Origin of the sequence: Dyadobacter sp. CY351 (genome assembly GCF_021502625.1) — a bacterium.
In the GTDB taxonomy this organism is placed as follows: Bacteria; Bacteroidota; Bacteroidia; order Cytophagales; family Spirosomataceae; genus Dyadobacter; species Dyadobacter chenhuakuii.
The window spans coordinates 115,343-230,685 of the sequence record NZ_JAKFFU010000004.1 but is presented as its reverse complement, the minus strand read 5'-3'; the positions used below and the strand labels follow the sequence as shown (position 1 = coordinate 230,685).

Below are 115,343 nucleotides of genomic sequence, written 5' to 3'. Positions count from 1 at the left end.
CCGCTTTTTTCGTTTGTATGCTATTCCCATTCAATGGTTGCCGGCGGCTTCGACGAAATGTCGTAAACCACGCGGTTAACACCTTTTACTCTATTGATAATGTCATTGGAAACCTCAGCAAGGAAATCATAAGGCAAATGCGCCCAGTCAGCTGTCATTCCATCAATTGAAGTTACGGCACGAAGAGCAACCACACTTTCGTAAGTCCGCTCATCCCCCATCACACCCACACTTTGAACCGGCAAAAGCATAGCGCCTGCCTGCCAGACGTCTTTATATAAATTCCATTTGCGGAGCCCGCCGATAAAAATAGCGTCCACTTCCTGCAAGATCGCCACTTTCTCCGGAGTGATTTCTCCTAAGATACGAATGGCAAGTCCTGGACCCGGGAACGGATGACGTCCTAATATTTTTTCATCAATGCCCAATGTCCGGCCCACAGCCCTTACTTCATCTTTAAACAAAGTATTCAGCGGCTCAACGATTTTCAGTTTCATGAAATCCGGCAAACCACCCACATTATGGTGCGATTTGATCGTTGCAGACGGCCCATTAATAGAAACCGACTCAATCACGTCCGGATATATCGTTCCCTGACCCAGCCATTTCACTTCCTCAATCAAATGTGCTTCCTGATCAAAAATATCAATGAAGGATTTGCCAATTGCTTTCCGCTTTGCTTCCGGCTCCGACAGTCCGTTTAGGGATTGGTAAAAGTGTGATTTTGAATCAACACCTTTGATATTCAAACCCATATCCTGGTAGGAATGAAGCACTTCCGCGAATTCATCCTTACGCAAAAGACCGTTATCAACGAAAATGCAATAAAGATTTGCGCCAATAGCCTGGTGAACCAGCGTAGCAGCAACCGTAGAATCTACACCTCCCGAAAGCGCCATTACCACCTTATCATTGCCCAGCTTCTTGCGAAGGTTTGCAATGGTTTGTTCTACGAAAGACTCCGCTGTCCAATCCTGCTTGCAACCACAAATTTTGGCTACGAAATTGTACATCAGCTTCTTACCTTCGGTCGTATGCGTAACCTCCGGGTGAAACTGAATGCCGTATGTAAGTTCATTTTCAATTTTGAATGCAGCCACTTTCACCGATTCTGTCGAAGCGATCACGTGGAAGTCGTTTGGAGCGCGAACAATGGTGTCGCCGTGTGACATCCAAACCTGAGAAGACTCCGATAATCCGGCCAGCAATGAGGAATCCGTATCGTCAATGACCAGACGGGCGCGGCCATATTCGCGGTGCTGCGAAGGTTTCACATCGCCACCCAGCTCCTGCGCGAGCAATTGCGCACCGTAGCAAACGCCGAGAACAGGCACTATTTTACGGAACTGATCCAAATCTATTCTCGGTGCGTCGGTATCCCGCACGGAACATGGGCTTCCGGAAAGAATTACACCTTTAATGTTGGGAGTGAGATCGGGGAAATTATTGTAAGGATGGATTTCACAATAAACATTAAGCTCACGAACACGACGTGCTATTAACTGAGTGTATTGCGAACCAAAATCTAAAATCAGAATTTGTTCAGTCATATAAATGCTATCTAAAACGCAAATGTAGGGAGATTGACCCAAATCAAAAAACCGGATTTAATCATTCTGCTAGCGGACAAATGCATTATAGACGGGCAAATTTTAACTTTTTCAATGTAAATTTGTACAAACGCTGCGTTCTGTTTACCTTTACGTAAATTTTCAATATATAATTAATATGAATCAAGGAACAGTAAAATTCTTTAATGACTCAAAAGGTTACGGGTTTATTAAAGACACAGAAACAGGACAGGACTATTTTGTACACATCTCCGGTCTTGTGGACGAAGTTCGCGAAAATGACGACGTTACTTTTGATCTTCAGGAAGGACGTAAAGGGCTTAACGCGATCAATGTTAAGCTTGCCTGATAGGGACTTAATATAAAAATGTAAAAACCGCTTCTCGAAGCGGTTTTTTTTGTGCCCTGGTCATTCACAACGGCATTTTACCACTTAAACTTTTTTTCTCGCCGCATGCAACTTTCTTTATTCCCTTTGTATCTATCAAGCAAACAACAGGCACACATTATCCGCTTATGTAACATTAAAACCACTTATGTAATCTAAGGTTCTATGTTATACAAAGTACTTACTTTTACAATGTACCGGAAAGGAAAATAACGCACCCCGAAGCCGGACACTGAACATAATCTATTAGCCATGAAATTCTTATTAAACCTAACTGTAGCACTGCTGCTGGCTGGAACTTTTGTGCAGGCACAAACCACTTCCGTCACTCCCGGCAAGGGAAAAGTATCCGGGGCGATCCTGGATGAAAAAGCCCAGCCTTTTCCGTTTGTCAATGTATTATTGTTAAAGGCAAGCGATTCCACCCTGGTCAAAGGGCTTGCGGCTGACGACGGCGGTAAATTTTTATTCGACCAAGTTCCAGCCGGCAAATTCCTGACGCTGGTTTCGATGGTCGGTTACCAAAAAAGTTACAGCGCACCTTTCAATGTCAATGACGACGCTGTTGCACTTCCCACCATTTCCCTAAAAACCGACACGCAGGCATTGAATGAAGTGACGGTCGTTGCTAAGAAACCATTCATCGAACAGCAGATCGACCGTACGGTTGTGAATGTGGAGAACAGCATCGTTTCTGCGGGTGCCACGGCGCTGGAAGTTCTGGAACGTGCACCTGGCGTAACGGTTGACCAGCAAAATGAGCAATTGAAATTGCGCGGAAAAGAAGGTGTAATCGTTCAAATTGATGGAAAACAGACCTTTTTATCCCAACAAGAACTCATCACGCTCCTGCGCAACACGCCCAGTGATAACATCGAAAAAATCGAGCTGATCACCAACCCTTCTGCCAAATACGACGCTGCCGGAAATTCCGGGATCATCAACATTAAGATGAAGCGCAACAAAAATTATGGCACGAACGGAAACCTTAACTTAGGCGCCGCCTACGCCAAATACGGAAGATCCAACGCCACGGCAACTGTTAATCACCGCGCCGGAAAATTAAGCACATTCATCAGCGGGGGCGCTTTTTTCAACAAAGGATTCAATAACAACGACATTTACAGAAGAATCCCATTCGAAGATAAGGTGACGATTTTTGATCAAAAAACAGAGCGCACCAACAAATCACAATATTATAATGTAAGGGCTGGTGCTGATTACTTTGTTACAGATAAAACAACGGTTGGAGTGCTGGTTTCAGGATTTTATAACAATTGGAGCAACCCTTTCGGACAAACCAACACCAGAATCCTGAATGAAGATTTAAGCCTGCAACGCACATTCAGAACGGATGTTTTCAACGGCGGCAAAATGAACAATGTGAGCGCCAATGCCAATTTGAAGCATCAATTTGACGATAAAGGCAAGGAACTGACATTCGATGTAGACTTTGTCAATTACAGGGGCAGCAAGAAAAGCAACCTGGATACGCGCTATTTCACTCCGCAAGGCCAGGAAGAAACCGGCAGCCGTGAAGCAGTCAGAAACAACATGCCTTCCGACATTAACATTGGCGTTGCCAAACTCGATTACGCACAGCCATTGGGCAAAGGAAAATTTGAAACCGGTTTGAAAACCAGCTTCGTAGCTTCCGATAATGATATGATTTTTGAAACAAAAGCAGACGAATGGGTGCTGGACCCATCGCGCTCCAACCGCTTCAAATACACCGAAAACGTGAACGCGGCCTATGTGAACTACAATGCCAAAATCACGAAAAAACTAAGCTATCAATTAGGCCTTCGTGCAGAGCACACGCATTCCATTGGTAACTCGGTGACATTGAACCAGAAGCGTGACCGGAATTATGTCAATCTTTTCCCAAGCGTTTTCCTGTCGCAGCAACTGGACACGAACAATGTGCTGAACATTTCTTACAGCCGCCGGATCGATCGTCCTAATTATCAGTCGCTTAACCCGTTTGAATTTTATCTGGATCCTTACACATTCCAGCGCGGTAACCCGAATCTGAAACCGCAATACACGAATTCATTCCAGTTGGTCCATGTTTACAAAAGCAAAATCAACACCACGCTTGCTTACAGCCGCATCAAAGACATGATTGCCGATGAGCTTCCTCAACAGATTGCTTCTGAAAATAAAACATTTGTAACATCGGATAACCTTGATAACCAGGACAATGTAAGCTTGACTGTTTCATTCCCCGTCACATTTACAAAATGGTGGAGCTTACAAGCAAATTTCACCGGAGTTTACAACGCATATAACTCTATTTACCTCGATCAAAAGCTGGAAATCAAGCAGGCATCGTGGAATATGTATGCTAGCAACCAATTTACTTTGGGCAAAGGATGGTCCGCTGAGATCTCCGGATGGTATAACAGCAGAGCGTTCTACGGATTATATGCTGCGAACCCGATGGGGATGCTGAACGCAGGTTTGCAAAAGAACATTATGAATAAAAAAGGAACGATCCGTCTGAATGTAAACGACATTTTCTGGACAAACCGGTTCAATGGAACTGCGATTTACAAAGACATCGATTTTAAAGTGAAGTCTGAGTGGCCGAGCCGCCAGTTCAGGCTGACGTTTACTTACAATTTTGGTAATCAAAATGTAAAAGGCGCCCGCCAGCGTAATACGGGTTCTGACGATCTTCAGAAACGTGCCGGTGGAGGCAGTTAAGTTGGAATTCCGGTCTGGGCGGACCCGCCGATCGAGGCATCCGTTCTGTGACCCGTGTTCATAAATTAGTTAGGTTTGTTATGCAGAAAAACCATCCCGCGCTATGCGAGATGGTTTTCTTATTTTTTAACCAAACTGATTTCAAAAACAAAAGCCTAAGCTTCCAATGCAGCTACACCAGGAAGCACTTTGCCTTCCATATACTCAAGCAAGGCACCGCCGCCCGTAGAAACGTAGCTCACGCGATCACCATAACCTGCATTGTTGATCGCAGAAGCAGAATCACCACCGCCAATCAAAGAGAACGCATCGTTTTCTTCCGTTACCGCCACCACTGACTCAGCGATTGCGTTGGTTCCCTGCGCGAAGTTTGCGAATTCAAAAACACCCATCGGACCATTCCAAAGAACTGTTTTTGAGTTTTTAATGATTTCGGAGAATATCTTGATGGTTTCAGGACCAATGTCAAGGCCTTCCCACTCGTCCGGAATTTCGCCGGCTGCAACCACTTCGCGCTGCGCGTCATTGCTGAACTTATCTGCAATCACAGTGTCAACTGGCAACACGAGGTTAACGCCTTTTTCTTTGGCTTTTTTCACCAATTCAAGCGTAAGATCTTGCTTATCAGCCTCTAAAAGCGACTTACCGATCTTTCCACCTTGTGCTTTCGAGAATGTATAGGACATTCCGCCACCGATGATAAGGTTATCCACCTTGTCGATCAGTCGCTCGATGATCAATATTTTATCTGAGATTTTGGCCCCGCCCATGATCGCTGTGAATGGTCTTTCAGAATGCTCCAAAAGACGCTCCGCGTTATCAAGTTCAGCCTGCATCACATAACCGCAAACTTTATCCGCAAAGAATTTGCCGATCACAGCCGTAGAAGCGTGTGCGCGGTGAGCCGTTCCAAACGCATCCATTACCCACACATCACCCAGTTTCGAAAGCTTTTCTGCAAAACCCTCGTCCCCTTTTTCTTCTTCTTTATAAAAACGAAGATTTTCCAATAACAAAACCTCACCTGCATTTAATGAAGCCGCCAGATCCGTCGCACTTTGACCGATGCAATCATCAGCAAACTTTACCGTTTTACCCAGGATCAAAGACAATGGGTTAACCAGGTGTTTCAGGGAATATTTCTCAGTAGGCCCGTCTTTCGGGCGTCCCAGGTGTGACATCAGAATGACAGATCCTCCATCATTCAAAATTTTACTGATAGTAGGAATAGTTGCTTTGATCCGGGTGTCGTCCGTGATCTCGAATTTGTCATTAAGCGGAACATTAAAGTCCACGCGGACTAGGGCCTTTTTGCCGGAAAAATCGTACGAATCTAATGTTGTCATGGGCATGTAAAATTGTTTTCCATAGGCAGCAAATGTAATCCAATTTCTTTATTATATACTATGATATCAAGACAATGCGGCATTTGTAATAAGTATAATGCAATTTATACTATCAATTTTTCTAAAAAATCGTCAATTAACAAAATTTTAATCCTTTTCACAGAAGTTATGCAGAACCGCAAAATCTAAGCCGCATTTCTTTCTTCAAAAAGCTTTATTTTGGTAACTTTAATTTTAAATCGAATCCTTACAATCCGTTTTTATCGAAGTGCTTCCGAATCCATTTGTGCAGAATATCGAGTTTCCGACGGATCTTCCACCTAAATATTACCACGATTATTTCAACTATGTGCTGGAATTTGTCCGGAAGCGCTACGCCCATGTTTTGAACGAAACGGAGACGCGGTTTCTGGATGATTACGATTCGCTTTCGGAAGATGCGCAATGTCTTTTTATTCGTTTCAGCAATCGCAGCAAGTCTTTTTTTCGGGTCAACAGCCTCTCTTATGCTGAGATTAGTGACCTTCCGGCTGTGCTGAATGAGCTTTTGGAAAAAGATTTTATCGAGTCGATTTGCGACGCGCATGAGGGTCGGTTTGCGGAGATCATGGAGCTTTTCACTAAGCCGGAACATTTGCTGTTCACCAAGATCCTTTCCCCCGACATTATGCCCGCTAAAACCATCAAAAAGCCCGATCTGGTGCGCTGGCTGATGCATGAATATGATTTCAAAACGCTTTGCGAGATCATTACGGAGCATGAGCCGGTGGTGAAAGTTTCCTATGAAGCCGAAGTGATGGTGATGAAATTCCTATTTTTCGGGAACCGGAATGCGGATATGACCGAGTTTGTGATCCGCGATCTGGGTCATGTGCGCTTCAATTCCTTTGATGAACAGCATTTGGCCATTCAGTTTGAGACCCGGAAAGATGTAGACGACACATTAATGGTCTCATTGATGAAAGAGACTTTCGACGTGTTGAAAGCCGATCTGCCGCCGGAAGAAATTTTTGACTGGTTTATGAACTGGCATGTCGGCAACGGAACGGGATTAAGTCCGAAAGCGATTCCATCCTTCAATATGTTCATTCTCAGGGTCAGCGCCTGGCTGGAACGGAAGAAAATGTTGTCGCAGGCATTGAGCATTTATCAGTTGACCAATGATGCTCCTGCTCGGGAACGGCGAGTCCGGCTGCTTTACAACCTGGGCGAAATCGACGAAGCACTGGCCTTATGCGAAGAAATCGCCGAAAATCCGCAAAACGCAGACGAGCGCTATTTCAGTCTGGATTTTCACGAAAGAATCAAGAACAAAAAAACCCGGATCGTCAAGCGCACAACCCAGGCGCTGAAATCGGCCGAGGCCATCGAAGTGCCGATTATGTATCGTTACCAGGTGGAACTGGGCGCTATACATTATTACAGAGAGCGCGGTTACCAGGCATTTTTCAGTGAAAATGAGCCCTGGCGGACTTTATTCGGACTGCTGTTTTGGGATGCCATTTACGACACCAATGTGCAGACCATTCACAACCCCCTGCAACGCGTCCCAACCGATTTTTTCCTGCCCGATTTTTATTACAAAAGAGCAGCGCAGCTGAAAGAGCGCCTCGAAGCGGCACATTCCAAGGAGATCATTGAGGAGCTCGTCACGCGTACTTACATGGAAAAATACGGCATTACCAACGTGCTGGTGCCTTGGTACGAGGGTGCTTTGGAAAAAGTGCTCGTATTGATTTCGTTGCTAAGCCCCGAGCAGATCCATCTGGTAATGATGGAAATTGCATTAAACCTGCGGGAAAACACGCGCGGCTTCCCCGACTTACTGGTTTGGAATGAAACCGAATATGCTTTTATTGAAATAAAATCACCTACGGATCACCTGTCATCCAGGCAGTTACACTGGCAGCATTTCTTCAAGGAACATAATGTGCAAAGCCGTATTGTGCGTGTAAAATGGCTGAAAGACGAAGTGTCAATCGATCTCGAAAGTGGCGACAACGGGCAAATGATCTGACGCATATTTCTCGTCAATCACCTTTGTATCAGATCCTTTCAACTTGCTTCCCTGCTTGGACATGATGAAATCAATCGTTTTGTTTGGGGTTTCTACCGGAATGGTGGGTTTGCAGTCAGAGCAGGTTCTGGTGAAATATTTGTCAAAATAAACGATGACCGGGCTTTCGGGAACTGCATTGAAATCGCCGGCCAGGATCATAGGCAATGTTGTTTTGCCTAACTTTTCCATGATCGTCTCTGCTTGTAAAAGACGGTTTGGCTCTTTTAAACCAAGATGCGTGCTTGCAAACATCATTTTTTGCTTGTTAGGCAATGTTACCGTAATCGAGGCGACCGTCCGGTTTTCTTCCGGCTTGTCGGCATGGATCGGCAATGCATATCTTACAGAATCTTCTATTTTGTATTTGCTCAAAACGGCTACACCATAATCGCCACCCTGATGGTCAATGGCTTTGGAAAAATAGAATTGCATGCCGGTTAACGCGGCAAGTTGCTGCGCCTGGTTTTTCCCTTTTCCGGAGCGCTCGGTGTTCACGTCCACTTCCTGCAAGGCCACAAAATCGGGTTTTTCAGCATTAATGACCTTTGCAATGGCTTCCACATCGATTTTATCACCGGCCGACGGCGGGTTACAATGGTGAATGTTGTAGGTCATCACTTTGAATTTGTATTTTTTGACCGGCGGATCGGTCGCAGGCTTGGCGAAAGCAGAGAATGCAAGCAGGATAAGCAAACTAAAAAGGCTATTTTTCATAAAGAATTTAAGGTTTAGGAAATTGCTGAACCAAAAGTAGTGGATAGATTTAAAACCGTTTGCTATCATTACACATCAATTCACAAAGCTTAATCAAATGATAAAGAAATTTCTGCTTACCGCCGCGCTCCTGGCCGGTTTCGGGACGTCTTTTGCGCAAACCAAACCGGAAGATGTGAAGACTTTCACATTGGCCAACGGCATGAAATTCCTGGTACTGGAAGACAAATCGATCCCCAACGCCAACATGTACTTGTTCTGGAAAGTGGGTTCGCGGAATGAGGTGCACGGCATTACGGGCCTCTCCCACTTCTTTGAGCACATGATGTTCAATGGCTCCAAAAACTTCGGCCCCAAGGAATTTGACCGTTTTATGGAAGCCAACGGCGGTTCCAATAATGCTTATACGACCGAAAATGTGACCGTCTATACCGACTGGTTCCAGAAAGACGCATTGGAACCGATCTTCAAACTTGAATCCGACCGCATTGCCAGCCTGTCCATCGACCCGAAAATGGTGGAAAGCGAACGCGGCGTGGTGCTTTCCGAGCGCAGCACGGGTTTGGAAAACAGCAATTACAGGCTCATCGGCGAGCTGGTGCAATCGGTTGCTTTTCAGGAACATCCTTATATGTTCCCCGTAATTGGTTTTGAGTCTGACATTAAAAGCTGGACGCAGGAGGATTTGGAGAATTATTTCAAAACTTACTATTCACCCAATAATGCGACGGTGGTTGTGGTCGGCGATGTAACTTTGGAACAGGTCAAAAAAATGGCCGATCAATACATGGCGCCCATCCCGGCAAGAGGTTTGCCGCCAAAGATCAGAACCGTAGAGCCACAGCAGAATGGCGAAAGAAGGGTAACGGCCTATAAAGACATTGCCGCGCCGAATATTCTCATGGCCTACCACATTCCTGAAACCAAACATGAGGACTTTTATGCGCTGGATTTATTGAGCAGTTTGCTTACTTCCGGCAATTCCTCACGTCTTACCAAATCGCTGGTCATGGACTCAACCCTTGCGATGAATGTTTCCAGCGTCACCGACCAAAGTTTCGACCCAAGTCTTTTTCTGATTTACGCCATTGCCAATAGCAATGTTTCTGCACCGGACCTCGAAAAAGCGATTAGTATTCAAATTGATATGATTATAAAAGACGGTGTAAAAGGCGAAGAACTTCAAAAAGTGAAAAATCAGAAGCTGATGGAATTTTATCGGACATTAGAAACCATTAATGGTAAAGCAAATAGTCTGGGCAGTTATGATGTGTTTTTTGGGGATTATAAAAAAATGTTCGAAGCGCCGGAATTGTATAAAAAAGTGACTGTGGACGACATTAAGCGCGTTGCTGCAAAATATTTTACCGAGCGCAACCGGACGGTGGGTTATCTGCTTCCTGAAAAATCAAAATAGCCAAAACCTTACACCGACATTCATTTATCAAATTGAAATATGAAAAAGATACTATTTGTGTTTCTGGCGATGCTCACGCTTTCGGCCTCGGCACAAAACAACTTTAAAGTGCCGCCATTTGAAAAATTCAAGCTCAAAAACGGCCTGACCATTTACCTGATGGAACAACACGAAGTCCCGCTCATCAATGTCTCAGCTGTTTTTGACGCCGGCGCTATCAATGACGGCCAGCGTTACGGACTTGCGGGCTTAACCGCTGACGCACTGCTTTTTGGCACTGAAAAATACACCAAACCGCAGATCGAAGAAATGATCGATTTCGTGGGCGCGAGCATTAATACGTATGCCAGCAAAGACATGGCAGGTCTGAATTCGTCATTTGCGACCAAGGATCAGGAAAAACTGTTTGACATCATTCAGCAGGTAATTATGCACCCGGTTTTTGACAAAACAGAATTTGAAAAGCACAAGCAGCGCCTCACGCAGGAACTGATCCGGGAGAAAGAAAGCCCGCGCTCGGTAATCAATGCTTACATGAATGAATTCATGTTCAAGGACTTCCCGTACGCCGCACCCACCGGTGGCACACCGGCAACCATCGAAAAACTATCCGCAACGGACGCAAAAGCATTTTACGAGAGCAACTACACGTCGGGCCTCGGCGCGATTGCGATCGTAGGCGATTTCAAAGCAGCGGATATGAAAAAGAAAATAACCACCCTCTTCGGAAGTTGGAAAACAGCGCCTTACCGCATGGTAAAACGCGTTGCCCCCGATCTGGAATTCGAAAAAAGTCGCGTGTTACTGGTCGACAAGCCGGATGCAAGGGAAACTACATTTGTTATTGGTGGAAAAGGAATCGATTATAATTCAGCCGATTACGTGCCGGTCCTGGTTGTAAACACGATTTTAGGCGGACGTTTTACTTCCTGGCTGAATGATGCATTACGCGTCAATTCGGGCCTTACTTATGGTGCAAGAAGCGGTTTTACGCGTTACAAATTCGCAGGAACGTTTGCAATTAGCACATTTACCAAAAACTCAACAACGGTTCCGGCGGTGGATATGGCGTTGCAGGTTTTGGATAGTTTGCACAAAACAGGCATTAATGATGAGATTCTAAAATCAGCTAAAGCTTACGTAAAAGGCAGCTTCCCGCCCGCCTACGAATCCGCGGGAGCGCTCGCAAGGCTGCTGACGGATATGCACTTCTACAACTTCGACGAAAGTTTCATCAACACATTCCAAACAAAAGTAGACGGGCTGACCACTGAAAAAACAAAAGAGATCATCGCCACTTACTTCCCGAAAGACAAGCTGCAATTTGTGATGGTAGGCAAAGCGGACGAGATCCGCGAATCAGTCAAAAAATATGGTGAATTAACCGAAAAGCAGATCAAGGCAGACGGATTTTAGTATAACCAGCGTTCTTTTAGCTTTTAAACGAACATTAACCATTCTATAAATGAACAAACTACTGAAAACCTGCCTCTTCGCAGCCGCAGCCTTTACAAGCCAGACCGATCTGTTGGCGCAGGGCAATGTCTACACGAACCCGATCGGCCTGCAAGCTTACACATTCCGGGGGAGCTGGGATAAGGGGATTGAGGCTACTTTGGATACGATCAAGTCTTTGGGCGTGACGGAAATGGAAGGCGGACCGATAAAAGGCATGACGAACGAAGAACTGCGCAAGCAGCTTGATAAGCGCGGCATTAAAATGGTTTCCATCGGCGCCGATTACAACAAACTGGCCGAAAGCAGCGCGCAGACCATTGCCGATGCAAAAGCACTGGGCGCAAAATACGTGATGGTCGCCTGGATTCCTCACAAAGGCAAATTCGATCTCGAAACAGCGAAAAAAGCAGTTGCTGATTTCAACAAAGCCGGGAAAGAACTGAAAGAAGCCGGCATAGAGCTTACTTACCACAACCATGGCTATGAATTCGAGCCTTACGAGGACGGAACATTGTTTGACTATCTTGTCAAAAACACAAATCCGGAATACGTAAACTTCGAAATGGATGTGCTATGGACTGCATTTCCGGGACAAGACCCAGCGAAATTGCTCATGAAATATCCAACCCGCTGGAAGCTGATGCACTTGAAAGACCTGAAAAAAGGCGTAGTAGGCAACCTCTCCGGCGGAACGCCAACAACCAACGACGTGGCATTAGGAACAGGCTCCATCGACATTCCAGCCACACTGAAAGCAGCGAAGAAAGTTGGGATCAAGCACTATTTCATCGAGGATGAGAGCCCTTCATATTTGAAGCAAATCCCTCAGACCATTGCTTACATTAAGGGGATTAAGGAGTAAGAAGTTGATAACCCTGTCACCCTGAGCGGAGCCGAAGGGCTGGTACTGAGGCGGTCGAAGGGCTGGTACTAACGAAGGCGCCTTCGTTAGTACCGGCCCTTCGTAGCTTTGGGCCTTCGTTAGCAGCGGCCCTTCGTAGCTTTAAACCTTCGTTAGTAGCGGCCCTTCGGCTCCGCTCAGGGTGACAAGGGGGGTTAACATCTTACCAACCCGGGTTTTGCTTTAATGTTGGCGTTTTTTGCAGCTCGTCTTGCATAATTGGGAACAGATAGTGCCTTGGTGCTACAAAGACGCGACTCTCTATGAAATAGCGTTGCATTCTGTATTTTTTGCCGTCGACTAGAATCTTTCCCGCCGGATCTTCTACCGGCTTCATGCCATTGATCATTCGCTGCGTCTTGGGATAAGGCCAGGCTTTTTGCGAGCGCTGATCGTTTGTGCTTCCGGCACTTTGCCAGGCTTGTTCTTTGGCGATCTCCTTGGGTGCGCTTGGTTCCAGATAAAGGCGTGTAGACCATATCCGGTTATTTTCATAGAACAATTCGACCCTTCTTTCCCGTTTGATATACTCGTCCATCAGCGCTTTGCTTGCTTTTGCTTCGGCGGGAATAGGCGCCATGAATGATCTTTTGCGGACGCTATTCAGCAGATCATAAATCTCTGCATTGGGCCCGGCGGTTTCGTTTACGGCCTCGGCATAAATGTAGATAAACTCGGGCAAGCGCCATACAGGCGGGCCGCTGATGGAGAAACTCTTATCCCGGTTCCAGGATTCCCGCAAGATTTTTCTCAGGAAATAACCTGTTGTCGTTGAGTTGGTTGCACCCACTTTGTCGGCGCCGGAAGCGGTGTTGATCACTTTTCCTTTGAATGTTGAGCCATGGTAAACAATGTCCCTGTAAAATCTTGGGTCACGTTTTACGCTTTCGTAGGGGTTACCATCGTCATAGCCGTCTTTTTTTGCGCGGGTAGCGTAAACCGGATAGCCAAATCCATCGGGGGCAATGTATTCGTACTCATCCACCTGCTCCTGAACGGGCATCTGGCGCGAGCTTCCGCCCCAGCTCGGCGGATAAATGTCACCCTGCCAGTTGTTATCTTTATCACGTGTCACAAAGAAAACAGCTTCGTTCTGGAATGCTTCCATATTGTGATACAAATCCCAAAGCCGGGCTGGGACCTTGGAATTGTTATTGTTCACGCCAGCATCATCCCGAAAATCCGTTGCGTCGTGGCCCTGATAGAGCGAATAACGCTGGCGACCCTCCACTTTGAAATCAATAACCGCTTTAGCCGCCGCTTTTGCTACGTTCCAGCGCTCGGGCTTATACGCATATTCAGCAGCAAATGCACGCGTATCATTCGGGAAGGTGCCGCCATTCCACATGGGGGTTGCTGCCATCCAGGCCACAATGGCCTTTAAACCCAGGCAAGCACCCTGATCTACTCTTCCAAAGTCGGCCCCGCCCCAGCTGGGAGGCACCAGCGCCATCGCAGAATCGCAATCCTGATAAATTTTTGCTGCAATGGAATGAAAAGATTCCTGTTTAAAGTCCTTTGGATCCGTGGTGCCTATGGTGCGGTTCACATAAACCACCTCTCCATACATGCGGGCGGCCAGATAGTGGAAGTAAGCACGCAGAAAATACGTTTCACCCAACCGCTTATTCAGATCTCCCGCTTGCAATGGGTTATCAGGCGTTTTGTATTTCCGGACGCCTTCCAGGATCACATTCGCCTTGCGGATCCGTCCGTATAAATCCCACCAATATTGCCCCCGGCTGCTCCCGGCAGGCATGACGCTGGCATTCCAGTCGCCATTGTTGAATTTGTTGGTAAGGCTTCCTTCTGCTGTGGAGCCTTCTGCTTCGTCGGTAACAGGCGCGGTGGAAAAGTGGGAGAAAAATACGAGCGGGCTGTTGGAGCCTTTTGCATTGTCGTAGAGATCGGTAATGAGCTGGTTTGTTTTGTTATACCGGGTAAAAACCTGCTCGGCATCCAGCTGGTCATCCGGCTTTCTGTCCAGAAAATCTTCCTTGCAAGCCGAAAGCAGTGCGCAGGCGAAGCAAAGGATGGTGATATATATTTTTCTAGTTATCATAAAATCTTTGGATAAAATCAGAATGTTAAATCAACGCCAAAATTCAAAACCTTCTGGATCGGATACCAGTCGCCAGTCCCTTCCCTTGTTTCCGGGTCCATATCCACTTTTTTCAGCCCGTCCCAGGTCATCAGGTTCAGGCCCTGCGCATAAAACCGAACTTGCTCGATACCGATTTTGTTAATGGCGGCTTTTGGCAAATTGTAGCCCAGCTCAATGGTTTTGAGCCGGATGTATTTGGAATTATATAAAAACAAGCTGCTGTTACCATTCTTGTTATTGCTATGGTCGCCGAAATGTAATGCGGGATAGGTCGCTGTTTCCGCCGTTTCCGGTGTCCAGCGATCCAGATGCATGGGTTTCACTTTTCCATATTTATCCTGGTTAAACAAAGGGAAATCGTAAACAGCCGCACCCGACAACTGCACAGAAGCACGCGCAGCGCCCTGGAACAGCATACTGAAATCAATACCTTTGTATTTGGCTCCCACCGGCAATCCAAACATAATTTCAGGATTTCGTGGATTGCCCATAGCCGTGCGGTCGCCGAGATCGTCGATTTTCCCGTCCCCGTTCAAATCCTTATACACGACATCGCCGGGACGCAATGTTCCCCACGACTGGTAACCACCACCAGAGTTCATTGCATTCAGCTCATTAGCCTCTTCCTGGTTTCTCACGAAATGGTCAAAGGCATAATTGAAATGTTCGCCGATGCGTTTCCCGGTGTTAGCCCTGCCGGACATTGCGTAAGGGATTTCATTCATAAACACAATGTTGTTGCGCGCGAAGGAGAGATTGGGACGAATAAAATACGTGGCATCCTTCCCGATGCTGCCAGACCAGCCTACTTCCAGGTCAAAACCGCGGTTATTGACAATCCCTGAGTTAATGTAAGGCGCATCCTTTCCCACTATGTCCGGGAAGCCAAGCTTATCGCCGCCGCCCATGTCTGTGATAATGTCGTAGCGATGCTCGTGAAACAGGTCCAGTGTAACCGTAAGGTGTTTCAGGAATGTTGCATCAATACCAATGTTGGCTTTTCTGGCTTTTTCCCAGGTCAGGTCCGGATTGGCCAGGTCGCCTTCGTAGAGGTAACCACCTGCACCAGAACCGAAATTGTCCGTTCCAAAATTGTAATCATGCTCTCGACCGCTAAAATATTGCAGATAAATAAACCGGCGGTCATTCGGAACACGATCGCTGCCAACCAAGCCATAGGAGCCTCTGATCTTAAAGGAATTCAGCCAGTTTTGCGTGCTGCTCATAAACTGTTCTTTGGAGAGCACCCAGCCTGCCGAAACAGAAGGGAAAAATCCGTAACGTTTCCCTTTTGCAAAGTTTTCGGAGCCATTATACGCCGCATTGAACTCGAAAAGATAGCGATCGTCATAGCCATAAGTGGCCCGGGCTGTAATGCCCTGGTAACTAAACGGCACCTGGTTGTTAATGATCCGTTTGGAGCGGTTTACGAGCACCATTCCCGTGACATCATGCATGCCGAAATTGCGCAGGTAATCCAGCTTAGCCTGGACATAAGAGCGGTTTTCGTTGTCCTTATTGTCGAACTGGTTGCGGATTGTCTGGTCAATGTCATACTTGTTTCCCGACTTGTATGCACCCGTGTAGATCCCTGGTTCCCTGTAAATATCACTTCCCTGCTCCGGAACAAATGTTGCATAGCCCGGATATTCGCGGTAACCTTCGGAATAGGTTGTCACATCGCGACGGATCCAGGCTCCGTCGGACGCATCATATGAAAAAACGCCGTCAATGGATAAGCCTTTTGTTATGAAATCCAGCTTATGCCCCAACGAAAACGAGCCGTTGAGATACGTGTTTTTATCATTCAAAAACCCGGTGCGACTCAGCTCACCGAGAATGTTAAACCTGTAAATCTGATCACCATACAGCATTCCAAGCGGATTATTAGCTTCAAAAACCCGGTTCGCAGTATTTCCATTTGGTTCTAATGTAATGGGCAGATAAGAAGGCTGCGTATTGGCCATTTCCACGATCCTTGCTGCCGATGTTCCCGGCGCATTGCGGTCTGTGATCCGGGCACCAATGTCCAGTCTGGCAAAAAAGTTATCTGTAATGTCTATATCAATATTAGAACGGAAATTATAGCGCTTGAAAACGGCCTGGGTGTTGTTCGGGCCCATATTCGTGTGCTTGTAGTTTCCATCCTGCTGAAAGTAATTGGCCAGAACAAAATATCTGGCCCTTACTGATCCACCGCTAATAGACAAACTATAATCATGCTGCACCCCTGGCTTGAATGCGTAGTCGAAATAATTCCAGTTATACCCTAATCCATCCGAGTTGTCACCCTTCGCTTTCCGGAAATTGGTAATGGCGGATTCTGAAAAGAGATTCAATGTCGATGGGTCCGCATCCGGGCTGTCGTTCCGGCGGGCTTCGTTGTATAACATGGCATAATCCGCCGATCCCAGGTAAGTCGGGAATTTTACAGGCTGGTTGACTCCGACCGAACCTTTAAAATTCACGGTCGCTTTATCCTGCACTTTTCCTCTTTTTGTTGTGATCAGAATCACACCATTGGCCCCCCTAACCCCGTAAGGAGCTGTTGCTGAGGCATCTTTGAGAATTGTAAATGTTTCAATTTCCGATGGGGCCAGATAATCCATGCTTCTCTCCAGACCGTCGATAATCACAATCGGGGCCTGATTTCCATAAGTAGCAGTGCCGCGGATAAAAATATCACTCCTGTCCACACCTGGCTCACCGCCGCCAAACTGGTTGGCAAAAAGTCCCGGAAGCCGTCCCGCCAGTGCATTGGTAATGCTCGCTGTCGGGCTTTGTTTCAAATCTTCTGTGGTAATGGTGGCAATGGAACCCGTAATGGTGGCTTTTCGCTGAGAGCCAAAACCTACGATCACAACTTCTTCGAGTCCGCCCAGGTCCTCGTCCAGCTGGATATTCACAGCCGTTTGCGTGCCGACAACCAGTTCCTTGCCCAAATAACCGATAAAGGAAATCACCAGCACATCCCCCTGCTCCGCTTCAATGCTGAACTTGCCCGTGGCATCCGTAGACGTGCCTTTATCAGTTCCTTTGACAATCACGGTTGCTCCCGGCAACGGCCCGCCCTTCATGTCCTGGATTGTTCCAGTAATTTCGCGGATCACATTTGCTACCGGCGCCTCGGGTGCAGGCAATGATTTAATGGCGGCAGATTTTGATTCTTCATCCTTTTTGAAAACGGCAATTTGTTTTCCAATGATTTTAAATGTCAGATCAGTGCCTTTCAGCGCTCGTGTCAGAATGGCGGGGACGGTTTCGTTTTTTTGGTTAAGATTGAGATTCCCTTCACCGTTTTCCGAAAAAAGGCCGTCCTTATAAAAAATCCGATAATCGGTTTTTTCCTGAATCAGCTTAAATAACCCGCCCAGATTGCCGTTCTTGATCGCTACATCCATCCTGCTTTTCTGCGAATAGCCTGTTGCATGAACGCCCATCATTCCGATCCATAGTAGTAGAATCGTCAGCTTCATAATTCTTAGGAATTTTTTTGGGAATAATACACCCGGAGGGCAATGCCCTGAATGGTCAAATTTTTTCATAAATTTGATACGACTTTTGTTGATACAATGGTTTAAAAATCACTTGCTTGCCGGCAAGTGTGACTATCGGAAGACGTTGCCGCGTCTTCCGTTTTTGTTGTTCTCATAATGCTTTACCTGAATATAAACCTCCTTTCTGTTTGCTGATATTTAAGTGATGTGGATACGGATATAACGTCCAGAACCATGGCCAGATCATCCTGCAAATCCAGTGTTCCCGAGAATGTAACGTGCTTTGCCTCTGCGCTGCCCAGCGAAATATCGGCCTTATAATAGCGCGAAAGCTTTTTGAGGATGTCCCTAAGCGGTGCTTTTCTGAAAATCAGATAGCCCTCTTTCCAGGAAATGTAAGGCTCAACATCCACGCCCGCCGTTTGCAGATCATCCGTTGCCGCATTGTAAACAGCCATCGTCCCGGGTGTGAGCTTTTTGTTTTTCGTGTTGAATAAAGATTTTTGATTGGCCGTCAGCTCAATGCTTCCTTTGACGAGCACGGCTGCTGTCTGCTGGTCATCGTCATAAGCACTCACGTCAAACTCGGTTCCGAGAACCTGCACTTTGATGTTCTTGGTATGCACATAAAATGGCTTTTCGGCTGCGTGCGAAACGGAAAAATAGGCCTGACCTTCGAGGTAAACCTCCCTTGTGTCGCTGTCAAACTGAGCTGGATAAACGAGGCGTGAACCGGAATTGAGCCAGATTTTGCTGCCGTCGATGAGCGTAATGGTCGACCTTTTACCGTAAGGGACCGTTAATGTGTTGAATTCTTCTTCGGATTCAGCCACTTGCTGTTCCACCACGGACGACGAGTCGATCTGGATTCGAGAACCGTTTTGCTCATAGATCAGGTCTGAATTCTGTTCGGAAAGATGAATAATCCGCTTGTCCGCGAGCTGCAAGCGCGTTTCTTCTGTGTCAGCTTGGATTTTGGAAGCCACTTCTTCCATCGCCGATCCTGTATTTTTTTGCATGAGCAGGAAACCTGCGCCTACTACCATTAATAAGGCCAGAGATGCTGCAACTGCCAGCCATATGCTGCGGACGGGCCGCTCGCTTTTTTGTGCGATTGTTTCCTGAACGCGCATCCGCAATGCTTCTTTTTCGGCAACAGACAATGCTTCCTCCCGCAGGGAATGCATCAAAATCTTTGTATTAGCAAGAATTTTTTGCTCCTCTTCCGTCAGTCCGGCCGATTCAGATTCGTGCAAATCCTGGTGCTTTCGTAATCTTCTTTTCATTTAAGAACTTGTTTGACATACAAGAGAAGACTTTCGACGTCATATAGACTCCGAAAAAGGATTATTTTAACAAAAAGAAGAAAATATTTTATACCCAGTACAAAAACAGGGCAATGGAGCTGAATTCCAGCTTGCCGCGAAGCTGTTTGAGCGCCCGGTAAATGAAGGTCCGGCAGGTAGGAACAGAAATTTGCATCATGGAAGCGATCTCCTCATAATCCAGGTCCTGATTGAAGCGTAAATACAGGATTTCCCGTTGCCGCTCGGGGAGTTGATTAATTTCCAACGCCAGATGATCCAGCATTTCACGCTGTTTTTCATCCACAATGATCTCATGTTCAGCACTGAATGCAAATGCATTAATGCCGAACGTTTCCTCTGCCTGCCAGCTGTTGAAGTTCAGCAAGCTCGATTTCCGGTGCGCGGCGTGCAGTTTTCTCCGAAATGATTTTAGTAAATAAAATTTCACATTAACCTCCTTCGCCAGACTTCCGCGATAGCTGTGCAGGTCTATGAAAAGATCGTGGATACAATCTTTAACAAGATCACTGTCAGCCGAATATCGCATTCCGAACTTATACAGAACGTCTGTATAGGCATCGTAAAGCTCGCTGAATGCCGAAGAACTCCCGGAAATAAATCGCTCCCAAAGGTCATTTCCCGGATCAATGTCTGTCATACCAGAATGTCAAAAATGCAAGTCTGAAAATATTGAACAAAGGTGTAATGTATATATAAAAAACATTCCCTGCTGTATACGTTTTCCAGTTCATGCTGTGAGATCACTTGGCAAGTCTGCGGATAGTTTTTACTTTGCACCAAAAAAGTATTTTATGGAACCAGCATTATTAAATCAAGTCCCATCGCTGGATTTGGCCGATTTTACCTCAGGAAATTCCGAACAGAAAAAGCAGTTTGTAGCAGACCTGGGTGAAGCGTTCAACAACATTGGATTTGTAGCAATAAAAAACCACGGACTCAGTGACTCCCTGCGGAATGAACTTTACGAAACCGTGAAGGCGTTCTTCTCGCTTCCTGATGAGGTCAAGAAAAAATATGAGTTTGCCGAGCTCTTCGGTCAGCGCGGATATATAGGAAAAGGAAAAGAGACTGCTAAGGGTTTCAAAGTGGCCGATTTGAAAGAATTTTACCACATTGGCCAGCCCGATCCCATTGGCAGCATGCCCTCCAATGTTTTTCCTGCCGAACTTCCTGAATTTGAAAAACATACATTAGAAGTTTACCGGACATTTGAGAATGCGGGGAAAATGCTGCTACGCGCCATCGCTATTTATCTCAATCTGCCTGAGGATTATTTTGAAGACAAGGTCAGAAATGGCGACAGCCTGCTGCGGGCCTTACATTATTTCCCAATCCCAAACCCCGAACTCGTGCCCGAAGGAGCCGTGCGTGCTGCGGCTCACGGCGACATTAACCTCATTACATTACTAATGGGCGCCAGCGCAGAAGGCCTGGAAGTGCTTCGCCGCGACGGAGAATGGATTCCCATCACCGCCCTTCCGGATCAGATCGTGGTCAATGTGGGTGATATGCTGGACAGGCTTACCAATCATAAATTGAAATCGACCATTCACCGGGTCGTGAATCCGCCACGTGAGAAAATGGGCACTTCGCGTTATTCCATCCCGTTTTTTATGCATCCTCGGGCCGATATGGATCTCACAAGTCTGGATAGTTGTGTTTCGCAGGAATTCCCTAAACTGTATACCAATATGACAGCGGGTGAATTTTTGGATGAACGATTGAGAGAACTGGGTTTAAAAAAATAACCTACAAAAACCCTTGGCCCACCCTCCTATCCGCCGCTTTCGCTACATCATTTACCTGACGGACATCCTCTTGCTGTCCGTGACGGCATTTGGAGGCCCGCAGGTGCATTTGATGATGATGATTGAGCGGCTGGTGCGGAAAAGAAGATACATTACTGAAGAGGAACTGCTTGAATTACAGGCATTATGCTCGGTTTTACCAGGTCCCAGCTCCACGCAGACTGTTACGGCCATCGGACTGAAAATCGGTGGACAACCGCTTGCTTATCTAACACTTATCGTCTGGTCGCTGCCAGCTATGATCCTGATGACGCTGGCGGCAATCGGCATACATTATCTGGAACGCAACTCGATTTCTCTGCAATTCACGAAGTTCGTAGGGCCGATGGCGGTAGCTTTTTTAATGTATGGCGCGTCGTCCATTGCCAAAAAAGTCATTCATAATACACAAGGCTGGTCGTTTCTGGTAATTGCCACGATTCTGGCCTACATGTATCCGTCCCCTTACATGACGCCCGTGCTCATTGTCAGCGGCGGCGTTGCGGCTTCCCTCAATTTCAAGAAACACGAGAAAATGGAGCGCGGCCCGATCCGCATTCTTTGGCGGCCCATTATTTTCTGGATCTCGGTCCTGATCGCGGCTGCGATTGTGGGTAAGGTCACGAATTCTCTTCCTGTGCGGCTTTTTGAAAACTTTTACCGGAACGGCAGCCTGGTTTTCGGCGGCGGGCAAGTGCTTGTCCCGATCCTGTATAACGAGTTTGTAGAATTCAAGCATTATCTCACCGATCAGGAATTTCTGGCCGGAATGGCGCTTACCCAGGTCGTGCCGGGACCTGTTTTTTCCATTGCCACATTTGTCGGAAGCATTTCGCTGCAATCAGCAGGCATTACCGGACAGATTGTTGGCGGTTTCGTTGCAACAGCCGGGATTTTCCTTCCAGGCACATTCTTCATCTTTTTCGCCTACCCATTCTGGGACCAGCTCAAACGTTACCGCGGCATCCGGGCCTCGCTCGAAGGCATCCACGCCGCCAGTTGCGGCCTCACCATCGCAGCCGCCATCTCCCTTTTCCAACCCATGATGAGCAGCACTCAACCAATGCTAACCGTCATCGCCACAATTTTAGTCCTGACTTTTTCAAAGGTGCCGTCATATGTAATTATCGTCGCAGGGCTGGTGTTGGGGTTGGTGTTTTAAGATGCGTTCGCCAAACATTTAGCTAGACAATAGTTTCCATTGGATTAGTCAATTGGTTTTCCAAACTTTGGAAGCTGATTCCTATTCTGTCCCAATTCATGAAAAAAATCGCCTTTCTGCTCGTTTCCCTTTTCTCACTAATCATTTGCAGTGCTAATTCCCAGGCACAAATTGCTGCTTCCCCCACATTTTTGAATCAAAATCAAACCAATGCTTCGCGGCAGTGGGTGGATTCGGTTTTTGCTACGCTTACGCCGGATGAGCGGATTGCGCAGCTGATTATGGTGGCGGCGGTTTCGGATGTAAAACGGGCTGTTATTGATCCTAAAACTAGTAATCCGGCTGTGGTGGAGAAGCTGATCCGGGAAAATAAGGTGGGTGGGATCGTATTCTTTCAAGGCGGGCCGGTTCCCCAGGCGCAGCTGACGAATTATTATCAGTCGATTTCAAAAGTGCCTTTGCTGATTGCAATGGATGCGGAATTCGGACTTGCTATGCGGATTGACAGCACGGTGCGCTATCCTTATCAAATGACATTGGGCGCAATCCAGGGTAGTAATGATCTGATTTATGAGATGGGCGCACAGCTCGCCAAACAAGCTCGGCGCCTGGGTATGCACATTAATTTTGCGCCCGTTGCCGATGTTAACAACAATCCCGATAACCCGGTGATCAGCTTCCGGTCTTTTGGAGAAAACAAATACAAAGTCGCAGATAAAGCCGTGGCTTATATGAAGGGAATGCAGGATAACGGCTTGCTGACCAGCGCCAAGCATTTCCCCGGACACGGTGACACGGGCGTAGATTCGCATTATGATCTTCCATTAATTTCGCATAACACAACCCGGCTTGATTCTCTCGAACTATATCCTTTCAAAGCGCTGATCGCGAATGGCATTAGCGGGATGATGATCGCACATTTGAGCATTCCGGCGCTTGATACGACCAAAAACCTTCCTTCAACCCTTTCAAAACCAATCGTTTCTGATCTTTTGAGAAAACAGCTTGGGTTCGATGGCCTGATCTATTCTGATGCTATGAATATGAAAGGCGTCACCAAGTATTTCCCGAATGGTCGCGCGGATGCTATGGGCCTTGAATCAGGAATGGACTTGCTGGAATTTACGGAGGATGTTTCGAAGTCAATCGCTGAGATCAAGAAAAGCATTGCGGAAGGAAAAATAACGCAGGCGGAAATTGATGCGCGCTGCAAAAAAGTGCTGCAAGCCAAGGCATGGGCCGGCCTGAACCATTATAAGCCGGTTGATCTCAACAATTTATACAAAGACCTGAACCCAAAAGCTGCCGAACTGACAAACCGCCTTTTGACCGAAAAAGCATTAACCGTCCTCAAAAACGACAAAGATTTATTGCCCCTGCGCGACCTGGACACGTTGAAAATCGCTTCCATATCCTTAGGCGCCGACACCATTACAACATTCCAGAAGACATTGGGCTTGTACACAACCGTCGAGCACTTTCAGGTTCCGGCCAAAGCAACTGAGGCGCAGATAACCGAATTGCGGGAAAAATTGAAAGCATTCAACTTGTTATTGGTAGGCGTGCATTTGGGTAGCATTTCGCCACGGACTAATTATGGGCTAACAGAGCAAATGAGTGCCGTTTTGCAGGAGCTGATTGCTTCTGACAAGGCAGTTGTGTCCATTTTCGGCAACCCTTATTCTTTAAACAAAATACAAAAGCTCGAGAATGCGCGTGCGTTGTTAATGGCCTATCAATTAACCCCTTACACACAGGATCTTTCTGCACAACTGATCTTTGGAGCCATCCCCGCCCAGGGAAAATTGCCTGTTACCGTAAATGCACAATTTCCTTATAATGCAGGCATTGAAACTCCTGCCATTGGCCGATTGAAATACACAATCCCGGAAGAACTCGGACTTGATTCTGAGATCATTACATTCAAAATAGACTCCATTGCAAATCTGGCGGTTACGCAGAAAGCAACGCCAGGCTGCGTGGTGCAGTTGGCAAAGGACGGGAAAGTGTTTTTCAGAAAAGCTTATGGAAAACATACTTACGAAGGCAATGCGAATGTGAAACTGACTGACCTTTATGACCTCGCTTCCGTGACGAAGATCACAGCTTCCACATTGGCCCTGATGAGCCTTTGGGACGCTAAAAAGTTTGATCTGGATGCGACAATGAAGGATTACCTGCCCGATTTTGAAGGCTCCAACAAAGCAGACCTGCAATGGCGCCGCGTATTGACGCATAGTGCTCGTTTAAAGGCATTTATCGTCCTTTGGAAAGAAGCTCAGAATGCGGATGGATCCTGGAAAAAGAAGACATTCAGCACAAAACAGTCAAAAAAATATCCGACTTCGGTAGTTGGCGACAGCCTCTTTATCTTCAAGAACTACGACAAAAAGATTTTCGAAGCCATTCGCAATTCTCCTCTGAATGAGAAGGAAGGCTATGTATACAGCGATCTTTCGTTTATTCTTTATCCTCAAATTGTAAAAAGACTTTCAGGCGAGAATTTTGAAGATTACCTCAAAAACCACTATTACCATAAGCTGGGTGCGAACACATTGACATTCAATCCAAAGCGTTTTTACAAGTTGCAGGACATTGTAGAGACGGAACGCGATACGTTTTTCAGAATGACGCAATTGCATGGCCAGGTTCATGACGAAGCGGCGGCCATGTTAGGCGGTTTGAGCGGACATGCGGGGTTGTTTGGGGATGCCAATGATGTGATGAAAGTTTGGCAAATGTATTTGCAGCAGGGTTATTACGGCGGTCAGCAGCTTTTGAGCAAGGATGCGCTGGTTGAGTTTACGCGTTACCAATATCCTGAAATGGGCAGTCGCCGCGGGATTGGGTTTGATAAGCCTTCGTTTAAATACACCGGCAATGCACCTAAATATGCGAGTCCGTCCAGCTTCGGGCATACGGGTTACACGGGCATTATGACCTGGGCGGATCCTGCGTGGAAGCTGAATTATGTGTTTCTTTCGAACCGCGTTTACCCAACAAGAGAGAATAATAAAATTTCGCAACTCAACATTCGCACGGCCATTATGGACGTGGTTTACGAGGAATTGCTGAAAAAAGTAAACCCCGTAACGACCGCCGGGCTCTGAGAACTTCCTACATTTGCAGGATCCAACATTGATTCATTATGGCCATGCAGTATCGGTTTGACAAAGAAAAAGCTTCGCGGCGACCCGGCGTCACGCCGCTGAAAGATGCCATTGACCAAATGCTGGAAAAGTATCGTTTACGGAACCGGTTTGATCAATCGTACGTCGTTGCACATTGGGAAAAGATCATGGGTTCTGCAATCGCAACCCGTACAAAAACCGTTTACATCAAAGAAAAAACGCTTTTCCTACAAATAGAATCTGCACCGTTACGCAACGAACTCTTCCGCGCCAAAGGAAAAATCATCGAACTCATCAACCGGGAGATGGGCTCGGAGTTGCTGGAAGAGGTTGTGTTTATATAGGGCAAGACATTGTGTCAGTTACATAGCATTCAATAAGTTAATGAACAAAATCAACCTCCCTCCTTTCCTCAAATCCGGTGATAAGATTGGCATTGTGGCGCCGGCTAGTGTTTTGAATTATGATGACCTTTTGCCGGGGATCGCTGTTTTTCGAGACGAATGGGGGCTTGAAGTGGTGGAAGGAGAGACTTTAAAAACGGCTTCGAACCAGTTTTCTGCCCCGGATGCCGTGCGTCTTGCCGATTTGCAGGCGATGCTGGATGATCCTTCTATTAAGGCTGTGATTGCTGCCCGTGGCGGTTATGGCTGCTCCCGGATCGTGGATCAGCTTAATTTTGATCAATTTCTTAAAAATCCGAAATGGGTTGTGGGATTCAGTGACCTGACTGTGATCCTTTCCCAGATATTTGACCTGGGTTATGCGAGCCTGCATGCGCCCATGGGCAAGTCTATTACGACGGACGGGGCGGAATTGGCGAAAGAGTCACTCCGGCAAATGCTGTTCGGCGAAATGCCTCATTATAAGATTGATACCCATCCTTTAAATCAAGAAGGAATCGCTAACGGGCAGGTTGTCGGTGGCAATCTGTGCATTTTGGCGCATTTGATCGGCTCGCAAACCGATGTAAATACGGATGGAAAAATCCTCTTTATTGAAGACATTAACGAATATCTCTACAACCTGGACCGCATGATGATCCAGATGAAACGGGCTGGTAAATTTGATAAATTAGCTGGCTTAATTGTCGGGCAATTCACTGATATGAAGGACAATACGAATCCGACATTCGGTAAAACATATTACGAAATCATTCACGAACACATTGCTGGGTTCGATTATCCGGTTTGTTTCAATTTCCCTGTGGGTCATGTCGGCGATAATCGTGCGATGGGCGTTGGTATGGAGGCTGTTCTCAATGTCACAAGTGAGGGAGTTTCCTTCCAATTCGAAAATTCCGCATTCTGATCATTCATGGATACATTTAATAATAAGGTTGTCTGGATAACGGGCGCATCGTCAGGAATCGGAGAGGCTATGGCGCTTGCATTTGCAAAAGAAGGCGCCAGGCTTGTGCTCACGGCAAGGCGCGAAGACGAGCTCCGGAGGGTGAAAGAAATAACAGGCCTACCAGAAACATCCGTTCTGGTGCTACCCATGGACGTAACCCAGTTCGACAAGGCGCAAGGCGCAGCTGAACAAGTAATTGCGCATTTCGGACGGATTGACGTAATGGTTCACAATGCAGGGGTTAGCCAGCGTTCCTATGTCAACGATACGGCGCTGGATGTTTATCAGAAACTGATGAATGTGAACTTTTTTAGTACGGTGGCCCTGACTAAGGCCGTTTTGCCTTATATGATCAGGCAAAAAAGCGGGCATTTCATTGTGATCAGTAGCGTTGCCGGGAAAATAGGTACGATTATGAGATCGGGTTATAATGCTGCCAAACATGCATTACATGGCTTTTACGATTCGCTCAGGGCTGAGGGTTATAGTGATAACATTAAAGTAACGACGGTTTGCCCGGGCTATATCCGCACCAATATTTCGCTGAATGCGATGGATGCTTCGGGTAGTAAATTCGGCAAAATGGATTCCAATCAGGCGAAAGGAATTCCCGCAGAAGAATGTGCACGCAGAATTCTCGATGCAGTTAAAAAGGATAAAAAGGAAATCTATATCGGCGGTTTCAAAGAAGTGGCCGCTATTTATTTAAAGCGTTTTTTACCAAATCTGCTTTTTGGTCAGGTCCGCAAGAACATTCCGGAATAAGGTGTTTACTTGCTTTTTCCTTTCTTAACATCACTTGATTTGGCCATTTGCAAATAATCTGTTGCCAAGCGGCTTAGCGAGCGAACTCCTAATACAAGACTGCTCTCATCCACATAAAAGTCGGGCGTATGGTGCGGCGCAGCTTGCTCTACGGCCTTTCCCTTCGGCATACCGCCCAGGAAGAAGAAGAATCCGGGGACTTTTTGCTGAAAATAGGAGAAATCTTCTGCGCCGGTTTTGGCTGGGATTAAGTTCACATTGCTTTTTCCGGCTACATTTTCCAAAGTCCCGATCATTTTCGCAGTCAATGCCTCGTTATTGAATGTGACCGGATACATGACATTAATGTTCACCTTGGCCGTTGCGCCTGCACTTTCTGCAATGTTGGTTGCAATCTCATTCATCCGCTTGTGCACATACGTATGCATACCTTCGTCGAACGTGCGGACCGTGCCGATCATTTTGACACTTTCCGGAATAATATTCTGTCGGATGCCACCATTGACCGCGCCAACAGTTACTACGGCGGGTGCCTGCGTTAGATTGAGGTTGCGGCTTACAATCGTCTGCAAACCCATGATGATCTGCGAAGAAGTAACGATCGGATCTATGCCGGACCATGGATAGGCACCGTGTGTTTGCTTTCCTGTTACATCAATGCTGAAAAAATCAACCGCCGCCATGGTTGCTCCCGGCTTGTAAGCGATTTTACCAACTTCTATCAGCGCATCAATGTGAAGCCCGAAGATCGCTTCAACGGCCGGATTGTCAAGAACACCCTCTTTAACCATCAACTTGGCACCACCCTCCTCGCCTTCCGGCGCGCCTTCTTCGGCTGGCTGAAATATAAATTTGATCGTCCCTGGAATGTCATTTTTCATCCCGGCTAGCACTTCGGCAACACCCATCAGGATCGCCACGTGTGTATCATGCCCGCATGCGTGCATGACGCCTGTTTTCTGGCCATTGTAATCGACCATAACCTTCGATTTGAATGGCACATCCACACGCTCGGTGACAGGCAGTCCGTCCATATCCGCCCGCAATGCTACCACAGGACCTGGTTTTCCACCTTTCAGAAGCCCCACAACACCCGTATGGGCTATGCCAGTCGTCACTTCTATGCCTAATTGTTTCAAGTGGTTTGCGACTTTCTCAGCGGTTTTAAACTCCCGGTTGCCCAGCTCCGGATTTTCGTGAAAATCCCGGCGCCATTCCACCAGCTTTTTTTCCAGCGATTGTGCCTTCTGGTCGATAGAGGCCGATAAATTGGACTGCGCATGGGCTTGCAGAACAGCGATGATAAGTGCGATGGAAAGTAGTGTTCTTAGCATAAATGAAAGGTTGAGATATTTTCAATTATTAGAATAATCCAAAATAAAAAGAATTTAGTTAACGGCTTGGAACGAATAAATTCTAAAAATAAATAATTTAGATTTATTCTTGTTAAGACAAACGTATAACCCTAGCGTCAAATTAGTTTGCTATTTATTAATCTTAAAACTGCTGACCGGTAATGATACGAAAAAGTTAATAAAAGCACCATATTGTTAACAAATATATAATAGTAACTGGTTTTTCACATAAATCAAACATTTAAAAAATGGCAAAAAATGTGCTATTCCAGGTATAATATTTGTCAAAAACACAGTGGACACCAAAGTTTATTTTGAAAAATTGCAATTAAAAGGTTGTAATGGTTAAACTAATAATTATTTTTGCAACATTATGTTAACATAACAATTCTAACTCTTTTAACACGTATGAGGAAGACTCTATTAACCCTACTGGGATGCTTGATGCTATTGACGGCACAGGTATTCGCCCAGGATCGCGCCGTGACTGGTAAAGTCAGCGCCGAAGATGGCTCCGCACTGCCAGGTGTGAACATTTCTTTGAAAGGTACTAATCGCGGTACTACCACCAATGCCCAAGGAGAATTCTCGATCAATGCTGAATCGAATTCGACGCTGGTATTTAGCTTTATCGGTTTTCAGACTCAGGAAGCCGCTGTGGGAAGTCAGACAACCATTAATGTTTCGCTTAAGAATGATGTAAGCCAGTTGCAAGAAGTGGTTGTAACGGCATTAGGCCAGGAAAGAAAAAGAAATGAACTGGTGTACGCAGCGCAGCAGGTTAACGCTGAGCAAATCACGCAGGCGCGTAACCCAAGCGTAATGAACGCACTGGCCGGTAAAGTGGCTGGTTTGGACATTAAAACAAACAATAACATGGGTGGATCGACCAGCGCGGTTATCCGTGGTTTTAAGTCCATTACCGGTAATAACCAGGCTCTTTGGGTTATCGACGGTGTGCCCGTTTCCAATGCCAACACAAACACTTCCGATCAGCAAACAGGACGTGCAGGAACTGACTACGGTAACGCCGCAGCGGATATCAACCCTGACAACATTGCTTCTGTAAACGTTTTGAAAGGTGCTGCTGCAACTGCATTGTACGGTTCACGCGCATCCAACGGGGTGATTTTGATCACAACCAAACAAGGACGTAAAAACAGCTTCGACGTAGTTGTGAACAGCGGTGTTACCTGGGGTAAGATCGACAAAACAACTTTTGTGAAGTATCAGAAAGAATATGGTGCGGGATATGACGGGGACCGTGCAAAAACGCGTTTTTACCGTGGTAACCTGGGTTCAGGAGAAGGAAACATCACATTGTTTGATGCGGATGCTTCTTTCGGTCCCAAGTTTGATCCTAGCGTGATGGTTTATCAGTGGGATGCACTTGACCCTAGCTCACCAAACTACCAGAAAATGACGCCATGGGTTGCTGCTGCAAACGGACCGGACGCATTTTATGAAACAGGTGTAAACTCCAACCAAAGCGTAAGCATCACTGGTGGAGGTGATAACACAACTTTCAAAGTTGGTTATACAAGAAATGATGAGAAAGGTGTGCTTCCAAACAGTAAGTTGGGCAAAAACCTTTTCAACTTCTCAGCAAGCTTCGACCTGACTAAAAAACTGACGGTTCAGGCAAACGCTAACTACTCGCAGATCAAAGGTCTTGGTCGCTACGGAACAGGTTATGATGGTAAAAACCCTAACCAGCAGTTCAGACAGTGGTTCCAAACAAACGTTGACCTTCTGGAGCAAAAAGACGCGTATTTCAGAAATGAGCAGAATGTAACGTGGAACTGGGCAAGCCCAACAAGACCATTTGATACAAACGGCCCTATCTACTCTGAAAACCCATACTACTCCCGCTACCAGAACTACTCGAACGATACACGTGACAACTTCTTCGGATACGCACAGGCTATTTACAAACTGGCGCCGTGGGTTGACATCACAGGTCGTTTCGCTTACAACGGAACACAGGATTTCCAGGAGGAAAGAATCGCATTCAACAGTTCAAGCCCTGCGGAATACAGCCGCTATAACAGAGGTTTCAACGAAACCAACCTGGATGTAATCGTTAATTTCCGCAAAGCAATTACGAAGGATATCAACTTCTCTGGTTTGGCGGGTGGAAGCATGCGCAGATCCAAGTTGAACGCGTTAAGAGCTAAAACGAATGGTGGTATGGTTGTGCCGGGACTTTACTCCCTGCTTAACTCTATCAACGCGATCGAAGCTCCTTCTGAAACTTATCAGCGCATTGGTGTGGATGGTATCTACGCACAGGCTTCTTTTGGCTACAAAGATCTTGTTAACCTTGACCTTACAGCAAGACAAGACAAATCTTCTACGCTTCCGAAAGACAACAACACTTACTTCTACCCAGCGGTAGGAGCCAACTTCAACTTCTCTAACCTGCCAGGTTTCAAATTCGACTGGTTGACAATGGGTAAGTTGAGCGCTAACTACGCGGAAGTTGGTAATGATGCTCCTTGGGGAAGTGTTTTGGATGTTTATGACAAACCAACCGGTATCGGATCCACTCCATACTTTACATTGCGTAACACGAAAAACAATCCTAACCTGAAATCAGAGCGTACAAAAAGCTATGAATTCGGATTGGAAACAGCATTCCTGAATGATCGCGTAGGTTTCAACTTTACCTACTACCGTTCACAAACACTTGATCAGGTTCTTCCTGTATCTGTTTCATCTGCGACAGGATTTGCTTTCAAGTATATCAACTCAGGAGAAGTACAGAACAAGGGTATCGAAATCTCTGCTTATGTAACGCCTGTTAAAACTCCTGACTTCTCATGGACGGTGAGCGCAAACTTTGCACGTAACAGAAACGAGGTTGTTAGCTTGTACGAAGGTGTAGAAAACGTACCTGTTGCCAGCTTGCAAGGTGGAGTTTCCCTTAATGCTGCTGTGGGACAGCCATTTGGTATCATCCGTGGTACAAACTTTGTTTACCACAAAGACAACGGCCAGAAAGTGGTTCGCTCAAACGGTACTTACCAGGCAACTGCAAGTTCTGCTGAAATCATTGGTAACCCTAATCCAGACTGGATCGGTGGTCTTAGCAACAACTTGAAATTCAAATCGTTGTCACTGAGCTTCCTGCTTGACATTCGTCACGGTGGAGATGTTTGGTCACTGGATCAGTGGTATGGAGAAGGAACAGGTCTTTATCCTAACACAGCTGGCTTGAACGAGCTTGGCAATCCTAAAAGAGATCCTGCTTACAACTACGACGCAAAAGGAAACAAGCTGGGCCTTACAGACAAGCCAGGTGGTGTATTGTTCCCAGGTGTAAAAGCTGATGGAACGCCTAACGATATCAGAGCTGAAAACTCAGATGGTAATGGCAATACAGCATATGGTTACCCAACCAACCCTCCGCGTGCCATGTACATCTACGATGCGAGCTACATTAAACTGAGAGAAGTTGCGTTGACTTACTCTATTCCACAAGAATTCGTTTCCAAACTACGCGCTTTCAAAGGAATCGACGTTTCTGTAATCGGACGTAACCTTTGGATTATCAGCAAAAATATGGACTATCAGGATCCGGAAGAAGGCTTGGGCTCAGGCTTGCTGAATGGTGCTGGTGGATACCAGAGTGGTGCATATCCAGCTGTAAGAAGTTATGGTTTCAATGTTAAATTCCGTTTCTAAAATATAGTATGAAAAGATTAATCATTTTCTTTCTCCCGATCCTGCTGATGACCGCCTGTGTCGACAGCTTGGACGACTACAATGTCGACCAGAAGCGCCCTTCGGAGGTGCCACCGGTAACTTTGTTCTCTAATGCTCTGAAAGGGCTTGCTGATACACTTACCAGCCCTAACGTAAACGTAAATAACTATCGCTTATACGTACAGCAGTGGGCAACAACCACTTATCTGGATGAGCCTCGTTACAATGTAACAGCGCGTACAGTTCCTCAGGCTTTCTGGCAAGGACTTTACAAAGGTGTAATTTCGGACTTGAACGAAGCACGCAGATTGCTGAATGCTGACGAATTCATCCTTCCTGCAAACAGAGACGTGCAATTGGCACAGATCGAGGTTGTAGAAGTGATGGCCTGGGCTGCACTTGTGAACACTTTCGGCAACATTCCTTACACGGAGTCTTTGAACCCGGATAATGTGTTGCCTAAGTATGATGATGCAAAAACAGTATATGATGATTTGCTGGCTCGTCTGGACGTTGCTATTCCAAAATTCACTGCACCGGGTACACCATTTAGCGATGGCGACCTGCTTTATGAAGGAAACAAAGCTCAGTGGGCTAAGTTTGGCAATTCATTGAAACTGAAACTGGCAATGATCATTGCGGACAGCGATCCTGCAAAAGCGAAAACACTGGTTGCACAAGCTGCTCCGAATGTTTTTACGTCAAACAACGACAACGCTGCATTCCCATACATCAGCACGCCTCCTAACTACAACGTGATTGCTCAAAACCTGAACCCGTTGTATTCAAGCCGTCAGGATTTCGTAGCTTCTGCTACACTAGTGAATCCTTTGAAAGAACTGAAAGACCCAAGACTTCCTGCGTTTTTCACTCCTAACGAAGATGGTGAATATGTAGGTGGAGCTTATGGTTTTTCTAACACATATTCCGCTTTCTCTCACGTAGGTGACAACATTATCGAGCCGGATCTGGAAGGAATATTGCTGGATTATGCGGAAGTTGAACTATTGCTGGCTGAGGCTGTTGAAAGAGGCTTCATTACAGGTTCTGCTGCAACACATTATAACAAAGGTGTTGGCGCTTCTATCGAATACTGGTTGGATAACATCGGCACTCCTGCTGCGGAAATTACAGCTGCAACAACTGCATTTCTTGCACAACCAAAAGTAGCTTACGCAACCGCTGCTACTAACTGGAAAGAAAAGATCGGTTTCCAGAAATGGCTTGCATTGTACAACAGAGGATGGGAATCATGGGTTGAATGGAGAAGATTGGATTATCCAAAATTACTTCCTCCAACAGGTGGTAACGCCCCTGCCGGCCTTGCTATCCCTGTAAGAATGATCTACCCGATCAACGAGCAAACGCTGAATGGTGCAAACCGCGAGTCGGCTGCAACAGCAATCGGTGGTGACCTTGTAACGACTAAATTATGGTGGGATAAGTTCTAATTAACTTATTGACGTCGATTAAAAAGGGGACATTTTGTCCCCTTTTTTTATGCCTTAATGCCAAGATAAGCCGCAAACATGCCTAAAATTCTGGACATTATACTATTTGTAAAATTTTCTCAGTAAAAACCGCTTTACGAACAAATTTTAATCTAGAAAAGGGTTGTTATTGGTTGCAATTGTCTAAACAATAATTATTTTTACACAAGCATTTTTTTATAACAAACCTAACTTAATGAAACGAAATCTACTACTCTTCTTGGGAGGGTTGCTGCTGCTCTGCAGTCAGGCTTTCGCCCAAAGCAGGGAGGTGACCGGGACGGTTACTTCCAAGGACGACGGGTCACTTCTTCCCGGCGTATCAATCAGAATTGCCGGAACTAGTACCGGAACACTATCCAATGATAAAGGCGAATACAGCATTAATGCGCGCCCGGGTCAAACACTCATCTTTTCTTTTGTCGGCTTCCTAAACCAGGAACTGAAAGCACCTGCATCCGGAACACTGGATGTTGTTTTGGCACTGGATGAACTGGCGCTGAATGAAGTCGTAATTACTGCCGGCGGTCTTACGGCGCAACGCCGCGAGCTCGGAAACCAGTCTACAACGGTAAAAGCGCAGGACATTGTGCAGGGCAAGCCTATCAGCGTCGCGGCCAGCCTTGCAGGACGTGTTCCGGGATTGCTGGTAATGGGCGTAAGCAGCGGGGTCAACCCGAATTATCGTCTGGTACTTCGCGGAAACCGTTCGTTAACCGGTAATAACCAGGCACTTGTGGTAATTGACAACATTATTTCAACCAATGATATTCTTGGCAATCTTAACCCGGAAGACATTGAAGACATTCAGGTCCTGAATGGTGCAGGCGCAGCCGCACTATATGGATCCGATGCTTCCAATGGTGCCCTTATTGTAACTACTAAAAAAGGAAAATCGGGTGTAACGCAGTTCAAAATTTCGAACACGACTACATTGGAAAAAGTAAGTTTCCTTCCGCAGTTGCAAAACGGATTCGGATCCGGAACAACGCCTGATGATGTCCCTTCTTACACACCTTACGAAAACCAGCAATATGGTCCTGCATACGACGGTTCAATGGTAGACATTGGTAAGCCGTTGCAAGATGGTTCCATTCAGAGAGTTCCTTATTCAACCAAAAATTTCCGCGAGGATTTCTGGAATACAGGCGTTGCAAATCAAACAGATTTAAGCGTTACATCTGGTGATGAAAAAGGCACATTCTACTTGTCAGCACAGTATTTTGACCAAAAATCAACTGTTCCTTACGACAAATACAAGCGTTACAGCGTGCGTGCAAACGTTGTTCGTCATATCTACAAAAATCTGACGGCATCGTTTAATACTAACTTTATTGCAGGTCGTACTGCACAAAGCAGCAATACAGGCGCAGCTTATGAAAACCTTCTAATGTCGCCGGGCCAAGTGGACGTTACGAATTATGAAGATTGGCAGAACAATCCTTACGCAAACCCGAATGGCTATTTCAACGAATATTACCAGAACCCTTACTTTACATTGTCAAACAACCGCTGGGATCAGCGCAATGACTATCTGCAAGGGAATATGGAATTGAAGTGGAATCCGGTGAAACCCTTGACATTCACGTATCGCGTAGGTATGAGCGGCCGTAATTTGTCAGGTAAGGTTTATACAGGCAAATTCACCTACACAGATTACACAAAAAGCATCTCAGGAAGCTCAAAAACGGATATTGCTGGCTCAGTTGTAGATTACGCAGGTTTCACTACACAGTTTGTAAACGACTTTTTGGCTGAATACAGAACCAATCTTACCCCTAATTTTAATCTGAATGTTGCCGTTGGAACTACGGTTCGCGAAAATGCAACAAAGGCAATGGGTGTTGTTGCGAATGGTCTTGTTATTGACGGACTTTACAACATCGGTAACAGCTTAAACCCACCGATCGCCAACGAAGGAAATTACAAAGCACGCCAGATTGGTGTGTATGGAGAAGCCCGTCTTGGTTTCAAAGAATTCCTTTACCTGCACGTGACCGGAAGAAATGACTGGCGCTCGATCCTGGCGAAAGAAAACCGCTCGTTCTTCTACCCTTCTGCGGACATTTCCTTTATCGCTAGTGACGCGATCCCAGGACTTTCGAATTCTGAATTCCTGGAAAGCTTGAAGTTCCGTGCGGGTTACTCGCAAGTTGGACAGGTTAACCTTGGTAACAACAGAGATTTTGGCCCAATTCCATTGAACAACCTGGGTGCTTATTCTTTGAGCAGCACATTCTCGCAGGCTTTTGGCTATCCATATACAAGCGGTGCCGGATTTGTTCAGGATAACGTGCTTGTTTCCGCGAATCTGAAACCAGAGATCACAACAGGAATTGAGGGTGGTATCGACTTTGAATTCCGTCCATGGAGCATTGGTGGTGGGCTTACTTTTTACAAAACCAACACCGTTGACCAAACCATCACCGTTTTAATTCCAAACTCTACGGGTTTCGGATCATTAAGAACGAACATTGGAGAGGTTGAAAACAAAGGGATTGAAGCAACATTGCACATTACCCCGATCAAAACTGCTTCGGGCCTGAAAGTTGACCTGAGCGCCAACTACACTTACAACCAGAATGAAGTGCTTTCCTTGTCTGCACAATCAAATGAGTTAAGTGTTGGTTCTTCCGGAACACCGGCAAAGGTTATTGCGAAAGTAGGCTCTCCTTTCCCGCTTCTTCAGGTAACGGATTACAGACGCGATGATCAGGGAAGAATTATCGTTGATCCAAAAACGGGTTATCCTTCGACTGATGGTACTTACCACGATGTAGGCATTACCAACCCGCCGCACATCCTCGGCGTAAATGGAGGTATAACCTTCAAAAAGTTAAGACTGAACGTGCTGTTTGAATACCGCAACGGACATTACATCTACAACTCAGTTTCAGGTGGATTTGACTTTTCCGGCGCAGGTGTTCGCACAGGCTGGTACAATAGGGATCGTTTTGTAATACCAAATTCATCATACCAAAATGCGGAGGGTGAATATGTTGAAAACACAAACATTGCTGTAAGAAGCGGTGGTGCTGACTTTTGGACGGATGCAACAAGAAACAGGGATATCGGCCGGAACTTTACAAACTCGGCAGGTTTCTGGAAACTGCGTGAGGCTTCGATTGGCTACGAGCTGCCAGCCGGATTGCTTGATAAAACAAAAGTGATCAAAGGTGCAAGCGTGAGCATTCAGGGAAGAAACCTTTTCATATGGGCGCCAAAATCAAACCTCTATACCGATCCTGAGTACAGCTCCAATGGTGCAGATAACAACGCGGTAGGATTTACCAGCCTTGGACAAACACCGCCGGCGCGTTACTTCGGTGGCACATTATCCTTAACATTCTAATTCAAACAATAATGAAAAGATATAACATCAGTTGGATGCTGGCAGTGCTTGTCACGGTCCTGTCATCTTGTAGTGATTATCTCGATATCAATACCAACCCGAACCAGGCTACAAGCGTGCAACCCTTGCTCGTTCTGCCTGCTGCTATCACCGGGACGGCTTCGGTATCAAACCAGTTTAACAGTTATGGCTTGCATTTCGGCGGCTATATGGCCAATGCAGGTGGTTTCTCGGGTTTTGGTAATTTATTCAACTATCAGATCATCCCGGCCGACTACAATGCACTGTGGGTGAATGCTTATGACAACCTGAACGATTACAAATATGTGATCGATAAGACGGAAGGCGATGATACGCAGGCTTATGCCAGCGCAGCAGCACAGATCATGGTCGCTTACAACTTCCAGAAATTGGTGGACGCCTTCGGTGACGTTCCTTATACGGAGGCCTTGCAAAACAATGCAAACCTGACCCCTAAGTATGACGACGCAGCGACGATTTATCAGGATCTTGTAACGAAGCTTGACGAATCGATTGCAAAGATTGACGGCGCAGAATTCCCAACCGCACTCAATTCCTCTTCCGATCCAATGTTTGGCGGAGATATGGAGAAGTGGAAGAAGTTTGCCAACACGATCAAGCTTCGTATTCTGATCCGCGTTTCGGGCGTGCCTGCACTTTCTTCCTTTGTAACTACGAAATTTGCTGCACTGGATAAAACAATCGGATTTATCACCGACGATGCGATTATTAATCCGGGATATGTGAAAGACAAGCCAAACCCACTCTGGAATTCCTGGGGATATCAGACAACGGGTACGCTTGCCAACTCTTCCCGCATTCCAACAAAATTTGCTTTTGGATTTTACAAGGGCCAAAAGCTGACAGACGAAGGCAGGGGTTCCGTTATTTACAAAAACTTTGCTACGAATACGCCGGTTAACCAGCTTGGAAACGAAGTGGATGCGCCGACGATTGTAACCAACTATTCTACCTGGTATACCGGAACTTTCAGCAGTGCATCCAGCATTAGCAATGCACTAGGTGTACTGAAGGGACCAAGCCAGGGACAAGTGGTGATGCTGCTGGCAGAAGCGCAATTTTTGCAGGCAGAAGCAAGGCTGAAAGGCTTTATTACCGGTGACTACGTGGCAAGTTTTGATGCTGGTATCACCGCATCTTACACTTATCTGTACAAAGACGTAACCAATGTAGTTGCAGCCGGCAAGAACGTAGCTACGGACGTAGCTGGTTATAAAGTTGCTAACGCAGAAAGCTATTTGGTTAACATCAAACTAGCTACAACACCCGCACAACGTCTGCAAGCCATTATTACCCAAAAATGGATTGCGGTGAATATGATCAACTCAGAAGAAGGTTATAATGAGTTCAGAAGAACGGGCTATCCGGTTACCCAGCCAACCGGGGATGGTTATCAAAACATCGCGTCTTTGCTGTCGACCTCTACGCGTCCTGACAAGCTTCCTTCCAGAATTCTTTACCCAACTTCCGAGCAATCCTACAATGCTGGAAATTACAGAGTGATTAACCCATTTACTGATTTGATCTTCTGGGATCCTAACTGAAAAATTTGATATGAACTATTCAATAAAAATAGCTGGCCTTTTCCTGTTTGGGATGGCCGTAACATCCTGCCTCAAAGACGAAATTAGCCTGGATCCGGACACATCGACGAATGTGGTCGAGTTTAAAAACCCGTCCAGCTTTATATCGCCAAGCGGAAGCACGTATTCGTTGTATACCCAGGCTTTTGATCTTGCAGACGAAAATGAATATTCGGTTACCGTAAGCTATTCCGGCGCACACGTTGCACCTGAGGATATCAGAGTGACCATCGGCCTGGATACTGCTGCCATTACGCAGTATAACACGGAGCAAGAAGAGCACTTTGATTTGATCACTCCGGATTTGTATACAATCCCATCGGAAGTGGTTATTCCTAAGGGACAGCGCACTGCAGTCGTTCCGATCAAGGTTAAAAGCTCCAAATTTGATTTCAGCAAAGCTTATGTCCTGCCCATTTCTATCAGATCAGTTTCGACAGGCACTGTTAGCGGTAACTTTGGAACTATCCTTTTGAGTCTGAATGCAAAAAACAAGTATGATGGTAATTACACTGTCACTGCAACAGCTCCTATGGTTGATAAAGCAAACGAATTGCTGTCAGGTTATTACCCACTGAATTCCGACCTGCATACAACCGGTGCAAATTCAGTTGTAATGTACTGCATCACTTATCTGGACGGACTCGAAGGGCACCCGATCAAGAGCAAGAATGCTGAAACCGGCGCTATTACAGATTCTTACTACGGAAGCTTTGCTCCTGTATTTACAATGGATGCAACCGGCAAAGTGATCAGCGTAACTAACTTCTACGGACAGCCAGCCGGTAACGGGCGGTCTGCCAGACTTGATCCGACAGGTGTAAATAAATTTACAGTGAACGCTGACGGCAGCAAAACACTGGAAGTAAAATATGTAATGCAGCAAGCAGGTCCAACTGACAGAACATTCTTCAGTGAAAAATGGACATTCCGCGCGCCAAGATAATACACTTCCTTATTACGTAATAGTTTGAAATTAGCTGGTCTGTCTCGGGCCAGCTAATTTTTTTTATGATTGAATTTTTTAACTTTGGAAGTTATCCTATCTCAAAACAATGGAATTTCTAAAAAGCCAGCGCCTGAACAACCTCAAATATGAGATTCGCGGCGCTACGTATCAAAAAGCATTGGAGCTGGAAAGCCTTGGTTATAAAATCCATAACCTGAATATCGGCAACCCGGCCCCGTTCGGATTTGATTCTCCGGACGAAATTGTTCACGATATCATCATGAATCTCCGCAATGCGCAGGGCTATTCAGATTCCAGAGGATTGTTTGCGGCCAGAAAGGCAGTTATGCATTACACGCAAACAATTGGTATACAAGATGTTGAAATCAATGATATTTTTATAGGCAACGGTGTAAGCGAGCTGATCCTGCTTTCCATGCAGGCATTGCTGAACCCTGGCGACGAGATCCTGGTGCCTTCACCGGATTATCCGCTCTGGACTGCGGCCATTGCATTGAGCGGAGGCACGCCCGTACATTACGTATGTGATGAAGAGTCGGACTGGAATCCGGATCTGGACGATTTGGAAAAGAAGATCACTTCAAAAACCAAAGGGATTGTCCTAATTAACCCGAATAACCCGACAGGCGCTGTTTACGAAAAGGATGTGCTGATACGCATTGCCAGAATTGCAGAAGAACACGGCCTGATCATTTTTTCGGATGAGATTTATGACAAAATCCTTTACGATGGAGCCGTACATTATCCGATGGGCACGCTGGTAACCGAAACCCTTTGCGTTTCCTACGGTGGCCTTTCCAAGAATTACCGTTCTGCCGGTTTCCGTGGCGGCTGGATGATTTTAAGCGGTGCCAAGCAAAAAGCCAAGTCCTATCTTGAAGGAATTCTGCTGCTGGCGAGCATGCGGCTTTGTGCCAATGTGCCCACGCAATATGCCATTCAGACTGCATTGGGCGGTTATCAGAGCATTAAAGAGCTGGTTGCCCCTACCGGCAGGCTGCACAAGCAGATGAACCTTGTTTACGACCGGCTGACTTCCATTCCCGGCATAACCTGCGTAAAACCGAAGGGTTCGCTATATGTTTTTCCAAAAATCGATCTGAAAAAGTTTGGCTTGAAAACAGACGAGCAGTTTGTTTATGACTTGCTGAGCGATCAAAAAGTGCTTGTAGTGGCCGGAACAGGCTTTAACTACATTTCCGATGATCATTTCAGGATCGTTTTTCTGCCAACAGTTGATGAACTGAACCAGGCAATGGACAAGATCGAATTCTTCCTTGAAAATCACCGCATTCTGTCATCCAAAACCGTAGAAGACGTCATTGCCTGATTACCGCATTAACCTTTACTAACAGCAGTTTTTGTCACATTAAATGTCCCTAGAAAATATTTCCAACCAGGAAGCCAAGCGGCAGCGGCTGTTTTTATTGCTCTGCGGAATTTTTTTGACAAATGCGCTGATCGCTGAGATTATAGGGGGAAAGATATTTTCGGTAGAAACGCTGCTCGGCATTGCGCCGGCGCAGCTGCCGATCGGAGGACAAAAGCTTGATTTCAACATGACGGCCGGTGTGATCAACTGGCCCGTCGTTTTTATTACTTCGGACATTATCAATGAATATTTCGGCAGAAAAGGGGTGAAACGCATCTCATTTCTGACCGCCTGCTTCATTGCCTACACATTCATTACGGTGCTCGCGGCGACAAATTTGCCCCCGGCGCAATTCTGGCTGGACATTAACAACACAGACAAAGCGGGCAATGTTTTCAATATCAATGATGCATTTTCCAAGATCTTTAACCAGGGACTCGGCATAATGATCGGCTCGATCGTTGCGTTTTTGCTGGGACAGTTGCTGGACGTTTCGGTTTTTTCCTGGCTGCGCAGAAAAACGGGCAGCAAATACATCTGGCTCAGGGCAACGGGTTCTACCATGTTTTCACAGCTGGTGGACAGCTTCGTGGTGATCACCATTGCCTTTTACGTATTTGGAAACTGGGACCTGAACCAGATATTTGCGGTCGGCACCATTAATTATTTATACAAAGGCGTTGTCGCGATCCTGCTGACGCCGCTGCTCTACGTTGCCCATTATTTTATCGATGGCTATCTTGGCAAAGAATATGCGGAAGAGCTTTCGCATAAAGCTGCTCATGAATAAATGGCGGAACGCCGATACTAAGCCGGAACATTAATCTGCCGCCTGAGATTATCCAGCATGACGGCCGTCGCAATGCCTACATTCAATGATTCTGCCTCTCCTACGCGCGGAATTGTAATTTTATTGGTTACAAATTTTTCAATCGCATTGCCAATTCCATTCGACTCGTTACCCATGACAATGTAACCTCCGGATTGGGCAAAATTAAAATCGTAAAGCGATTCGCCACCCAGAAAAGCACCTATTACCGGTTTTCCAGCAGCATTTTCGGCCAGGTAGGAAGTCAGGTCTGTGTAAAACAGATTAATCCGCGTAAATGAGCCTTTGCTGGCAGCAATCACTTTGGGGTTATAAACGTCCGTTGAGTCATTAGAACAAATGATTTTTTTGATCCCATACCAATCCGCGATTCTGATGATAGAACCGAGATTTCCAGGATCGCGGACATCGTCCAAAACGAGCACATATTCTGAATTCGCGGGAGACAAAAATTCATTTTGCTTCGTTTTAGCAACAGCCAGGCAGGAATCGTTGGTTTGAAAAGATCCAAGACCTTCCAGTTCCTGCATCGTTACCGTTTCTGTGATAGTTTGATGCCCGCTTAAAATACTTGCGTATTTTTGCTGAAATTCCTGCGTTATTAACACAAATTCAATGTTAAAATCGGAATCCAGCAATTCCAGCACACTCTTGGCACCTTCCACAATAAATGATTGGTGAAGCTGCCTGTACTTCTTGATTTTAAGCGAGTTAATATACTTTATACGATTTTTTGACAGCATTGAATATTAATTGTAAGATTACATATAGCTGGTATTTTTTCCTGATTTTTGTGGGATTGTCGTCTTGTGCGCCCAAGCCCGCCTCCCAATCCAAGAGCTATTATCTTGGCAATTCTTCCATTAAAGGCAATGAGGTCATTAATGATTCCGAACTGGATGCGCTCATCCCTCAAAAACCGAACAGACGCCTCCTGGGCCTGCCTTTCTTTCCTTATGTTGGCCTTTATCGCTTTGGTGAGCTCTTTTACAACCGGGAAGAAAAACAGCGGAAAGTAATTGAAATCACACAAAAATATCAAAATGAATCCCGCTTAAACGAAAATTCTCCACGGAAGCTCGAAAAGATTCAGCGGCGCTACGCAAAGAAACTCGAAAAAGCACAGGCACGTGTGGACGAAGGAAATTTCTGGATGCGCGTGCTGGGTGAAGCGCCCGTGTATTTCAATGCAGCCGAGATCACTCAGAATGCTGAGAAAATGCAGCGATATCTTTATAACAACGGCTTTTTCGAGGCATCAGTTACCGCGAAACCGGATACAATCATTAACCGGGTCAGGGTCAACTATTTTGTAACGGAAAAACGGCCGACGATGATTCGGGACATTGAATATCAGGTCCGCAACAACATGGCCGACAGCATTATCAGCGCCAGCAATAAAAACCCGGCGCTGCAATCCAAAAAACGTTACGACGGCGATGCGTTTGAAGAGGAGCGGATCAGAATTGAGACGTTGCTACGGAACCAGGGTTACCTCGGTTTTTCACGCCAGAATGTTTCTTATCTGATCAACGACACAATCACGAATGCCGCCACGGACACTTTTTTCAAGTCGGTGGATGTGAAAGTAAAGGTGGATATGCCGGGTACGATCAAGAACGGGGAACGTTACAAGATCAATTCCGTGCATTTTGAAGTGTTGCCGCCTTCTGGCTCCGCGGATTCTGCTTATGCACGAAAAGACACCGTCAATTTTCGGGGGATCAATTATACTTTTTCTGATAAAAGGTTTGCAACCCGGATTTTAGACAGCAAAATCCAGGTCAGGCCGGGTGCTATTTACAGCCAGCAAAAAGAACGCGATACGCAGCAGCAACTCTCCCTGACAGACCAGTTCCGCTTTGTGAATTACACCTACACGCTAGATTCTACCGGAACTGGCGTTAACAGTTACTTTAAAGTAATTCCGCTCGAAAAATATCAGATTTCCACTGACATTGGTTTGAATGTGATCCAGCTGCAAGGGGCACCGGGGCCGTTTGCCAACCTATCCTATAAGATCCGCAATGTTTTCAACGGACTCGAAAACTTCGAAGCCAACCTCCGCGGCGGGATCGAGCTTGTTCCCGGATTTTTGGGCAACAGCTCAATTTATCGAAGCGAGGAAATTGGATTAAACACCTCCTTAACCTTTCCAAGACTGCTTACGCCCGGGAGTTTGCTGCAAAAACAAACCGCAGGCTACAACCCGAGAACTCAGGTTGGATTTGGCTACAATTACATCAACCGCCCGGAATACACACGGACGAATGTGAAAGTGGCAATGACCTATTCCTGGCAGCCAACGAGCAAAACATTGTTCAACCTATCGCTCGTTGACCTCAACATTCTCAACACTCAAAACACACGTGCAGATTTCCAGGCGTTGCTCAAAGACCTGCAAAACCAGGGAAACAACCTTTATACCAGTTTCAGAAGGTCGTTTGTATCTGATATTAATTTCAATTTCACTTACAACACCAATGCGCTGATAGGACCTCAGAAAGATGCACATTACTTCCGCGTGGCGGTGGAATCGGGCGGAACGTCGCTGAATATTCTTCCCAAACAGGAAAATCTGATCAAAACCGTGTTTGGCGATAGCCTACAATTTTATAAATATCTGCGTTGGAATGCGGATTATCGCCGTTATTGGGCAACCGGCAGACGTTCAGCCTTTGTGGCAAGGGTTAATGCGGGCGGCATTTACAGTTATGGCGACAACAAAGTCCCGCCTTATGAAAAATATTTCTTTGCCGGCGGCTCCAACAGTCTTCGCGCATGGCTTCCCCGCCGCTTAGGACCGGGCCGTTCAGTTCCCAAGAAAACACCAACCGGCCTGACCATTGAATCGCCGGGTGAATTTTTGTTGGAAGCCAATCTGGAATGGAGGGGTTATCTGGCCAAGTTCTTCGGTGATCTCAATTATGCGGTGTTTTTGGATGCGGGAAATGTCTGGAACCTGGGAGGCGACGCAACCGAGTTACAGAAACTGGAAGCGGATAAATTTTTAAAAGACATTGCCATCGGAACCGGCTTCGGGATCCGTTATGACCTCTCCTTTTTTATCCTTCGCTTCGATTTCGGGATCAAGGTCTATGACCCTGCATTGCAGCGGTTTGTGTTGGATGAACTACAATTCAACAAGCTTTTTAAACGTACGCAATCCAATTTCCTGAACATTAACCTCGGCGTCGGATATCCTTTTTAAGGTTTTTTATGACTGCTGCTTAGTATGACAGTTTGTCAGTTTTTACCAGATTCTTTCTATATTTGTAATCCCGAAACTTTAAATCGGCAGTCCTATGCCGTGAGTTTCTTTTGAAAATTTGTTAAATCCCTTCCATGGAAAATAGAATTGCAGAGACTTTGAAAATATTGACTGAGGAGGACAAAGTTGCCTGTGAGACAGTCCGTATTTCCGAAAATGAGCCGGCTTTTAACAAAAAATTACTTTTCATTGAAAGTTACGGCTGCCAGATGAATTTCGCAGACAGCGAGATTGTGGCTTCCGTCATGCGTGAGGCGGGTTTTGCAACCACTTCCGACGTTGATAATGCAGATCTGATATTTTTAAACACCTGCGCCATCCGTGACAATGCCGAGCAGCGCGTCAGGACGAGATTAAGGCAGCTTAATGTTATAAAAAAGAAAAGGCCAGGCACATTAATCGGTGTGCTGGGATGTATGGCAGAACGCCTCAAAGCGAAATTGCTGGAAGAGGAAAAGATGGTTGACATTGTCACCGGACCCGACGCATACCGCGATCTGCCCAGATTAGTGGAAGAAGCGGAGACGGGCCAGAAAGGTGTGAACGTATTTTTGTCAAGAGAAGAAACCTACGCCGACATTTCCCCTATCCGGCTGAATTCTAATGGCGTAACTGCATTGGTCTCCATTATGCGCGGCTGTGACAATATGTGCAGTTTTTGCGTAGTGCCTATGACGCGTGGCCGGGAGCGTAGCCGTGATCCTTTCTCGATTGTAAAAGAGGCGCAGGATCTTTTTGATGATGGTTATAAGGAAGTTACGTTGCTGGGCCAGAATGTGGACAGCTATAAATGGCAGGCGCCAAACAGCGTCACCGCCATCTCCACCAATGTTGATAATGGCACATTGGAAACCCAGGTGAACTTCGCACAATTGCTGGAAATGGTGGCGCAGATCAGCCCGGAATTGCGGGTCAGGTTCAGCACTTCGCACCCGAAAGACATTACGGATGAAGTGCTTCATACCATTAAAAAGTACGACAACATTTGCAAATACATTCACCTTCCGGCGCAGCATGGCAACAGCCGCGTGCTGGAAATGATGAACCGGACTTACAACCGCGAATGGTATCTCGAAAGAATCGACAGCATCCGCCGGATTTTGGGTGATGAATGTGCCATTTCCCATGATATGATCGCCGGTTTTTGTTCGGAGACGGAAGAAGAGCACCAGGATTCACTTTCGCTGCTGGAATATGTGCGGTTTGACTTCGGTTATATGTTTGCCTATTCCGAACGTCCGGGAACATTGGCTGCCAAGAAGTACGCGGATGACATTCCGGCGGACATTAAGCAGCGGCGACTTGCGGAAATCATTGATATACAACAAAGGATTTCCCTGGAACGCAACCAGAAACTGATCGGCACCATGCAGAAAGTGCTGGTTGAAAACACTTCCAAGCGGTCTGTAAATGACTTTACAGGACGCAGTGACCAAAATAAAAGAGTCATATTCCCCCGCGAAAATTTTAAGGTAGGCGATTATGTCGACGTTTTAATTACAGACACGACCGCTGCGACGCTTCGCGGTTACGCGGTTGAAAAAGTACCCGTTTCATGAATCCAGCTGAAATACAAGCAATAAAGAACCGTTTTGGAATAATAGGAACTTCCCCGGGACTGAATCACGCGATCAACGTTGGTGTGCAGGTTGCTGCCACAGATCTCACCGTGCTCATCACCGGCGAAAGCGGCAGTGGAAAGGAGTCTTTTTCCAAAATTATCCACAGCCTCAGCTCCCGCAAACACGGGCCTTTCATCGCCATCAACTGCGGTGCCATTCCCGAAGGAACCATTGATTCAGAGCTTTTCGGGCACGAAAAAGGTGCATTTACGGGTGCATTGGATTCCAGAAAAGGATATTTTGAAACAACGAATACAGGGACCATTTTCCTGGATGAGGTTGGAGAAATGCCCCTGGGCACGCAGGCAAGGCTTTTACGTGTCCTGGAAAACGGAGAATATATCCGGGTAGGATCTTCCAAAGTTCTGAAAACCAATGTGCGTGTTGTAGCAGCTACCAACGTGAATCTGCTGGACGCCGTGAACAATGGAAAATTCCGCGAGGATCTTTACTATCGCTTAAATACCGTCCCCATTTACGTTCCGCCTTTACGGGATCGTGGTGAGGATATATTGTTGCTATTCAGGAAGTTCACCAACGATTTCTCGGAAAGATACAGGACAAAACCCGTGCGATTGGATTCAGAAGCACGTGACTTGCTGATGCAATATGCGTTTCCCGGCAACATTCGCCAGCTCAAAAATATAGCCGAGCAGATCACGATCCTGGAAACTGATAAAGAACTGCCGATTTCCCGCGAAACATTAAATAATTACCTGAATCCCGTCCAGCCAGCAGGAAGAAAAGCGCTGATTACCTTACGTTCCGGTGAAGATCCGGCAGGCAGCTCGTTCTCTGAAAGGGAATTGCTTTATAAGGTGCTCTTTGATATGCGCAGGGACATGACAGAGCTTAAAAAGTTGGTCCGTAATGTTCTGGAAAACGAAAAGTATGGAGGCGAAATCCTGAAAGACCATCAGGAATTGTTCAGCTCATTGAACACGGCTGAGCCCGCAACACATTCGCACACGCCTAGCCTGGAACCCGCACGCCTGCTTTCACCAGTGCCTTCGCGGACGGTTGATCTGGACAGATATTCAGACGAAAGAAGTGAAATTGAAGACGTTATGCACGTCACGGCTGAGGAAGAATCCTTGTCGCTCGAAGACAAGGAAAAGGAAATGATCATCAAGGCATTACGGAAGAATAATAACAAACGAAAATACGCTGCAAGTGCATTGGGCATCTCGGAACGGACGTTATACAGGAAAATTAAGCAGTATGACATTGAAGAATAGAATAAAAAGCATTTGGATAATGCGCGTTTCGATGAACACCAAAAGGTTGCTAACCCTCTTTTTTGTCCTGCATTGCTCCGTTTTCATGTCGGGCTGTGGCGTTTATTCTTTCACCGGGACCAATTTGTCTCCGGATATCAAGACATTCAGCGTGCTTAATTTCACGATGGGGACCGCAGGTGGACCGTCGGATCTGCCGCAAAGACTTACGGAGGAATTGAAAGAATATTTCCAGCGAAACACGAGCTTGATCAGTCAGCCTGGTGGTGGCGACCTGGTTCTGGAAGGTTCTATTACAGGTTACGACGTGCTAGCGGCCGCTCCTACCGCGAATGACCAGGCCGGCTTGAACCGTTTGAATGTCACTGTTCAGGTGCGTTACACCAATGCAAAAGACGAAACCAAGAATTTTGACCAATCTTTCACTTACTATGCCGACTTTCCTCAGGATCAAACGCTTAACCAAAATGAAGCACGGCTTCTGCCTACTATCCGGGAAAATTTAGTGCAGCAGATCTTTAATAAATCCGCCGCAGACTGGTAGTAGATTATCGTTTTGTCTAACTTCAATTTTTATTTCAACTTTCAAGGCCCATATGTTCATCATTGAAAAGGAAGCTTTCAGCAATCTGGTCAAACATCCTAATGCAGCAGGCACGGAGGTGATCGAAGCGCTCGAAGCGACGATAAAGACATTTCCTTATTGCCAGATTTCCTATTCTTTATTGGCGAAGGCATCCAGTGTTGCAGGAACAGAGAAATTAGATGAAACCCGTCCGCGGGCGGCGGCTTACGCACTGAGCCGGGTTGCATTACAGCAGCTTGTAGAAAGTGACACGGAGCGTTACGACGCAACGGTCAACATTGAAGAAGTGATCGAGGCACAGGAAAAATCGGTTCCGCAGAACGGTGAAGATGTCCTGATCAGCCTGGTGGAGCAAGAGGCAGTAAGCTTGCAAAACATTGTTTCCGAAGAGCAGAAAAGGCAGCAGCAGATTATCCAGGGTTTTATGAAAAAGAACCCGCGTATCATTCGTCAGGATAACAATCTGGAACCTGTTGCTGTTGATGTCAGCGGGCGCGTTGCAGAGTCGGGCGCGGGAAGCATTGAAACCGAAGCTTTTGCAAAAATATTGGTACGACAAGGCAAGATTGAAAAGGCAATTGACCTGTATCAAAAATTGATCTTGAAAAAACCAGAAAAAAGGAATTACTTTGCGAAAAAATTAAGCGAGTTGTATAGGTTGTAAAAAATCACACATTCACTCATTCTATCATTCAAAATTAAGAAAAGGCATGTATTTGGGTTTAATTATCTTGGTTGCGATCATCGCTGTTTTGTTGATCCTGGTTGTATTGGTACAAAATTCAAAAGGAGGAGGACTTTCCAGCGAGTTTAGCGGAGCAGGAACCACCCAAATGTTCGGTGTTAAAAAGACAACCGATTTATTGGAACAAATCACCTGGGGACTTGCAGGCGCCGTTATCCTGATTTCCCTTGCTTCATACATTATTGTTGGCGGAACTGCACAAACTGGCGGCATTAACAGTGTCAATGTGGATAAGGCTCAGAATACGGTAATTCCTGGCGGAAACATTGCTCCTGCACCAGCTCCGGGAGCGGCGGCTCCTGCGGGAGGCGAAGCAACGACGCCGGCTGCTACACCAGCAGCACCAGCGGACAGCTCAAAATAAGATATTTAAGACATTAAAAAAGGCTCATGATTTGCATCATGAGCCTTTTTTGTGTTCGGGCATTTAATTAAGCAATGTTCATCTGCTTCAAGATCAGCTTCTTGGCAACAGGCAAAAGCGCCTCATGCAAAGGATAATCGTATTTTGACTCAACAATATAGGTTGCAGGATTAGGCAGGGATTTGTTCTTTTTGGTAAGATCAACTTTGATCTGAGAAACCGTATTTCCTAAACCAATTCGGACGGTATCCACAAAAGTCGTTTTGAGATAACGCTCCTTCATTTCATTATAAAGCGCCAGCTGATATTCAAAAACACTGACAAGGGGCTGGAATGTGTGCAAAAAGAGCAGATAACCCTCTTCCAGTCTTAGTGGCACAATGCCAACAGGCGAAATTTTTATATTCTCCCCCACTTCACTGAACCGCTCAGCGCCATGCTCCAGCGAACGCGAAAAACGCGGAATGGCGAAGTCGAGGATGTAATTCAGCTCTTCCAGATAAGGGTCGTCATGGTGCGTTTCTTCATATTCCAGTTTCCAGGTCTGCAAATTGACGCCCGTCACATTTTTTGGGAAAGACGTTTTGATCTCCCTTTTGGTGGCGCGGATGTGGATGCAGGAATCAAAATGAAATTGCAGATCTGGCAGATGCGGGTGGAGCTTATGCTGTGTAAACTGGCTGTCAATATGCTGCAAATAGGCCTGCAACACATATTTTTTGTACTCAAAATCAAAAATTCCTTCTGTTAACCAGTTCTTTTGGAGGTTTTTCATGGGATTCGAAATTTGGTGCCGATAAAATTTAAGCATTTTCACTCGCTAAACAATTCTTATGCCGTGCATGACATTATAATTGCTTCTAATAATTATATAACGGCAGGGTTCGGTACAAATTTGTCACACTTGCCGGAAAAAATGTCAGCCGGAACTTGCTGGCATAGATTGTGCTTACTTGTTTCAGTCAAATCTATTACTGACAATCAAAAAACAAACGTTTAATATTTATGTCAACTTTAGCAGAAATACAAGTGAACGTACAACCTCTGGCTGATCGTGTTCTTGTAGAACCAGCCCCAGCCGAAGAAAAAACAGCATTTGGTATCATTATCCCTGATACTGCAAAGGAAAAGCCTCAACGTGGAACTGTTGTAGCAGTGGGCCCGGGCAAAAAAGACGAGCCGATGACCGTTAAGGTAGGTGACACCGTATTATACGGAAAATATTCAGGTACTGAATTGGCGTATGAAGGCAAAGATGTGCTGATCATGCGTGAGTCTGACATTTATGCCATCATTGGTTAATTGTTATCAAGTCCTATTCAATAAGTTTAATCAAGAAAATCAAAACGATTAATTAGTATGTCTAAGAAAATTTTCTTCGATACCGAAGCTCGTGATAAAATTAAGCGCGGTGTTGATACATTGGCTGACGCCGTTAAAGTAACATTAGGACCACGTGGTCGTAACGTAGTTATCGATAAGAAATTCGGATCGCCTAGCATCACAAAAGATGGTGTGACGGTTGCAAAAGAAATCGATCTGAAAGACCCTATCGAAAACATGGGTGCTCAGTTGGTGAAAGAAGTTGCTTCTAAAACTGCTGATTCTGCAGGTGATGGTACAACAACTGCAACTGTTTTGGCTCAGGCTATCTATTCAATCGGTGTTAAAAACGTAGCTGCTGGTGCAAATCCAATGGATTTGAAACGCGGTATCGATAAAGCTGTTGCTGTCATCACTAAAAATCTTGAAGGACAGAAAAAAGTAATTTCTACTTCAAAAGAAATCGCTCAGGTTGCAACAATCTCTGCTAACCATGACGAAGAAATCGGTCAGATGATTGCTGAGGCGATGGAAAAAGTAGGAAAAGAAGGTGTTATCACTGTTGAAGAAGCGCGCGGAACAGAAACTGAAGTTAAAACTGTGGAAGGTATGCAGTTTGACCGTGGTTACCTATCTCCATACTTCGTAACAAACACTGAGAAAATGGAAGCTGATCTTGAGCGTCCATATATCTTGATTTCTGAGAAGAAAGTTTCTTCAATGAAAGAATTGCTTCCAGTTCTTGAAGCAGTTGCACAAACTGGCCGTCCTTTGCTTATTTTGGCAGAAGATGTTGACGGAGAAGCGCTTGCTACATTGGTAGTAAACAAAATCCGTGGCGCCTTGAAAGTGGCTGCTGTAAAAGCTCCTGGTTTCGGTGACCGTCGTAAAGCAATGCTTGAAGACATCGCAGTAATCACTGGAGGACAAGTGATCAGCGAAGAACGTGGTTTCAAATTGGAAAACGTTACTTTGGATTATCTTGGAACTTGCGAAAAAGCAATTATCGACAAAGACAACACAACTTTGGTAAATGGTGCAGGTAACTCTAAAGATATTCAGGGCCGTGTAAACCAGATCAAAGCGCAGATCGAAAATACAACTTCTGATTACGATCGCGAAAAACTTCAGGAACGCCTTGCTAAATTGTCAGGTGGTGTAGCTATCCTTTACATCGGAGCTGCAACTGAGGTTGAAATGAAAGAGAAAAAAGACCGCGTTGACGATGCATTGCACGCAACTCGTGCTGCTGTTGAAGAAGGCATCGTAGCTGGTGGTGGTGTGGCTTACATCCGCGCAACTGCTGCTTTGGAAGGCATGACAGGCAACAACGAAGACGAAACAACGGGTATCAATATCATCCGCGTAGCTTTGGAAGCTCCTTTAAGAACAATCGTTTCTAACTCAGGCCAGGAGCCATCCGTAGTTGTTGCGAAAGTGAAAGAAGGAACCGGCGCTTACGGTTACAATGCGAAGGACAATGTTTACACAGACCTTTTGGAAGCTGGTATCATTGACCCGAAAAAAGTATCTCGTCTTGCGCTTGAAAACGCAGCATCTATCGCAGGTCTGTTGTTGACAACAGAATGTGTGATTGCTGACGAGCCAGAAGAAGCTCCTGCTGGTGGCGGTCACAGCCACGGCGGCGGAATGGGCGGAATGATGTAATATCATTTTGTTCAGACTGAACATTATAATGCAAAAAATAGCCGTCCGGAAATTCCGGACGGCTATTTGCTTTTACAACATTTATGAAAAACTTCTTCGTTTAGACGAATCAGTTTCAATTAAGTCACACATTTATATAAAAATATTTTTACGGCTGCATAAAACCATCCTGCATCACCAGTCTTCTATCCGCCATAGCAGCCAGATCTTCGTTATGCGTAACGATTACAAATGTTTGTCCGAACTCGTCCCGCAACTTGAAGAACAACTGGTGGAGTTCCAATGCATTATGCGAATCGAGGTTACCGCTCGGTTCATCCGCGAGCACGATGGACGGTTTGTTTAAAAGTGCTCTCGCAACCGCAACGCGCTGCTGCTCACCACCGGAAAGTTGTGAGGGCAAATGATTGGCTCTGTCCTTCAAACCAAGCATTTCCAGCAATTCTTTTCCTCTTTCCAAAATATCTTTTTCATTCATCGAACCATTGATATAGCCCGGCATGCATGCATTTTCCAATGCAGTGAACTCGGCAAGCAGGTTATGAAATTGGAAAATGAAGCCTATCTTTTCGTTACGAAAACGTGCGAGGTCTTTGTCTTTTTGTGTAAAAACATTTACGTCTTCGATAAAAACAGAACCTTGCTCCGGCCGGTCTAATGTTCCCAGAATATGCAGAAAAGTACTTTTGCCTGCGCCGGATGGCCCTACAATGGCCACCACTTCACCTTGCTCGACTTCCAGATCAATCCCCTTCAACACTTGTAAAGAACCATATGTGCGCCTGATCCCGCTCGCCCGCAGTAAATTCATATTATGGAGAAGATAATTGGACTGAAACCTACGCCCGTTTTGATTAATTCCTTAATTTGCCGTGAAAATACCAATTTACTTTTATACTCATGAATATTCACGAATATCAAGGCAAAAGCGTTCTTAAAAAATACGGTGTGCGTATTCAGGAAGGGCTCGTAGCCGACACTCCGGACAAGGCAGTAGAAGTTGCGCGTGAGCTTAGCCAGCAGACTGGTACCAAATGGTATGTAGTAAAATCCCAGATCCACGCAGGTGGACGTGGAAAAGGCCGCATCGTTGGAACAGAACAACGTGGCGTTGCCCTTGCGAAATCTGTTGAAGATGTGCGCACCATATCCAACAATATTTTGGGAAAAGTCCTGGTTACACACCAGACTGGTCCTGATGGCAAGCGTGTTAACAAAGTGCTTATTGCCGAAGACGTGTATTATCCAGGACCAAGCGAGCCGAAAGAATATTATCTTTCTATTCTCCTTGATCGTGGCCGTAACTGTAATGTAATCATGGCCAGCACTGAAGGCGGGATGGACATTGAGGAAGTTGCAGAGCACACGCCTGAGAAGATCATGAAAGAGTGGATTGATCCAAAAGTAGGCTTGCAGCCGTTCCAGGCGCGTAAAGTTGCTTTTGCTCTGGGTCTTGAAGGCGATGCGTTCAAAGAAATGGTGAAATTCATCACTTCCCTTTACAAAGCATACATTGAAAGTGATTCAGCGATGTTCGAGATCAACCCGGTTTTGAAAACATCTGACAATAAAATCCTTGCCGTTGATGCGAAAGTTGATTTGGATGACAATGCATTGTATCGTCACCCGGAATTAGCTGAAATGCGTGATACGAACGAGGAAGATCCTTTGGAAGTTGAAGCAGGCGCAAACAACCTGAACTATGTAAAACTGGACGGAAACGTTGGTTGCATGGTAAATGGTGCTGGTCTTGCAATGGCAACAATGGACCTTATCAAGCTTTCTGGCGGTGAGCCTGCGAACTTCCTGGATGTTGGGGGTGGCGCAAACGCACGCACCGTAGAAGCAGGTTTCCGGATCATTCTGAAAGATCCTAATGTGAAGGCAATCCTGATCAACATTTTCGGTGGTATAGTTCGTTGCGACCGCGTTGCAGCCGGTGTTGTAGAGGCTTACAAAGCCATCGGCGAAATTCCAGTTCCTATCATCGTTCGTCTGCAAGGAACAAACGCTGAGGAGGGAGCCCGCATCATTAATGAGTCTGGACTTAAGGTTTCTTCGGCTATTGAGTTTAAGGAAGCTGCTGCGAAAGTTTCAGAAGTTCTGGCTGAGCTGGGGGTTTAAGAGACGTTAAAATAAAATTGAAAAGGAAGCCTTACCTGGCTTCCTTTTTTTATACCCCTGTCACCCTGAGCGGACCGGGCCGCCGGGCGGCCGAAGGGGGCGTTATCATCTAGGTAGTAACGCCCGACCTCCCCTGTCACCCTGAGCGGAGCCGAAGGGCGTCATCACCTAGGTAGTAGCGCCCCTTCGGCTCCGCTCAGGGTGACAGGGCTGGGAACATTCTGCTTGAAGCATCCAACAGGCCTAGCCCAATAACACCCACAACACCATCACCACCAAAAAACTAACCAACCCCTGCAATCCCGTCAAGATCGTATGCGTGCGGTAAGTATCCCTCGCTGAAATCCCTGTAAACTGCGAAACGACCCAAAACCAGGCGTCGTTGGTGTGGGATACGGCCATGGCACCGCTTCCTACTGCCATGACAACTAATGTAATTTGAATGGGTGTAACGAAGCCTAATGAGGCTAGCAATGGTGCCAGAATGCTGGTTGTCAGCACCATCGCGGATGTAGTTGAGCCTTGTGCTGTTTTGAAGAAGGCGGCGATGAGGAAGGCGATTACCAGGAGATAGGCGCCGGACATTTCGTTGTGGAGCAGCCATTCGCTGACCATGTCTTTTAATGTTGTTTCTTTTAAGATCGCGCCGAAGGCTCCGCCTGCTCCTACCAGCACCAAAGTTGTTCCGCAATGTTCTATTCCACTTTTGAAACAGGCCATCATCCTTTCGGCGGCGTATTCCGGGAAAAGGGAGTAGCTGAAAAAGATGGCGATAAGGAAGGAAACCAGCGGACTGCCGAAAAAGCCCAGCCATTTTATCCAGGTTTCCGGGAAGTCGAGAATCCTTGCAAATGAAGCTAGGGTAATAAGGATAATGGGCAAAAGAATTGGCATGAATGCTTTCCACGCAGGAGGCAGTCGGCTTTCGTGAATGATGATGGGTGGCTCTACGGCTGAGTTTTCTGTGATTTCTACATTTTTTGCAAATTTTCCCGCGAACCAGGTCGAAAGGAAAAGGCTGGGAATGGAAACGACCAGGCCTATCAATATGACTAATCCCACAGAATCCGCAATGCCGAGGTTTCCTGCTGCGGATAACGGGCCGGGCGTTGGCGGAACAAGTGTATGCGTCGCAAAAAGACCGCCTGACAATGATAATGCAATGGTTACCAGCGGCTTACCAGTTCGTTTGGCAACAATCTGATTCAGCTTATGCAGGATAATAAAACCCGAATCACAAAAGACAGGAATCCCGACGATTCCACCAATCACTGCCATTGCAAATGCAGGGCGCTTTTCACCGAACAACTTTAATATCACATCTGCCACCTTAATCGCAGCACCGGATTTGTCCAAAATTGCACCGATCACACAGCCCAAAATGACCATTAACCCGATTTTAGACATTAATTCCCCGAAACCCTTTCCAATCGTTTCGGCCAGCTTGTCGATGGGCAGACCGGCGAAGATGCCCACGCCGATTGCAGCTAACAGCAAGCCAACCAGCGGGTGCATTCTAAGCACCGTAGAACTTAGTACAATGAAGACAACGGCCGCAAGAACAATGAATATGATCATCGGAGGTCTGGATTTACAGCAATTTCATGACAGCCTCATCCCCCATTACCGCGTTGGCCGGCCGGGGATGCGCCGCATTGAAAACTTCCAGATCTTTCTGTTCCAGCAGTTTGGAAGGTGTTTCGTCAATCTTACCTTGTGAATCGGTGACGGCTTTCAAATCCAGCCCAAGCTGCTCTGCCATAAAAGTATACATGGCATTCCGCTTGGAAGGACCGTAATCATGCTTTTCGTCAGGTAAATGCACATTTTCGACCAGATCTTTCTTGCCGTATAATCCGTAAATGCTTTGAATGAAAGGAAATTCGACTTCCGGCGTATTCTTGGTCCAGTCGCCGCCGTCAGACACGAGCAGCATGGGCCTCGGGGCGGTTAGGGAAGCTATTTCAACATTATTGGTCTGGTAATCGCCCTTTTTATGAATGGGAAGGCCGCTTTCACAAACGCATCCGCCAAAGAAGTAAGATGAGACCATCACGACGGGTGCAATGACCTTAACGCGGTCGTCCAGTGCAGCCAAAAGGAAAGTTTGCGTTCCCCCACCCGACTCGCCTGTTACAGCAATCCTTTCAGGGTCAACGCCGGGTTGCGCCATTAGAAAATCCAGTGCTCTTACTGCATTGATCGTTTGCAGTTTAAGCGCTTTGGGCATTTTATGTTCGCAATATTTGGAATCTCCCTGCCCTACCATATCCAGAACAAACACAACAGCACCCATGCGCGCGAGCGTTGCGCAACGTTTTTGCGTTTGTTCCCTGAACCTGCCATGCGGATTTTCACCGTGTCCATGGGGACAAAGAATGCCTGCGTAAGATTGCTGCTCTTTTAATGGTTTGTACAAATTACCGGTCACGTAAATCCCTGGCATGCTTTCGAAAGCCACATTCTCGATGGAGTAACCGTCCATTTCTTTTTTACTGTGAATGATCGGTTTTGAGGTCGGCTTGGCGGGCATAGTCTGCAAATTCATCCCTTCACGGATCTGCTTTCGGATGGCTGCTGCGCGTGTTTCCCATTCAAGTTTCGTTTTGACGGCGTGTTTTTCCAGAAATTCCTTTCCTTGCGCCTCGGTAAAATAAGCACCCTGGCATAACTCTGCCTGCTGCGCAAACAATGTGGCAGACATACAAAAAGCACTTAACATGCACATTAAAACAACTTTCATAACCCAGCGGAAAGAGATTGAACGGATTTTATTACGAAAGAGGAAAACCAGCGGTGCTTACTGTTTAAATCACCTCAGGGAATGGCCACCCTGATGTATTCCTTCAAAATGTGCGCTTCAAGTTTCCTGACCATCCCTTTGTACTCCCCGTCTATCTGGAAATGTGCTTCTTTGTCGGGGCATTCGATGGTGGCCTTCTCAACGGAAATCACGCGCATAATCTCGGGATTGAAGTCGGTGCTGCCTGCCAGGATCTTCGCGGTTTCTATGAAGTCCAGTTTTTTGGCAATAACGAGTTCGAAAAACCCATCCGACATATCGCCGGTAGGGTTAATGGTAACGCCAGTCCCGTATTTCTGCGCATTGGCGATAATCACAATAAGCGCTTCGGTTTCAATCACTTCATTGGCTGTTGTAATTTTTACCAAAAAGTTTTCATGCTCGCTTAATGTTTTCAGCATTTCACGTGCGTAACCCAGTTTTCCGCGCGTATCGCTGCTTTCATAATTTTTTACCAGCAATGCATTCAATCCGATGTCGCTTAAATGCAGACTGATTTCATTATTGATACAAACCGCATCAATACCAATGATCTTATCCCCAAAAGCCACCTCAACTGCCTCAGCAATAGACCCGGTAACCCCGAAATCCATAGCAAGTCCGTTGGCCGAGCCCACCGGGATAATGCCCATCACCACATTAGCACCCTGGACTGCTTCGGCCGTCTGCGAAATAGTGCCGTCGCCACCCGCAACCAGCACACGTTCAGGCTTAATGTTGATGACCATTTCCCGGATCGTTTCCAGATCATGCTCGCCGGTTGTTGTATAGATACGCAAATCATAACCCTTTGCCGCCGCCATCTCAATTACCTCTTCAAAAACCACATCCTTGTTCACATCACCGGATATGGGATTTACAACCAACAAAACTTTTCGTTCTGAAAACATATTGTCTAAATTAGGGACTTCAAGTGTACGGGGATAAAGATAGTTATGAAACGTTGCGACATAAAATTGTACCGTGGATATGCCAATAAAAATGAGCTGGTGGTGTTTGGGCATATCGTCAAAAAATATCCCTCAGGTGATCGAAAATATACAAGAAGCGGGTTCAGATACGCACGGACGATCATTGAGCTCTTTTCTGTTAAGACCATTCCATTTTTAAAAGTTGTGTTCAGGCTGGGCGATATTACCGCCGAAGCGACGGCTGAGGCCGATGGATATTTCCGTTTTCAGGTCCCGCTTACGGAGCCAATGACCAGCGGGTGGCATACTTACGAGGTTACCGTTGACGATGAGCTGAACGGAAAGCGATATCAGGGAAGCGCGCAGGAAGAATTTTTCCTGCCTTACAAAAGCTCCTATGGCATCATTTCCGACATTGACGACACTTTTCTGATCTCACACAGCCGCCGGTCTTTCCGGAAACTCTTTGTATTGTTGTCCAAAAACGTCCAGGCTAGGAAACCGTTCGACGACGTCGTCAAGCATTATCAGCTGCTGTCGTTCGCCAGCCGCACGCATCCGCATAAGGACAGCAACATTTTCTTTTATGTATCGAGCAGCGAATGGAATCTGTATGATATGATCGTTCGCTTTGCAGAGCTTAATGGCCTGCCAAAGGCTGTTTTGAAGCTGCGGACCATTAAGTCGGGACTGGATGATTTTGTTTCCACGGGCGGCGGATCTCATGACCATAAGCTGCGCAAGATCCATAACATTATCAATTTCTATCCCGAGCTGCAATTTATTTTGTTAGGCGATGATTCTCAGAAAGATCCGGAAATTTATGAACAGATCTGCCGGGATTTTTCTGCCAATATCCGCGCGGTTTACATTCGGCAAACCCGGCGACGAGCAAAACCAGAGACGACCTTGAACCTTAAAAACATCCAGGAACTCGGCATTGATGTTTGTTATTTTGCGCACAGTAACAAAGCCATTATCCATTCCCTCGACACAGGAATTGTGTTTCAGGCACCCATTGAGGCCATTGCGCCCATTATTGAATCAAAAGATCTCCTGCAATGAAAAAAATCCTGATTATTGAGGACGATCGCCGGATTGCCCAGAACATTTTCCGCGGACTGGCCTCCGAAAACATTGAAGCGGAAATTGCCCACGACGGCATTACGGGAAAGCAAATGGCTTTGGACAAAAAATTTGACCTTGTTCTGCTGGACGTAAATTTACCGGGAATGAATGGTCATGATGTTTGCCAGCAGATCCGGATTTATAAGCCGTCGCTGCCGATCATTATGCTTACGGCTTACGGAGAAATTGAGGATAAACTGGAAGGCCTGGGACGCGGAGCGGACGACTACATTGTTAAACCCTTTGATTTCAGAGAATTACTCGCAAGAATCAATGCAGCATTGCGCGTTTCGGAACTGATCAATCCGGAAAATACGGACAAAGTGCTCCGGATTGCGGATCTTGAAATGAACCTCGGGACCAAGCAGGTGAGCCGCGGCGGCAATATGATAGACCTTACTGCCAAGGAATTTGCCTTATTGGAATATTTCCTTTTGCACAGAGGCAGGGTTGTGTCAAAAATGGACCTGGCCGAGCACGTATGGCACCTCAATTTTGATCCGGGTACGAATGTCGTTGAGGTGTATATCAATTATTTACGCAAAAAAGTAGACAAAGACTTTGCTACCAAGCTAATTCACACACGGCCCGGCATGGGCTACATTATGAAGGAAGAATGACCCTGAAAATCAAGAATCGCATTGCTCTTCAATTCACGCTCCTCGTGGCGGCGATCTTGCTATTGTTTTCAATCACCATTTACAGCGTTTCCGAACATTACAGGCAGGAGGAATTTTATGACCGCCTGAAAAGCCGCGCCCGGACTACTTGCCGGCTGCTCGTAAAGGTTAAAGGAATTGACAAACATTTGCTGAAAGCCATTGACCAAAACACGCTTTCAGAAATGCTTGACGAGAAAGTGCTGATTTTTAATGCTGATAATGAGCTGATCTATTCCAGTGTGGATGATAAACTTTTGTCTTATAAAGCCTCGCTGCTGGATGAGGTCCGGGAAAAGCAATATATCGAGTTTCACGAAGGTGGAAGCGAGGTCATAGGTCTTCTGTATCAGGAGCAAAGTGAGCCGTTAACCGTGCTGGCGTCGGCATATGACACTTTTGGGCATAGCAAGCTCACCAATCTCCGCGAAACACTGGGTTGGGGCCTTTTAGCCGGCATTGCGGTTACTGTCGGGCTGGGGATATATTTTGCTGGAAATGCATTGCGGCCTATCAGCCGGATCAATCATGAAGTTTCGCTCATAACGGCCCAAAACCTCTCCCAAAAACTTGATGAAGGCAACCGAAAAGATGAGATCGCGCAGCTCGCGATTAATTTCAACACGGTGCTTGTGCGCCTTCACAATGCATTTGAACAGCAAAAAAGCTTCGTTTCACATGCTTCCCACGAGTTGCGGACACCATTGGCCGCCCTGAAATCCGAAATCCAACTGGGGCAGCGGTTTAATAAAAATAATCCCGACCTCGACGAAGTTTTTGCCAACCTCTTTTCCGACACGGAAAGGCTCATCAGCATTACCAATAACCTGCTTTTCCTCGCACGCTCCTACGAGCATTCGGGACAGCTGAAAATGGCGCCTATCCACATTGAAGATCTTGCTTTTGCGGCTAAGGAAGAATTGTTGTCGGCCAACCCCGATTACCGTGTTGAAATTGACTATGAAAACATCCCGGAGGATGAAAATCAGACTGTTATCGAAGGAAATGAAGAATTATTGAAAAGGGTTTTTTCCAATTTGCTGGATAATGCATGCAAATATTCTTCGGATCACCAGGCTAGGATTCTGATCTCGTCCGACAACAAATCGTGCATTGTGAAGTTCAAGGACCAGGGCATTGGCATCAGCCCCGAAGACATGCCGCATATCTTCAATCCTTTTTACCGGTCGTCGGATGCAACGACTGTTCCCGGTTTCGGAATAGGCCTCTCTATTTGCCAGCGTATCATTGATCTGCACCACGGAACGATCTCCGTCACGAGCGAGCCAGGCCAGGGAAGTGAATTTCAGGTGCGTTTAAACCACGTATGAGCCTGTTTCGGCCATTCTAATTTTTTTCTAACTTTATTTTAAGGCTCCTGTAATACCGGCGTCGGAATATCGCATCATTCTAACACAGAAAACATGCGAACTTATTTCACGACGATCCTCCTATTCCTGGCAGTTCAGCTGCACGCACAGGACACATTGAGGCTTTCGATCAAACAGGCCGACAGCCTTTTCCTTCAAAACAACCTTGAAATTCTTGCCGAAAAATATCAGATCGATATAGCCAAGTCCATTGAGATCCAGGACAAGCTTTGGAATAATCCCACATTCGGCGTCGAAATCAGTGCTTATAATCCTTCTCGGGGTTTTCTGGACGTAGGGAACAAGGGCCAGAAAGCATTCACTGTTCAGCAGCTCATTACCCGGGCCGGCAAACGGAATAAGCAGGTGGCATTGGATGTGGAATCCACCAGGAAAAGCGAATATCAGTTTTTTGATCTCATCAGAACATTAAAATTTGACCTTCGCCAGATCTTTTTTGAGTCTTATTATCTGGAACAGACCATTGCATTATACGACACACAAATCGCCTCGCTCAACACGACCGTAAGCGCATTTGACAAAGAATATAACCGGAAAAATATCTCGCTCAAAGAAGTTGTCCGCCTTAAAGCCCTCCTCTTTCAATTGACCAATGATCGTGCTGACATCCTGTTCGAACTCCATGATAATCAGCGCGATCTGCGCACATTATTGAATGTTGACCAGCCTGTAAAGTCGGTTGTGGATTCGGCAGACGTTCGTCGTTACCAGCTTAGCCAGTATAATGGGGCTGCGCTGAAAGCGAAGGCGATGGAAAGCCGCGCCGACCTGAAAGTGTCGCAGTCGGAAGTGAAACAGGCCGAATTGAACTACACCTTACAAAAAGCGCTGGCGGTTCCTAACATTCAGCTGGGTGCGGTTTACGATCAGGCGAGTAATTACGTGAACAATTATGTAGGCGTTTCGGCCACGATGGACCTTCCTTTTTTCAACAGGAACCAGGGGAACATTAAGGCTGCGAAAAGCAATATCAGTTATTTCAAAACGGCTGAAACGGCCAAAGTGAACAGCATTAACAACCAGGTTGACGCCGCATTACAGAAGGTTAATGTGGCTGAAAAGGCTTACCAGGGCGTAGAAAGCCAGTTCTCGGATCAGTTCCAGCTCCTTAGCAAAGGCATTTACGACAATTTCCAGAAAAGGAACATTACCCTCCTCGAATTCATCGATTTTATAGAAACCTACAACGAAAGCATCAAGGAATATAACCGCCTGCAAGCCGACCGCATCAAGGTTTACGAAGAACTCAACTTCGTAGTCGGTGAAGAGCTTTTTAACTAATCGAATTTATCACATCATGGCAATTGCCACTAATATTTTTCCAATGAAAAACTCTCTGAGCATGGTTCTGCTGGCCGCTGCGGGCCTATGGCTGACCGGATGCAATACTACAAAAGAAGATCCCGAAGAATCGAAGGCCTTTATGCTTTCGGACACGATGATGAGCCGGATCACGCTCGATACGGTGAAGACCGAGCCGGTCCGTAACGAGCTGACACTGGTTGGAAAAGTTGTTCCTGATGAAAATCAGGTAATTAAGATCTACCCCTTGGTAGGCGGCAATGTGGAAGAAGTCGACGTGGAATTGGGCGACAATGTTCGCAAAGGCCAGAAACTGGCTACGATCCGTTCGGGTGAAGTTGCTGATTTTGAAAGACAAATGATTCAGGCACAATCCGATTTGCTCATTGCCCAAAAGAATTTGTCGTCTACCGAGGATCTTTTTGAGAGTAAGCTGGTGCCAGAGCGGGACGTCATTACGGCGCGCCAGGTGGTAGACAAAGCGCAGGCGGATGTGAGCAGGGTGAAGGAAATTTTCTCGATCTATGGTTTGGGGAAATCCACAAACTACACGGTTAAGTCGCCTATCAACGGTTTTATCATTGACAAAAGCGTGAACCGCGGCATGCAGCTGCGCTCGGATAATGCAGAGAGCCTTTTCACAGTCGGGCAGATTGCAGATGTGTGGGTAATGGCCAATGTGAATGAGAGCGACATTCCCAGGATTAAACTCGGAATGCCTGCTGATGTGCGTACGATCAGTTTTTCCAATGAAGTTTTTAAAGGAAAAGTGGACAAAATTTACAATGTCCTCGACCCGGATACAAAAGCGATGAAAATCCGTATTCAGCTGCAAAATGTAGGTTTAAAACTAAAACCCGAAATGCACGCAACGGTCAACCTGAACTTTGAGGAAGGCGGAGAAATGCAAGCCATTCCATCCCAGGCTGTCATTTTCGATCGTAGTAAAAACTGGGTCATGGTCTATCACGGCCGGTCCAACATTGAAACCCGTCCCGTCGAAATTTACCGCTCCCTGGCCAACAGGACCTACATTACCAGCGGCCTGAAACCCGGCGAAGCCATTATTTCCAAAAATCAGCTTCTCGTTTACGACGCGCTTAATGATTAATGCTGAATGAGTGAATGAGTGAATAGAAAAAAACATTCAGTCATTCACTCATTCACTCATTCACTCATTCAAAATTCACTCATTCACTCATTCACTCATTCAAAAATGAATAAATTCATTCGGGGAATTGTGGGCTTTTCTTTGAAAAACCGCTTTTTCATATTCTTTATGACCGGCCTGCTGATCATCGCAGGGATCGTCAGCTATCGGGACACGCCGTTGGAAGCGTTTCCGGATGTTACTAATACACAGATCATTATCGTTACGCAATGGAACGGACGAAGCGCAGAGGAGATTGAGCGGTTCGTAACCGTTCCGATTGAAGTTGCGATGAATTCGGTTCAGCAAAAAACGAATGTGCGCAGCACAACAATGTTTGGTTTGAGCATTATCAAAATCATTTTCGATGATAATGTAGAGGATTTTTTCGCACGGCAACAAGTTAATAATCAGCTCCGTAACATCTCGCTCCCCGATGGCGTCGAGCCGGACGTCCAGCCTCCGTACGGACCGACTGGTGAAATTTTCAGGTTTACATTGAAAAGTAAAGATCGTGACAGCCGTGAGCTGCTAACATTGCACAACTGGATCATCGACAGGCAATTGCGAAGCATTCCCGGCGTTGCAGACGTAGTTGCGTTTGGAGGTAGAGAGAAGATCTACGAAGTGCAGGTTAACCCTACCAAGCTCGTTAAGTACAACATTACGCCGCTGGAAGTGTATCAGGCAGTAACGAAAAGCAATGTCAATGTGGGCGGTGATGTGATCGAGAAAAACGGGCAGGCTTACGTGGTACGCGGGATAGGTTTGCTGAACTCCATTCCTGATATTCAGAACATTATCGTCGAGTTCATAGAGGATAATCCGGTTTTGGTAAAGGATGTTGCGGATGTGAAGGAATCGGATATGCCACGTGTGGGCCAGGTTGGGCTGGATGGGAACGATGATGTTGTAGAAGGCATTGTGGTGCAGCGTAAAGGCGAAAATCCGAGCGAAGTGCTGGCGCGTATAAAGGATAAGGTTGAGGAACTGAACACAAAAATTCTCCCGCCGGATGTCAAAATGGTGACATTCTACGACCGTGATAACCTGATCGAGTTTTGTGCGCATACCGTAAAGCATAACCTCATTGAGGGCATCGTGCTGGTAACCGTAATCGTTTTCCTTTTCATGGCCGACTGGCGCACGACGGTGATCGTTTCCATCATCATCCCGCTCGCGCTTTTGTTCGCATTTATGTGCCTAAAATTGAAGGGAATGTCTGCTAACCTGCTTTCAATGGGGGCGATTGATTTTGGGATCATTATCGATGGAGCCGTTGTAATGGTCGAAGGGATTTTTGTGGCGCTGGATCATTTGGCGCATCGCAATGGAATGGATCGGTTCAATAAGTTATCAAAGCTTGGTTTAATCAAAAAAACGGGTGGGGAGCTTGGTAAGGCCATCTTCTTCTCCAAGCTGATCATTATCACTGCGTTGATCCCGATTTTCAGTTTCCAGAAAGTAGAGGGTAAAATGTTCACCCCACTTGCCTATACGCTCGGATTTGCCTTACTAGGCGCATTACTTTATACATTAACGCTGGTTCCGGTACTTTGCTCGATATTGTTGAATAAAAATGTCCGGGAAAAGAGTAATCCGGTCGTTCGTTTCTTCGACAGGACGGTTACCAATGGTTTTGAATGGTGTTATAAACGGAAGAAGTTAAGTCTGGTATTTGCCACTGTTTTCCTGGGTCTCAGCTTGTTTTCAGCCAAATTCCTCGGAACCGAATTCCTGCCGACACTGAACGAGGGCGCATTATGGGTGGAAGCGAAAATGCCGATGAGCAGCTCTCTGAACGAAACGATCAAAATGGTGACCACGCTTAGGGCCAAATTGAATGAATTTCCGGAAGTGAATGGTGTATTATCCCAAACAGGCCGTTCCAACGACGGAACCGATCCGTCCGGTTTTTACTACGTTCAAATGCAGGTTAATCTTAAACCAAAGGACGAGTGGAAGCGGAAAATCACCCAGGATCAGCTGATTGAAGAAATGGATACGAAGCTGAAACAGTTCCAGGGTATTAATTACAATTATTCTCAGCCGATCATCGATAATGTGGCGGAAGCAGTTGCAGGGATGAATGCGAGCAACGCGGTCAAAATCTATGGGGACGATCTCGAAACACTGAATGCAAAGGCAGACCAGGTTTTGGAGGCAATCAAGAATGTGCCTGGGATCAAGGATGTGGGCATTTTACGGAACATTGGCCAGCCAGAAATCAGCGTAATTTTACACGACCACAAAATGGCTCAATATGGTGTAAGTACAGCTGATGCACAGGCAGTTATTGAAATGGCTATCGGTGGAAAAACGGCTTCGATCCTGTATGAAGGCGAACGGAAATTTGACATTCGTCTGCGCTACGAAGAGCAATATCGCCGTACGGTGGACGACATTCAGCAACTCATGGTGCCCACGCTTACCGGCGGAAAGATTCCGTTGAAAGAAATATCATCCATCCGGACGGTTACGGGTCCCGCATTTGTATACCGGGACAACAACAAACGTTTCATAGGCGTCAAATTTTCGGTTCGCGAACGTGACCTGGGAAGCACCATTGCGGATGCTCAAAACCGGGTAAAACCATTGCTCAAAAACCTGCCTAAGGGTTATTCCGTGAACTGGTCAGGAGAATTTGAGAATCAGGTGAGGGCGACGGCTCGCCTGGGACAAGTGGTCCCTATCAGCCTTATCGGCATTTTTATACTTTTGTTTATCATGTTTAATAATGCAAAAGATGCCGGTTTGGTCTTGGTCAATGTCCCTTTTGCACTCATCGGCGGCATTCTGGCGCTGCACGTTACGCATATGAACTTTGGGATCTCGGCAGGTGTAGGCTTTATCGCATTGTTTGGTTTATGTGTACAAAACGGCGTTATCCTGATCTCAGTTTTCAACAAAAACCTGGCAGCAAGGATGTCGCTGGATGAAGCGATCCGGGAAGGCGTTAAGTCCAGGATCAGACCGGTGATTATGACCGCATTAATGGCCGCAATCGGCCTGCTGCCCGCTGCCACGTCCACCGGAATCGGCTCGGAAACCCAGAAACCGCTGGCCATAGTTGTCATAGGAGGCCTGGTTACCGCCACTGTGCTAACGTTGCTGATCTTCCCGATTATTTATGGGTTTTTTAACAGGAAAAGTGGAGTGGTGAGGGGGGGTTAGGAGGTTTAAGTTAGGAGTCACTCCTCCTGTCACCGTGGGGGGCCCCGTGGGGGCGTTCGTGGTGGGGGGACCCCCCCCTTCGGCTCCGCTCAGGGTGACAGGGCCTTCGGCGGCCCGGTGGCTCAGGGTAACAGGGCCTTCGGCGGCCCGGTACGCTCAGGGTGACAGGGGCCACGTGCTTACTACTTCCCGTTCTGAAACGTGATCGTAAACGTCGTCCCCGTCCCGATTTCCGATTCTACGTCGATGCGGCCGTGGTGGGCGTGGATGATGCTCATGGTTGTGGATAAGCCGATGCCCATTCCGTTATTTTTTCCGGTAAAATATGGCTCGAAGATCTTTTCCATGTGTTCTTCACTGATACCGCAGCCGTTATCCGTAAAAATAACCTGGATGTTCTCTCCCTGGCTTTTGGTAGTAATCCTCAGAATGCCCTTATCCTCTTCCATCGCCTCAATGGCATTTGTAATAATGTTCAGGAAGGCCATTTGCAGGGAAACAGGATCAAGCGGCAATGCCATTTCCTCTTCAGCAAACTGGTTGACGATCTGAATGCGCTTCAGCTGGACCCGGTCGAGGGCAGCGCCGATAGCCTGGATGAGAACGGTGTGCACGGAGCTCGTAACGAGCTCTATATCAGCCGAGCTGGACGGTTGCAAAAGCTGCGATATAAGGTCATTGATCCGGTTGCAATTCCGTTTAATGATCTGTGTATAAAACTTCTGGTCTTCATCAACCAACTCCATTTCCAGCTGTTCAGCGGAAAGGTTAACATTGGTTAGCGGATTCCTGACTTCATGGGCAAGCATTCTTACCAAACGACCTGTAACGGCCATTTTTTCGGAAAACAATCTTTCTCTTTCGGATTGCTTGCGAGCGGTCATATCATGCAGCCTGCCTTGTATATACGGGTGATCGTCGTCCACTTCCAGCGTTGCTGAAAAGAGGCAATATTTCTTGTCACCATCTTTGGTCACCAGCCTTACTTCAAGATCGTGGATCGGATGGTCTTTTATATTGTTCCAGAATGAATCAAACTGCGCGTCTTCCAGCAATTCAAGGATATTTTTGAGCCGGAGATCGTCTTCGGTATATCCCGTTAATACGCTGGCCGAAGCGTTCAGATCAATTATGTTCCCGGCAAGGTCACTGATGAACAGGAAGTCATTGGATTCTTCAAAAATCCTCCGGTAACGGCGTTCACTGTGTTTCAAAGCTTTCAGCACCGAAGTTCTTTCCAGTGCATACCGGATACTTCTTTCAAGCTTTTCGGAATCCAGCTCGCTTTTGATCAGATAGTCAGCTGCACCCAGCCTCAATGCTTCTACGGCGATTTTAGTATCCCCTTTTCCTGTAAGCAGAATAATCGGTTCTTCACATTCAAACTGACAGGCTAATTCGATCAGGTCTATCCCGGTGCTTTCACCTAATAAGTAATCAAACAGATACAAATCGTATTTGTGATCCTTGATATGCTGCTGTGCATCCCTGAAAGTGGAGCACCATGTTATATCAAACTTCCAGTTGACCAGTTCCTGAAAATATTCACGTGTGAGGAAGTAATCATCCTCGTCGTCATCAACCAGGAGGACCCTTATTAATTTTGTATTCATTCTAGTTTATAGCTCAGCGTAACTCAACAATTAAATGTCAAACTGTTTCATCTTATTGTAGAGTGTCTTCCTGTCAATGTTCAACAGCCGCGCTGCTTTACTTTTATTAAAATTAACATCCCGAAGCACCTGCATGATCATGTCATACTCGGCTTCATTGGCAACTGTTTTCAGGCTGGGCTTGGAATCATCGCCGTCCAGTGTTTCCATTACAGGAGCTGCTATGCTGGTGGTTGCTGCCAATGTTACAGGCTCCTCGTCCAGGTCTTTCAGCTTTTTATAATTGACAATTTCAAAAGGCAGTGATTTCTCCTCGATCAGGTCGCCATCGGAAAGCAGCGTAGCGCGTTTGATGACATTTTTCAGCTCTCTCAGGTTACCCGGCCACGAATAGCTCAGGAAATCGTTCTTAACATCCTCCGAAAACCCGCTTACATTCTTGTTCAGCTCCACATTGGTAGTATCCAGGAACGTGGTTGCAAAAAGCATCAGATCATCTTTTCTGTTTCTTAATGCCGGCACTTCGATAGTAAATTCATTAAATCGATAGTAAAGATCCTCCCTGAATTTCCCGTTTCTGGCCGATTCAAGCAACCTTTCATTACTCGCCACAATGATCCTTACATCCAGATCGATCTCCTTTGATCCGCCGATGCGGCGCATCTTACGCTCCTGCACTACACGCAGCAATGCCACCTGTATTTCATAAGACAAATTGGAAACTTCATCCAGGAACAATGTACCGCCATTCGCCATTTCGAAGTGGCCTATCTTGGTATTCAATGCACCTGTAAATGATCCCTTTTCGTGACCAAAAAGCTCGCTGCCGGCCAGTTCCTTAGATATGGCACCGCAGTCCATCGCTACAAAAGGCATATCCCGTCTTTTTGACCGGTTATGGATTTCTGCTGCAATGGCTTCCTTTCCAGATCCGCTTTCTCCGTAAATGATAACGCTGAAATTAGTAGGCGCAACAAGGTCAACCTGGCGGAAAAGATTATCCGAGACTTCACTCTGACCCATTACATAACCCGCTTTGGTCCGCGAGCTCATCTTGCGGGCAGGTTTTGTAGTTTCGGTAGATCCTCCGCTTGGCCCGGACGCAACCGCTGTATATTCAAATTCCTCGTTCTCTCTGGATTCCGCGTCAGCAATGGCCTTTTTCACCGTTACCAAAATTTCGTCCGGAAACAATGGTTTGGTGATATAGTCATATGCTCCTAGTTTCATCACGCTAACCGCCACCTTAATGTCGGAATAGCCGGTTATGATGAGCACGGGCACATTTGGACGCTTTGCTTTGATGGCAGTGAGCAATTCTGTTCCGGTGATGTCACCCAAACGGAAGTCGGTCATAACCAAATCAGGCGAGATGGAATCGATCAGCGCAAGGCCGTCTTTACCATTCTGTGCAGTTTCAACTATAAAGTCATTCTTTGATAAAAATCTCTTCAACAAGAAGCAGATATCTGCCTCATCATCAACAACAACAATTTTTTTCATGCCAGGTTTTTAGGGCTAAATCCAGTTGGTTTGTAAGCTGCTTAAATGGTTACTCTTAATCTTGCAGTCGGGATATTTAATTGTTCCCGGTATTTCGCAACGGTCCTTCTAGCCACAGAATAGCCTTTTTCAGAAAGCATGTCTGTAATTTGCTGGTCGTTGTATGGATGTCTTTTGTCTTCTGCTCCTACGATCTCCCGGATCGCCTCCTGAATTTCGCGGTTGGAAACCTCTGTGCCGTCCTCATTGGTAACGCCTTCTGTGAAGAGGTCTTTGAGCAGCACAATCCCGAAAGGCGTCTGAACGTATTTATTCGTCGTTACCCTCGATACTGTCGAAATATCCATACTGATGATCTCGGCAACGTCTTTCAGGATCATGGGGCGTAACTTCTTGATGTCGCCCGTTTGGAAATAGTCGTATTGCAACTTAACGATGGCCCTTAATGTGCTCAGCATTGTGTTTTCACGCTGCTTGATCGCATCAATGAACCATTTCGCCGAATTCATCTTATTTTTCAGGAACTGGTTCGTTGCCTTATCGTTCTTTTGTTCGGCCATTTGGGTAAACAATTTGTTCAACCGCAAAGCCGGGCTGTTACCCCATGTAAGCTGCACTTCTATATCGCCGTCCTCCGTATACCGAAGCATAAAATCCGGCTTAATGCTTTCATTCACGATGGAATCATTGCGGAGGCCGGATGCTGGTTTTGGATTCAATGTGGTGATCAGCGCGATGGCCTTCTTCAACGATTCCTCGTCGAGGCCGGTAATGCGCATGATCTTGTCATAATTTCTTGAACCCAGCTCATCAAACGCATCTGTAACAATTTTGCAGGCCCACTTCCAGGTATCGTCCTGGTTTTCGATGCGGCCAAGCTGAATCAGCAGACATTCCCGAAGATCGCTCGCCGCGATTCCTGCCGGATCAAGCTGCTGAATGATTTTAAGCATCCAATTGACCTCTTCGGTGTCAATAAACATGCTGTTGGCAAAGGAAATATCATCGGCAATTACATCGCTCTCACGTCTCAGGAAACCATCTTCGTCCAGGGAATCCAGAATAAAATCCGCAATCAGCTGCTGGCGTTCGTCCAGCCTCAGAAAATGTACTTGCTGTTTAAGGTCGTCCCGGAAGGAAATTGTTTCCACCATAGGACGTGTGTAAAGCTCATTATCAGGCGACTGGTTGTTGGCATAAGTCTTATAATCCGGAACATCATCGTCCCTGAACTCATCCCAGTCGTAATAATCCTGCATGGTATTATCATCGCCGGTTCCGGTATCGGCAGGATCTTGAAAGTCGTCAACAGTATCTTCCGAAGCATTATCGTCCTTACCCTCCTCTAAAATAGGATTTTCTTCAAGCTCCTCTTTAATTCTTTGTTCAAGCTCCATTGTTGTCAAATGCAGTAAATTCAGCATCTGAATTTGCAACGGAGAATATTTCAGGGTCTGTCTTTGCGTCTGCGTTTGTCTTTGCATATAGCAACCAAGGGTAAATAATTAGAATTCTTAAAGTTTAAATTTACGACTCTTTAGCCAATATCTGCAACGAGCGGGCCGATTCTAAATATTGCGTACTTATTTCCACATTCTGAGTACAATTATTCAGAATGCTCGACGAATAGACGAACATTTGTGCTTCTTACTATTTTCAGAACACCGGCGTAGCCGTATTGAACAGACCTGGTCAGGCTAAACGTTACAACATATTTATCTTTTGACCAAAATATCTAACTCCCATTCTCTCATTAAGTTACTACGAAAACCGGGTGAAAAACCAGAGCAGAATTCCGGGAACCCAGACTTTAACCATAACAAAAGAACGGACAGCCAACGATTTCATCAGTCCAATCGCGAAGAGGCATATCAACCAACTTTACAAAATTCTTGCCGCGGTCTGTTTGCAAAAAAAGAACCTTTCAGGACTGAAAGGTTCTATACTTCTAAGGAAATTGTAATTTATTAAGCCACATTAACAGGCTTCTCATCGGTATTTCTTTTTACCCAGCGAAGTCCTTTGAGTAGCAACTCCCTGCCTTCCGGCACACCGTGCTTCACGATTACATTTTTAACGATCAGCGGCACCACGTAATTAAGTGGCGGCGGCAGGCGACGCAATGCTGTTTTGGCAAGAATTGCACTTACGCCCATCTCAATACTTTTGCCTGAGCTGCTGTTCGGTCCTGCAAGAAACATGTTCTTCACATAATTGACAGTGCTCTCAATAGGTGTAGAAGTTTCCTCTTTCCCAGGGTTTGCTGATGAATATTTCATGGTATGATGAAGTGATAAAATTTCCGGCAGCTTACACCACCGGAAAAGATGTTATTGATATCTGTTGATTTCTTCTTTTGCAGTGTTCGAGTATTCTTCTGCCTTGTCGAAAGCTGCGTTTTTATATTCTTCGCCTTCTTCCTTGATCTCTCCTGCTACATCAGAAGCCTTTTCTTTGCTTTTTTCGAGCGCGTCGATCAGATCAGATGCGAGGCTATTCGTTTTTTTCTTGATTTTCTTTATCGTCTTGTTACCGTCTTCTGGCGCAAATAGCAACCCGATTACTGCTCCAACCGCTGCTGCTGTTATGATTCCCCAAAATGCTTTATTACCATTCATGATTTTCTTCTTTTAATGTGAAAATTTCATTTACCCTCCACCATCCCCAAATCCTGTACCAGTAATTGGCTTCATAGCAAACGGGATAATCGTTCTACACATTACATGAAGCACCATCAACTTTCATTACCAAATCTATCTTAAACGCCTGCTGTGCCTCTCAGATGGCAGGATTATTGTAAATACGGCTTCTGTATGCATGTTTTAAAACAACCTGGAATACTTTTAAAATCTACCTTCCTTCAAATGACTAAAAATTCTATTTCTGACACATCGCTATGAGAATTGTAATTATTGAAGATGAAAAGGATCTGGGTGTGTTGATGCGCAATTTTCTAGTGAAACAGTTACATATTAAGTCTCCGGAGGCATCCATAAAGGTGGCTGCTTCGCTTACAGAAGGCTTTCAGTGTATAGTTGAACTTAATCCTGACTGGATTTTCATCGATAATAACTTGCCCGATGGAAAAGGAATTAATGAGATTCAGCGCATTAAGACTTCCATAATTGTTAGAGACACGAAGATTGTAATGATGAGTGCTATGACAAATCTGCGTGAGGAAGCTTTCAAACAAGGTGCGGATTACTTCCTGGACAAACCGATCAGTTTCGTTGAAGTGAAGAACCTGTTTGCCAATTACAGCAACGGTCACGAATAAGTATTGCGTAAGATTAACAGTAGAGAATATTGCGTATAGTGTGGATTTGCACGATAAATACGTAGAAATTAATTCTCAAATAGCATTTTACTAATATTCAGGAAGAATGTTGGATTAAAATAAAACAGGGCATTTTGTCCCTGATTTCCCCCGCGATCCAGGCAGTTTTACCTTCTGACTTTTGTAGCGGACGTGTTTTTTCTTTTCCTTCTCGCCCTTTTTCTTCTCATAAGGAATCATCTTAAAATCGTATTCCGGTATAAAATAGTCTTCCTTGTACTCAGCAACGGGAAGCGGCATGTAATGTCTTCCAGGAAAGGTTAGCACATCATATTCATAATCGTAGAGATATATCGTCACAAAACCGTCACGGCTGTATTTTATCCCTATATCCGAAAACGGGCTGTTCTCATCGGCTGACGCCACGAGCCGCATCATTTCCTTCTGTTTTCCTTTGGCCAGAATGGTCATATTATACTGAAAAACGCGATGCAGCGAATCAATTTGTAATGCAACGCCCAGATAATATTTAGCCTCCTTCATCTTGTCTTTGCCGGCATACATGACCGCCGTATTATTCAATGCGCTTTTGTCCTGATAGGCCTGGTAACTCAGTTTTGCCTGATCGAAATTGTCGAGATAACGATATACATTGCCTTGGTTCACATTGTAAAATTTCCGGGAAGGCGCATTATCGAGGGCAGTTTTAAAATCGTTGTAAGCTCCGTCATATCTTGCATTTGCCTCATTGACCTGATGCCGCTGTTCATGCCTGTTTCCTATATACGCCTGAATGATACCATGGTTATTGTGTAAAAACGGCAGCTCAGGCTTTTCTTTGACCAGACTGTCAAACAACGCCATTGACTTATCCAGCTGGTCATTTTCAAGCAACACGATCCCCCATCCGTTCTGTGCGTTCACATTGGCGGGATTGAGTGAAACCGCTTTCTTGAAAACCTGATATCCCTTTTTATACATATCAAAATGCATGAGCAGGTTTCCATAATTGCTCCACATCAAGTCATAACCTTGCTCATATACGAGCGCTTTCGATAAGAACTGCCCGGCTTCTGAATAGCGCTTCTGGTCAATCATGATGCTGCTCATGCCGGCCAGCGCCTCGTAGCGCGTGGGATCCAGCCTGATTGCCTTGTTGAAGTCGTCCTGGGCTGGATTAACCTGTTTCAGATAATATTCGGAGAATGCTTTTGTCACAAAAAGATCTGCAAAAAACTTGTTATCCTCGTTCAGGGCGCTCTCTGCTTTCTTGAAATCTTTCAATGCCAGGTCATACTTTTTTTGCCCGTAATAGGAAACTGCACGACCCAGGTAGGCTGGTAAATAAGTCGAGTCCTTTTTTATAACCCGGTCAAAAAGTGTGAATGCTGTCTGATATTCATGTTTTGAAAGGTGCGTATTAGCTATTCCCGATTGCAGCGCAGGCGTTTCACGTTTTAATGTTGAGGCCAGCTTATAATAGCGCTGCGCTTCACTGATCTGCTTTAAACCATAAAACGAGTGCGCCATTCCCAGATAAGCATCGCCCCGGAAAGTGCGGTCATCGGTTTCAAGATATTTTTCAAAAACAGCCTTCGCCTGGCCAAACTGATTGAGTGATAACAACGCATTGGCGTAGCGGATCTGCGCTTTCAGATGGTTTCGTGAAACCTTTTCAAAATCTTTCACCGCTTTCTTTTCATTGCCCGTCCGCATGAGCATATCGCCCCTTTGCAAGCGGTAAGCCATTTCATCTTTCTGGCGGATGGCCGTTGCCATTTCATCCACAGCCTCGGGAAGCTGGCCTTTGTATTTGTAAACCATTCCGAGATTGTAATTCCACTTCCCACTGGTGTTTTTTGCGTTGTTACCATTGGCGAAGCTTAATGCATCGCCATATTTTTTCTGCTTACCATAGGAAACCAATGTGTTCAAAATGGCCTGCGTGCCGCCGGGCGCATCCGTAAAGTCATTTCTTGCAGCGTCGTATTTGCCGGACAACATGCCAAAAAGCCCCCTGTTATAATGTAAATGCGGATCCTGGCTGCTCAGATCCAGCTCTTCCATAATGTGATGTGCCTTTTGAAAGTTGCCGAGCAACGCGAGAATAACGGCCTCATTGTTCATGCGCTGCACAGAATCGGATGGCTGAAAAGCCTGTTTGTGATATAGCGCGTAGGCGGCTTGTAAGTTGCGGAGGCCTCGCTGGTAAGTGTCTTCACGAAGCAGCGCAGGGTTATTTTCCTCGAAAGACCGATTAAAAACGGGAAGCAGCTCTTTGACTATTCGCTGGCATTCACTGAAATCCTGTGCTAACGTAACGCCGGGAGTTAAAAGCGTCAACATCAACAACATACCTTGGAGAAAAAACAGGCGGATCTTTTGTAGCATTACCAAAAAAGATGGCTCAAAAGACCGAACCTACAAGTAATGTTTCAGATTTACAATAATTACGGTAGCCGATTAATAGAATCCGCTAAAAATATAATTTTTTCAATAAATAAGATTATCGAAATCAGAACTACTTTTACAAGGTTCAATTCGTCCTACTGCCGGGTGATGTAATGTTTTCTAAATGTGCCGCTGGTAACCCGAGCCCCAACTAAAAACGCCCGGACGGATTCGGGGCATATTATTTCAAATTTAATATCTTGCAATAGTAAGTTTTGCCAGGTCCAACTTTACAGGTCCCGTTCAGGGTGTTACAGGAGGGTTTGGTAAATGTGTTTTTTATAAATAATTCAACTTGATATGCCCCCGGTTAATAAAGATAAATTCATAGTATATCAGGTATTTACCCGCCTATTCGGGAACCAGTGTGCGACCAACAAACTGTATGGCTCCATTGAAGAAAATGGCTGCGGAAAGTTTAATGATATCACCGAAACTGCGCTTGCTGCTCTTACTGATTTTGGCATTACGCACGTGTGGTATACCGGTGTGCTGGAACATGCGACATTGACCGATTACAGTGAATTTGGAATAAATGCCGACCATCCCCTGATCGTAAAAGGAATCGCAGGCTCACCCTATGCTGTTAAAGACTATTACGACGTAGATCCGGACCTCGCGGTGGACGTTAATAATCGAATGCAGGAGTTTGAGCAGCTTGTTCAGCGGACGCATGACAAGGGTTTGAAAGTGATTATCGACTTCATTCCTAACCATGTTGCCAGACAGTATTTTTCGGATGCCAGGTCTTCGGACGTCAGGGATTTTGGAGAGGATGACGATAATACGGTCAGTTTTAATCCAAAAAACAACTTCTATTACATTCCCAACCATGATTTTGTGGTCCCTGAGGGTCATAAGCCGCCCGTCGAGATTACTGCCCCATATCATGAACGGCCGGCCAAAGCAACCGGTAACGACGTTTTCCAGGCACAGCCAAGCCAGTACGACTGGTATGAGACCATTAAGCTGAATTATGGTGTGGATTATCAAAACGGCGGATTGCGCTATTTTGATCCTATCCCCTCGACCTGGCTGAAAATGTACGATATCCTCCGCTTCTGGACCGAGAAAGGTGTAGATGGTTTTCGGTGCGATATGGCGGAAATGGTCCCGGCTGAGTTTTGGGCTTGGGTTATACCAAAGGTTAAGGAGCTGAAAGACAGTGTTATCTTCATTGCCGAAATCTATAATCCTGCTCAATATCATCATTATATCAAGACAGGAAAGTTTGACTATTTGTACGATAAAGTAGGCTTATACAATTCTTTGCGGAGCCTGATGGAAGGCCATGGAACGGTGGAGGACATTACGCGCATATGGCAGCAGGAATCGGGCGATATCAGTGAAAATATGCTCCGGTTTCTTGAAAATCACGATGAGCAGCGCATTGCGTCGCGATATTTTGCCGGCGATCCGTGGGCAGCGATTCCAGCTATGACATTGAGCGCTACATTGCATACAGGTCCAATGATGATCTATTTCGGCCAGGAGCTGGGGGTCAATCCCGTGGAGGCGGAAGGTTTCCAGGGTGAGGACGGGCGCACGACCATTTTTGATTATTGGGGCGTTACCGAATTCCAGCAATGGGTCAATGGCGGGAAATTTGATCTGGAAAAACTCACTGCAGACCAGAAAAAATTGCGCGCTTTTTACGAAACGCTCAACCACTTTGTCCGTGAAAACGAAGCCGTTTATGCCGGATCGTTTTACGATTTACAATATGCGAATGTCGACGGCCAGTCTCAAAATTACGACAAAGGGCTGCAATACAGCTATTTGCGTTTCACTGAAAATCAGAAGCTGCTTTTTATTTATAATTTTGATAAAGAAAAAACCGTTGAAACAACCGTTAAAATCCCACAGGACGCCTGGGAAAACTTTCTGAAATTGGGCAATACGGCGGCTTACAGATTGAAACCGGTTTTCCCGACATTCATTCCTTCTCCAAGCCTGAGGACCAATGAGATCACATCTACGGGTGTGCAGGTGGGACTGGCGCCCAACTCTGTTTCGGTATATGAAATTGAGGCAAAATGAGCATGGTCAAAGCTGGAATGCTTAAATTTGATTCAGGCAAATGGTTATTTGACAGTTATAAAGCGTAAACTTTACGCAAAAAAGGAAATTTCAGCATGATCAGAATTATTGTTCTATCCATTTGTCTTCTTTCAGCAACCGGTTCATTTGCACAGCTCGCTGTTCAAAAGGTGTTTGCACAGAAAATGGATTTACCGGAGAGCAGGGATATCGGGACGCAGGTTTTGCGTATGGGTGAATCGTTTCTGGGAACGCCGTATGTTGCGGGAACATTGGAAGGAAATCCAACAGAACGGCTTGTGTGCAAATTCGATGGGCTGGACTGCACTACCCTGGTGGAAAGCGCTGTGGCTCTGGCCATCGCCAAAAACGAAAACCCTACTTACGAAGGGTTCAAAAACGAGCTGACCAAATTGCGTTACCGGGACGGCGTTATAGACGGATATCCTTCAAGACTGCATTATGTGCTCGATTGGATGTATGAGAATGAAAAGCGAGGACGACTTGAAAACATTACGACCAAAGTTGGTGGCGTCCCGTTCAGGAAGGAAATTAATTTTATGTCCAATCATGCGAATCTTTATCCCTCTATGGCTGAAACGGCTGTCTGGGAGAAAGTGCGTGAGCAGGAAAGCACCATTAATACGCGGGAGCACAGTTATATCCCAAAGTCGGGCATCCATAAAGCGGAGCCTATGCTGCACGATGGCGACATTGTTGCATTTACGTCCTCCGTGGAAGGCCTTGACGTTAACCATATGGGGATCATTTCCAAAGTAGGCAGCCGCGCTTACCTGATCCACGCATCGTCTACGGGCAAAAAGGTGATTATGACCAGTGTGCCGCTTGCGGAATATGTAGCTTCGGTCCCCAAGCATACGGGAATGATCGTAGCGCGTCTCAACGATATCTGATCCAATGAATGAATTTTTGAATGTGCTCGATTATCGGAATTTGCCGTGGTTAATCGTGCTGGTCGCGACTGTCATTGGTCTGATATGCAGCGCAATCGTTATCAATCTTATCAAAATCACAGCTTCAAGGAAGGAATGGCGGGCAGTCAGGGCGATTAAAGATAACCTTACAAGCGTGCTTTATTTCTTCATTCCGCTTGTCTTAATCACCGCCTCGCTTAAAACTTATTCTTTCGGCAATAAGGAGTATTACTGGACCTTCACGATCAGTAAGGTGATGTTAATCGCAGTGACAACGTGGCTCATGACGCGCATTGTCATCATTGTCGAAAAAGTGCTGATTGACCAGCTGGATTTCACCTCGCCGGACAACAACCAGGCGAGACGCTTGTTCACTAAGATCAAGTTCGTGAAGCGCATTGTGATTATCCTGATCATTATTATAGGCGTTTCTATCCTGTTGCTGAGCTTCGAAAGCGTGCGGCAATATGGGGTTGGTATCCTTACGTCTGCGGGTATTTTCAGTGTAATTATTGGTTTTGCAGCGCAAAAATCGCTGGCTAATCTCATGGCCGGAATTCAGATCGCATTCACACAGCCGATTAAGATCGATGACGTTGTTATTGTGGAAGGCGAATGGGGACGCATTGAAGAAATTAACTTGACCTACGTGGTGGTCAACATCTGGGACCTGCGAAGGATTGTCCTTCCGATCACTTACTTTATTGAAACACCATTCCAAAACTGGACGCGCAATGACAGTGCGCTCGTGGGAACCGCTTTTTTCCACCTCAACTATCTGACGCCTGTCCCGAAACTCAGAGAAAAGCTGAAAGAGATCCTGGATGAAACACCGCTTTGGGATGGCCGTTCATGGGCATTGCAGGTAACGGATACGCAAGGGCAGCTCATGGTAGTGCGGGCCATCATGTCGGCCCGGAATTCTTCCCAGACATTCGATTTGCGCTGCCTGGTCCGGGAGAAAATGATTGAATTTATCTCCCAGGAATATCCGGAAGCATTGCCCAGCCACCGGATTGAAGAAGCGCACAAGCAGGAAAATATGCTGCCCGAAACCAAACTCAACAGATAAAAACAATGGCCTCCGGAAGATCCGAGGGCCATTTTTTTCTTACTACTCACCTAACTCAATTTAACTTACCACTGCGCGGAATAGCTAATGAATGTTTTCTGCTACAAATGAAATTTAACCGGGTTAAATGCACATTAATACCGAATTAAATATCCGTTAAAAAGGAGGGAATTTCAGAATGAATGTTGTTCCTGAGCCCATAACTGACTCAACCTCAATGCTGGCACCCTGCATGTTTATAATGCGCTTGGTCAATGCCAGTCCGATGCCATAACCTGCCTTACTGATTGTGGTGGCACTTCTGTAAAATGTGTCGAAAATATAAGGAAGCTCGTCGGGCGCGATGCCTATGCCCACATCTTTGAAAAAGATTTTGATCAGGTCCTTATGGATTTCCAGAAACACATTCACGGTCCCATCATTGGAATATTTGCAGGCATTGTCCATGAGGTTCATGAATGCTGTTTTGAGCAGGCTTTCATCGCCATACCGCTTCAATTGCTCCTCATCATCGGGGATGTTGTCGTAGTGAATGTGCACTTTGTAACCCGGATTCTTCTGCTGTACGGATGCTTTTGCCTGCCAGAGAACTTCATCCACCCTTATTTTTGAGAATGTTACCCTGAATGCGTGTTCTTCCGTTCGGGCCAGTTCCAGGAGCCGGCTCACCAGCTCATTCATTTCCCGAGCCTCAGACCAGATTCCTCTTAATGCATCTTTATATTCTTCCGTAGGCCGGTCCTTCATCAGGCTCAGCTCGGCCTCGCTCATGATCAATGCAAGCGGTGTGCGCAGCTCATGCGATGCGTGGGAAACGAAGTTTTTCTGTGCAATAAATGCTATCTCCAGCCGGCTCAGCATCTGGTTGAATGTCTGCGCGAGTGCGGCCAGTTCGTCCTTTTCCCTTCCTACCGTCACTTTCTCGTGCAGGTTGCCTGCCGAAATGTTGTTAACCTGTGAGATAATGTCGGAAACGGGTTTAATGGCATCATTCGCAAACTGCCAACCAGCCACGCCTACGAGAATAAGGGATAAAAGCCAGCCTATCAAAAGTATTTCACGAAGCCGTTTCAACTGGTTCATTCCCGGAAAATCATTGGCCACGGCCATCACAACCCAGGGTTTCCTGTGATCCTGTAAAACGTGCCTGATAATGATAGCCTCTTTGTTATCATGCTTGGTGCGGATCTCCTTCCCTCCCCGGGCTTCTGCCAGTATGTTTTTGGAAAGGGTAAATTTCTCGTCCCCGCTTGTAAATATGAGTGAATCCGAGCCGTCGTAGATGGTTATTTCTTCATTCAGCAGAATGGCATTATTCGCTTTTTCAATTTTTTCAATGTCCGCCTTACTAATGCCCTGGCTCGCTTCTACCAGCTGGGCAATGGTCTGCCCGCGTTCGTTCAGAAAAGAATAGAATTGTTTTTCCCTGTACTGATCGTAAAAGAAGTAAATGGCGATGCAGAACAATGCCATGATGGAGCCTACCAGCATGGTAAAAAGCAATGTCAGGCGCGATTTAATGTTCATTCTTCCTTGAAGATGTAACCCATTCCTACTACGGTATGGATCAGCTTGGTAGGGTAATCTTTGTCTACTTTCTTTCTTAAAAAATTAATGTAAACATCAATTACATTGGTTCCTGTATCAAAGCGGATATCCCAAACCTGCTCGGCAATGTCTACACGTGAAACCACGCGGCCTTTGTTCCGCATGAGATATTCGAGCAGGGCAAATTCCTTGGCAGTAAGGTCAATGCGGTTTCCGCCGCGGCGCGCCACTTTTTCATCCAGATTCAGTTCAAGATCAGCCAGGCTGAGAATCTGATTGGACTGCTCGCGGTTGCTGTTTCGTTGGGACAAAACCTTGATACGCGCGATCAATTCCCTGAATTCGAATGGCTTGACAAGATAATCATCACCGCCTGCTTCAAAGCCATCCAGCTTGTCATCAATGGTTCCCAGTGCAGTCAGGAAAAGAATGGGTGTGGCCAGGCCGTCGTGACGTAGCTGGCGGGCGAGGTCGTATCCGTTTAGTAAAGGCAGGTTAACGTCAAGAATGATCACGTCAAAACGATAGTTAGCGGCCATTTTCTTGCCTACCTGCCCATCATATGCCAATTCAACTTCCCAAGACTGTTCTTCAAGGCCTCGTTTGAGGAACCCGGCGAGTTTGGGTTCATCTTCGACAATCAAAATCTTCATATGAGTGGTGAGCAATTTTATTTGCCAAATGTTGCACAGAATTTCTCTTAAAAAAAGGCTGTCCGAAAATATCAGGCAGCCTTTTCGTCTATATCCACACCATTAGAACGCTAGCAACCAAGTGCATTCCGTTCTATTATAATGCAAAATATATATTATTTATTATAAAACATAGGCATTAGACGATTTTGCAAAATTAAATGCAAGTGTTTCAGTAATAATCAGTTCCATTATCCAACTCCGAGCGCTCGTCAAATGCACCAAAGTCGTCTTCTTCCAACCGCATTCCTTTCACCGCTTTTTTGATCAGTCCGATCTGCCCAGCATGGTATACATCGTGCTGGATAACTCCGTGAATCAAAGTATAATAACTATAATCACGACCCGGAACGAACTCTTCGAGGAAGCTGTCACTTTCAATTTTTTCAAGCTCCGAAATCAATTCTTCCTGCGAAAGGCTGAGCTCCATTTGAATGGCTTCCCACTCAAATTCGTCAACCAATGGGAATTTTTTCCAGTCCTTATCCTGCGTTTTAATGTCAAACTCAGCATCTCCCTGTATTTTCCGAACGGCAAAAATGCGCCACGTGGTCATGTGATAGACGATCTCTGCAATCGAATGTGTATTGGTGCTCAGCCTTACTTCCGCCATTTTGGGTGTCACGTCACGCAATGCTTCCACCACAGAAGGCCCATACCATGCTTCCTCACTTTCGTAGGTATCGTTAAGTACATCTATAATCCTTAAAATCTCTTCTTTTGTTTCCATATAAAATGAATGTGTTTGTGCGATGTTAAATGATTTTCGGTTTGCTGCAACCAATTTAGTTTTTTAATAGTCCTGAAAGATATCTGCAACGAATAAAACTAAAAAATTGAGCTAAGAAATTACCTAAAATAAAATGTTCAATTTCAAATTTCGTTTAATTATCATATTTAAATATAAGAAGGAAACATGTTAAAAAAAGCTTCATTGTTCATACTCATGGCAGGAATAGGAATGATGTCCTGCTCCAAAGATCCTATCAGTGATTTATCAACGGAAGAAACCCTTGTTTACATAACAAATCACGATAAAGCGGCTAATTTCAATCAATACAAGACATTCAGCATTGTGGACTCGGTGCTGGTTGTGGAAAACGGACAGACGGGAACCGCATTAAGCGAGCTGGACCGGGACGTTTTGATCCGCATTATTTCCAACATGGAAAAGCTGGGTTACAAGTATGTCAGCCCTAAAAGCAAGCCGGATATAGGCATCAACGCCAGCTGGATTTCCAACACTTACCTGAATGTGGTTTCGCAGCCAGTATCATCATACTATGGCGGCTACTGGGGCGGCGGCGGATATGGTTACGGCTATCCGAATTACTATCAGTATTATCAGACCAGCGAAAGTTACTGGCTTATTTCCATGCTCGATTTCAAAAACCCGAACACTGTGGATAAGACTTTTAAAGTGGTGTGGGACGCGCAGATCCGCGGCGCAGGAATAGGTGACAGACAATTTGTGGACACAATGGTTGACTCGATTTTTGGTCAGTCAGGTTATTTAAAAATTAATTAAAATGAAGAGAATCATCATTATAGCCCTTTTTGTCATTGGTGCTTTTAAATCATATGCGCAGGAACCGGCGCCAAAGCTTTATACACTCCCCTCTCCATTTGAACGCTACACCCATTACCTGGCTACCGCGAGGCTGATGGGCGCAACGCCACTGGGATCATTTGCGGATAATTACATCGATAAGGCTTCTTTTCAGAACTACTCGCTCTCTATTGAATGGGTTTTAAGAAACTCGCCAATCTCCGTCGGCGGTGAAATCGGCTCGACTTACTTCGAAAAACGGATCCCGAGAGCATTATATCAAAATGGCGAAGAGGTCCTTTCGGCAGTGCAGACGCGCACCATTTCGCAATATCCGGTCGAAATTTTCGGGAATTATCACATTCTGCCAAGAAATTCGAGCATACAGCCCTATGTGCAGGTAAGCGGTGGGGTCAGCATTCTGGACTACACTTTGTTTTACGGCAATCTGGCGTCTCAGGATCAGAAAGTTCGTCCGAAATATGGCATTGGAGTAGGGTCAAAATTCCTTTTCAAACGCGACGGGGCTTTTGGCCTGGACGTTCGGGTAAAGTATGATGGCGTTTCTTACAAGCACGAATATATCGATAAGGGGATTTCATCTGTGAACGGGTCGATTGGTTTATTCTATCGGTGGTGGTAAGTTTGCCTGATCCTTTCCATCAATCTGAATAATCTGTGCCCAATAACAACCGTATTTTGTCAAAAACAACGTTCTTCTGGATTACCGCAATACTAGTTTTCATGACGGGATCCGGTCTTTGGCTCTGGAACCGTTTTGGCCCGTCTACCAGCCGTGATTATCCTCAGAAAGTAGAAGCATATCCTGTTGCCCAAACAATCGATTCTTCTTCTTCGGCCTGCGACCTGGTGATAAGGCGTTATAAACAGATCGGGAACGAGGTGCAGTTCGAACTTGCTGCCAATGTGGGTGGCCTCACTCCTTACAATGTTGAAATAACGCAAAAAGGTAAGGTTCAGCAATTTAAGGAAGTGCCGCATCGCTTGGGCATATGGCTTTCAATCCAACAGCTGGATCTGGAAACGGGCCCGGCTACCATTAAGATCATAAGCTTAGGACAGCCGGGGTGTGAAACTTCGGCTTCTTTTAATTTTGATAAATCCAGAAAAGTTGAGATCCTGGATGCAAATAACTGGATCAGGAAGGGAAGTCAGGACAACTGGCTCGATGTTCGCCCGGTTATCGTTAATGGAAAGGTGCATTTAAAAGACTTCGGTAACTATGAAGACGGCCGCACCAAAGTGATCATGATTGATGGCATTGAAGTGAAAGGGCTGGAAAATGGCATCGAAGTGAAGCCCGGTTATTTATACTCCATCACTGCACGCTGGATCGACGCGCCGTATAATGATTGGTGGAACAAAATGCGGAATCGCTCCATACGGCAACAAAATATTTGGGTCTCAGGCAACTCGAAATCGAAAGAGGATACAAAGCTCACTCGGATTGAAATCCCGCAATGGTTCTCTCCTTCGAAAACGATGAATGTGGATTTCGACACAAAATTCCCTGAATTTGAACCTATTAAGGGAAAGTTGGTGAGTCAGTATCGACTCAATAATTACGTTCCCGACGAGAATTATTTCAAACGCGGCATTACTTTCCTTTACGGCGGCAAGAATACGCCCTACCAGCGGATGCATTACACGGTCACGCCCAACTATTTTGCGGATCGGGATGAAAAATGGTTTTCTACATTATCTAAAACAGATGTGGAAGTGTACGCCGGCGTTCCAAGCTTCGGTTTATATGCCCTGGACTTTGAGTTCTGGAACCAACATTATATTCCGGAAGTAAAGCAGCGGCTTATATGGCTGGTGAAGGCGATCCGTGAACGTAATCCGAACATGTATTTACTGGATTACTGGGGTGGCGGTGCTTACACTAATCCCCATATCAACACCATGGGCGGGAAAAGTCCGAAAGAGCTCATAGGCGATTACAATGATCCCAAGCCAAACAATTCCAATTTCGAGCCGTTGCCGAATGGAGAAAGTTTTCATAATATCTTCAATGCGACGCCTATTGACGTGTACCCGAAACCCATGTTCGCCAAAGATGAACAGGGAAACACGCCGAACAATTTTGTGCTTTTATCAGCGGTCCATTCCCTGCGGATCAATAAGCTGATTCCTTATCAAAAGAACAATAAATTCATTTTTTACGGCTGGAACCGCTATATGCCGCTCCACCATGACCCGATTATTCCCTGGAACTTCCAATTGACGGACCCAAAAGGTGAATTGGTCATGAACCAGCTTGAAACCATGCCCGCGAGCCAGGCATTGAGCATGTCGCTATTTTCACTGATCCTGTTTGACGGCTACTATTTATGGCACGACAGCGGCCCGAGCGGCAACGATCCGGATGGATATAAAGTGGGTGGCGACGCCTCGCCCTGGGGATTTGAATGGTATCCTGCCAATGGCAAGACGCCCGTAACGGAAATCGGCAAAAAGCCCCGTGAAGGCGACGCCGCTTACTATTGGGATTACCCTACCGAATTTTATTCGCTTGGAAACTGGATGGCAAAGCAGGTGGAAGACGTAATTGTTGACGGTAAAACCCAGGATCTCACTTTTCAGTTGAATGGAAACTGGATCGAGCCTAAGAAAGAACAGGTTTTACTGGCCATTGACCGGAAAGAGCCATTTATAACCTCCATCGTAAAAGGAAATCAGATTGTAGTGTTGGGCGTCGATTCGTTCCAATCCCCTACTGCCAGCCGCATGGTAAAAGTGAAGCTGCCGGATGGCTCCGAAACCACTATTGAACTTTATGGAAACTGGCCTTCACTTTACAGAGGCACATTAAAATAGAATAACAAAAAAAACAATTGCCTGGGGTTTAAGCCCCCGGCAATTGTTTTTTTGTTTATGAAACTCTGATGTAGCTGCCGAGCCATTTCAAGTGCGACCCGTATTTGTGCATTACTTCCTGCACAGGCGGATCATCCACATGTCCCAGGAACTCTACCAGAAACCAGGCTCTGAATGTCGACGTTCCTCTTACCGGACGGCTTTCTATTTTCGTGAGGTTAATTCCCCTGTCATTAAAGTCTTTCAAAAACTCGTATAAAACACCCGGACGGTTTGTGTTGGGCAAATTCGCAATGATGGTTGTCTTATCATCATCACTTTTAATGTTCACAAAATCTTTTGCTAAAATCAGGAAGCGTGTCCGGTTCTGGTCGCTGTCTTCAATGTTATCGTAAAGAATCGGAACGCCAAAGAGCCTGGCGGATATAGAAGAGCATATAGCTGCCGAATCCGGTTCCTGTGCTGCCATTTTCGCAGCCTTCGAAGTAGATTCCACCGGGATCAGCTCGATATCCATGCCTTCCAGATACTCGCTGATAAACTTTCCGCATTGCCTGAATGCAATATCCTTGGAGTATATACGCCTGATATTTTTAAGGGAATCGGATTGCGATGCGAATGTGAAATGCACTTGCAGCAACACTTCCGCTACAATAGAGAGATTTTTCTCCCGCAAAAAATCGACTGTTTCAATAACAATTCCTTCCTGGTTATTCTCGATAGGCACAACCCCAAACTTGGCACGCCCCGTTTCTACACTTTCAAATACAGAATGAATGGTAGGCAACACGAGATATTCACTCATCCCACCAAAACGGCTCTCGGCAGCCTGATGCGTAAAACTGCCTTCCGGCCCCAGATAGGAGACTTTTTCGGGCAATTCCAGGTTACGGGAAACCGCGAAGATCTCGAAGAAAATGGCATCAATCGCTTGCCGGGTAAGCAGGCCATCATTGCGTTTTTCAAGCCGGTCGAGGATCTGCTTTTCCCGTTCGGGACGGTAGATGATAGACTGGGACGAACGTTTCAGATCTCCTACTTTTTTGACGAGCTCCATACGCTCGTTCAAAATGCCAAGCAGCTGATCGTCAAGCGCGTCTATTCTGTTTCTTAGGTCTTGTAATTCCACTAAATGGTGATTAATATGTATCGAAAGGTCCGGTCAGAATTTAAAGACCCGACCTTCCGAATATTACTTTTATGACTTCAAAGATAAACAAAGAGAGTCCTACACTGCCAGTGCAAGTTCTTCAATGTTCTTTTCCGTCTTCAAATTATCAATGATAAATCGCTGACGTTCAGGGGTGTTTTTACCCATGAAATAACTCAATAATTTCTGAATCGAAGTTTCCTTTTGAAGGATGACCGGCTCCACACGCATATCTTCACCGATAAATTTCCCGAACTCGTCCGGCGATATTTCACCAAGCCCTTTGAAGCGGGTAATCTCAGGTTTATTGCCCAGCTTGTTCACTGCCTGCTGCTTCTCTTCCTCGCTGTAACAATAAATGGTCTCCTTTTTATTCCTAACCCTGAAAAGCGGCGTTTCCAGAACAAAAAGATGCCCGTTCCGGACAAGGTCGGGGAAGAATTGCAGGAAAAACGTCATGAGCAGCAAACGAATGTGCATACCGTCCACGTCTGCATCCGTTGCGATCACGATACGGTTGAAACGTAGGTTTTCCACGCCGTTTTCAATATCGAGCGCATGTTGCAGCAAATTAAATTCTTCATTTTCGTAGACAATCTTTTTCGTTAAGCCAAAGCAATTCAGTGGCTTACCCCGTAAACTGAAAACAGCCTGCGTCTGAATGTTCCTGGATTTCGTGATCGAGCCGCTTGCAGAATCTCCTTCCGTAATGAACAATGTGCTTTCATAACGCAACTCATTTTTAAGATCTGTTAAATGCAAACGACAGTCTCTCAGCTTTTTATTATGCAAATTTGCCTTCTTAGCACGGTCGTTGGCCAGTTTCTTAATGCCCGCCAGCTCTTTCCGCTCCCGCTCGGACTGTTCAATGCGCTTTTTCAATGCATCCCTTGATTCCGGGTGCATATGCAGGTAATTATCGAGCCTTTCTTTAACAAAATCATTGACGAACGTGCGCACCGTTGTACTATTAGGGTCCGGCGTGATCGTATTTGATCCTAATTTAGTTTTGGTCTGCGACTCAAAAACCGGCTCCTGTACCCGGATCGCCACGGCGGCAATGATGGACGAGCGAACGTCTTCCGGCGCGTAATCCTTGTTAAAGTGCTCTCTCACCGCCTTGACAACAGCTTCCCGAAACGCCGCAAGGTGCGTTCCGCCCTGCGTTGTGTATTGCCCGTTTACAAAAGAATAATACTCTTCCCCATATTGATTACCGTGGGTCATAGCAAATTCAATGTCCTCTCCTTTCAAATGTATGATGGGATAGCGCAACGCCTCGGGATCCGATTTGCTTTGCAGCAGGTCCAACAGCCCATTCTGTGAAATATATTTCTGTCCGTTGAAATTAATGGTCAGGCCGGCATTCAGATAGCAGTAATTCCAGATCATATTATCCAGATACTGAGGAATGTAGCGAAAGTTCTTGAAAATCACGCCGTCAGGTTCAAAAGCAATGTGCGTTCCGTTCCGCTGGTTAGTCTGTATTTCTTTGGATTCGTTAACAAGCGCTCCCTGCGCAAATTCAGCGTTTTTGCTCTTCCCGTCGCGGAACGACTGGACTTTAAAATATTGTGAAAGTGCATTCACCGCTTTTGTCCCAACGCCATTCAATCCCACTGATTTCTGAAAAGCCCCGGAATCATATTTTCCACCTGTATTGATCTTTGAAACACAGTCTACAACCTTTCCGAGCGGAATTCCGCGGCCATAATCGCGCACCTCCACGCGGTGCTCCGAAATTTTAATTTCTATGGTTTTTCCGTTGCCCATCATATGTTCGTCGATGGAATTATCGACGATTTCTTTCACTAAAACGTAGATACCATCGTCCACCGAAGATCCGTCGCCAAGCTTACCAATATACATCCCTGGCCTTAATCTGATATGTTCTTTCCAATCGAGTGACCTTATACTATCCTCATCATACTGCACGTTGGTACTTTCCATAAACTATGATCCCTTTGGAGGCTATTATTGATTTTGAATATTGTATTTTAATAATTTAAGACATTTGTCGTTACCCTGTTATAACTTTACACGAAAATAGCTTGGGCACGATTAATAGAAATTCTTTAAAAATAGGAAAAATCTAATTTACTTTGCCATGTTATACACGTCCAAATATTAAATATGCTCATATCCAAAATTCAAAAACACTAGTCTTATACAGAGTTTTAATGAATTGCAGGCATTTCAATAGTACAATATTACTTCATATGAACAGATTCAAATTGGCAAAAAGTTATAAAAGTATACTTCCTTATCTCCTCTGTTTATTCATTTCCTTACCAACCCTGTCCCAGGTAATCCCTCAATCCTTCCCTACGGCTCCAACCGGTGGTATACCACAAGGCAGCAGCACGACCGGGACGCCACGCGGAACAACCGGTAATGCGGGCAATGCAGCGAACCAAGGCAATGCAGGAAACCAGCAAGGAAATCAGTCTGGCCTGAGCAATCAGCAGCAACAGCAGGCAAATCAGCAAAAGGCTAACATTCAACGTGATAACCAGGGAAAAGTCCTCGGCGGTCAGAACGGGCAGAACCAGGATGCTGGAAATCAGGGTAAGTTAAACGACTCCACATCTGCCAAACTTCCGCCTGTGGATGCAGAAAAGGAAGCATTTCGTCAGAAGATCTACGGATATTCGCTTTTTGCCAATAAAAGTCTTGATCCTATTCCAAATTTGCAGATCGCAACGCCTACAAACTACATTGTTGGCCCTGGCGATGAGCTTAAAATCTTCATTTACAACTACGCAGAAAGCACTTACGAGGTTACTGTTACCAAGGACGGCTTCATTTCGCTGCTGCGGGTTGGTAACGTATATGTGGCCGGCCGTACAATAGAAGAGGTCCGCAAGATATTAATTGACAAGTTCTCTAAGTTCACGCCCGGCTTGATTGGCAGCGGCGGCGAAACAGCACGCACCAAATTGATGGTAACCCTGGGCGATGTACGCACAGTAAAGGTCTTTGTAACAGGGGAAGTCATTAATCCGGGAACCTATCAGGTGTCCTCATTATCGTCTGCATTCAATGCCCTTTACCAGGCTGGCGGCCCGAACGAAATTGGATCTTTCCGTGATGTTCGTGTAGTGCGTGCCGGTAAGGTTATATCGCATATTGACATCTACGATTACCTTGTTAACGGTAAAATTGACGGTGATATCAGGGTTCAGGATAATGATAATGTTGTTGTTGGTTACTATTTAAAGAGAGCTGAGATCGCAGGAATGGTGAAGCGTCCCGGCATTTACGAATTGAAACCGGAAGAGAAGCTAGGCGATATGCTTCGTTATTCAGGTGGTTTTAATGATAAAGCCTACCGCGCAAGACTTAAAGTACAAAGGATCACTTCAAAAGAACGCAAGATCCTGGATGTTGCTGAGACGAATTATGAGTCTTTTGAAATCGTAACAGGTGACTCGGTTAATGTTGAAACTGTTTTAGACCGTTTTGAGAACATTGTAACAGTTGAAGGTGCGGTAATGCGTCCTGGTGATTACGCTTTGGACAACAGCCCGTCATTAAAGCAGCTGATCGAGAATGCGCAGGGCTTGCGAGAGGATGCGTTCGTGGGACGTGTAAGCGTTTTGAGAACACGCCAGGACCTGGTTTTAGAAAGCATTTCTATAAACTATACGGATATTTTAAACAATGTCACGCCTGACCTGATCTTAACCCGATTGGACAGGGTTATTGTTCCTTCCAAATTCGACATGGCCGAAACAGCTTATGTAAGTGTTAACGGTGAAGTCAATAACACGAAAATCGGCGAAAACGAAGGCAAGTTTCCTTATACAGTGAACATGACGCTGGAAGATCTGCTGGTGCAAGCAGGAGGCCTTAAAGAATCAGCTTATACTTCGGAGATTGAGGTTATCAGAAGAAAAAGAAACAGCATCGCAGGAGCCGCAAACGCACAGATTTCAGAAGTTTTTAAATTTGATGTAGACCGCGACCTTTCACTTAACAGCAAAGGAAGCAACTTTACATTGATGCCGTTTGACCAGGTTACGGTGCGCAAATCCCCGAACTACGTGGAGCAACAAAGCGTGTTCGTGGAAGGTGAAGTGCTTATTGCAGGTCCTTATACCATTGTTAACAAGAACGATAAGATCAGTGATGTTATCAAAAGAGCAGGCGGCTTAACCGAACTGGCATATCCCGAAGGCGCAACGCTGCTGAGAAGAACCTTGGTAAGAGAACTGGACGAGCCAACGGACTTTGATCAGGCGGAACAAACTGAAAAAAGCATTAAATCAGGGACGATTATCGGTGATGTTCCGAACGTAAAAGAAGAGTCAATCGGGATTAAGTTGAAAAACATCCTGAAAAGCCCCGGGTCGTTTGAAGACCTTATCGTTCAGGAAGGTGACATTATCCGGATACCGAAGCGTTTGGAAACAGTTCAGGTTAATGGTTCTGTCCTTTACCCGACAACAGTCAAATATGGCAAAGGAATGGCGTTTTTGGACTACATTTCACAATCGGGTGGTTTCACGACACAGTCATTGAAAAAAAGCTCTTATATCAAATATCCAAATGGAAATGTCGACAGAACAAGGAGATTCCTGTTCTTCAATGTATACCCGAAAGTTGAACCCGGCTCCGAAATTTTCGTTCCGCTGAGAGCTGCTCCTGCATTGAATCCGCAGCAGGCACTTCAGACCGCAACGGGTATCTTAGGTTCCGTAATGAGTTTAATTTTAGCAGTCTTGGCTTTCCGATCAATCAACTAATGTCAACAACGACACTACATCCGCAACAACAAGTGCCAGAAGATGAGTTGACCCCGAAAGAGGTTATCGAAAAAGTTCTGGTCGTGAAAACAGCGATTCTCCGTAACTGGAAAATGCTGGTGCTATTGCCTCTCCTTGGTTTTGGGATTGGATATGCTCTGGATACATTCATTGATAAACCGAACATGTACGAAGCTGAGGTTGTTTTCAATCTTGGTACAGGCCAGCAATCATCGGGTTTCGGCGATATGGCTGGGTTATTGGGGCTTGGAAATGCACCTGATGCTAACATCTTTACCGGTGAAAACTTCTTTTATTTCGTAAAATCCCGCCCGGTTCTGGAAAGAAACCTGATGAAGGAAGTGGAAGTGAACGGTCAAAAAATGATCCTGGCAAACTTCTTCATTGATTCAAGCGGGATCAAGAAAAAGGAATGGGAAGAAATTCCGCAAAATCACAACTTCCATTTCACCAGCCGTGATGTTAAGAAGCTGGATATGAGGTCAAGGAGAATTTTGAACGAGCTGGTTATCAAGGCAGCAGGTTCAACCGAAATTGCTTCGCTCGATCGGAAATCCTCTTTCATCTCGCTGTCAACCAGTATGGAAAACGGCACGCTGGCCGGACTTTGGGTGACTAAGCTTCTGGAAACTGTGGAAGAAATGTACACGGAAAACCAAACCCAAAAATCGCGTAAAACATTAAACCTCCTTCAACACCGCGCCGATTCCCTGGCAGCTGTATTGGGCATCGCCGAACACAAGCTTGCACGACAATTGGATTACAGCGCGCAGATCATGCTGCCGGAAGCGAAGATTTCGGCCAACAGCATGGAAAGAAAGTCATCCTTCCTGCAAACGCTTTACTATGAAGCAATGGGAAGCGCTGAAAAAATGCGTGTTACAATGGTTCGTGAAGCACCATTGTTTACAGAAATCGAAGGCATTAAGGTGCCTTTGGATATCAAAGCAGAAGACAAAAGGAATGCAAAAATAGGCGCGTTGGTGGGCGTAATGCTCGCGCTGATCTTTATCTATTTCAGAACGGTATTTGCAACTCCAACAGTAGTAGTAGTAAAGCAATAAAATGGCATCTCAGCACTCAATTACCATAAAGGCAGGCGGATCCGAAAAGGATTACTGGAAAGATCTCTGGCTCAACAGACAGTTACTCTGGATTTTATCAAAAAGAGACATTTCAGTTCGTTACAAACAAACCCTGCTAGGCGTTGCGTGGAGCGTATTAAGGCCAATTATGACGATGACTGTAATGGTTTTCGTTTTCAGTTATCTTGCTAAAATTAAAAGCGATCCGGGTGTTCCTTACCCGTTGATGGTTTTGAGCGGTCTTACGATCTGGACATTTTTCGCGAATACATTTACGCAGATCAGCAGCAGCATTCTGATCAATTCCAATCTGGTCTCCAAGGTTTACTTCCCCCGCTTACTGATGCCACTGAGCTCGATAGCGGTTGGATTCGTTGACTTTATGATCGCTTTCGGGATATTTTTGATCATGACGATTTTCTTTAAGCACCCCATTAGCTGGAACATCATATTTCTTCCTTGCTTCATTTTACTTACATTTATTACAAGTTTGGGTTTTGGCCTGTTCTTTGCGGTGCTAAATGTACGTTTTCGGGATATCGGTCAGTTAATTCCATTTTTAGTACAAGTTGGAATGTACGCCGTGCCGGTCGCTTACAGCAGCACGCTTGCACAAGGCACATGGTTTGAGAAATATTATAACTTGAATCCGCTGGTTGGTATCATCGATGGTTTTCGCTGGTGCTTACTGGGTGACAAGGCTTATTTCAATCCCCAGAGTCTTTACTCAACAACAATAATTTCCTTTTCGATAATGATATTGTCTTTGATTTATTTCCGTAAAAAAGAAAAAACTTTCGTCGATCATATCTGAAATAATTACCTTTAGGCATGCCTGTAATCGTAGCTGAAAACATCAGCAAGAAATATATTATAGACCATCAACGTAAAAATGGTTCTCCAAGCCTGCGCGACATTGTTTCCGAAAAGGTTGACAAGTTGTTCTCACGCAAGCAGGATAATTCCGACTTTGCCGAGAAAGAAGAGTTTTGGGCATTGCGGGATGTGAACTTTTCCATTGATCAGGGCGACCGCATCGGTATTGTTGGCCATAACGGCGCGGGAAAGTCGACCTTATTGAAAATCCTCAGCCGCATTACAGAACCTACCACAGGCCAGATCAAAATTGACGGTCGTATTGCCAGCTTGCTGGAAGTAGGGACCGGTTTTCACCCGGAACTAACCGGCCGTGAAAACATATTTCTGAACGGTGCCATTTTGGGCATGGCTAAGAGTGAGATCCGTCAATCATTTGACGCCATTGTTGACTTCGCTGGTGTTGAAAAATTTCTGGATACACCTGTTAAAAGATATTCCTCGGGTATGTATGTGCGGCTTGGTTTTGCGATCGCCGCGCATCTTAATCCTGAAATCCTGATCGTTGATGAAGTTTTAGCGGTTGGTGATACAGAATTTCAGAAAAAATGTCTCGGTAAAATGCGAGATGTTTCCGAAAGCGGAAGAACATTGCTTTTTGTGAGCCATAACCTTACCGCCATTCAGGCGCTCTGCAACAAGTCCTTTTACTTTGAAAAAGGAATGTTGATCGATCAGGGTGAAACAACGCATATCGTTACCAATTACCTCAGCAAGGTTTCTCATAAAACCTTGGAAAAGCATTGGGACAACATTGAAAATGCACCCGGAAATGATCAGGTTCGCGTGAAAAGGTTTAAGCTTTTCCCTGAATACCAGGACGACCTGAACCATATTGACGTTCGTACGCCTATCAATTTTCAATTTGAATTCTGGAATTTGGTAGAAGGCGCGAGCCTGAACCTCAGCATGCATTTGTATACGTTTACAGGTGAGTGTATTTTTAATGTAGGTACACAGGCTGAAACTTTCTCAAAAGGGTTAGTAAGCGGCGTGTGTGAGATTCCAGGCCATTTCCTGAATGACGGTTCTTATGTGGTTTCTATGATGATCGTAAAGGACACCAGCACCGTTCTTTACAACATGGAAGAAGCTTTAATTTTTGATATTGAGGATTATCGTGAAAATGTAACCTGGTATGGCAAATGGCCCGGATATATTCGCCCTCAACTTAATTTTTCCATTCGCCAAACTGAACATGTAGTGAATGATTAACGTCACTAAAACCTTTTTACCAGACCAGGAGAAATATCTGCAATATGTTCGGGAAATTTGGGAACGCGGATATCTTACCAACAACGGACCGGTTCTTCAGGAGCTTGAAGCAGAACTAAAAAAATACCTGGGGGTAGACCATCTCTATTTTTGCGGAAACGGAACTATCGTCCTTCAAATTGCGATTAAAGCGCTCGAAATCACCGGTGAGGTGATCACAACGCCGTTTTCATACGTGGCAACATCCAATGCAATCCTTTGGGAAAATTGCACGCCCGTTTTCGTTGACATTGATTCTAAGACATTCAATATAAATCCGGCACTGATCGAGGCATCCATTACGCCTGCAACGACCGGGATCCTGGCAACGCACGTTTATGGCAATCCATGTGATGTAGAGGCCATTGAAGTGATTGCTAAAAAGCACAATTTAAAAGTGATCTATGATGCCGCTCACGCATTTGGCGTCACCTATAAAGGGAAATCCTTGCTTTCCTTCGGAGATCTGAGCACTTGCAGCTTTCATGCAACCAAGGTTTTCCATACAATTGAAGGCGGTGCATTGATTTCCAATCATCCTGAACTTGATAAGAAACTGCACCTTTTGCGCGCATTCGGACATCAGGGCGATGAACATTATCTTTACGCAGGGATCAATGGTAAGAATTCCGAATTCCACGCAGCGATGGGATTGGTAAATCTTCCGCTTGTGAAAGACATTATTGCTGCCCGCAAGGAAGTTTTTGATGCTTATGACAGTCTGCTGAATTGGGACGTATTATATAAGCCGGTCATCAGTAAGGACATTGAATATAATTATGCTTATTACCCGGTTGTATTTCCTTCCGAGCAGGTTATGTTCCGCGTTATGGATGCATTGCGTGAGGAAGATGTTATTCCGAGGCGTTATTTTTATCCTTCATTAAACACGCTATCCTTCATGCCGAGGCAAATTGCCTGCCCGGTTTCGGAAGATATCGCGTTAAGAGTGTTAAGTTTGCCTTTATATGTAGGCCTTCCGTATTCGGACATCGAACGGATTTCCCGCATCATTAATGGTCATTTATCACCAGAATAGCATGAGTTTTGTTTACTGGCTTGCGTTCCTGCTGTTTATATACAGCATCAGTTTTGTTGCTAAAAGGATAGCCCAGCCTTCATTGGCAGAGTGGCTTATCGTTTGTTTCATGCTGTTTGTTGGAAGCATCATTCCCGCAGGTTTCGTACTTTCTGCATTAGATCTTACCGCACAAACCTGGGCATGGATAGGCGCTACATTTGTTGCTTTGGGCTTGCATTATTTCATTTGGAATTCACTCCTCGCGGCCCAGCCCTCCTACTCCATTCGCTCGGTTATTTTTAACCGGACTGAAACTTTCCGTTCGTGGTCCAAAGAGCTGTCTGTTTATCTTAAAACGATATTCTTTTTCATGTTTGGGACCATTGCGGTAATTGCAGTGACCAACTTTATCCTCGTTCTTTTTACAGCGCCGAATGAATGGGATAGCATGACAGGCCATTTAAATCGTGCGATCCGCTACATTCAGCGCGGCACGATGGCACATTTCGGAGGGACGAACTGGAATATGGACACGTATCCGAAAAGCCTTACGACCATTCAGATTTACAGCTATCTGATCAGCGGAAAGATTGAGAATGCATTCAAACTGATTCACCATACTTCTTACTACATCACGCTCGTATGCGTGTTTGGAATTGCGCAGCGCATTGGCAGAAATTTGTCGGCAAGCTTCTTCTGCGCACTGGCTTACGGGATGTTCCTGAACTTCCTGATGCAGGCGGTAACGACAGAAACAGACATTGTTCTGACCGCCTACCTGAGCTGCCTGCTTTACTTCCTCTTCACTTATTACAGCACAAGAAACACCAAATATCTGTATTTGTCGGGGCTTGCATTCGGCATTGTCTTTGGCCATAAAGTGACATTTGCATTGTTACTGCCATCGGTCTTTGTGATCATGCTTTATACGGTGTTCCTGGCGCCCGACCTGAAAGTGTTTTTCAACCGGTTTATAAAACTTGCCGGCGCGATATTCGTTGCTATGCTCGTTTATACATTCCCGACAGGTTACATTAAAAACATCATGGTGTTCGGGCACCCGATAGGCCCGCCTACCGCATTGAAACACCAGTCCGTGGAGCGTTTTGGGTCGTTACCCAATCTTTTCGAGCAGGGAAGCCGCAATGTGGTCCGGTATACTTATGAGTTTTGTAACCTGGATGGCATACGCAATGCGCAGTGGGGATATGATTTAAATACATTTATCCGCAAACCGCTTGTAGTTCTGGAAGATAAATTACGCATGCGACTGGACGAAGAAACGGAATACGCGATCGTCCCGTTTTCTTTCCAACGACGTTTTGATAACTTCAATGCGAACCCTTACTGGGGCGTATTTGGTTTTGCGCTTATATTACCACTGATCTTTTTGACGCTAATCCGGGTTTTCCGCTCGCGGGTGCACTGGTTTCTGGCGCTGGCATTCTGTTTACACTTTGCAGCCATTTCCTACTCTGCCGTTTACGACCCTTTCAAGGGAAGATATTTTATAGAAACAGGCTTATTCGGCGTCCTTTTCTTACTGCTTTTATTTTCAAACCATCGTCTATCGATCCTTAAACCACGCAGAAATGTCTGGAAAGGATACATTATGGTTGTTGTAGGACTGGCCTGCGTTTCGGCCGTCATGTCGGTTTATCTTAATATCCGGTGCCTGCCTATTGCGGCTTATGGTTATAAATCTGCACTTCAAACCGATAGGATTCAATTGCAGACATTTGCCCGTCCCGACATTACAAAGGCTTATCAGACATTTGATTCCATCGTTCCCAAAGACGCGACCGTTGCCTTAGCTACGATCAATGACGACTTTGAATATCCGCTTTATGGCGAAGATCTTTCGCGCAAACTGGTCACTATCAACCCGTTTGAACAAGGTTTAAAACCGATTCCCAAAGATGCTGACTATCTGTTTTATGCCAAAAGCGTGATCAATGACACCAGCCGCATCAAATCTTTGCCCACAGACATTCGTTTAGGAAGCGATACGACAATCACCAACGTGGCGGTCAGGGGTGAAGATTATTATCTCAGAAAGCTTAAATAGCAATCCATGACCATCGCCATTATGCAGCCCTATATATTTCCATATATAGGCTATTTTCAGCTGATCAACGCCGTTGATAAATTCATTATTTATGATGATGTGAATTTCATTAACAAAGGCTGGATCAATAGAAATAATGTGTTGGTGTCCTCCAAGCCGCATCTTTTTACAATTCCACTGAAAGATGCAAGCCAGAATAAGCTGATCAATGAGGTCGAACTTTCAAGAAGTGAGCCCTGGCAGAAGAAGTTTCTGAAAACCATTCAGCAATCGTATCAAAAAGCCCCCAATTATCAGAAGGTTTTTGTTCTGATAGAAGAAATTGTAAATTTAGATGTTCAAACCATATATGAACTAACTTTTCAGGCCCTGAAAAGAACCTGTGCGTATATGGAAATCACGACGGAGATTGTCCCCTCGTCCACGATATACCAGAACACACATTTGAAAGGTCAGGATAGGATTCTGGATATCTGTAAGCAGGAAAATGCCAGCCATTACATTAATCCGATTGGAGGAATGGAATTGTATGACAAAGCAAAATTTGAAAAGGAAGGGATAAAACTTGACTTCATTAAAAGTGTTTCGAGCCCTTATCCCCAATTTAAAAATGCTTTCGTACCTTGGCTGTCAATTATAGATATCCTGATGTTTAACGACCCGGCGGACATTAAGGAACATTTAAAGGCTTACGAACTGATTTAAGATGGCTAAGGTTATCGTTTTTGGAATACTCGACACAGCAGAACTGGCACACTATTATCTGACCCACGACTCAGAACACGAAATAGTCGCTTTCACTATCCACAGGGAATACATTCAGGATGAATCTTTTAAAGGACTGCCTGTTGTGGCCTTTGAAGACGTCGCCACCCTTTTCCCTCCTTCTGACTACGCGTTTTTCGCTCCTATGACCGGCAGAAATATGAACCGGAACCGGGAAGGGATTTACAACGAAGCAAAATCAAAAGGCTACCAATTCATCTCATATATCAGTTCCCACGCCACCATCTTCGACAGGAGCGTTATCGGCGATAACTGCTTCATCCTGGAAGACAACACCATTCAACCTTTTACGACGGTTGGAAATAACGTGGTGATGTGGAGCGGAAATCATATCGGTCACCATGGCCAGATCAAAGACCACGTATTTTTCACTTCCCATGTAGTGCTTTCGGGCCATTGCGTGGTGGAGTCCTATTCTTTCTTTGGCGTCAACAGCACAATTCGTGACTATACAACGATCGCCCAGGGAACTTTGGTGGGTATGGCTTCTGCCATCACCCGCGAAACCGAAGAATGGGGTATTTACATTGGTAACCCTGCGAAAAAAGTGCCGGGCAAGAAAAGTTTTGAGGCTTATTGAGCGCCTATCCGGGAGAGGAATGTAATCGGGTAAACCGAATTTGAGACAGTAATTTACTGGGCAATGGAGCAGAAGAAAATCTTATTTGTGAGTCATGATGCCAATCGGGCAGGAAGCCAGTTATTGCTGTTGCAACTGCTCAGGCTATTGAAAGAACGGGGCGTTCCCATGCATTTGTTGCTTTGCAGTGGCGGAGAGCTGGAAAAAGAGTTTGAGGCGGTTGTAAGCATTACGCGACTGTATCAGAATATCAATGTAACGACCACCCCGCTTACCGGGAAACTGCTTAAAAAAGTCCCTTTATACAAATATTACCAGCAGCATTCAGCCCAAAAAATTAACGAAAGAATTGCTGCAGAGCTCTCGCACCAGAACATAGGGCTGGTTTTTGTTAATTCAATTGCCAATTCTGCGGTTTACTGCGATTTTCTAAAATTCCTGCACCATTTGCCGCTTGTGACATTCGTGCATGAGCTCGGCATGGCTGTAAAGCTTTATTCGCATGAAAAGCAACTGACTTTCATGCTGAAAAAAACCGGACACCTGATTGCCGTTTCGCATGCAGTGGCCAATTACTATATTGGAAAGTACAATTACCCGGAAAGTCAGGTCAGCACGTTCACTTTAATCGATCACGAGCACATTGACCGGAAACTGCAATCTGTGCAGCGCGACATTCTTGAAAAAACCTATAATATTCCGCAGGATGCTATTGTGATCGGCGGTTGCGGAAATGCCGAATGGCGCAAGGGAAATGACATTTTCAACTGGATCGCGAAGCGCGTTATTCATAAGACAAGCCCCCTGCCCGTTTATTTCGTATGGGTTGGCGCAGGTCCCCAGCACGAAATTTACGAGCTGATTGAAAGCGATATTCGTCTTATGGGGCTGAGCGACAGGATCATTCTCATTCCGCCTACGCCGCGCGCGCTGGACTATATCAACCGGTTTGATGTATTGCTGCTGAGCTCACGGGAAGATCCCTATCCGCTTGTCGTTCTTGAAGCCGCTTTACAGGAAATTCCGGTGGTGTGTTTCGAAGATGCCGGCGGCGCACCCGAACTGATCGAATCGGACGCAGGATTCGTAGTTCCTTATATGGATATATCTGCTGCATCTGAGGCAATCATTCAATTGGCGCTCGATCCTTCACTTCGCGAAACGCTGGGTCGCGTTGGCAGGAAAAAAGTATTGGAGCGGCATAATACGGACAAAAGTGTTGCGAGCGTCGAAGCCATCATTCAAAAATATTTACCCTTACCGGTTTCGGAAAAGCAAAATCAATGACAATTGCCTTCACAATTTGTTCCATTAATTATTTAGCGCAGGCCAGGACGTTAGGCGATTCACTTAAATCCACCAATCCCGACGTCCTTTTCTTCATCGGGCTGGTCGATTCCCTGAAAGGTGTTGTTTTTGAAAAAGGATACAATACTGATTTTCCAATGATCGAAATTGACAAGATCGAGATCCGGGATTTTCAGGAAATGGCTGACAGATATAACATTACCGAGCTTAATACAGCGGTAAAGCCTTTCTACTTTACTTATTTTTTCAAACATTATCCCGAAGCACATAATGTCATTTATTTCGATCCGGACATTATTGTATTTCAACCATTGACGGAGCTGCTGTCCTCACTATCCGCTCACAAAGCGGTTCTGACTCCACACATTAACACGCCCATCGAAGACCAGCTTACGCCCAACGAGCTTCACCACTTGAATACAGGCGTCTATAACCTGGGTTTTGTGGCTTTCAGCAGGTCGCCCGAAATCACGGCATTTATCAATTGGTGGGAAGAAAAATTGCGTTACGAATGCCTTATTGACCTTTGTAATGGTCTTTTTGTAGACCAAAATTGGATGAACTTTCTGCCAATTTTTGTTCCTGACACACATTTGGAACGAAACCCGGGCTATAATGCAGCATACTGGAACTTGCACGAAAGAGTATTTTTGGAATCCGATGGCACGTTCTTCGTTAATGAAACCAATCCGTTAATTTTCTTTCATTACAGCGGTTATGATCCTCAGAAGCCGGCTGTGTTGTCCAAATATCAGGATCGCTTCGAATTATCGGCCCGCCCTGATCTTACGGCATTGTTTGATTTATATCGTAACAGCCTACTGACCAATGGTAATGCTTATTACCGCCAGTTTCATTGCGCTTACATTAAGCCAACGCCGGTCCGTCGCTATCAGCGGGTACGCAAATTGCTGAAAATGCCTATTAATTATGTCATTGATCAGCTGGAAACAATCTGATGAAAGAGCTTGTATCCGTTATTGTGCCCATTCTGGATCCGCAGATCAATCCCACCGAAGAGCGGCTTTTGCATCACTGCCTCAACACGCTGGATAAATATCCGGTCATTTTCATCACTTTTGAAGGCGCCGATCTATCCATCGTGAAGGAGCACAATGAAGATATAGACGTTATTTATTTTCCAAAAAAATACTTTCAGTCCAGATCTGCACTCGCGGGATTGCTCTTAATGGAAGATTTTTACGACCGTTTCAGCTGGTGCGACTTTCTGCTGATCCACGAACTGAATAGCTGGGTTGTGCGCGACGAGCTTTATTACTGGTGCAAACAAGGTTATGATTATCTAAAAGCCGGACCACTCGAAGACGACAATATCAAAAGGCTGGCAGGAGTCGTTTCCCGGATTTCCGGGTTGAAAGAAGACGAAAAACGACTGTTTGGTCAAGCATATGCGAACAATGGGATTTATCTTTGCCGCATTGAACGCATGATCAGTACGATCAAATCAAAGCAAAAAGAGGTTTACACGTATCGGCACAGCGACAATTTCCTGCACGCCGACTCTGTTTTCTGGGATCTGGAAGCGAACCGTTTCTGGCCACATTTAAGGAAGCCTACGCCCATCGTTCGGGATCATTTTGCGGTGGACGCAGCCAATATCAATTTAAACAAAACGTTACCTTTTGCATTAACCGGCATTTTGAAGGAAAATATTCATCATTTGCCTTATTTCAAATCATTGCCGGAAGCGGATTAATTGCACATGAATATTATTTATACGGTTTGTAACAGAATCAACCTTGCCCATGCACTTGCTTTGGCGGACTCGGTTCTGCTTCACCAGCCGAACCATACTTTTTACTTAGCCTGGGTCGATAATGTGCCCGTACAAGTTCCTCCGCACGTTAAATTACTCACCATTGAGCAAGCAAAAATCCCAGCCTGGGAAAGTATGAATGCCAAATATTATCATTTTGAATTACTCGCAGCCTGCCGTCCATGGTTCGCATTAGCACTGCTGCGGCTGCATAGCGAATGCAAAAACCTTATCTTCCTGGCGCCGACTGTCCTGTTGGTTAAGCCGTTCGGGGAAGTGATAAATGATGCCTCGGAAATTCACCTGACCCCGAACATTCGAAAGCCGCTTGCGCCTTCGAAGTTGCTGGATGACAAGCGGATTTTGAACATTGGCATGTTCCATTCGGGCAGCTGGATGTTGAAAGTTGGTGAACAAACAACTAAACTGCTTCGCTGGTGGGCCGAAAGGACCATCGACCGGGCTGAGTTCGATCTCTGCAACGGCAAGAATATGGATCAATTATGGCTTAATTATACATTGGTCTGGATTCCTGAAACAACTCAGATTGCGCATCCGGGCTGGCATTACGGGCTGCATTCGATCCTTAATCACGAGCTTCAAAACAAAAACGGAGATTATTACATTGAAGGGGAGCCATTAATCTCCCTTGATTTTGCAGGACTAGACTATTTTGATCCCGTGTGGTCAAATCATATTGGCCTAATGTCTTCAAACAGAGCATTTCACGCGTTATTTGATAACTACAAAAAAACGCTGACTAAGTATAAGCATTCACTTCCTGCCGATCGCATGCCTGGCTTTGGCAAGCCCGCAAAAATCAGGGAGAACAGGATTTTAAGAAATAACATTGCAGCAAAATTGAAATCAATTACTGCATTCATTGACCAGTTTTAATTAACCAGCCGAACCAGGACTATATGCACTTCCTAAAAAAAATGACGCAGGACTTGCGGAGTTTTCTATCTGAACTGAAAATCAACGGCACTCAGAACACGGCTGATCAGCAGGATTATCCCAAACTCACCATCATTACGCCTTCCTACAACCAGGCCGATTATCTGGAAAGGACAATTCTGAGTGTTTTAAACCAAAATTATCCTAACCTCGAATACATTATCGTAGATGGAGGCTCCACGGATCACAGCGTTGAAGTGATCAGGAAATACGAAAAATATCTCTCCTGGTGGGTTTCTGAAAAGGACAGAGGGCAGGTGCACGCGATCAACAAAGCGCTGGAAAGAGCAACGGGAGACTACATTGGCTTCCAAAATTCCGACGATGTATATTTTCCGGACACGTTTGCTCGTTTTGGAAAAGCGGCCAAGAGCCAGGAAGACGATATCATTTATGGTGACCTGTATATGATCACCCCGGATGACGAAGTGACAGAAATCCTGAAAACAACGTCATACAGCTTTGAATGTCAGATATTGGAAGGAATGCAGATTCATAACCAAACACTTTTCTTCAAACGGGCATTGGTAGAAAAATACGGCAAATTCGATGAATCTTACCGGTTTGCCTTCGACTATGAATTTATCACGCGTTACACATACCAGAAATCGACAAAAGTGCGGAAAGTGGAAGGCTTAGGCGGGGCATTGCGCGTGCACCCTGATGCAAAGTCATCTACGATCGCATCTGTTGGAAAAGAGGAACATACCAAAATTCAGAAATTGTACATTTCAACGAACGGTTCAGCAGCTCTCAACAAAATAAGGTATCTTTGGTGCCGAGTTCGTAAAATTCTCTATTTCGCGGTGCGATTAGATTTACAATATATCCGTTTCAGATTTTCCAGATGAATTGGAGTCTACTAAACATAGCCACAAACTTTAATAATCTCAGATATTCCGTTGGCATCGCGATGATGTTCAATGGTTTTCCGCTGATATTTTTTATCCGCGATACGCTGGGAATCGGGCCGGCAAGTAGCGTTTTCACCGCCATTTTCTTTTCATTGGCGCTCACTATGATGGTGCCTATGCACCTATTCAAAAGACTTTACAAGCCAAATGTGATATTGTTCAATCTCGGTCTTGGCTTCCTGCTGCTTACATTATATTATTTCTTTTTTATTAATAAACAGGGGAAAGCGGTTGCGGATATTGGCAACTACGTGTTCATTTTCGGCTTTCTCGTTCTGCTGCTCCACGTTCCCAATGATGTCAAGGAAACGTTGGTAATGATCCTGTTTCTGATGTCATTATTTACCAATATAACCCTTGTCTACTCCATTTTGACGGACCCCAACTGGACGCCGGGAATGCGTGCTGCGGTAAATTTCGCCAACGAAGGAGCGCAACCCGGAGGAAATCCGCACATTACGGCCCGAAATGGCATCATTTGCATGTTAACCGGGATGGTCATGCTGAACCGGACACCGGGGATCATTACGAAATTATTTCTATTCTTTTCGGTCCTGTTTGGCCTTGGTGTTATTGTTATTTCACTTGCCAAATCCAGTTATCTGGCTGTCGGGCTGATGATAGGCGCTTATTTTGTTTTGCATTTTAAGATTTCCAATGTGTTTACTGCCATAGGAAGTGCTTTTAAACTGCGGAATATGGCCTTCATCATTTTGATATTGATCGGGCTCAGGTATTTTTTAATCCGCTACGGCAACATTCTGGATATGCTCCTGGGTTATTGGGACATGTTCCAAAATAGGATTATGGACGTAATTTTTACTTCAACCGGTGTCCGGATAACGGATACAGCTGATACGGATGCTTCCGCAATGGGGCGCGTGGGCGGTTTTGCAGAGTTTACAGAAACATTCTTTTCCTGGGATGTTTTCCTCGGCCGGGGCTTTAAATCGGATTATCTGGATATTCCGCTTCTTGAATCCTGGGTAAGTCATGGGATTTTCGGGTTTGTATTTTTCGCAGGATTCAATTTCTTCCTGTTCATTTACGCCATGCGCGAAATCAAGAGATATACCAATCCGCTGACAACATTCCTGGCCTATTTCTTTCTGTCTTTAATGGTGCTGCTGTTCACCGGTGGGAGGCCTTTCGACATTGCATTCTGGTTTCCTTACCTGGTCATGATCCGTTTTTTGGGAATCAAATATCTCGACAATATTTCCAGAAGGCCGGTTGCAGCCCAACTTACAACGGTTACCAGCTAATTCCCTTTTTTACAATAAATCGTCATGCTGCTTTTTTCATAGCCATGTGACGAGAAACCCTGCTCATGAGAGACCGCGTTGAACAATTAGATGGATTAAGAGGCATTTTTTCTATTCTCGTAATCGCACACCATCATAATGCGTTCAAGGAATCGGTTTTTTACAACAACTTTTTTGTCATCAATTCCAGCCTTTTTGTTGACTTTTTCTTTGTATTAAGCGGTTTCGTGATTGCGATGAATTACGTGAACAGGATCAGCAATGCCAGAGACTTTGGCACATTCCTGAAAAAGCGATTCATAAGGCTCTTCCCGCTGCTGTTTTATACAGAGGTCATTTTTATAATCGCGAGTCTGATCGGCGAAAACAGCCCGATGAAAAATGTGGGCGAACTTGGCTTGCGCTATTACGCTTATACGGCCTTTGACACCCTTACTTTCATGGGTTCCGCACCTGTTTTCGGCTCCTGGGTCAGCAATAATTATCCCGCCTGGTCCATATCGTCTGAAATGATCTCCTATGCGGTCTTTGGGCTGGTTATTCTGTTGTTACCAAAAATAAAATACATCTCCTTTGCCGTAATCGCCTTGCTTTCGGGCCTTTTTATTATTTCAAAAGGTGAATATTTGCTGGCTTACGACTATGGCTTTGTCCGGGGATTGCTGTGTTTTTCGCTGGGCATCTTTACAAATCTGTTGCTTAGTAAGCGAACATTCAGCCTGTCTGCGTTCGAAATCCCCTTCCTGATATTCCTTATTGCTGCCATGTATTTGGTACATCATTGGGATTTGAATTTATGGAAGCTTGTTTTTCCTTTCATATTCGCCATCGGGATCATTATTTTCGCGAGCTCCAAAGGCGTTGTAACGCAAGTGCTTAAAAGTGAGCCATTTCAGTATTTGGGTAAAATATCCTATTCCATTTATCTCAACCACGCCATTGTACTAATTCTCGTGAATGTGGTTCTTTTTCGGGCACTGAAATCGCCCGTTAATGAGGGCATGATCGCCATTTCACTAGTGACTTCTATTTCCCTGACGATCCTTTATTCTCACTTTACATATGAATTTATCGAGAAAAGGGCTGGGAAACTTTTGAAGAAAATCCTGGAATGAAAATTGATGAAGGCAGGTAAACCTTTCATGCTATTGAATGGTTATTCTAACAAACCAAAGCAGAAATCATGGCCACATTTTCAGAACTTATCCAAGGTAACAAGCCTGTGTTAGTCGATTTTTCAGCCGAATGGTGCGGACCTTGTAAAATGATGAAGCCGATTTTAGAAAAGGTGAAATCAGAACTCGGCGATTCCGCAACGATCATTAAAGTGGACGTTGATAAGAACAAATCAGCCGCTAATGCTTACAAAATCCAGGGCGTTCCGACATTGATCGTTTTCAAACATGGCAAACCCATGTGGAGACAATCGGGCGTTGTTCAGGCAGACCAGCTGAAATCCATTATCCAGAAATACATTTAATTATCAACCCAACTCCGCAGATTTTGAGAGGCAGCAATTTAGAAGTCATTGAAAACAAAGATTTCAGCATTGAAGAATTAACTGAAACCAGTTATGAACAAGTCAAATTCCTCAACTGCACATTCTCCGATCTTTCAGGCATAGACTTTATTGATTGCGTTTTTCAGGATTGCAATATGAGCAATGCAGGCGTTAAAAACTGCAAGATCTCTGACATTGAATTTATTAACTGCAAGTTGTTGGGAATCAATTTTTCAGAATCCAAAGATTTTGCCTTTGCAGCTAAATTTGAGAGCTGCATCCTGGATTATGCGATTTTTGAACAAAAGAAATTGAACAAATCCGCGTTCAGCAATTGCAAAATCCACGGCGCAGATTTCACGCAAGCCGACCTTTCAAAATCAAAATTCCATAATTGCGACTTCTGGGACGCTGTTTTTGCCAACACCAATCTGGCAGGCGTCGACTTTTCTAGCTGCAAGAATTTTACCATTGACCCAACCAGCAACAACATTCGCAAAGCCAAGTTCCTTTCCTCCGATCTGGCTGGCTTGCTGACCAAATTTGACATTATTATTAAGTAGCATTTTGACCGCCTGAGCATTTTTTGTTTCTTGACGGCTCAAAATGACCCTTAACATTATGTCACTTCAATTGTTTGCCGAAACCGTTTACACCGGCCAGGAAATTCTAAGAAACCAGCTTATACAAGTCCTCGACGGCCAGATTGCCGGCATGGAATACGCAGAACCAGACCCGGCCGTTACACGCGTCGCCAACCTCGCACCCGGCTTTTTCGATAGTCACATTAACGGCGGGGAAGAATTCTATTTTACCGAACGTGCTGACGAAGAGACGATTGACGACATTTACCAGGCCAGCGTCAAAACCGGAACGGCCTATGTCCTGCCAACGCTCATCACATCGCCTCAGGATAATATTTTAAAAGGAATTGAAGCCACCAGAAATTACATCGCTAAAAACCCGAATTCCGGCGTTTTGGGCATGCATTTGGAAGGCCCGTTCCTGAATCCAATCAAACGCGGCGCGCATTTGGCAGGCTATGTTCGCAAACCTACCGACGCTGATTTACAGGAGATTATCACCCACGGAAAGGACATTATCAAGCTCATCACGATCGCGCCTGAAATGTTCACGACAGATCAGATCCAAATGTTGCTGGAATCCGGCATAACCGTCTCTGCGGGCCATTCCAATGCCACCTATGACGAAGCTACGGCTGCATTTAACCAGGGGATTCAGTTGGTAACACACTTATACAATGCGATGTCAGCATTCGGTCACCGCGCACCTGGCTTGGTAGGCGCCACATTTGACAACGAGAATGTATACGCCCCATTAATCATCGATGGCGTGCATTGCGATTTCGGCGCGGCGAGTGTAGCTTATAAGATCAAGAAAGACAAGCTGTTCCTGATTTCGGACGCATTGTTTTTGGGAGAAAAAGTGACCGAATTCAAGTGGGGTGAATTTGATGCCTATTTGAAAGATGGCCGCTATACAAATTCGGACGGTAACCTGGCAGGAGCCACCATTTCACTGCCGGATGCAGTTCGTAATGCAGTGAATGTGATTGGAATCCCCTTGCAGGAAGCGATTGAAATGGCCACGATCAGACCAGCGCGTGCATTGGGATTGGAAAAGCAGATTGGCAGCATTGCCATCGGTTACCCCGCAACATTCACAACATTTGACAACAACCTCGAAAATTTCTCGGTTTTGAAAATGTAATGTTACAAAACCAGCATGCCACCGGCGCGAAGCTGCGTCCAGGTCATGGAAATCATAAATTCCTCGAAGCTGCCCAATCCGGCGGCTTCGAAATCGTTTCTCAATCGCTCCAATGGGTAAGCTTCTGCATTGGAAGACAGTAGCTTAGGCATCATTTCCACCAGCCACTCTCCTATCGCCACGTCAGTTTCAACGGCCCATTCTTTCTTCTTGTTATAGAAAACCAATTCAGCGATCTCGTAGACCTTTTTGCCTTTTTTTTCTTCAAAAACAGACATTTCGGGCAGGCTTCCCAGCCAGGTAACTACGGCATTCGGCCTGTTTGCCAGGTCAGGCAGCTCACTAATGCTCTTTTCAATGTAATTAGGCGGAATGGAAGTGGGCGGCACTTTGAAGTCGAACCACCGGGAATGTGGAAAATCGAGGCAGACGCCGTGCATATAATTGAACAGCGATTTCCGCAAACCCTCGCCAAACAAATCGTGGTTCGCGCCCGAGGGATCATCGTGTTCCAGGTCATTATTCGCGAAATCACCAACATTCGGCCCGATCCGCATCACATCAAATTCCTCCGGGTGCAGTCCCACAGGACTATGCGCCGTCATCGCAAACCGATGCCAAAAGCCTGATTGCACGATGCCCGCCCGAAACAACTGCCGCACCATTTCAAGCGAATCAATTGTTTCCTGCGCCGTTTGCGTCGGAAAACCATACATTAAGTATGCATGCACCATAATGCCCGCCTGCGTAAACGCATCCGCCACGCGCGCAACCTGCGCAACGGTAACGCCCTTCTTCATGCGCTCCAAAAGCCGGTCAGAAGCCACTTCAAGCCCGCCGGAAATGGCAATGCAGCCCGAAGCTTTTAACAGCAGACAAAGGTCGTGGGTAAAATTCTTTTCAAAGCGAATGTTCGTCCACCAGACAACGGTGAGTTTCCGTCTGATAATTTCCAGGGCCAGATCCCGCAGCAATGCCGGCGGCGCGGCTTCGTCTACAAAATGAAAGCCATTTTGCTGCGTTTGCGCAATGATTTCTTCGATCCGATCGCAGAGTAAAGCGGCCGTCATGGGCTCGTAACGTCTGATGTAATCGAGTGATATGTCGCAAAACGAGCATTTGCCCCAGTAACAACCATGCGCCAATGTAAGTTTGTTCCAGCGTCCATCGCTCCAAAGCCTGTGCATGGGATTAACAATTTCAATCACCGACAAGTAATCGTGCAGAGGCAGATCGCTGTAATCCGGCGTGCCCGTATCGCGCTGCGGCACATCCTTTTCCTTTGCGCCATTATGATAAACGACCACGCCATCGACGCTCGAATAAACACGTTTCAGCTGCGAAATTTCCCTTTCGCCATCCAGATATTCCAGCAGCGAAAGCAAAGGAGCTTCACCATCATCCAGACATATAAAATCGATGTAATTAAAAACCCTGGGTTCTTTCAATGTGCGCAATTCCGTGTTCGGAAAGCCGCCGCCCATAACGATTTTAATGTTGGGATAATGCTTTTTTAAATATTGCCCACATTTAAAACCACCGTATAAGTTTCCCGGAAAAGGCACAGAAATGCAGACAATGTCAGGCTGGTATTTTTGTATTTTCTGTTCCAGAACATCGGTTAAGGTCCTGGACAACAGTGTATCCGGCGATTCCAACGCCGCTTCCATTTCATCAAAACTCGTTGCAGACCTCCCCAACCGTTCTGCATATCGGCTGAAACCAAAATGCGGATCAACAGCCTCCTGGATCAGATCGCCGAGATCTTCGAGATATAATGTTGCAAAATGCCGCGCCTTATCATGGATTCCCATTGTCCCAAATGCCCAATCCATATCTTCCAATTGCTGAAAACGGCCCGCTTCCGGCAAATAACTGCGGTCACAAATGCTGTGGGCTAATGTTGGGTTTTGGTTTTTGAGAAAGCGGATGACAGGATCAATGGTGGTGATATAATCATCTTTCAGCGAATAAATCCGGAAACTATTCTCCGTAAGCGCTATGTCCGAATCATCGAGCTGCGCAAAAAGCGTCTTTAACCCCTTCGAAGAAAATAACTCCAAAATCACATCAATCCCCAGATCCGCCTGATACGACTCCCTACCCAAGGTGTTCAAAAACCCTTTCAGATAAGCCGTAGCCGGATAAGGCGTATTCAACTGCGTAAATGGCGGCGTGACAAAAAGCGTTTTCTGCTGCAAGGTGACTTTTAGTTATTAAGCGGTGCAAAGGTACGACGCTAAGACAAAAAGATCATCAACAATTTATAGCCCGATTCCCTGGGATTCTAGTATCTTAAACGTCTCAACCATTACCTTTCCACATGCCCGGCGTCCTTTTACGATCCTTTTTGAAGATTACTTTTCTGTTCGTTTTCTCGGTTTTAAGCCTGACCCTTTTCGCCCAGAAAAGCAAAACATACCCTCCATCCCCTTTTCCTGACCGTGTTATCCTGGGTTATAAGGGTGCCCCGGCGACTTCGCAGGCTGTGAACTGGCGGACGGATTCGACGGTTGCGAAGGGAATTGCGGCGATTCATGAAGCGGATCCTTCACCGGATTTTGTGCCTAATGCAAAGATTGTGAATGCGCTGACTCAGGCAGTTAAGTTGGATGGAAAGCTTGTGCATTATCATGAAGTGAATTTTACGGATTTGAAGCCTTCCACGCAATATGTTTACCGCGTTGGCGATGGGGAGAATTGGAGTGAATGGTTTCATTTTACGACGGCTTCGGATAAAAATGAGCCGGTTTCCTTCCTTTATTTTGGAGATGCACAAACGGAAGTGCGCTCGCTATGGTCACGGGCCATTCGCGGTGCCTACTCGACATTGCCGAAAGCGGATTTCATGATCCATGCGGGCGATTTGATCAACCGATCCAATGAAGATCACGAGTGGGGCGAGTGGTTTGAGGCAGGTGGCTGGATCAATGGCATGATTCCCAACCTTTCGACGCCCGGGAATCATGAATATTTTAAAGACACAGATCATGATTTGAAAGTCTCCAAGCATTGGCGTCCGCAATTTGCCTTGCCCGAAAACGGGCCGGAAGGAATGATTGAAACTGCATATTACATTGATTATCAAAACAACAGATTCATTTTCCTCAACTCCGAAGAAGCCGATAACAGCATTCGCGCGATGAACCGGCAAGCGGAATGGTTTGAGGAAGTTGTAAAAACCAATCCAAACCGCTGGACGGTTGTGGTGCATCACCATCCCGTTTATTCCACCAAACAAGGCCGCAGTAACGACCGCTGGCGCAGGAAAATGGAGCCGCTTTACAAGAAGTACAATGTAGATATCGTGCTGCAAGGGCACGATCACAGTTATGGTCGTGGCCTGAATATGCCCGTGGGCGAAAGCCGCCAGACACCGGATGGACCGATTTACGTCGTTTCCGTCAGCGGACCGAAAATGTACGACATTGGTTTGCAGGACTGGATGGACCGCGCGGCTTCCAACACGCAATTATATCAGGTGATCACCATCGATTCGGCCAAATTGGCCTTTAAAGCATTCACTGTCAATGGTGATCTGTACGATTCATTTGAGCTGAATAAAGATAATAAGGGCAAAAATACGCTCGTGGAATTAGAAGGCACATTGCAAATGAAGGAAAGACTGGAACTGCCGGAGCGTTATATGAAGACATTCAAAGAGGCTGATCTGAAGCATTATAACGAGCGGTTCCAGGAATACAAAAAGAGAAAAGCGTTGAAGTGAGAAATCGGCGTTTTAATGTTTGCAAACCGGAATTTTGAAGCTATTTCCTGACAGCCCAGAAAATGGCATTCTTGAAAATAGTTTTATAAACATCACTTTCAAACAACACCGGCGAATGTCCCATGAAGATGTAAACATTCTTCGCCTTCACTTTCGTATTAGACCAAATGACCGGATGGTCGCCCATTTTGACCTTTGAATCAGGCGAATAGGTGGATTCATCAACGCTCGCGAGCACATCCACATTAGGCCGCGGGCTTTTGTCATAAATGTACCACTCCTCCTTTTCAACCAAAAAAGATGCCGGAACGCCTTTCATAACCGGATGATTTTTCTTCTCAATATTCACAGTTCCCGCCGCAAAATCGGCAATGTAATTTTTGTAACGAATGCCGCCCATAAAATCTGAAAACCAAGGCCATATTTTATAACCATCAAACTCACCAAGTAATGTGGCATGATGAAACCCGATCCAGCCGCCTTTTCCTTCATTGATATATTTTTCAAACGACGCGGAAGCTTCCGGTTTCCAGGCATAAGGAACATAATCGAGTTGAATAATTAATTGATAGTTAGCAAGATAGGCCTCGTTAATAGGATCTGTGTTATCAATGTAATCAATAGTAAAATTCTCCTTGGCAGCCAATGAATCCAGCCAGATCCGCGCCCGTTTCGAATATTCAATGTGATGTCCGCCCGGCTCAGCCATGGCTAAAACCCTGAACTGCTCCTTTTTCGTTTGTGCAAAAGCTGCCGTGGATGCGACGAAAAGCAGGCACGCGATCAGATATGCGGGAAATTTCCCGGTGAACATTTTCATGATTTACAGGTGTTTAGGAATCAAAACCGTCCTTATTTCAAGACGGGCAATAAGATGCTGCTGCTGTATTGTGCGTTATGGTGAATCGTAATTTTTGATTTTTGAAAATCCGACTCACTGGCTTCAAAAATGTTCAGGAATTTCTGTGGGTTCCTGTCTACCAGCGGAAACCAGCTGCTCTGGATCTGCACCATAATGCGGTGGCCTTTTTTAAATGTGTGCGCCGTTTCGTTGAGCTTTACCGTCACTTTTTCCACTTTGTCTTTTGTAAAAGGCTCCGGTTTTGAAAAGCTGTTGCGGAATTTTCCACGAAGCACTTCTGCCCGCACCATTTGCTGGTAACCGCTCATATCCACTGCCTTATCACCCTCTTTAGCACCAGG

General features: G+C 45.6%; 88 protein-coding genes (1 of these 88 cut by a window edge). 60 read left to right on the top strand and 28 right to left on the bottom strand.

The features are described from left to right. Positions 1-20: 20 nt before the first annotated feature. Positions 21-1,550 carry a glutamine-hydrolyzing GMP synthase gene (gene guaA, locus L0660_RS10135; protein WP_235159376.1) on the bottom strand — a complete coding sequence of 510 codons (1,530 nt, stop codon included), beginning with the start codon at positions 1,548-1,550 and terminating at the stop codon, positions 21-23. Between the two features lie 178 nt (positions 1,551-1,728). Between guaA and L0660_RS10130 the strand changes: the two genes are divergently transcribed. Both L0660_RS10130 and L0660_RS10125 read left to right on the top strand, forming a co-directional pair. Beyond that, complete coding sequence (locus L0660_RS10130) at positions 1,729-1,920, top strand: cold-shock protein (protein WP_026628253.1); 192 nt, start codon at positions 1,729-1,731, stop codon at positions 1,918-1,920. 291 nt (positions 1,921-2,211) lie between these two features. Further along, the gene (locus L0660_RS10125) at positions 2,212-4,668 is read left to right on the top strand and encodes a TonB-dependent receptor domain-containing protein (protein ID WP_235159375.1); all 2,457 of its coding nucleotides are present in this window, start codon (positions 2,212-2,214) and stop codon (positions 4,666-4,668) included. A 155-nt stretch (positions 4,669-4,823) separates the two neighbouring features. Here L0660_RS10125 and L0660_RS10120 read toward each other — a convergent pair whose 3' ends face one another. Further along, entirely contained in the window at positions 4,824-6,014 is a 1,191-nt protein-coding gene (locus tag L0660_RS10120; protein ID WP_235159374.1) for a phosphoglycerate kinase, read from the bottom strand. Between the two features lie 268 nt (positions 6,015-6,282). Here L0660_RS10120 and L0660_RS26220 point away from each other — a divergent pair, with 268 nt between their 5' ends. Next, entirely contained in the window at positions 6,283-8,031 is a 1,749-nt protein-coding gene (locus L0660_RS26220) for a VRR-NUC domain-containing protein (RefSeq protein ID WP_235159373.1), read from the top strand. Here the strand turns inward: L0660_RS26220 and L0660_RS10110 are convergent. Next, complete coding sequence (locus L0660_RS10110) at positions 7,990-8,787, bottom strand: endonuclease/exonuclease/phosphatase family protein (protein WP_235159372.1); 798 nt, start codon at positions 8,785-8,787, stop codon at positions 7,990-7,992. The genes L0660_RS26220 and L0660_RS10110 overlap by 42 nt on opposite strands. 97 nt (positions 8,788-8,884) lie before the next feature. Here L0660_RS10110 and L0660_RS10105 point away from each other — a divergent pair, with 97 nt between their 5' ends. The 3 genes from L0660_RS10105 to L0660_RS10095 are packed head-to-tail and all read left to right on the top strand — an operon-like array spanning position 8,885 to position 12,524. Beyond that, on the top strand, positions 8,885-10,204 hold the full coding sequence (locus L0660_RS10105; RefSeq protein ID WP_235159371.1) for a pitrilysin family protein: 1,320 nt from the start codon (positions 8,885-8,887) through the stop codon (positions 10,202-10,204). A 39-nt stretch (positions 10,205-10,243) separates the two neighbouring features. Beyond that, a complete protein-coding gene (locus L0660_RS10100) occupies positions 10,244-11,620 on the top strand; it encodes a pitrilysin family protein (protein ID WP_235159370.1) in 1,377 nt (458 codons plus the stop codon). 49 nt (positions 11,621-11,669) lie between these two features. After that, on the top strand, positions 11,670-12,524 hold the full coding sequence (locus L0660_RS10095) for a sugar phosphate isomerase/epimerase (RefSeq protein ID WP_235159369.1): 855 nt from the start codon (positions 11,670-11,672) through the stop codon (positions 12,522-12,524). Between the two features lie 202 nt (positions 12,525-12,726). Here L0660_RS10095 and L0660_RS10090 read toward each other — a convergent pair whose 3' ends face one another. The 4 genes from L0660_RS10090 to L0660_RS10075 form a co-directional block, all read right to left on the bottom strand. Further along, on the bottom strand, positions 12,727-14,625 hold the full coding sequence (locus tag L0660_RS10090) for a RagB/SusD family nutrient uptake outer membrane protein (RefSeq protein WP_235159368.1): 1,899 nt from the start codon (positions 14,623-14,625) through the stop codon (positions 12,727-12,729). A gap of 17 nt (positions 14,626-14,642) precedes the next feature. After that, positions 14,643-18,143 carry a TonB-dependent receptor gene (locus L0660_RS10085; RefSeq protein WP_235159367.1) on the bottom strand — a complete coding sequence of 1,167 codons (3,501 nt, stop codon included), beginning with the start codon at positions 18,141-18,143 and terminating at the stop codon, positions 14,643-14,645. A gap of 182 nt (positions 18,144-18,325) precedes the next feature. Next, complete coding sequence (locus tag L0660_RS10080; RefSeq protein WP_235159366.1) at positions 18,326-19,450, bottom strand: FecR family protein; 1,125 nt, start codon at positions 19,448-19,450, stop codon at positions 18,326-18,328. 88 nt (positions 19,451-19,538) lie between these two features. Beyond that, positions 19,539-20,129, bottom strand: coding sequence for an RNA polymerase sigma factor (locus L0660_RS10075; protein ID WP_235159365.1), 591 nt, complete (start codon positions 20,127-20,129; stop codon positions 19,539-19,541). A 154-nt stretch (positions 20,130-20,283) separates the two neighbouring features. On the opposite strand from L0660_RS10075, the gene L0660_RS10070 reads away from it, so the two are divergent. From L0660_RS10070 to L0660_RS10045, 6 genes are all read left to right on the top strand, one after another. Beyond that, positions 20,284-21,240, top strand: a complete 957-nt coding sequence (locus L0660_RS10070) for an isopenicillin N synthase family oxygenase (RefSeq protein WP_235159364.1) — start codon at positions 20,284-20,286, stop codon at positions 21,238-21,240. Positions 21,241-21,253: 13 nt separating this feature from the next. After that, on the top strand, positions 21,254-22,441 hold the full coding sequence (gene chrA / locus L0660_RS10065) for a chromate efflux transporter (protein ID WP_233797129.1): 1,188 nt from the start codon (positions 21,254-21,256) through the stop codon (positions 22,439-22,441). A gap of 98 nt (positions 22,442-22,539) precedes the next feature. Continuing rightward, positions 22,540-25,551 (top strand): glycoside hydrolase family 3 N-terminal domain-containing protein, encoded by a 3,012-nt coding sequence (locus L0660_RS10060; protein WP_235159363.1) that lies wholly within the window; start codon positions 22,540-22,542, stop codon positions 25,549-25,551. A gap of 38 nt (positions 25,552-25,589) precedes the next feature. After that, positions 25,590-25,916, top strand: a complete 327-nt coding sequence (locus tag L0660_RS10055) for a DUF721 domain-containing protein (RefSeq protein ID WP_026628268.1) — start codon at positions 25,590-25,592, stop codon at positions 25,914-25,916. A gap of 40 nt (positions 25,917-25,956) precedes the next feature. Next, the gene (locus tag L0660_RS10050; protein WP_235159362.1) at positions 25,957-26,883 is read left to right on the top strand and encodes an LD-carboxypeptidase; all 927 of its coding nucleotides are present in this window, start codon (positions 25,957-25,959) and stop codon (positions 26,881-26,883) included. 6 nt (positions 26,884-26,889) lie between these two features. Further along, positions 26,890-27,690, top strand: a complete 801-nt coding sequence (locus L0660_RS10045; protein WP_235159361.1) for an SDR family oxidoreductase — start codon at positions 26,890-26,892, stop codon at positions 27,688-27,690. 5 nt (positions 27,691-27,695) lie between these two features. On the opposite strand, the gene L0660_RS10040 is transcribed toward L0660_RS10045, so the two are convergent. After that, positions 27,696-29,024 (bottom strand): amidohydrolase, encoded by a 1,329-nt coding sequence (locus L0660_RS10040; RefSeq protein WP_235159360.1) that lies wholly within the window; start codon positions 29,022-29,024, stop codon positions 27,696-27,698. A gap of 465 nt (positions 29,025-29,489) precedes the next feature. On the opposite strand from L0660_RS10040, the gene L0660_RS10035 reads away from it, so the two are divergent. The 7 genes from L0660_RS10035 to L0660_RS10005 all read left to right on the top strand — a co-directional run bounded on the left by L0660_RS10035 (position 29,490) and on the right by L0660_RS10005 (position 42,352). Further along, a complete protein-coding gene (locus tag L0660_RS10035; RefSeq protein ID WP_235159359.1) occupies positions 29,490-32,732 on the top strand; it encodes a SusC/RagA family TonB-linked outer membrane protein in 3,243 nt (1,080 codons plus the stop codon). Positions 32,733-32,740: 8 nt separating this feature from the next. Beyond that, positions 32,741-34,204 carry a SusD/RagB family nutrient-binding outer membrane lipoprotein gene (locus tag L0660_RS10030; protein ID WP_235159358.1) on the top strand — a complete coding sequence of 488 codons (1,464 nt, stop codon included), beginning with the start codon at positions 32,741-32,743 and terminating at the stop codon, positions 34,202-34,204. Between the two features lie 235 nt (positions 34,205-34,439). After that, complete coding sequence (locus L0660_RS10025) at positions 34,440-37,595, top strand: SusC/RagA family TonB-linked outer membrane protein (protein WP_235159357.1); 3,156 nt, start codon at positions 34,440-34,442, stop codon at positions 37,593-37,595. Between the two features lie 11 nt (positions 37,596-37,606). Continuing rightward, positions 37,607-39,181 carry a SusD/RagB family nutrient-binding outer membrane lipoprotein gene (locus L0660_RS10020; protein WP_235159356.1) on the top strand — a complete coding sequence of 525 codons (1,575 nt, stop codon included), beginning with the start codon at positions 37,607-37,609 and terminating at the stop codon, positions 39,179-39,181. A 10-nt stretch (positions 39,182-39,191) separates the two neighbouring features. Next, positions 39,192-40,166 (top strand): DUF1735 domain-containing protein, encoded by a 975-nt coding sequence (locus L0660_RS10015; protein WP_235159355.1) that lies wholly within the window; start codon positions 39,192-39,194, stop codon positions 40,164-40,166. Positions 40,167-40,275: 109 nt separating this feature from the next. Then, positions 40,276-41,520: a pyridoxal phosphate-dependent aminotransferase gene (locus L0660_RS10010; RefSeq protein ID WP_233797140.1), complete on the top strand. Its 1,245-nt coding sequence runs from the start codon at positions 40,276-40,278 to the stop codon at positions 41,518-41,520. Positions 41,521-41,563: 43 nt separating this feature from the next. Then, positions 41,564-42,352 (top strand): queuosine precursor transporter, encoded by a 789-nt coding sequence (locus L0660_RS10005; RefSeq protein ID WP_233797141.1) that lies wholly within the window; start codon positions 41,564-41,566, stop codon positions 42,350-42,352. A 17-nt stretch (positions 42,353-42,369) separates the two neighbouring features. Here L0660_RS10005 and L0660_RS10000 read toward each other — a convergent pair whose 3' ends face one another. Then, complete coding sequence (locus L0660_RS10000; protein WP_235159354.1) at positions 42,370-43,134, bottom strand: RNA methyltransferase; 765 nt, start codon at positions 43,132-43,134, stop codon at positions 42,370-42,372. A gap of 50 nt (positions 43,135-43,184) precedes the next feature. Here L0660_RS10000 and L0660_RS09995 point away from each other — a divergent pair, with 50 nt between their 5' ends. From L0660_RS09995 to secG, 6 genes are all read left to right on the top strand, one after another. Continuing rightward, positions 43,185-45,602, top strand: a complete 2,418-nt coding sequence (locus tag L0660_RS09995; RefSeq protein WP_235159353.1) for a BamA/TamA family outer membrane protein — start codon at positions 43,185-43,187, stop codon at positions 45,600-45,602. Positions 45,603-45,736: 134 nt separating this feature from the next. Continuing rightward, complete coding sequence (gene miaB / locus L0660_RS09990; protein ID WP_235159352.1) at positions 45,737-47,221, top strand: tRNA (N6-isopentenyl adenosine(37)-C2)-methylthiotransferase MiaB; 1,485 nt, start codon at positions 45,737-45,739, stop codon at positions 47,219-47,221. Beyond that, positions 47,218-48,522: a sigma-54-dependent Fis family transcriptional regulator gene (locus L0660_RS09985; RefSeq protein WP_235159351.1), complete on the top strand. Its 1,305-nt coding sequence runs from the start codon at positions 47,218-47,220 to the stop codon at positions 48,520-48,522. Before miaB ends, L0660_RS09985 begins: the two co-directional genes overlap by 4 nt. 19 nt (positions 48,523-48,541) lie before the next feature. Continuing rightward, positions 48,542-49,066 carry an LptE family protein gene (locus tag L0660_RS09980; RefSeq protein ID WP_235159350.1) on the top strand — a complete coding sequence of 175 codons (525 nt, stop codon included), beginning with the start codon at positions 48,542-48,544 and terminating at the stop codon, positions 49,064-49,066. 52 nt (positions 49,067-49,118) lie between these two features. Then, positions 49,119-49,772: a hypothetical protein gene (locus L0660_RS09975; protein ID WP_235159349.1), complete on the top strand. Its 654-nt coding sequence runs from the start codon at positions 49,119-49,121 to the stop codon at positions 49,770-49,772. A gap of 46 nt (positions 49,773-49,818) precedes the next feature. Then, positions 49,819-50,217: a preprotein translocase subunit SecG gene (gene secG / locus L0660_RS09970; protein WP_233797148.1), complete on the top strand. Its 399-nt coding sequence runs from the start codon at positions 49,819-49,821 to the stop codon at positions 50,215-50,217. 67 nt (positions 50,218-50,284) lie between these two features. Here secG and L0660_RS09965 read toward each other — a convergent pair whose 3' ends face one another. Then, complete coding sequence (locus L0660_RS09965; RefSeq protein WP_235159348.1) at positions 50,285-50,992, bottom strand: hypothetical protein; 708 nt, start codon at positions 50,990-50,992, stop codon at positions 50,285-50,287. Between the two features lie 230 nt (positions 50,993-51,222). Between L0660_RS09965 and groES the strand changes: the two genes are divergently transcribed. Beyond that, complete coding sequence (gene groES / locus L0660_RS09960) at positions 51,223-51,519, top strand: co-chaperone GroES (RefSeq protein ID WP_026628287.1); 297 nt, start codon at positions 51,223-51,225, stop codon at positions 51,517-51,519. Positions 51,520-51,576: 57 nt separating this feature from the next. Further along, on the top strand, positions 51,577-53,208 hold the full coding sequence (gene groL, locus L0660_RS09955; RefSeq protein WP_235159347.1) for a chaperonin GroEL: 1,632 nt from the start codon (positions 51,577-51,579) through the stop codon (positions 53,206-53,208). A 148-nt stretch (positions 53,209-53,356) separates the two neighbouring features. Here the strand turns inward: groL and L0660_RS09950 are convergent, their stop codons facing one another. Next, the gene (locus tag L0660_RS09950) at positions 53,357-54,019 is read right to left on the bottom strand and encodes an ABC transporter ATP-binding protein (RefSeq protein WP_026628289.1); all 663 of its coding nucleotides are present in this window, start codon (positions 54,017-54,019) and stop codon (positions 53,357-53,359) included. An 89-nt stretch (positions 54,020-54,108) separates the two neighbouring features. Here L0660_RS09950 and sucC point away from each other — a divergent pair, with 89 nt between their 5' ends. Continuing rightward, positions 54,109-55,332 (top strand): ADP-forming succinate--CoA ligase subunit beta, encoded by a 1,224-nt coding sequence (sucC, locus tag L0660_RS09945; RefSeq protein WP_026628290.1) that lies wholly within the window; start codon positions 54,109-54,111, stop codon positions 55,330-55,332. 243 nt (positions 55,333-55,575) lie between these two features. Here sucC and L0660_RS09940 read toward each other — a convergent pair whose 3' ends face one another. The 3 genes from L0660_RS09940 to L0660_RS09930 all read right to left on the bottom strand — a co-directional run bounded on the left by L0660_RS09940 (position 55,576) and on the right by L0660_RS09930 (position 59,025). Then, positions 55,576-56,910 (bottom strand): GntP family permease, encoded by a 1,335-nt coding sequence (locus L0660_RS09940; RefSeq protein WP_235159346.1) that lies wholly within the window; start codon positions 56,908-56,910, stop codon positions 55,576-55,578. Positions 56,911-56,923: 13 nt separating this feature from the next. Beyond that, the gene (locus L0660_RS09935) at positions 56,924-58,036 is read right to left on the bottom strand and encodes a S9 family peptidase (protein WP_235159345.1); all 1,113 of its coding nucleotides are present in this window, start codon (positions 58,034-58,036) and stop codon (positions 56,924-56,926) included. A 113-nt stretch (positions 58,037-58,149) separates the two neighbouring features. Beyond that, positions 58,150-59,025 (bottom strand): diacylglycerol kinase family protein, encoded by an 876-nt coding sequence (locus tag L0660_RS09930; protein WP_235159344.1) that lies wholly within the window; start codon positions 59,023-59,025, stop codon positions 58,150-58,152. 45 nt (positions 59,026-59,070) lie between these two features. Between L0660_RS09930 and L0660_RS09925 the strand changes: the two genes are divergently transcribed. From L0660_RS09925 to L0660_RS09900, 6 genes are all read left to right on the top strand, one after another. Then, positions 59,071-60,111, top strand: coding sequence for an App1 family protein (locus tag L0660_RS09925; protein ID WP_235159343.1), 1,041 nt, complete (start codon positions 59,071-59,073; stop codon positions 60,109-60,111). Next, positions 60,108-60,794 carry a response regulator transcription factor gene (locus tag L0660_RS09920; RefSeq protein WP_233797157.1) on the top strand — a complete coding sequence of 229 codons (687 nt, stop codon included), beginning with the start codon at positions 60,108-60,110 and terminating at the stop codon, positions 60,792-60,794. The genes L0660_RS09925 and L0660_RS09920 overlap by 4 nt, the downstream gene beginning before the upstream one ends. 2 nt (positions 60,795-60,796) lie before the next feature. Then, the gene (locus tag L0660_RS09915; protein ID WP_233797384.1) at positions 60,797-62,164 is read left to right on the top strand and encodes an ATP-binding protein; all 1,368 of its coding nucleotides are present in this window, start codon (positions 60,797-60,799) and stop codon (positions 62,162-62,164) included. 93 nt (positions 62,165-62,257) lie between these two features. Beyond that, entirely contained in the window at positions 62,258-63,505 is a 1,248-nt protein-coding gene (locus L0660_RS09910; RefSeq protein ID WP_235159342.1) for a TolC family protein, read from the top strand. A gap of 43 nt (positions 63,506-63,548) precedes the next feature. Then, positions 63,549-64,637 carry an efflux RND transporter periplasmic adaptor subunit gene (locus L0660_RS09905; RefSeq protein ID WP_233797159.1) on the top strand — a complete coding sequence of 363 codons (1,089 nt, stop codon included), beginning with the start codon at positions 63,549-63,551 and terminating at the stop codon, positions 64,635-64,637. A gap of 105 nt (positions 64,638-64,742) precedes the next feature. Then, on the top strand, positions 64,743-67,850 hold the full coding sequence (locus L0660_RS09900; RefSeq protein WP_235159341.1) for an efflux RND transporter permease subunit: 3,108 nt from the start codon (positions 64,743-64,745) through the stop codon (positions 67,848-67,850). A gap of 182 nt (positions 67,851-68,032) precedes the next feature. Here L0660_RS09900 and L0660_RS09895 read toward each other — a convergent pair whose 3' ends face one another. From L0660_RS09895 to L0660_RS09875, 5 genes are all read right to left on the bottom strand, one after another. After that, positions 68,033-69,463, bottom strand: a complete 1,431-nt coding sequence (locus L0660_RS09895) for an ATP-binding protein (RefSeq protein WP_233797161.1) — start codon at positions 69,461-69,463, stop codon at positions 68,033-68,035. A 30-nt stretch (positions 69,464-69,493) separates the two neighbouring features. Then, positions 69,494-70,966 carry a sigma-54 dependent transcriptional regulator gene (locus tag L0660_RS09890; protein ID WP_233797162.1) on the bottom strand — a complete coding sequence of 491 codons (1,473 nt, stop codon included), beginning with the start codon at positions 70,964-70,966 and terminating at the stop codon, positions 69,494-69,496. Between the two features lie 41 nt (positions 70,967-71,007). After that, the gene (gene rpoN, locus L0660_RS09885; RefSeq protein ID WP_233797163.1) at positions 71,008-72,450 is read right to left on the bottom strand and encodes an RNA polymerase factor sigma-54; all 1,443 of its coding nucleotides are present in this window, start codon (positions 72,448-72,450) and stop codon (positions 71,008-71,010) included. A 483-nt stretch (positions 72,451-72,933) separates the two neighbouring features. Beyond that, entirely contained in the window at positions 72,934-73,245 is a 312-nt protein-coding gene (locus L0660_RS09880) for a hypothetical protein (RefSeq protein WP_233797164.1), read from the bottom strand. 51 nt (positions 73,246-73,296) lie between these two features. Then, positions 73,297-73,584, bottom strand: a complete 288-nt coding sequence (locus L0660_RS09875) for a YtxH domain-containing protein (RefSeq protein ID WP_235159340.1) — start codon at positions 73,582-73,584, stop codon at positions 73,297-73,299. 278 nt (positions 73,585-73,862) lie between these two features. Between L0660_RS09875 and L0660_RS09870 the strand changes: the two genes are divergently transcribed. Next, positions 73,863-74,243, top strand: a complete 381-nt coding sequence (locus L0660_RS09870; RefSeq protein ID WP_235159339.1) for a response regulator — start codon at positions 73,863-73,865, stop codon at positions 74,241-74,243. A 114-nt stretch (positions 74,244-74,357) separates the two neighbouring features. Here L0660_RS09870 and L0660_RS09865 read toward each other — a convergent pair whose 3' ends face one another. Continuing rightward, positions 74,358-76,589 (bottom strand): tetratricopeptide repeat protein, encoded by a 2,232-nt coding sequence (locus tag L0660_RS09865; RefSeq protein ID WP_235159338.1) that lies wholly within the window; start codon positions 76,587-76,589, stop codon positions 74,358-74,360. 405 nt (positions 76,590-76,994) lie between these two features. On the opposite strand from L0660_RS09865, the gene L0660_RS09860 reads away from it, so the two are divergent. The 3 genes from L0660_RS09860 (at position 76,995) to L0660_RS09850 (ending at position 80,741) form a co-directional block, all read left to right on the top strand. Then, positions 76,995-78,734: an alpha-amylase family protein gene (locus L0660_RS09860; RefSeq protein ID WP_235159337.1), complete on the top strand. Its 1,740-nt coding sequence runs from the start codon at positions 76,995-76,997 to the stop codon at positions 78,732-78,734. A gap of 95 nt (positions 78,735-78,829) precedes the next feature. Then, a complete protein-coding gene (locus L0660_RS09855; protein WP_235159336.1) occupies positions 78,830-79,648 on the top strand; it encodes an N-acetylmuramoyl-L-alanine amidase-like domain-containing protein in 819 nt (272 codons plus the stop codon). 4 nt (positions 79,649-79,652) lie between these two features. Continuing rightward, positions 79,653-80,741 carry a mechanosensitive ion channel family protein gene (locus L0660_RS09850; protein ID WP_233797170.1) on the top strand — a complete coding sequence of 363 codons (1,089 nt, stop codon included), beginning with the start codon at positions 79,653-79,655 and terminating at the stop codon, positions 80,739-80,741. Positions 80,742-80,897: 156 nt separating this feature from the next. Here L0660_RS09850 and L0660_RS09845 read toward each other — a convergent pair whose 3' ends face one another. From L0660_RS09845 to L0660_RS09835, 3 genes are all read right to left on the bottom strand, one after another. Beyond that, entirely contained in the window at positions 80,898-82,268 is a 1,371-nt protein-coding gene (locus tag L0660_RS09845) for a HAMP domain-containing sensor histidine kinase (RefSeq protein WP_233797171.1), read from the bottom strand. Beyond that, entirely contained in the window at positions 82,265-82,942 is a 678-nt protein-coding gene (locus L0660_RS09840) for a response regulator transcription factor (RefSeq protein WP_026628310.1), read from the bottom strand. The genes L0660_RS09845 and L0660_RS09840 overlap by 4 nt, the downstream gene beginning before the upstream one ends. Before the next feature lie 211 nt (positions 82,943-83,153). Beyond that, positions 83,154-83,711 carry a DinB family protein gene (locus L0660_RS09835; RefSeq protein ID WP_026628311.1) on the bottom strand — a complete coding sequence of 186 codons (558 nt, stop codon included), beginning with the start codon at positions 83,709-83,711 and terminating at the stop codon, positions 83,154-83,156. A gap of 186 nt (positions 83,712-83,897) precedes the next feature. Between L0660_RS09835 and L0660_RS09830 the strand changes: the two genes are divergently transcribed. From L0660_RS09830 to L0660_RS09820, 3 genes are all read left to right on the top strand, one after another. Continuing rightward, positions 83,898-84,509, top strand: a complete 612-nt coding sequence (locus L0660_RS09830; RefSeq protein WP_233797172.1) for a DUF4136 domain-containing protein — start codon at positions 83,898-83,900, stop codon at positions 84,507-84,509. Between the two features lies 1 nt (position 84,510). Then, on the top strand, positions 84,511-85,173 hold the full coding sequence (locus L0660_RS09825; protein ID WP_235159335.1) for a hypothetical protein: 663 nt from the start codon (positions 84,511-84,513) through the stop codon (positions 85,171-85,173). Positions 85,174-85,274: 101 nt separating this feature from the next. Further along, entirely contained in the window at positions 85,275-87,371 is a 2,097-nt protein-coding gene (locus tag L0660_RS09820) for a hypothetical protein (RefSeq protein ID WP_235159334.1), read from the top strand. 55 nt (positions 87,372-87,426) lie between these two features. Here the strand turns inward: L0660_RS09820 and pheA are convergent, their stop codons facing one another. Both pheA and L0660_RS09810 read right to left on the bottom strand, forming a co-directional pair. Then, entirely contained in the window at positions 87,427-88,500 is a 1,074-nt protein-coding gene (gene pheA, locus L0660_RS09815) for a prephenate dehydratase (RefSeq protein ID WP_235159333.1), read from the bottom strand. Between the two features lie 99 nt (positions 88,501-88,599). After that, complete coding sequence (locus tag L0660_RS09810) at positions 88,600-90,471, bottom strand: DNA topoisomerase IV subunit B (RefSeq protein ID WP_233797176.1); 1,872 nt, start codon at positions 90,469-90,471, stop codon at positions 88,600-88,602. A 269-nt stretch (positions 90,472-90,740) separates the two neighbouring features. Between L0660_RS09810 and L0660_RS09805 the strand changes: the two genes are divergently transcribed. The 18 genes from L0660_RS09805 to nagA all read left to right on the top strand — a co-directional run bounded on the left by L0660_RS09805 (position 90,741) and on the right by nagA (position 110,413). Then, positions 90,741-93,269 (top strand): SLBB domain-containing protein, encoded by a 2,529-nt coding sequence (locus tag L0660_RS09805; RefSeq protein ID WP_235159332.1) that lies wholly within the window; start codon positions 90,741-90,743, stop codon positions 93,267-93,269. After that, complete coding sequence (locus L0660_RS09800; protein ID WP_233797178.1) at positions 93,269-94,354, top strand: hypothetical protein; 1,086 nt, start codon at positions 93,269-93,271, stop codon at positions 94,352-94,354. The genes L0660_RS09805 and L0660_RS09800 overlap by 1 nt, the downstream gene beginning before the upstream one ends. Position 94,355: 1 nt before the next feature. Further along, positions 94,356-95,189, top strand: a complete 834-nt coding sequence (locus L0660_RS09795; RefSeq protein ID WP_026628319.1) for an ABC transporter permease — start codon at positions 94,356-94,358, stop codon at positions 95,187-95,189. Between the two features lie 17 nt (positions 95,190-95,206). Further along, on the top strand, positions 95,207-96,466 hold the full coding sequence (locus L0660_RS09790; RefSeq protein ID WP_235159331.1) for an ABC transporter ATP-binding protein: 1,260 nt from the start codon (positions 95,207-95,209) through the stop codon (positions 96,464-96,466). Beyond that, a complete protein-coding gene (locus L0660_RS09785; protein ID WP_235159330.1) occupies positions 96,459-97,544 on the top strand; it encodes a DegT/DnrJ/EryC1/StrS aminotransferase family protein in 1,086 nt (361 codons plus the stop codon). The genes L0660_RS09790 and L0660_RS09785 overlap by 8 nt, the downstream gene beginning before the upstream one ends. A gap of 1 nt (position 97,545) precedes the next feature. Beyond that, entirely contained in the window at positions 97,546-99,594 is a 2,049-nt protein-coding gene (locus L0660_RS09780; RefSeq protein ID WP_235159329.1) for a glycosyltransferase family 39 protein, read from the top strand. Positions 99,595-99,600: 6 nt separating this feature from the next. Beyond that, complete coding sequence (locus L0660_RS09775; protein WP_235159328.1) at positions 99,601-100,299, top strand: WbqC family protein; 699 nt, start codon at positions 99,601-99,603, stop codon at positions 100,297-100,299. A gap of 1 nt (position 100,300) precedes the next feature. Then, entirely contained in the window at positions 100,301-100,960 is a 660-nt protein-coding gene (locus tag L0660_RS09770) for an acetyltransferase (RefSeq protein WP_026628324.1), read from the top strand. A 63-nt stretch (positions 100,961-101,023) separates the two neighbouring features. Continuing rightward, entirely contained in the window at positions 101,024-102,247 is a 1,224-nt protein-coding gene (locus L0660_RS09765; RefSeq protein ID WP_235159327.1) for a glycosyltransferase family 4 protein, read from the top strand. After that, positions 102,244-103,227, top strand: coding sequence for a glycosyl transferase (locus tag L0660_RS09760; protein WP_235159326.1), 984 nt, complete (start codon positions 102,244-102,246; stop codon positions 103,225-103,227). The genes L0660_RS09765 and L0660_RS09760 overlap by 4 nt, the downstream gene beginning before the upstream one ends. Then, entirely contained in the window at positions 103,227-103,985 is a 759-nt protein-coding gene (locus L0660_RS09755; protein WP_235159325.1) for a DUF5672 family protein, read from the top strand. The genes L0660_RS09760 and L0660_RS09755 overlap by 1 nt, the downstream gene beginning before the upstream one ends. Before the next feature lie 6 nt (positions 103,986-103,991). Then, on the top strand, positions 103,992-104,942 hold the full coding sequence (locus L0660_RS09750; RefSeq protein ID WP_235159324.1) for a hypothetical protein: 951 nt from the start codon (positions 103,992-103,994) through the stop codon (positions 104,940-104,942). A gap of 23 nt (positions 104,943-104,965) precedes the next feature. Further along, positions 104,966-105,853 carry a glycosyltransferase family 2 protein gene (locus tag L0660_RS09745; RefSeq protein WP_235159323.1) on the top strand — a complete coding sequence of 296 codons (888 nt, stop codon included), beginning with the start codon at positions 104,966-104,968 and terminating at the stop codon, positions 105,851-105,853. Beyond that, positions 105,850-107,181, top strand: coding sequence for a hypothetical protein (locus tag L0660_RS09740; protein WP_235159322.1), 1,332 nt, complete (start codon positions 105,850-105,852; stop codon positions 107,179-107,181). Before L0660_RS09745 ends, L0660_RS09740 begins: the two co-directional genes overlap by 4 nt. Before the next feature lie 65 nt (positions 107,182-107,246). Beyond that, a complete protein-coding gene (locus L0660_RS09735) occupies positions 107,247-108,296 on the top strand; it encodes an acyltransferase (RefSeq protein ID WP_235159321.1) in 1,050 nt (349 codons plus the stop codon). Positions 108,297-108,364: 68 nt separating this feature from the next. Then, complete coding sequence (gene trxA, locus L0660_RS09730; protein WP_026628332.1) at positions 108,365-108,661, top strand: thioredoxin; 297 nt, start codon at positions 108,365-108,367, stop codon at positions 108,659-108,661. Positions 108,662-108,684: 23 nt separating this feature from the next. After that, on the top strand, positions 108,685-109,245 hold the full coding sequence (locus tag L0660_RS09725; protein ID WP_235159320.1) for a pentapeptide repeat-containing protein: 561 nt from the start codon (positions 108,685-108,687) through the stop codon (positions 109,243-109,245). Between the two features lie 58 nt (positions 109,246-109,303). Next, on the top strand, positions 109,304-110,413 hold the full coding sequence (gene nagA, locus L0660_RS09720; RefSeq protein ID WP_235159319.1) for an N-acetylglucosamine-6-phosphate deacetylase: 1,110 nt from the start codon (positions 109,304-109,306) through the stop codon (positions 110,411-110,413). A 2-nt stretch (positions 110,414-110,415) separates the two neighbouring features. Here the strand turns inward: nagA and L0660_RS09715 are convergent, their stop codons facing one another. Next, positions 110,416-112,614 carry a radical SAM protein gene (locus L0660_RS09715; RefSeq protein WP_235159318.1) on the bottom strand — a complete coding sequence of 733 codons (2,199 nt, stop codon included), beginning with the start codon at positions 112,612-112,614 and terminating at the stop codon, positions 110,416-110,418. Between the two features lie 122 nt (positions 112,615-112,736). Between L0660_RS09715 and L0660_RS09710 the strand changes: the two genes are divergently transcribed. Continuing rightward, a complete protein-coding gene (locus tag L0660_RS09710) occupies positions 112,737-114,140 on the top strand; it encodes an FN3 domain-containing metallophosphoesterase family protein (RefSeq protein ID WP_235159317.1) in 1,404 nt (467 codons plus the stop codon). Between the two features lie 40 nt (positions 114,141-114,180). On the opposite strand, the gene L0660_RS09705 is transcribed toward L0660_RS09710, so the two are convergent. After that, entirely contained in the window at positions 114,181-114,960 is a 780-nt protein-coding gene (locus L0660_RS09705) for a ThuA domain-containing protein (protein ID WP_235159316.1), read from the bottom strand. Positions 114,961-114,992: 32 nt separating this feature from the next. Then, on the bottom strand, positions 114,993-115,343 hold the final stretch of the coding sequence (locus L0660_RS09700; RefSeq protein WP_235159315.1) for a CocE/NonD family hydrolase. It continues 1,524 nt past the right edge of the window; the window shows 351 of its 1,875 coding nt (coding positions 1,525-1,875); its start codon lies off the right edge, out of view — the gene reads right to left on this strand; it ends in the stop codon at positions 114,993-114,995.

Bases quoted from the DNA above. Each gene is read 5' to 3' on its own strand.
- guaA (WP_235159376.1), bottom strand. From the start codon at position 1,550: ATGACTGAACAAATTCTGATTTTAGATTTTGGTTCGCAATACACTCAG.
- L0660_RS10130 (WP_026628253.1), top strand. From the start codon at position 1,729: ATGAATCAAGGAACAGTAAAATTCTTTAATGACTCAAAAGGTTACGGG.
- L0660_RS10125 (WP_235159375.1), top strand. From the start codon at position 2,212: ATGAAATTCTTATTAAACCTAACTGTAGCACTGCTGCTGGCTGGAACT.
- L0660_RS10120 (WP_235159374.1), bottom strand. From the start codon at position 6,014: ATGACAACATTAGATTCGTACGATTTTTCCGGCAAAAAGGCCCTAGTC.
- L0660_RS10110 (WP_235159372.1), bottom strand. From the start codon at position 8,787: ATGAAAAATAGCCTTTTTAGTTTGCTTATCCTGCTTGCATTCTCTGCT.
- L0660_RS10105 (WP_235159371.1), top strand. From the start codon at position 8,885: ATGATAAAGAAATTTCTGCTTACCGCCGCGCTCCTGGCCGGTTTCGGG.
- L0660_RS10100 (WP_235159370.1), top strand. From the start codon at position 10,244: ATGAAAAAGATACTATTTGTGTTTCTGGCGATGCTCACGCTTTCGGCC.
- L0660_RS10095 (WP_235159369.1), top strand. From the start codon at position 11,670: ATGAACAAACTACTGAAAACCTGCCTCTTCGCAGCCGCAGCCTTTACA.
- L0660_RS10090 (WP_235159368.1), bottom strand. From the start codon at position 14,625: ATGATAACTAGAAAAATATATATCACCATCCTTTGCTTCGCCTGCGCA.
- L0660_RS10085 (WP_235159367.1), bottom strand. From the start codon at position 18,143: ATGAAGCTGACGATTCTACTACTATGGATCGGAATGATGGGCGTTCAT.
- L0660_RS10080 (WP_235159366.1), bottom strand. From the start codon at position 19,450: ATGAAAAGAAGATTACGAAAGCACCAGGATTTGCACGAATCTGAATCG.
- L0660_RS10075 (WP_235159365.1), bottom strand. From the start codon at position 20,129: ATGACAGACATTGATCCGGGAAATGACCTTTGGGAGCGATTTATTTCC.
- L0660_RS10070 (WP_235159364.1), top strand. From the start codon at position 20,284: ATGGAACCAGCATTATTAAATCAAGTCCCATCGCTGGATTTGGCCGAT.
- L0660_RS10060 (WP_235159363.1), top strand. From the start codon at position 22,540: ATGAAAAAAATCGCCTTTCTGCTCGTTTCCCTTTTCTCACTAATCATT.
- L0660_RS10055 (WP_026628268.1), top strand. From the start codon at position 25,590: ATGGCCATGCAGTATCGGTTTGACAAAGAAAAAGCTTCGCGGCGACCC.
- L0660_RS10050 (WP_235159362.1), top strand. From the start codon at position 25,957: ATGAACAAAATCAACCTCCCTCCTTTCCTCAAATCCGGTGATAAGATT.
- L0660_RS10045 (WP_235159361.1), top strand. From the start codon at position 26,890: ATGGATACATTTAATAATAAGGTTGTCTGGATAACGGGCGCATCGTCA.
- L0660_RS10040 (WP_235159360.1), bottom strand. From the start codon at position 29,024: ATGCTAAGAACACTACTTTCCATCGCACTTATCATCGCTGTTCTGCAA.
- L0660_RS10035 (WP_235159359.1), top strand. From the start codon at position 29,490: ATGCTATTGACGGCACAGGTATTCGCCCAGGATCGCGCCGTGACTGGT.
- L0660_RS10030 (WP_235159358.1), top strand. From the start codon at position 32,741: ATGAAAAGATTAATCATTTTCTTTCTCCCGATCCTGCTGATGACCGCC.
- L0660_RS10025 (WP_235159357.1), top strand. From the start codon at position 34,440: ATGAAACGAAATCTACTACTCTTCTTGGGAGGGTTGCTGCTGCTCTGC.
- L0660_RS10020 (WP_235159356.1), top strand. From the start codon at position 37,607: ATGAAAAGATATAACATCAGTTGGATGCTGGCAGTGCTTGTCACGGTC.
- L0660_RS10015 (WP_235159355.1), top strand. From the start codon at position 39,192: ATGAACTATTCAATAAAAATAGCTGGCCTTTTCCTGTTTGGGATGGCC.
- L0660_RS10010 (WP_233797140.1), top strand. From the start codon at position 40,276: ATGGAATTTCTAAAAAGCCAGCGCCTGAACAACCTCAAATATGAGATT.
- L0660_RS10005 (WP_233797141.1), top strand. From the start codon at position 41,564: ATGTCCCTAGAAAATATTTCCAACCAGGAAGCCAAGCGGCAGCGGCTG.
- L0660_RS10000 (WP_235159354.1), bottom strand. From the start codon at position 43,134: ATGCTGTCAAAAAATCGTATAAAGTATATTAACTCGCTTAAAATCAAG.
- miaB (WP_235159352.1), top strand. From the start codon at position 45,737: ATGGAAAATAGAATTGCAGAGACTTTGAAAATATTGACTGAGGAGGAC.
- L0660_RS09985 (WP_235159351.1), top strand. From the start codon at position 47,218: ATGAATCCAGCTGAAATACAAGCAATAAAGAACCGTTTTGGAATAATA.
- L0660_RS09980 (WP_235159350.1), top strand. From the start codon at position 48,542: ATGCGCGTTTCGATGAACACCAAAAGGTTGCTAACCCTCTTTTTTGTC.
- L0660_RS09975 (WP_235159349.1), top strand. From the start codon at position 49,119: ATGTTCATCATTGAAAAGGAAGCTTTCAGCAATCTGGTCAAACATCCT.
- secG (WP_233797148.1), top strand. From the start codon at position 49,819: ATGTATTTGGGTTTAATTATCTTGGTTGCGATCATCGCTGTTTTGTTG.
- L0660_RS09965 (WP_235159348.1), bottom strand. From the start codon at position 50,992: ATGAAAAACCTCCAAAAGAACTGGTTAACAGAAGGAATTTTTGATTTT.
- groES (WP_026628287.1), top strand. From the start codon at position 51,223: ATGTCAACTTTAGCAGAAATACAAGTGAACGTACAACCTCTGGCTGAT.
- groL (WP_235159347.1), top strand. From the start codon at position 51,577: ATGTCTAAGAAAATTTTCTTCGATACCGAAGCTCGTGATAAAATTAAG.
- L0660_RS09950 (WP_026628289.1), bottom strand. From the start codon at position 54,019: ATGAATTTACTGCGGGCGAGCGGGATCAGGCGCACATATGGTTCTTTA.
- sucC (WP_026628290.1), top strand. From the start codon at position 54,109: ATGAATATTCACGAATATCAAGGCAAAAGCGTTCTTAAAAAATACGGT.
- L0660_RS09940 (WP_235159346.1), bottom strand. From the start codon at position 56,910: ATGATCATATTCATTGTTCTTGCGGCCGTTGTCTTCATTGTACTAAGT.
- L0660_RS09935 (WP_235159345.1), bottom strand. From the start codon at position 58,036: ATGTCTGCCACATTGTTTGCGCAGCAGGCAGAGTTATGCCAGGGTGCT.
- L0660_RS09930 (WP_235159344.1), bottom strand. From the start codon at position 59,025: ATGTTTTCAGAACGAAAAGTTTTGTTGGTTGTAAATCCCATATCCGGT.
- L0660_RS09925 (WP_235159343.1), top strand. From the start codon at position 59,071: ATGAAACGTTGCGACATAAAATTGTACCGTGGATATGCCAATAAAAAT.
- L0660_RS09920 (WP_233797157.1), top strand. From the start codon at position 60,108: ATGAAAAAAATCCTGATTATTGAGGACGATCGCCGGATTGCCCAGAAC.
- L0660_RS09910 (WP_235159342.1), top strand. From the start codon at position 62,258: ATGCGAACTTATTTCACGACGATCCTCCTATTCCTGGCAGTTCAGCTG.
- L0660_RS09905 (WP_233797159.1), top strand. From the start codon at position 63,549: ATGAAAAACTCTCTGAGCATGGTTCTGCTGGCCGCTGCGGGCCTATGG.
- L0660_RS09900 (WP_235159341.1), top strand. From the start codon at position 64,743: ATGAATAAATTCATTCGGGGAATTGTGGGCTTTTCTTTGAAAAACCGC.
- L0660_RS09895 (WP_233797161.1), bottom strand. From the start codon at position 69,463: ATGAATACAAAATTAATAAGGGTCCTCCTGGTTGATGACGACGAGGAT.
- L0660_RS09890 (WP_233797162.1), bottom strand. From the start codon at position 70,966: ATGAAAAAAATTGTTGTTGTTGATGATGAGGCAGATATCTGCTTCTTG.
- rpoN (WP_233797163.1), bottom strand. From the start codon at position 72,450: ATGCAAAGACAAACGCAGACGCAAAGACAGACCCTGAAATATTCTCCG.
- L0660_RS09880 (WP_233797164.1), bottom strand. From the start codon at position 73,245: ATGAAATATTCATCAGCAAACCCTGGGAAAGAGGAAACTTCTACACCT.
- L0660_RS09875 (WP_235159340.1), bottom strand. From the start codon at position 73,584: ATGAATGGTAATAAAGCATTTTGGGGAATCATAACAGCAGCAGCGGTT.
- L0660_RS09870 (WP_235159339.1), top strand. From the start codon at position 73,863: ATGAGAATTGTAATTATTGAAGATGAAAAGGATCTGGGTGTGTTGATG.
- L0660_RS09865 (WP_235159338.1), bottom strand. From the start codon at position 76,589: ATGTTGACGCTTTTAACTCCCGGCGTTACGTTAGCACAGGATTTCAGT.
- L0660_RS09860 (WP_235159337.1), top strand. From the start codon at position 76,995: ATGCCCCCGGTTAATAAAGATAAATTCATAGTATATCAGGTATTTACC.
- L0660_RS09855 (WP_235159336.1), top strand. From the start codon at position 78,830: ATGATCAGAATTATTGTTCTATCCATTTGTCTTCTTTCAGCAACCGGT.
- L0660_RS09850 (WP_233797170.1), top strand. From the start codon at position 79,653: ATGAATGAATTTTTGAATGTGCTCGATTATCGGAATTTGCCGTGGTTA.
- L0660_RS09845 (WP_233797171.1), bottom strand. From the start codon at position 82,268: ATGAACATTAAATCGCGCCTGACATTGCTTTTTACCATGCTGGTAGGC.
- L0660_RS09840 (WP_026628310.1), bottom strand. From the start codon at position 82,942: ATGAAGATTTTGATTGTCGAAGATGAACCCAAACTCGCCGGGTTCCTC.
- L0660_RS09835 (WP_026628311.1), bottom strand. From the start codon at position 83,711: ATGGAAACAAAAGAAGAGATTTTAAGGATTATAGATGTACTTAACGAT.
- L0660_RS09830 (WP_233797172.1), top strand. From the start codon at position 83,898: ATGTTAAAAAAAGCTTCATTGTTCATACTCATGGCAGGAATAGGAATG.
- L0660_RS09825 (WP_235159335.1), top strand. From the start codon at position 84,511: ATGAAGAGAATCATCATTATAGCCCTTTTTGTCATTGGTGCTTTTAAA.
- L0660_RS09820 (WP_235159334.1), top strand. From the start codon at position 85,275: ATGACGGGATCCGGTCTTTGGCTCTGGAACCGTTTTGGCCCGTCTACC.
- L0660_RS09810 (WP_233797176.1), bottom strand. From the start codon at position 90,471: ATGGAAAGTACCAACGTGCAGTATGATGAGGATAGTATAAGGTCACTC.
- L0660_RS09805 (WP_235159332.1), top strand. From the start codon at position 90,741: ATGAACAGATTCAAATTGGCAAAAAGTTATAAAAGTATACTTCCTTAT.
- L0660_RS09800 (WP_233797178.1), top strand. From the start codon at position 93,269: ATGTCAACAACGACACTACATCCGCAACAACAAGTGCCAGAAGATGAG.
- L0660_RS09795 (WP_026628319.1), top strand. From the start codon at position 94,356: ATGGCATCTCAGCACTCAATTACCATAAAGGCAGGCGGATCCGAAAAG.
- L0660_RS09790 (WP_235159331.1), top strand. From the start codon at position 95,207: ATGCCTGTAATCGTAGCTGAAAACATCAGCAAGAAATATATTATAGAC.
- L0660_RS09785 (WP_235159330.1), top strand. From the start codon at position 96,459: ATGATTAACGTCACTAAAACCTTTTTACCAGACCAGGAGAAATATCTG.
- L0660_RS09780 (WP_235159329.1), top strand. From the start codon at position 97,546: ATGAGTTTTGTTTACTGGCTTGCGTTCCTGCTGTTTATATACAGCATC.
- L0660_RS09775 (WP_235159328.1), top strand. From the start codon at position 99,601: ATGACCATCGCCATTATGCAGCCCTATATATTTCCATATATAGGCTAT.
- L0660_RS09770 (WP_026628324.1), top strand. From the start codon at position 100,301: ATGGCTAAGGTTATCGTTTTTGGAATACTCGACACAGCAGAACTGGCA.
- L0660_RS09765 (WP_235159327.1), top strand. From the start codon at position 101,024: ATGGAGCAGAAGAAAATCTTATTTGTGAGTCATGATGCCAATCGGGCA.
- L0660_RS09760 (WP_235159326.1), top strand. From the start codon at position 102,244: ATGACAATTGCCTTCACAATTTGTTCCATTAATTATTTAGCGCAGGCC.
- L0660_RS09755 (WP_235159325.1), top strand. From the start codon at position 103,227: ATGAAAGAGCTTGTATCCGTTATTGTGCCCATTCTGGATCCGCAGATC.
- L0660_RS09750 (WP_235159324.1), top strand. From the start codon at position 103,992: ATGAATATTATTTATACGGTTTGTAACAGAATCAACCTTGCCCATGCA.
- L0660_RS09745 (WP_235159323.1), top strand. From the start codon at position 104,966: ATGCACTTCCTAAAAAAAATGACGCAGGACTTGCGGAGTTTTCTATCT.
- L0660_RS09740 (WP_235159322.1), top strand. From the start codon at position 105,850: ATGAATTGGAGTCTACTAAACATAGCCACAAACTTTAATAATCTCAGA.
- L0660_RS09735 (WP_235159321.1), top strand. From the start codon at position 107,247: ATGAGAGACCGCGTTGAACAATTAGATGGATTAAGAGGCATTTTTTCT.
- trxA (WP_026628332.1), top strand. From the start codon at position 108,365: ATGGCCACATTTTCAGAACTTATCCAAGGTAACAAGCCTGTGTTAGTC.
- nagA (WP_235159319.1), top strand. From the start codon at position 109,304: ATGTCACTTCAATTGTTTGCCGAAACCGTTTACACCGGCCAGGAAATT.
- L0660_RS09710 (WP_235159317.1), top strand. From the start codon at position 112,737: ATGCCCGGCGTCCTTTTACGATCCTTTTTGAAGATTACTTTTCTGTTC.
- L0660_RS09705 (WP_235159316.1), bottom strand. From the start codon at position 114,960: ATGAAAATGTTCACCGGGAAATTTCCCGCATATCTGATCGCGTGCCTG.